Here is a 114,460-nt window from a genome sequence, read left to right as displayed (position 1 = left end):
GAGCAATCCGCCGATCGGTTTTCCCACTATCTCCCCGCAATATTGATAAAACGTTTTTTCAGGAAACTGGCGGCTTAACGCCACGATGATGATTCCCGCCGTGAGCGCAATGAGTCCCCCTAATAAAAGAGCGATCCAAACATCAGGCGTCTTCACTTCAGCCACCGATGTTCTCGGAAGCGTCAAAATTCCGGTTGCAAGCAGGAAGCTGGTGACGATAACGGCTGTTTGTGAAGTGGTTATGCGGTCTTTCGGCCTGATCATCTTAAAGATTCACTCCTTTCCAAGCTAGCTTTTGCGCGACGAATCGTTTGTTTTTATCATCTTTGGCCTGCGCCTCATCATCGAAATCGGCATTCGAATAATGAAATCCTTCCAGTCGTTTAAACGATAGGGCACAGCCGGACTGGCATAAGGAACGCCGAAGCTTTTCAGTTTCACGGCATGGCAGGAAAGCAACAGGAAAAACATGATAACCCCGTATAATCCAAACACAGCTGCGCAGAACATCGCCGCAAACCTCAGCATACGGAGTGAAATTCCGGCACCGTATTGCGGAATCGCAAATGAAGAAATTGCCGTTACCGCAACAACGATGACCATGATGGGACTGACGATCCCGGCCTGCACGGCAGCCTCGCCGATAATGAGACCGCCGACAATCCCTATCGTCTGCCCGATCGGTTTAGGCAGGCGCAGACCGGCTTCCCGCAAAATTTCAATGGCCACTTCCATAATGAGAGCTTCGATCAGGGAAGGAAACGGCACCCCTATCCTCGTCCCTGTTATGGATATCACAAGCTCGCTCGGAATCAGCCCCGGATGAAACGAAATAAAGGAAATATATAAAGCCGGCCCCAACAGTGAAATCATAGCTGCCCCAAACCTCAAGATCCGGATAAATGAACCCGGTATCCAGCGTTCATAATAATCTTCGGGTGATTGCAGCATCATGCTGAATGTAACAGGCACGATTAAAACAAAGGGCGTCCCATCCAGCAAAATCGCCACCCTTCCTTCCATCAAAGCGCTCATCACCCGGTCAGGGCGTTCAGTGCTTTGCACCTGCGGAAAAGGGCTGAGATAATTGTCTTCGATCAGCTGTTCAACATAACCTGACTCAGGGACAAGGTCGATATCAATCTTTAGGATTCTTTTTTTGACCTCTTCCACCAGATCCGGTTCAGCCACCTCTTTGATATAGGCAACAATAAGCTTTTTTGTCGCCCGTTTTCCTACCTCAAATTCAATCAACGACAGGTTTTCATTTTTCCCCTGCTGTCTTAAAAGTGCGGTGTTTGTACCTATCGTTTCGGTAAAGCCCACCCTGGCTCCCCTGACCAAGGCCTCTGATAAAGGCTCTTCAATATTCCTCGTATTTCCCTTTGTCGTACCCAAAACGAATACTCCAGCAAAACCGTCGATAAAAAGCGCGGTTGAACCCATTAAGACTTCCGGAACCGTTTTGCCGATATGATTTGCTTCTTTTACTTCGCTTATGGGCAAAATTTGAGACTTAATCAGTCCTGGCAGATTGTTTTTTAATGAAGAAAGCTCTATTTTATATTCTTCGGAAAAATCAGCCATCAGCGATTTCATGATGTGCTTATCAATCAAGTCTTTGTCTGACAGCACATCGATGAAAACAACCGCTCCTCTGACACCAGTGCGTCCGATGTCAAATTCCCGAAAATGCACATCTGTGTTATGCCCTATTTCTTCCTTGACCATTTTCAGGTCATGATCCAAATCGCCGGTGAAATATCCCGTTGCTTCCTGGGACGGTTTTTTAGGGAGTTCATGCTGAACGGGCTGCTTTCGTATCCTCCGTGTTTTTGATTTCCACCATCTCATGTAATCATTCACCCTCTATTGTTGTACGAACCCAAACAAAAAACTTTGAAATGGCGTACGGGATTAAAAAGACAAAAAATGCTTGCATGATTGTCTGCCAGTCCGGAAAAAAAGAAAAGATCGTTTCCCACATGTTGATCACCTTCATTTTTACGTTTTGCTAAGTCCATCTTTTTTATCCTATTATTGCCTTGGATGACTTCTAACAATATGGTAATTTAAACCACGATTGACACAGGCTAACGAAAAAAACAGCCATCTGCGTGAGAAAACACAGATGGCTGTTTGCCTTTTCATTGTTCACTTTTTCGACAGCGATTGTTTCTTTTTCAAAAGCTTGATAAATTCCTGATCCAACTCTTGATATCTCGGGTTCTCCTCTGTGAGCTCTGACAGCTCTCCAAGAATTGCGGTCATGCGCGTTTCGATGCGCAGCCGCTCTGCCTCGTCATGATCGATTTGGGGATCTTCCTTTTTGCTCTGATAGTCCTTCAGCCCCGTTTCGATGCGCCGGATTCGTCCCTTTTCAAATACAAGAAGCTTGTCGCACAATTTTTCCATGAAATACCGGTCGTGCGAAACGATGATAATCGTCCCCTGAAAGTCGAGCAATGTGTCCTCAAGCTGTTCTCTAGTCGGCAAATCAAGGTGATTGGTCGGTTCGTCCAACACGAGGACATCGTAATCCTTGATGATCATGCCCGCCAGCTTAATCCGTGTGCGCTCACCCAGACTGAACGTCCCGATTTTCCGGTCAAACCGGTCTTCCTTTATCCCCATATTGGCCAAAATCGTGCGCGCGTGTGCCATATCGCGCCTGTCAAACAGCTGCAGCGCTTCTGCCGCGGTTTGATTTTCGTTAACATCATTGACATCCTGGCTTAAATAAGCGGTCTTGATTGACCGGCTTTTCCAAAGGGTTCCGTTTGTCGCCGGTTCTTCTTCCAGCATCATTCTGATCAAGGTCGTTTTGCCGCAGCCGTTGCTGCCGACCAGACCGATCCGCTCTCCGTGCTTGATGAAAAAGCTGCTGTCTTCAAAAAGCTTGCGGCCGCCAAACGCCTTCGTGACATTTTTCGCTTCAATAATCCGCTTTCCCCTTTTTTCGCCTGAAGAAAATTGAAACTTGACCGTCTCTTCGCCTTTCGGTTTTTCGGCTTTATTTTTTTCCAGCTCCTGTTCGAGACGCTTCAATTTGGATTTGACCTGGTTGTCGAGCTTTTTTGCTTTTACCCGGTAATATTCCTTATAGCCTTCTTTTTTGGTTGAATCCCGGTGGGCTTTCTGAGACCAATTTTGCAGATTTGCGATTTGCGATTCGATTCTTTCTTTCTGCTTCTGCTGTACTTCATATTGGTGCAGCTGTGCTTCGTATCGCCGTTTTTTCTCGCTGCGGTAAGCGGAGTAGTTTCCTTCATATGCATGCAATAGCCCATCTTCCAGCTCGAAGATTTTTGAAACGGACTGATCCAAAAAGTAGCGGTCGTGCGAAATGATCAAGACAGCCCCCTGAAACGTTTGAAGCTCTTCAATGAGCCAGCTGATTCCGTTTGCATCCAGATGGTTTGTCGGTTCATCCAAGATGAGAACATCAGGCATCGTTTGCCAGACAAAGGCAAGCGCAAGCTTCAGTTTTTCTCCGCCGCTCATATGGTGAAGCCTTTCTGTATTCCAGCTTTGAACCTTTGTGAGCCCCAATTGGCTCGCCAGCTGATACAAACCGCCGCTCTCATCACCGCCTAACATATCGCTGAAATCATTGACCGAATACGCGACAGATTGCTGCAGGTAGCCTATTTTAAGCGCGTGTTCCGTTTGAATGGAGCCCTTGTCAGCTTCCATGCGACCGGCAAGGATGTTGGCAAGCGTCGTTTTTCCAGTTCCGTTATATCCAACCAACCCGATTCGTTCATTGCGTGTCATATCAAATTCGATGTTCTGTAAAACCGTTTGGTCTCCAAAGCTCTTTTTCAAGCCTCTCACTTTCATTAAAAACGTCATAAAAAAACCTCCCGCGGGAAACCCGGAGAGGATAGCATGCCGAATGATGCATTGCCAAAACAGCATCGTCATCAGTACGACAAATAGACATACGGATGCTGAAGGCAATGCAAAAAAGGTATAAAAGGGCAGACTCATCCTATTCTCCAAGTTTCCGTTTTTTCGTATTAAAAAAACGATGGAAAATAAGATTACTGCTTCATGTCCCCTATACCTTTTCCTTTCACTGTATTTACTCAACAGTATATAAATGAAGGGAAACATTGTCAATAGGAAACATTCTTAGATTCGCCATTGTTGAACTCGCAGCGGTTTCTCATGATGAACAACCTTTCCAAATTTTATGCAGCCGGGTTAACCCGATCCTGTCAGATCCGGCAGACCCCCAAGGTCTCCTTTTTCTTGTTTTTTTACAGCAACAATAAAAACTCAGAAAAACATCGTTAAGAGGGATTTCATTCTGAATATCGTATATGTATCATAAATTGTTTTGCCAAGTACGAGCTTTTTGTGAAAATCCAATGCAGGAAAGGTGAGATTCTTTTGAAAATAAGCACGGGTATGATAGGAAAAGTTGTGTTAAGTTTGCTGCTTGCATTATCCGTTGTGATGACATCGCTTAATTCTCAAATCATTGCTCAATCTAAAACATCATCACCAACTCAGATTACCAATCCGGAAAAGACGGTTGTATTAACAAAATTGAATAACAACGTATGGGCGCATACTTCATTCAATGATTGGAATGGAACAACCTATGACCACAATGGGTTAGTTATTTCTACTTCAAAAGGGTTAGTCCTGATTGATACAGCATGGGGGGACGACCAAAAAACTGAAGAATTATTAAGATTAAGCGAAAAGCACTTAAAGAAAAAAGTTGTTCTGGCGCTGATTACCCATGCGCATGATGATAGCATTTCAGGCATCCGTGCGCTGCTGAATCAGGGAATCGATGTTCGCAGTACCCGATTGACTGCAAAGCTTGCTAAAGAATATGGGTATCCTTCGCCCAATCCGACACTCGATGCAAGGCCCGTGATGAAAGTAGGCAACACCGTAATCGAGGCCTTTTATCCCGGGGAAGGGCATTCGAAAGACAACATTACCGTTTGGCTTCCCCAATCTCAATTATTATTCGGCGGATGCTTCATTAAGTCATTAGAGGCAAAAGATCTGGGGAATCTTTCTGATGCAAATGTAGAACAATGGGATGACTCTGTTCAACAGGTAATCGACAAATATCCGAACGTCAAAACGGTCGTACCCGGGCACGGGAACTGGGGAGATCGGAGCCTGCTCTTCCACACACTTGATCTGATCAAACATCATACTTAATAAAAGCTGAACAAAGCAGCTTGCAGATCATACATTTTCAATCCAATTGATTCTTCTTCCACTTCCTTATTTTAGTCCGGAAGCTTTTGAACGGAGCTACAGAGTTGATGTGAATAAACCTTATGGCAGGCCATTTCGGGTTAGTGCCTGTCCATTTTAATGTACCTTGAGTATATAACTCTTCATTCGTAAGCGTATCAATCCAAGACTGAAACTGCGCCTCTGCTTTTTTGAATTCTTGGCGCAGTTCAGTTAACGAAAGGTGGGAATACGTTTTGTAAAAAGATTGATAGAGCGCCCCCAGTTGGTTCCATTTATAATGAGGTGAAGGCGTTATCACCGTTTTCCCTAAGCGCTCATCCTTGTCCCAGCTCATCAGAAGGTTTAACCATCCAAGTTGGTAAGCAATGATTTCTCCCGGAGTCCGGTCTACATCGTTGTCGCGCACATCTCTATATTCATCAGGGATACCGTCGAACTCACCGTCTAATAACAAATAACGCTTATGAATTTCCTCTTTTAAATGTTTTTTGGACTCGTACATACTAACCACCCCGATTACGTGATTTAAACTCTTTTGTACCCGATTTCAACTATACAAAAAAACAGCCTTCTCATTTTTAAGGAGCAAGGATGGATAATCAGCCTCGTTATTTTTCCTGAAGCTTCAGAAGGTACTTCTTAATTCTCACCCATTCGAATACAGAAAAAATGCAAACATGAGAGGACCTGGCCCTTTTCTTTTATTGCGCACTTTTTTTATATTCAATCAACCAGCAATCTTGATATCTGCCTTCATGAAATTCGTGTTTCGGAAGCATTCTCACCTTTTTAAAGCCGCATTTTTCATAGCACCTTAAAGCCCTTTCATTGGTGGCGTGAGGGCCCATCACTACCCGGTCTGCTTGATGATGCTCAATTAAATAGTGAACCATGGAAGTCACAAGCAGTGTTCCAATTCCTTTATTCCAATAATCTGTCTCGCCTATAAACTGGTCTAATCCGTAAACGGTCTCATCACGGTATCCGTATGTTTTTTTCTCTTCCTCATCCAACTGATAAAATTGGATATATCCAATTTCTCTTCCGTTGAAATCTACAATGCATTTTGTTTCATCATCTTCATCATCATAAAACACCTGCTGGACCTTGTTTACGTCAAAGGGATTGTCTCTTCCCTCATAAAATTCAAGAACTGCCGGATCAGAAAGCCATTTGGCTAGAAGGCGCTGATCACCATTTTTTAATTGACGAACCTTTACATCACCATTTTGGAACAGCATCGTATTCTCCGCTCCATTCCCTGTAAATTATTCCATCAATTCACTATACCACAAAATGCTTGTGTTAGAATGAATGACTTCATTCAGCGAGATGCACTTTTGGCTCAAAAAATATAGAGTGTTCGGATTAATTGGTGGAAGAGGGTTAAAAAACCCCCGCTTTCATAGCCTTAATCAGTGTGGAAAAATCAGCTCCATAAATTCGTAACCATCTGGAAATTGAGCAGCATTTTCCCGAACAGCCTTGAGTGAACAAAATTTTCGTTAACATGGTTCATTGACTTAATTAATTGGTACAGTTTTGATTGCTTCAGTTTCATAGATGATTAAGAATTGCTCTTTAACCCGGATGCTTGACGAAGTAGCGGAAACTTATCGGTCCATATTTGCAACTTTATTTGGTTATCGAAGAGTTTCCCGCCAATCTAATTTTTCCAGAATTCACTCTGTAAAGGATAACATTCATATACAATTACGCTGATTTTTAAATATATAAATTTGGATCATATCCCTGTCTGCCAAATGCTGAAAAAGCTTGATGCGGGATAAAAGCAAGATGCTTGCGATAATGTAATAAAGCCCCCCTTTTCCTCTCGTCAAAAAACTCAATTTTTCGTTAATTACTTGTAATCTTTGTATAATTTTTTTATTTCGTCTAAACACTTCATAAACTTTAGAATTAACTCTTTAGGATAGATAATGCGAACTTGATTTCCAAAACTTATAATTTGTGATATAGCTTTATCAATGGTGTAATAACTTTTTTTTACAATAATTGTTCCATCAGGATTATTCGCTATTTCATCTTCCTGAAAGTTATCTAATACTTGTGCCCACATCTCTCGGTTAAATTGGAGGCAAACCTCGAATGGCTTTATGCTGCTTCCCGATTTTTCTTCTTTTATATATAGATCTTGCATCGTATATGGACGCCTGGTAAAAAAGCGATTTGTGTTACATATTTCAATGATCCTTGTTAATTTAAATACTCTGAGTTCATTTCGCAATAAACAATAAGCCCATGTATACCAGTGGTAATCTTTTAAAAAAATGCCCATCGGTTCAATGTCTCGCTCTGTTTCATTTCCTTTTTGATCTACATAGCGAATCTTATTCACACTACAATTTTGAATTGATTTGTATATTGTTTGTATATATTGAGAACTGTTATTCGAATGGTTTTTATCTTGCGTGGGCGAGTCAATTAATTGATTAATTTTCGAAATCAATTCATTGATATCTTCAAACCCGGTAGCCTTTTCAATGCTTTTCAACGCCCACTGTATAGAGAGTAATTCATCTAAAGTTAGATATTTTTTATCCAATTTGAACCCATCCATTAATTCATAACCGCCCTCTTGCCCTGGAAGCGATACGATGGGAATCCCGGCACGATTAAGAGAATCGATATCTCTATATATCGTTCTCTCCGATACTTCAAAGTACCTCGATAAGTCCACAGCTTTCATTCTTTTCCTATGAATCAATAACACAATGATTCCTAATAACCGTTCGATTTTCAAGGTTAGACCCCCTGTATATCATTTCTTAGATATTGTGCGGTTAGGGAGTTACCTCTTGTTACCAAATCACGTGGCGTACCTGCGAACATGATTTCCCCCCTCTTTTTCCGCCGCTAGGTCCAAGATCAATAATCCAGTCTGCTTGTTTCATCATATCCAGATTGTGTTCAATCACAATAACGGTACTCCCGTTATCAACTAAACGATTTAAAATCGTTACTAGGCGTCTAACATCAGACATATGCAATCCAGTCGTCGGCTCGTCCAGAACGTAAATGTTGCCAGATCTGTGCAGCTCGCCGGCTAATTTAATTCTTTGACATTCTCCACCCGATAATGTGTTCAGCGGCTGGCCCAGTGTCATATAGTCTAGTCCTACTTCTGATAATGATTTTAAAGTGGAAACCACTTCTTTCTCCTGAAAAAATTGAACTGCCTCAAGTACCGTCATGTCTAATACGTCTGAAATAGATTTCCCGTTTAACTTATATTGAAGAACTTCATCTTTGAATCGTTTCCCATTACATGCTTCACAAGTCGTTCTAATACTCTCAAGAAATGCAAGATCCGTATTAATAAATCCGTTCCCCTGGCATTCTGGGCAAGCACCTTTTGAGTTAAAACTAAAAAGTGACTTACTTACTTTGTTAGCAGATGCAAAGGAATCTCGAATTGCATCCATAATGCCCGTATATGTCGCCGGGGTTGACCGAACCGAGGTGCTCACTGGCTTTTGGTCGATAACAATGGCATCTGGATGCTGTTCTAAAAACTCATCAAAAATCAATGTGCTTTTCCCCGAACCAGCTACGCCGGTAATTACAGTGAGAACACCGCAAGGAATGTAAGCAGTAACGTTCTTTAGGTTGTGTTTTGCGGCTGCGACAGTGGAAAGATATCCGTTACATTTACGGGTTTCCTTTTTTAATGATTGTTTAGTCCTCATATATCTTCCTGTTAGTGTATCAGCGTCGTATAATCCAGGAAGATTTCCTTCATAGACAATGTCGCCACCGTTTGTACCTGCCCCCGGTCCAACATCCACAACATGATCGGCGATTTTAATAACATCCTTGTCATGTTCAACCACTATCACAGTGTTTCCTTTGTCACGGAGTTTTTGCAACATCCGATTGAGTCTTTTCACGTCATGGGGGTGCAGTCCGGTACTCGGTTCGTCAAAAATATACATCATATCCGTCAGGCTGCTATTAAGATGCCGTATCATCTTTACACGCTGCGATTCGCCTCCGGACAAAGTCGATGTTTCACGGTTCAGCGTGAGATAATTTAGCCCCATGTTCACGAGTGATTGCAATCGATTCGCAAGATTTGAAATGATCGGTTTTGCGATTGGGTCCCTAATCATTTCTATAAATTTTATCAACTCCGTTACTTCCATAGCAGCCAACTGAGCAATGTTATAACCATTGATTTTACAATTTAATACTTCTTTACATAATCGAGTTCCGTTGCATGCAGAACAATGTTTTAAGGTTATAAAGTTCTTCACGTTGCTTGGTATTTGGCTGATTTCTTTTTTTAAGTATAGACGTTTAAACCGATCGACAACACCTTCAAAATACTTGACAGGTTCATTTTTCAAGGGCAGTACGATTTTCTTGTTCTTTCCGTATAATAACGTTTGCCACTCTTCATCCGTAAAATTTTTTAAGATTTTATCCGGATCAAAAATGCCTGAAACTAAATGCTTATGCCAATACCAAGTTCCCACACCGAAAGTGGAAAACAAAACGGCTCCTTCATAAAGCGATTTCAACTTATCGAATAATTTCTCTATATTCGGCTCTATTTTTCGTCCAATTCCCTGACACTTCGGACACATTCCTTTCGGATTGTTGAAAGAAAAAACATCAGATTCGCCAATAAAGGGCTTTCCAATACGAGAAAATAGCAATCGTAATAATGAATAAATATCTGTGACCGTACCAAGCGTTGAACGTACATTTCCTCCTAAGCGTCTTTGATCAATCACCACTGCGGGGGAAAGGTTCTCGACGGATAATGCGTCTGGTTGACTGTATGTTGGCAATCGGTTTTGAATATACGCCGTAAAAGTCTGGTTCAACTGGCGTTGAGCTTCCTTACTTATTGTGTCAAATACGATTGATGATTTGCCGGATCCAGAAACACCCGTAAATACAGTGATTTTTCTTTTTGGAATATGTAAGGTTACATTTTTTAAGTTATTTTCCTTTAAGCCAACAAGTTTAATAAATTGATTTTCAATCATATTCATCACTCCTGAAACGCTGACATAATCTAAAGATCATTATACAGAAGTGTCCTGACAACATGATGTCAGGGATGCAAAAAAACATATGAACTCTTGTGTGTAAACACGGTTCAATAAATTGGGGCTTGAAGAACAGAGAATGTAAGTATATTGATATTTTCCGCACAATAATCCGAATGCCTAAACATAAAAACAAAATTTGGTTGTTTTCAGAATTGATTCAAAATTAAGAAATTTAACCGATATAAATGTCGAAACTAGAACAAAGGAGCTATGACTATGGGAAAAATATGGGGATGGATCAAGCGTCCGTCTATTTCAAAAAGGTTAATCATTTCATTTTTATGTATATTGACAATCCCTGTTTCAGCGCTCGCGTTTAGCTCATACAGCACCGCTGGACATTCGCTTGAAGGCGAAATCATGAGGAGCGCGAACAACAGCGTTGATCAATTAAATAAAATGATCAGCCAAAATGTCGAAAAAAAGGCGGATGCGATCGCTTATTTCAGTGAAACGATTCGCAAAAAAGCATATGAGGAAAAAGGCCAGACTTCCCTCAGAGAAAAATTTGAACAATACGCAAAACAAAACAAGGATGTCGAGGCTGTTTTTACCGGTTCAAAAGACAGCGTTTATGTCCAGTATCCTTATACAAAAATGCCGGATGATTATGATCCCGTTAAAAGGGGCTGGTATCAAGAAGCCTTTGAGAAAAAAGGCGAAGTGATTGTAACTGAGCCCTATCAGTCGGCCGCCACAGGCAATACCGTCATCACCATCGCCAAACAAAATGAAGATGGATCAGGAGTTGCCGCGCTCAGCTTAAATATCGACGAGCTGATTAAAGCGACGAAGGCCGTCAAAATCGGAAAAAACGGTTTTGCATTTATTTTAAGCTCGGAAAAGACATACATCGCCCATCCGAAGATCGCCGCAGGCACTGAAGGTGAAGGAGGCTGGGTGAAAGAAGCGTACGGCAAGGAAAAAGGCAAACTGCACTACGTCTCCGAAGGCAAAGACGGACAGATGGTCTTTGCAACAAACAAATTAACCGGTTGGAAAATCGCCGGTACGATCTTTGGGGATGAAATGACAGATGCTTCAAAGCCGGTCCTTCATATGGCCGTCGTCATTCTCGCCGGCGCGATGATTCTCGGAGGCATGGCCGTCTTTTTTATCATACGGGCGATCAGCAAGCCTTTGAGACAGCTTGTTTCATCTGCAAAAAGCATCAGCAGCGGCGATCTGACGCAAACCATCGACGTCCGTTCCAAAGACGAATTCGGGCAGCTCGGCACAAGCTTTAACGAGATGGCTGAATCGCTCCGCACATTGATCGGCACCATCCAAGAATCTGTGGATAATGTCGCTTCCTCCTCCGAGCAGCTGACAGCAAGCGCCGATCAGACGAGCAAGGCGACGGAACACATCACTCTGGCCATCGAGCAGTTCTCAAACGGGGCGGAAAACCAAAATGAAAAAGTGGAAACAAGCTCGAAACAGCTCGGTCAAATGAACAGCAAATTGCTTGAAATGGCGAAAGTGACGGAATCGATTACAGACTCGTCAAGCAAATCAACGAAGATTGCCGAATCTGGAGGAGAGCTCGTTCAAAAGACGGTCGGCCAGATGAATTCAATCGATCGCTCAGTCAAACAGGCTGAAGGCGTCGTCAAAGGGCTTGAAGCCAAATCAAAGGATATTACGGCAATCCTGCGCGTCATCAACGGCATCGCCGATCAGACGAATTTGCTGGCGCTGAACGCAGCGATCGAAGCCGCGCGTGCCGGGGAGTCGGGCCGCGGATTTTCCGTCGTTGCCGAGGAGGTGCGGAAGCTCGCCGCCCAATCGGCAGGCTCGGCAAAGGAGATTGAAGACTTGATTCAGGACATCGTTAAAGAAATCGACAATTCGCTGAAAATGTTTCAGTCGGTCAATGATGAGGTAATGTCAGGGCTGAAAATCACCGAAGAAACCGAGGCCAGCTTCAAACATATTTATGGCATGACAAATGAGATTGCCGGCAAGCTGCAAACGATGAATACAGCGGTCGAACAGCTGTCAAAAGGGTCGCAGGACGTCTCGGAAGCAGTCGGGGATATCGCCGAAGTCTCAAGAGAAAGCACAGCCGGCATTCAGGACATCGCCGCATCTGCGGAGGAACAGCTGGCATCGATGGAAGAAATCAGCTCGTCTGCCGCAACGCTTGAACAAATGGCTGAGGAGCTAAGGGATTTAACGAAAAAATTCAAGCTCTAATCATGCAAAGAGGCTCTCCGGGTATCCCTGAGAGCCTCTTTTTCACCCGATTCTTGTTCCGTTCGGCGCTTCTTCATCAGGCGTTAATAGGATCACATCGCCTTTTTCAGGCACGCCCCCCAGGACGAGCACCTCTGATTTAAACCCGGCAATCCGCCGCGGCGGAAAATTGACAACTGCTACGACCTGCCTCCCCTCCAGCATTTCCGGTGCGTAGCGTTTCGTAATTTGCGCGCTCGACTGCTTGATGCCGATCTCTTCTCCAAAATCGACCTCGAGCTTGATCGCCGGCACCCTCGCCTCCGGAAAATGTTCCGCTTTTACAATCGTTCCGATCCGGATATCAAGCTTTAAAAAGTCTTCGATCACTGCCATTTAGATCACCCCTTGTTTTACCAAATACAAGAACAGAATAGCATGTATTTTGTTCGAATGAAACTTGTAACCGTAGCCGGGCCGTTCCGATCCAAAGGATGCAGAAAGATCATCAATAGTGAACCGGCCCCTTTTCCCTTTCATGTGGACAGCCATCTTTACGGATTCAGCCTCTGATTCATAGATTATAAGAAAGAATAATTGATAATGAGGTGGATGTTGATGTTCGGTTCCTACATGGTTCAAATGGTTCGCAACAACGCCCACAAATTGGACCGGCCGCTGAGAGAAAAGGTGTTAAGGCTCTATAAACCTTTTAAATGGACGCCTTGTTTTTTTCACGGCCTGTTTGAAAAAATGTTGATGAAACGAAAAAAGATGTCGGTGATTATCGAATTTGAAGGAGATTGTCATCATCGTGGCTACCATTTTGTAAACGAGATGACAGGCAAGGAAAGACGAAATAAAATGAAGCATAATTTTCCGAAAATCAATTGCTGCAGCGCCGAAGTCACGCCTGCTGTCCTGAACTCCCTTCTTACAGAGTGCGGAGACATCCGCAAAATTTATTTAAACCGGAAAGTCACAGCTTTGCTTGATGTCGCCGTCGAGTCAAGCCATGCCAAGGAAGTCGTCAGAAACAACCGGACGCTGACGGGAAAAGGCGTCACAGTGGCTGTCGTGGACACAGGAATTTATCCGCATTCTGATCTTGAAGGAAGGATCAGGGCGTTTACCGACTTTGTCAACCAAAGAACAGAACCTTATGATGACAATGGACACGGGACACACTGCGCCGGCGATGTAGCAGGAAACGGACTTGCTTCTTCCGGAAAATACAGCGGCCCGGCGCCCGAGGCTGAGCTGATCGGAGTAAAAGTATTGGACAAAATGGGGGCTGGATCGCTGGAAACCGTGATTCGCGGGATCGACTGGTGCATACAATTTAATGAAGAGAATCCCGATCGCCCGATTGATATCATCTCAATGTCTCTTGGTTCAGATGCGCTTCCATACGAAAATGAACAGGAAGATCCGGTCGTCAAAGCCGTAGATGCAGCGTGGGACGCGGGGATTGTCGTCTGTGTTGCAGCCGGCAACTCCGGACCTGATGCCAAAACGATAGCAAGCCCCGGCGTCAGCGGAAAAGTCATTACCGTCGGCGCGCTCGATGACCGCGATACGGTAAGCAGAGACGATGACGATGTGGCTTCTTTTTCGAGCAGAGGACCGACGATATACGGCAAGGTAAAGCCGGATATTTTAGCGCCGGGAACCAATATCGTTTCGCTTCGTTCACCGGGTTCTTTTCTGGATAAGCTGCAAAAATCAAGCCGCGTCGGCACAGACTATATGACGATGTCCGGTACATCGATGGCCACTCCGATTTGCGCGGGAATCGCCGCACTCGTTCTCCAGCAAACACCGGGCGCCGCACCGGATGAAGTCAAAAGGCTCTTGATGGAAGGTGCCGATCTGTGGAAGGATAGAGACGCCAACATCTACGGCGCAGGCTATATCAATGCCGAAAATTCAATCCCCTCCGCCTAAAAATGAAACATTCGCCCGTTTTGAATTTTGAAAACGGGCGAACGCTACATAACACGACTATGGCGAGTCTTGCTTTTCCTTCCTTGTCAGGATGAGCGGGATCATAAGATACATTGCATAGGCACATACCATCCAAATCGCGAAGGCAATCACCTGGCCTTGTGACAGCTTTGGGAAGATCAGAGAATGGTTCCACAATGAAAACGTGTCAATGAACAATCCGGCCGCCGAACCCCAAATTCCGAGCTTGACCGCCGCATAGCGTGATCTGTCAAGCTTTTGATACAAAGACAAGACCGCGTATAGAATGACAAACGTTCCCGCTTCAAGAAGCAGAAAATTAACGAAAAAACGCTGTTCGCCGGGGTCTGCGAGAACCTGTTCCCCAAACAGTACAAAAAACATCGTCGCCCCCAGCCAGACGAGAAACGAAAAAAGAAGCGCGAGGCCTATTCTTTCCGTAAACATATGTCCCCTCCTATTCCTTTCTATCAGGTTGGCCGGCTTTTTCGGTCAAATGCTGTAAAACAAGCTCAAGTTCCCCATATATTTCTTCAGATGAAAAGCCGGGAGAAATCACTGACTGCAGCGCAAGACCGTCAATCAATGCGTTTAAAAGAATCCCCCATGTCTTGAAAGAAACCCTTTCTACCGGGGAACGCTTCCATATCTCAGAAAGCTGCTCCGTCAGAAACGTATTTTCATCGTCTGTCAGTTTGCTTATTTGGCTGTTCACCTTTTCATTGCGAAACCCGGAAACAACAAGCTCCAAAAATAGCCGATGATAATACGAATCCTCACCCGTTCTTGACTTGGCAGAAAGCAGGCCTTCCTTGACCTTTTCCTCCGCCGGCTTCCGCCCTGTCTTTAACTGTTCCCACGACGTGTAGCACACGTCCTGCACCACCTCGAATACAAGCTGCTCTTTCGTGCGGAAGTGATAATAGACGGTACCCTGCGTCACCTTCGCTTTTTCGGCGACCGCTTTGAGCGTCAAATGTTCCAGCCCTTCATCCGCAATGCACCTTTTGGCAGCATCAATCAGCATTTTTTTTGATGTGACATTAGGTCTTGCCATATCCTCACCTTCTTAGTTATTTAAATAACTAACTCTTATAAGAAAAATATAATATAGAAAGGAATATTTGTCAATTCAAATTGAAGATACTCCCTTTCAGTTTACATAATATTTTTATGGTTTCTTAACTTTATTTTGAGCGCCCGGACAGCGGTTTTATCCGAGCGCTTGAACGTCAGTTTACACCTTTTGCAGGATCCCAGCTTTTCTGCTGCTTTCTTATCGTCACGATCTGCCCCAAATGATAGGTGTTATGGAGAATGAGAAGGGATAGAATTTCCGACCAGGTGTGTTTCGGATCATGTTCTGCCGGCTTGGTCAGCTTCGTTTCGTCGCAAGAGGCAAGCGCTTCTATCCATTCGGAATAAATGCGGTCCAGATCCTTTCTGCTCTCTTCCCACCCAAGTCCGCTTTTGTTGATGAACGTATCATCGATGGTATAGTCAAACGCCGGGACGGGAATTCCTTTAAACCGCTTTAAATACCGTTCATTATAAAAAATTAAATGATTGGTGATTTCCATAATCGAATTTTCTGTGCCTTCGCCTTTTTGCTTTGCCTGACTCTCGGTCAGGCCTTCAGCGGCCGTTTGAAAACAAACAAACCAAGTCGTTTCGTTATAGCATGCTTTCAATTGATTCAGAAAAACATTTTTCAGCATAACAACCCTCCTGCCCGTTTTCAGAGCCTTTTTCGCCTTTTCCATCTGCCTGTTGCACCAAGGCTGCTCTGTTTTTTTATTTTCTCTGTCCAAGCCCCGTAATCCTTTTTTTAAAAATTGACGGTTCGGTTACGGCAAAAAAATCCTTGGCTTTCGCCAAGGCAGGAAGGTGGCTGGTTAAGCCATATAATACCTACGACTCAGAAATGCTTCTTGAGTCTTAATCCCATGATACTAAACTTTCAGGAAAAAGTAAACGATTCGGAATTTTCTAAATCCATTTTCTCAGGATGCCTTTCCCCTCATTTGATCCGGCTGGCGTCAAGACCCGCCAAAAAAGCCCGGACCGTCATCTTCAGACTGTCTTCAATATCGTACGGAAGCCCGAAAGCGCGAATTTGCATAAGTGTTGCAAATCCATGCATAATGCTCCTCAAGCCCCTCACTGCATGAATGGCTGACACGTCGTCTAATTGGTAATCCTTTAACACCGAGAGGGCCAGGTTGACGATTCTCTCGCCGGCCTCTTCGATCCGTTTGTCATCATCCGCCGGTTTCAACAGAGTCGCTTCATACAGTCCGGGGCGGTTTCTGGCGAATGCAACATAAGCTCTGGCCATATTGCAGACAGCCTCGCCTTTTTCGGCATCCTGAACCGCTGTAGCCATTTCCTCATAAAAGCTCCTCAGTCCCAACACAGCCAGCTCTTTACGGATGCCGGCAAGACCTTCAACATGATTATATAAAGACGGCGGTCGCACATTCAGTTTTTTTGAAAGTGATGCCAATGTTACCGCGTGAATCCCTTCCTGGTCTGCCAATGACGCGGCTGTTTCCAATATTGTCTGCATGTTCAGCCCTATTCTCGGAGACATCTTTTTCACCCTTTCCTTTTCAGCGAAGCTTCAGCTTCCCCGATCGCCTTTTTCATGCCTTCCATTGGATCTATTGCCATGTTGCCGTGGCCTGTGGCAAGCACTTTAGGTTTGATGTCTAATAATTTCTTCGCGCTTTTTAAAGCTTCTTCCTTACTCCAAGTGGCAAGCGCGGGAAAAGGAAAAGAAAGCTTCAAACGTCCCGATACCGTGATCCCGCTTCTTGTGTGGTAAGCATCGCCTGCGATCAGAACCCCGTTTTTTTCATCAAAAAAAGACAGGCTTCCCGGCGTATGCCCCGGTGTTGCAATCACAAGCAATGATCCGACGCGGTCGCTGTCATACAAAAACTGATCCGGCTTTGTCCGGATGTTTTTCGGGACATCTCCCTTTATCGGTGTTTGTGCTTCGCCTTCCAAGAGCGATTTGTCCCCTCTCAACAAGCGCGAATCGCGTTCAGAAATCAAGACCTTTACACCGGGGATCGCTTGTTTGAGCGTATCAAGCGATCCAACATGATCGCCGTGTGCATGAGTCAGCACAATTCTTTTGATCGGTTTGCCAAGACCTTCAGCGGCCTCCATTATTCCTTTTTTACTTACGGGAAGTCCGGCATCGATAAGCGTTAAACCGTCTTTTTCCTCGGCCAAATAGCAATTGACGGGAAATATAGACGGAAAAAATGTCAGCTGGTAAATCGAATTATAGCGGGTCAGTCTCAAAAGCTCCACCTCTTTAAATAAAATAAAAAACTAATGGCGTTAGTTTCATTATAAAACTAATACCATTAGTTTTTCAAGACATTTATTTTTTAACGGCCACATATATGGTAACCTGAGCATTTCCTATATCGGCGGCCCTTTCATCGTAAACCTCGAAATCCCCGGTATACGTACGCAATCCTTTCTCTTTCCATGACCAAATCTCTTGCCACGTTTCAAAAACGACCTCTTCAAACCTTCCCCGCCTCGAAGTGAAGACGGCGTATAAGGAAGCCGGGAGAGTGATGACGTCCTGACCGTCCCTGCATTGTTCAGCAAACGTTCCGATGGAATACGAATATGTTCCGTGCTCGTCTGTTTCATACTGTGAATAAAGCGCGATGACCTCAGACTTTGGTGGAATGGCATTTTGCTTGCTGAACAATTCCCACATTGCCGCAATTTTGCCCTTCCCTGACGCTTCCTCCGCGTTGCTCGTTACAGTCGATATCCCGGTGAACCGTTTTTTGTCCAAATATTCAAAATGCGAAAAGCTCATGACCGCCTCTCCTTCCTGTTTATCAATGTTGATTTCCAGCGCTTCAGATGCGGCAATGTGCTTTCTAAGAGCCTCCTCGCTTCCTCCTCTGTCCTGCCTCCCTCTATTAAATGCGGCACGCATATCTTAATCATATCTTCAAGGGTTGCATCAGGCTGTTTAAACTCGCCATTCTTATAGCAATACATACAATAATCGCGGCTTTTACCGCCATCCTTTTCCGTGCCGCCCAGAGCCTCCCCTGCCATCGGCATAGAGCAGCTTTGACATACCAAAGTTTCCATGTTCATTCCTCCTTTACCTAGATCATATAAAATGTAATATGACAGCATTGTGTCAAGTTTTCAGAAATTGAGGTTACATTTTGTTCGATTCAGCCGCTTAATCAATCGCGGTCTTTTCCCCCTTCGCATTCCTTCAAAATCTCAATTTTAAAAATTGTATTATTCGTAAAACAAACGATTTCATTCCAGACTTCCTGTTTTTGATAAGCTTCCAAATAGCTGATTTACATATTCAAGATACAATTTCTATTACTTGGTTATGAAAGGGCAAGACACTGCAGATGATGGCAACGTTTTTCCTCATGTAAAAATAATGCTTTTTGGAGGATGTAGAGAGATGAAGAAATTAGCAGAATTGATATTGATGGCAGGCTTTCTACCGCAAATGCTTCAGCCTCCGGAAAGAATCATACATATAACGGAAAATCTAAGCATTTCAAGGCTGGTTCGGAAATTGGAGACGGCATCAAAGAGAAGACCAAAAACTGCTGTTTAAGGAGGAAGACGGGGCCGCGTCGTACTTGACGCACCGGCTGCTGACGGTTTACACATTTACGGAAATGTGAATATTAAAAATGTCGTTTGGAAGGTGCAGGCGAAAATGGACTGACGGCGGATGTACGCATCTTAAATCAGATAAAATTTTTCAAATCCATCACCCGAGTCCATTTCGGTAAAACACTTCACCGCTGATCAGGGAGGTAAGTTCAGTCGCCCCATCATAAACATGAAAGAAGTCATTTTCAAAACGGGCAGCTTTTCAAGTTCAGTGACGATGACAGACACGAAAATGATGTCGGAAAAACAAATGGGAGTTTTGGTTGAATGCACCCCCGGCTTCTTAGCAGGGGTGCTTCACGTTTTATATACATCTACAACCTGCTTCGCCAACTCTTTTACCTTTTGGCGGATGTGAGGAGGATGCAGGACTTCGATATGGGTGCCAAAGTGAAGCAAAAATCGAAATAGCCAGTCATCCTCCGGATATGTTACAGAGACGATGCACGTCCCATTTTTATATGCAAGGGATTCAGCGCCGAACCATTCCCTTGCCAAAGGCTCTCCGGACGGGTTGACGAGAAGCGTGATCTCCGTCATGTTGTCAGGCTGATGCCACGTTCTCTCCCATGGGAGCTCAGAGAGGTTGATTTCCCTTCTTTTATATGAATCAGAAAGAACGGTCACGTCTTTCATTCGAATCAGCTTAAAGAAACGGAACGCTTGCTTTTCAAGGCAAAAAGCATACAAATACCAATGGCCTGCCTTTAACACAAGGGTGTGGGGTTCTGTGAGCCGTTTGCCCGTTTGTCCTTTCTTGTTTGCATATATAAAAGATACGATATTTGAGCTGTCGATCGCTTGATTCAACAGCTGCATCTTTTCCTTTATGATCCTCTTTTCTCCCCATGGAGAAATATCGAAAAACCATTTTTCCGTTTTTTCCCGAAACTCATGCAGTTCTTCCTCTGATACGAGCTGGCGGATCTTCTGCAGGGCCGCCCCTTGATGAAACGATTCATAGGTCGATGAGACGCTTTCGAGCGCCGTCGAGATGGCAGCAAGCTCGTCAGCCGAAAGAAGCTTGTTTTCCAGACGGAACCGCTCCATTATGCTGATCCCGCCTCCTGCTCCCTGAGACGTAACGATCGGGATGCCGGCCTGATTGATCGTTTCAATATCCCGGTAAATCGTTCTGACAGACACCTCGAACATGTCGGCAAGCTCCTTCGCCTGAACCTGCCTTTTGCCGACGAGCAGAACGACAATCGCCAGAAGGCGGTCAATTTTCATAAGTACATCCTCCCGTTAGCCTCTCTTATTCTTCTACTATAGCACAGAAGCATTTTAGCATTAAATAACAAAAACAAGAACTCATGGCCTATTTTGAACTTGAAAATCGGATTTCACGGTACGATTTTTCAAGTTTGTACATATACTCGGTTAGAAGGGAGGTTGAAAGCATCGCCGTATATTTTGCGCAGTTTTTTGCCATTTGTCTGATCGTTTATATAAAAGTAAAGCGCTCCATCGGTTTTCAGCCATTAAAAAAAGCGCGGATGATATTCAGAATCGTTCTTTTTTCGGGAGTATTCATTACACTGTTGACGATGAGCTCCCTGCATCCGCTGTCATACCTTTACGATTTGATCGGCATTCTGCTCGGGCTATTGCTTACGATCTATGCGCTCAAGCATCTATCTATCGAGAACCGCGAGGGGGTGATCTATTTCCGGACTCATTTATGGGTTGAACTGATTGTCCTTTGCTTATTTTTATACCGTTTTCTATCGCGCCTTATCGAAATCAATCGCCTGCAAACGATTCAAAGCGGAGGATCTGCGTACGGAACGTTTTTTGCGCAGGATCCGGCCACAATGATCGGCTTTTTTGTACTTGCCGTTTATTATGTCGGCTTCTCTTTTTTTATTTTGAAAAAAGGAAAAGTTGCAGAAAACCGTTCAATATAAAAGGCAAACTCTAAAAGATTAGGGTTTGCCTTTTATCCTGTCAGTCATGCTGCGTATGATCGATCATTTGCTGAAGAACATCAAGCACGTGCTGATCCTCAGGCGAATAAAAAATAGAGGTTCCCGCTCTTCTCGATTTCACGAGGCGAAGATTTTTTAAAAATCTCAGCTGATGGGATACGGTTGACTGAAGAAGGCTCAGCTTTTCTGCAATTTCATTCACCGAATGCTCCCCCTGTGACAGCAGATGGAGAATTTTAATTCTCGTAGGATCTGAGAGCGCTTTAAACGTCTGTGAGACGAGAAATAAAGTTTCTTCATCTAATGCAAACAGATCTTGTTCTTCTTGTATGTCTTGATTTTGCTCTTTCATATTTTCACCTTTTCCGCACGTCATTTTCCCTTATTTATCATATACCAAAATACAGCGGATTGAAAAGTTTTCAGAACGATTCAGGTTACAGTCTAGCGCTGTATTTAACAGTATCACTTCAGCAGACTCACCGAAAGCGGTCGATGGCACTTGCGTCCCGTCCAACATGACGCACTGCTGCAGGTATCCCTCAAGTTAGCAGCGCTCCACCCTCCGAACGGTTTTCTGCGGCAGGGTCGCCTCCGTGCCGCCTAAAAAACTCCTTTGTGAAAAGGTCAACCCTAATCCGCTGCCTCCGGTTAAACGACTTCTTGATCCTTCACCGCGATATAAAAGTTCGAAAACGCGTTGCAGTCTTCCGCGGAGAAGCCCGGCCCCGTATCGCGCACTGCCAACTTTTATTGCAGCGAACCGTAATGTTACCTTGGGAAGATGGGTGTCTGGCAGCGTTATCCAATAAATTGTCCATGGTGCGCTCCAATAAGTGCGATTCGCCATTCAGGATGCAATCGTATGGCGGGCCGGCGGGATTGATATACTGTCATTCGCGCCGGCGGCGCCATGGTTTTTATATTGAATACCGCAAGTTGTCCATATATATTTTTTCCAATGGCATAAAAAGAACATCCAGGAAGCCCCGGATGCTAGATGCTTTTCTCCTCATAGACATGTTCCAGCTGTGAAAAAGGAATGTCTCCCGCCGCATAATCAACGGCGGCGCTCACGATTCGGTCAAATGCCTCGGCTGATATGCTCTGCTCTTTCAACAGCCGTTCATACCTTTCGATTTCTTCCTGCTGTCTTCTCAAATCGTCTTCTTTCCCGTCATAATCGGCTGCATTCATCGTTTCCATATTCCTCTTTACGGCTTCTACATATCCTTTTAATTCTTCCATATGTTACATTCTCCTCGCTTTTTGAAGATCAGTCAAAAGCATTTGCCTAACCGTGAGTTTTTATACGAAAAAAAGGCGTTTTATACGGTTGCTAGCATGGCAAAAAACATTTAAAATATGTCTTAATTTACAATTAACATCATAAGGAGTTTTATAAGTCATTGAAAAACGAAACTGCGCTTAAACGAAGCCTTACCCTCCTCCCGCTTGTCGTCATTGGGCTGGCATATATGGACCCGCTCGTCGTATTTGATTCATACGGGGTAGTTGCCCAAATGACAAAGGGACATGTTCCGGCGGCGTATATTTTCACGGTTGCCGCTTTACTATTGACCGCATTAAGCTATGGCAAAATGGTCAAAGCCTATCCGAAAGCCGGATCGGCTTATACGTATGCGTTTGAAAGCATCCATCCCCGCGCGGGATTTATCGCGGGCTGGACGATTATGCTCGATTATCTGTTTTTGCCAATGGTTAACTTCGCGATCGGCAGCGCCTATTTGTCAGCAGCCTTTCCAGAGGTTCCCCACGGCTTTTGGGTGATTCTGCTCGCTTCGGCGATCACGGCCGTCAATATTTTGGGCATCAAATTGACAGCGAGCATTACAGCCTTGTTTGTCACCTTCCAAGTGATCGTCGCTTTAACATTTGCGGGTTTTATGATCACAGGGCTTTCAAGCGGCCTCGGTTCAGGCGAACTTGTATCAGCGGCCCCGTTTTATCAGCCGGATATGGAGCCTTCCCTTATCGTCTCGGGGGCGACGATTTTATGTTTTTCGTTTTTGGGATTTGACGCAATTTCGACGATGTCAGAAGAGACGATTCAGCCGAAAAAGAATATTCCTCTGGCTATCTTCTTAACGGTAGCGATCGGAGGAATGCTGTTTACCGCCATCAGTTATTTGATGCAGCAAATCTATCCGCATTATGGAAGCTTCCGCCATGCCGATTCGGCATCGCTGGAAATTGCTTATTATGCGGGAGGCGCTTTTTTGCGTTCTTTCTTTTTGGCGGGCACTATGGTAGCGGTCATTTCTTCCTCCCTTTCGTCGCATGCGAGCGCTTCAAGGCTTTTGTACGCGATGGGCCGCGACAGCTCTTTGCCGAAGCGTTTCTTCGGATATATTCATCCGACACTGAAAACCCCGGTTTTTAATATCGTCTTTATCGGGCTGATTTCGCTGACGGCCATGATAGGAGAATTGGAGGTTATTTATTCGTTCATCAGTTTTGGCGCTTTGATCGGCTTTATATTTGTTCACCTGTCTGTCATTGCCCATTACTATATCCGCCGGAGGCAAAAAGGCGTTTTAAACACGCTGCGCTATTTGATCCTCCCTTTTTTAGGCGCCGCCTTTTGCGGCTGGCTGCTTTTGAGCATCAGCAAGAACGCGTTGATCATCGGCGCTGTCTGGCTGATTGCCGGATTTTTGTATTTCTGGTTCAGGGTTCGGTCACTTCCGGACATCACGCTTGGATTTGACAGAGATTATCATCAGAAGCGCTGATAAAATCGCTTGGTCTTAAGATCAAGATGTGTCATAATAAAAAGGCTGTGTACTGATTAGGGCTTTACAGAGGTGAAACCGTTGAAAAGAAAGAAATCAGGGTGTTTTGCCGGAGCTGGCTGTTTGTGTTTTTTTGTGCTCGTTCCCTTGATCCTGTTCTTGGCCCTCAACGGTCAGGAACAGCTGAAATGGCTTCCTCTTGACACTGAGACCAATATTATGGAGAGATTAACAGATTACAAGCCTCTTGTACAAAAAGAGCTTGAGAAAGAGGGACTGGAACAATACACCTCTCTCTTGTTAGGAATAATCTATCAAGAGTCGAAAGGCAGAGGCAAAGATCCGATGCAATCGTCAGAATCTCTCGGCTTGAAAAGAAATGAAATTAACGACCCGGAGACAAGCATCAAACAAGGTGTGCACCATTTTTCCGTTATGTACAAAACGGGACAGAGAAAAGGAGTCGATCTAGCAACGATCATCCAAAGCTACAATATGGGATCCGGCTACATCGATTACGTCTCAAAGCACGGCGGAAAACACACTGAGAAACTGGCAAAGGAATTTTCCGAAAAGCAAGTAAAAAAGAACCCCGATCTGTATAACTGCGGCGGAAATAAAAACAACTTCCGCTACCCTTACTGCTACGGGGATTACTCTTATACGGAAAAAGTAATGGAACGAACGAAAAAAGTGGAAGAAAGAATCAAAGGTTTAACACTTGGACAGTAAACCATTTACGGACTGGGCGTTTTTAAATCGGCGCCCGGTTCGCCTTTATGAACCAGCGAACATAAGCATCGCCTGCAAAATGCATGCCATGCTTTTTAAAGTCCGCACATGATGAGTGACTTTACTCCCCCGTCATCATGATAAAAATCCGCCCTCTTTCAACATCTCTTTTACTTCTTCTTTTGAGATTAAAAAGTCTTTTGAGCTTAATTTTTCCGTTTGCAGAGATCTGCAGCCGGCGTAATGTGTACTTAATTCCGGAATTTGGATCGAAGGCAGCACGACCGAAAGATCATCCGTCAGCGAAACGGCATGCTGGTGTTCGTGCCCGGAAATCAGCAGTTCATGAAGCTTTTCCCCAGGTCTTGCACCGCTTTCGACGATTGACGTATTATGGTCTCCGTATGTCTCGATTAAGACTTCCGCCATATCCAAAATTCTGCATGCAGGTGAATTCATGATGAAAATCTCCCCGCCTTTTCCTTGAACAGCTGCCTGTAATAAAAGCTGGATCGTTTTTTCTTTTGTTAAGAAGAAGCGGGTCATTCTTTTATCCGTGATACTTACTTCGTTCTTTTGCTTAATTTGATCTTTAAAAAGCTGAAGGACGCTTTCGCTGCTTCCGAGCACATTCCCTCCCCTGACGCAGATAAAGGCAGTGTCTGAATGTAAATGGTTGGCATAAATGATGAGCTTTTCGCCGATCGCTTTTGTCATGCCGTAGAAATTAACGGGATCAGCCGCTTTGTCAGTTGAAACATTGATTACTTTTTTTACGCCGTTTTCAATTGCTGCTTCGATGACGTTTTCGGTTCCCGTCACATTCGTTTTCAATGCTTCAAGCGGCTGTTCCTCGCAGACGGGCACATGCTTCAGCGCCGCTAAATGAAAGACGTAATCGACTCCTTTAAGCCCGGCGACCAGCGCTTTTCGATCGCGGATGTCCCCGATGAAAAACGAAAGCCTCGGATCTTCGATCAGCCTTCTCATCTGTACTTGTCTCTCTTCATTTCTAGAAAATACAATGATTTTTTTCGGATTTAAAGATAATAATTGAAGGATAAGCTCATGGCCCCATGAGCCTGTTCCCCCGGTAATGAAAACGACTTTATTCTCAAACATCCCTTTTCCTCCTTGAGTATACTTGAATGAAATATAGCTGGTTAAACGAGTGTGATTCCTTCAAACAGCTCTGACCATAAAGCATTATTGCCCTCCCATATTTCCGTATCAGGCAATTCTACAGCGCAAATTTTCTCAAGCGGCCAATCAATTTCGACAATGCCGGTGACGTCTGTATGACGCACGAAAAGGACGCTAAAGTCATGCTGAACCAATTCCGATAAAACGAGTTCAAGCTCCCGCGCCTCTTCAAGGCTTCCTTCCGTTCTGACGAAAAGAATGCGATTGCTCTCCGACATTTGTTCCATAAAGCGGTTGATCCTTCTGTTGTATTTTTCCATCACCTCAGGGTACGTCATTAAATCATCGAGTGTATTTTGATCTGCATCAAAATCGTGAACGGATTCAACACCATAATAGTCATCTCTTACATAGATCGTAGAACCTTCTTCTTTTTCACCGGTGTTATAGCCTAGCACCCTTAGATTTACTGGTCTCATAAAATCGGAAAACCGATTTCGAAGAAGGCGGTTGACGTCTGCCAAGGAATGAGACGTCATCCAGTCAATAGGACCTGCAAACGGCCTCAAATTATTTTTTCTAAGCTGGATGGCCGACAGACAAAGGTGCCCTAAGCTAAAAACGGCATCATATTGACCCTTCATTTCTTGCAAATTCATATTTCCAACTCCCCTTTCCTCCTGTTACACGGCTGCTTGTAATAGGAAATCGCGAAGCTGTCTCGTATGGTACTTTTTAGTATTGTATGCTTCATGATAGAGAAAGGTAAAAGACAACCACCTACTTTAGGAGGGTTTGGGATAAGGAGATTGAAAGCCGGAAAAATAAAAAGCCTCCGTTTTCAGAAGGCTGATTATTTTACGATTCGCTATTCTCGCCGTTTCTCTGAGCTTCTTTAAGCACATTTACCGTTTCAGGACTTGGTAGAGTATGATCTTCCGGCAGCGATTCTTTTAGCGTTTCCGCTATGTTGCGGTCGATATTTTTCATGGCAGTTACCGTTTCAGAAACGTTTGGCTGCGATTCAATGCTCTCTTCGACATTTTCTTGATTTATATTTTGTAAAGCGTCTGCCGCTTTGGAAACATTCGGCAACGATCCAGTGTTATTTCCCAATGTGTTCCCGTTCGCTCCGTTAGGAGAGTTTGCCGGAATAGAACCTTTTGTCAATGATCCAGTGCTATTACTTAAAGTATTTCCGTTTCCCCCGATAAAAGAGTTCGACGGCTGAGAATTTATCGGCGATGATTCGGTGTTATTTCCTAAAGCGTTACTGTTCGCCCCATTAAAAGAGTTTACCGGACTAGACACCGATGCAGGGTACAAAGATCCGCGATTTATACTAAGAGTGTCTGCCATGCCAGGAACTTGCGGCAATGAGCGAATGACCTGTTCTAACGCTGCACGATCCATCCCTTGGACAGCCGCCGTTTGAATGTCTTGTAAAATCCTGTTATTATTTTCTAAAATTTGATTGTTCATATGATCAAAGATGGAATGCAAATCTTGGATCAACGGTCTAAGGTTTTCATCAACCAAATCTAATTCTGATTCTTCTGTTGAAGCCTCTTCACTTTCCTGTGCACGCTGTTCAGCTAATTGAAACAGCAGATCCAAATACGTCGCCCACCACTCACCATCCAGCTCTTTATTGATGCTGTCGAGCAAATGATTAATAATTAACGTTTTCATTCAACATCACTCCTTGTGTCTGTAATCGTTTGATAAATATTTACAATCTTGTCAACGGCTTGATCCATATCCCAATGTTCTTTTGCAAACTCCCTTACGTTTACTCCCAATGTGCGTCTGAATTCGTCATCTCCCAACAACCGATCCAGATAGCTGCACAATGTTTCCGAATCCCCTTTAGGCGCTACAAGTCCCGTCACTTCATGTTCCACCATTTCCGGCAGCCCCCCGGCATCGGTGACAATCGCAGGCACCCCGGCTATTTGAGATTCAATTAATGATAAAGGCTGATTCTCCAACAGGCTCGGTAAAACATAAATGTCGGCGAGTGAAAGCAAATAAGGAATATCTTCGCGCTTTTTCAAAAAGACTACATCATCTTCCAGACCAAGCTCCCTGCTTTGAAGTCTGAGCGGGGCAAGCTTCTCTCCTTCACCTGCGATCCAGCATACCCAGTCTTCGCGGATATTCTTTAGTTCAGCAAGTGCAGCGATTAAATGGTGAACACCTTTAATTTCGGTAAGCCTTCCGGTGAACAGGATGACTTTTTTGTCTGTCACAGGAGTTTTGCTTCCTTCTGTTTCAAGCCTGTTTAAGAAACCATTGACGTCATAACCGTACTGGTAGACTTCGATTTGCTCTGCCGGCACTTGAAATTCGTCCGTCAGAATGTTCTTCAGCCAGTTGTTGGCAACGATCGTCTTCTGGGCGGACGTTGCACCCGTTTGTTCAAGATGATCATAGTAAGGTCTCGCCAGATAAGAGGTTGAAGATCTGTGAATCGTATTGAGCTGCTGCCTGATTTCGTGTGCGACACAGCCGTGAAGGGTCGTAACAAGCGGAATATCGTTTGGAAGCACTCTTTTCAGGCTCGTGCTTGACACAATATCCTGGGCGTGAACAATATCATACTTATCGAGCCCTAAATAAGCTGCACCAAGCTCATACGCATAACGCTGCTGTTCGGTATAACCGACCAGCTGATTTGCATAGATTTCCGGAAACAGGTCTTTGTTCACGACTGTTTTAATGAAAGGAAGCAGCTTTTCTTTGTCAATGCTTCGATTTTCATTTGCAACATGAACGATTTTGCTCTCTTTCCCATACCCAAGCAAATCTACTTCATGACCTAAAGACTCAAGTTTCTCTTTCAATTGGACCATGTATGTCCATACACCACCAACATGGGGAATATCCCAATAAGTAGCCAGAAGTATTTTCATAAGCATCTCCCTTTTTCTTTTCTATCCAATGCTCTAATTATTTATATTGGTCATGTTCACTTCTTGTGTAGTACGTTTATCTAATTTGGACGGATTAATTTCGAAAAAGGAATAGTTGGGGATAAAACAAAAAAAGCCGGTTGTCCGGCTTTTTTAATAGTAAGGGGAAATCAAGATATAAACGAGAACGCCCGTCAGGCTGACATACAGCCAAAGCGGCATCGTCCATCGTGCGATTTTGCGGTGGCGTTCAACCTGCATGCTGAGCCCCCTGAACAATGTAAACAAGGCAAGAGGAACGATAACGGCTGACAACACAATGTGCGTGATCAAGATAAAAAAGTAGATGGGCCTTATGATGCCTTGTCCTCCAAAATGGGTATCAGGCATCAGCGAATGATAGGTCAGATAAGACACAAGGAAGATTGCCGTCGTTGTAAAAGCGGCAAAAACAAACCGTTTATGGGCTTTAATATTTTTCTGCTTGATCATGATAAGCGCCGCAACCAGAAAAATAAAAGTAAAACTATTACAGACGGCGTTAAGCAGCGGCAAGAACGTCAGATCCAAATGGCTGAACTTGTCGCCTTTCGGGAGGAAAAACAGCAATGCGATGACACCGTTGATGATGATCGTCAGCGCAACAACGATGCCTGTAAAATTTTTATTCTTTTCTTTATGAGTCATATGCAATAATCTCTCCTATTTGTCCAAGCTATCAAAATCGTATTCAATCTTACGGGTATTGTCAACGTTTTCGCATCGTTCGTCAGAAATTAGACATAGAAAACGCAAAAATTCCCTCCGGTCGAAACCCGGAGGGAATTTGTCGGACTTAGAAATTCAGTGCATCGTTTGCCATTAGGTTTTGCGCTTCTTCTTCTGTCACGATATCAGATTTTTTCGGTTTATGGCTGAATGTCACTTCACCGTCAATTTCTTTAAAAGAAGAATCAGTCGTAATGGCGATTGATTTAGGGAAATCCTTTATGTCAAAGTCGATGGACACATCGGCTTTTTGAGAAAGGATATTTTTCTTGTCATCAAGGGTTGTTGTCACATTGTACTTTTTGAAAGTCAAATCTTTCAAGCCGTCTTTTACATTGTTCAAATCATCTTTAGACAACGTTTTTTCTGAAGCATCGCCGATGATTTTGATGACGTTCATCACGACTTGTTTCACTTCTTCGTCTTTCAGGCTGAATGTGATTTTTTCTGATGCGCCTTTTTCTTTTTCTTTATCAGTCAAATCTTCTGTTTTAAACTGGTCTGCGGACAGGTTATCCGCGCCTTTTTGGATGGAATCCATCAGTTTCTTTTGAATGTCTTCCGCCTCTTTTGATGATGACTGATCGTCTTCAAGCGGGAATTCCAAATACTTTCCTTTCAGACTGTCAAAGTTCATTCCCGTTGTTCCAAGGAACAATCCGAAATTGTCTAAGACGCTGTCAAGCTTGATGTACCCAACTTGTTTTTTCTCATCCATAAACACCGGAACATCGAAATTCATCGTCATGTTTTGGACTTTCATTTGGCCTTTTAGCACGACTTCAGACTGTTTTGTCTTCGAATCTGTTTTTCCGCTGACCGTTAATTTTAGATTGTTCAACACTTCGGCAATCTGCTTATCTTCCGCACCCATATTGGACGCATCAACTTTCAGGCCGATATCAGCTGAAAAATCGTACTTTTCTGCTTCGGCTAACTTTTTGTAAGCGGCCGCGTACGATCCTTTTGGATCAGCTTGCTGGCATGCAGCTAATGCAAGTACAAAAGCCGAAATAATCAAAAATAAAAACCAGTTTCTCTTCTTCAAATCGAACGCTCCTTTTGTCATGGTTTTTCTGGGCTCAGACAAAATATGTACCAGATGACATAAGCATTCTATCACAAAAAAGGGAAAGGAAGTTGAAAAATTTGCTTAACATTACATTAAAACTTATTTTGGAAATAGATTCACAAATTGAATTTTTTTACAAGATTGGATTTCAGTGATGAATATTATAAAAAACATTTCAACACTGCTGATGATATGGTTAAATGGAATTAAACCAAGCAAAAGGATGTTGTATATGTTTCCTTCAAAATTAAAAGCCGGAGACCTCTTAAGAATCGTTGCTCCTTCTAGGAGTATGTCCCTTTTAGAAAAAGAGCAAGCGGAAAGGGCAACGCGCGTGTTAGAACAGATCGGGTTTCGAATTTCGGTTTCGGCCCATGCCGATGAACTCGATGCATGTTCTTCATCAAGCATTGAATCAAGAGTCAGCGACCTTCACGAAGCCTTCTTAGACCCGGACGTAAAAGGGATTCTGACAGTGCTCGGAGGCTACAACAGCAATCAGCTTCTTTCCTATTTGGACTATGAATTGATCAAGTCCCATCCAAAGATGTTCTGCGGTTTTTCGGACATTACGGCTCTCGCCTCCGCAATTTATAAAAAGACGGGCATTGTGACCTATTCCGGCCCTCATTTTTCTAGCTTTTCTATGAAACAGGGGTTAGAGTATACAAAAGATTATTTTGTGAAATGCTGTCTGTCGGAAGAACCGTACGAAATCGAACCGTCTAACTTCTGGTGCGAGGAGATTGCGGAAGAGCGTCCCTATCCAAATCGCGGTCCGGTCATCTTAAACGAAGGAACTGCGGAAGGCAGGATGCTCGGGGGAAACTTATGTACGCTGAATCTTCTTCAGGGAACGGAATATTTCCCTGACATAAAAGATGCCGTATTATTTTTGGAAGATGATTTTGAATCTTCGGCCGCTTTTTTCGACCGCGATTTGCAATCGTTGCTCCACCTTCCGGATTTCTCATTTGTCAAAGCTGTTGTTATCGGCCGCTTTCAGAAAAAATCAGGCGTACCGATCGACCTTCTCAAAACGATCATTCAAACAAAAAAAGAGCTTTCATCGATTCCGGTCATCGCCAATATGGATTTCGGCCATACGACTCCATTTTTTACGTTTCCCATAGGAGGAAGGTGCCGGATAAAAGCGCTAAACGGCAAGGTCCGTCTCACCATCACGGAGCATTAACAGGCAGAGGAACTGCGATTTCCTCTGCCTGATTACGGGTGAGCTGACTTGCAGGCCGCTGCCGCAGGAAGACATTGTGTTAAAATTCAGGAAGTTCAGCAACCCGCAGCGCCTAAAATAGAGTATACATATGTATCATGCAAAACGCCGTTTTGATACATATAATTTCTTAATACTCCTTCTTTTTGAAAACCCAATTTTGTTAATACCTGATTAGACCCTTCATTTTGAATAAAAACAACCGCACCAATACGAGTTAATCCCATATCTCCAGATCCATACTCTACAATTCTAGCAATCGCTTCTGTTGCATAGCCTTTTCTCCAATATTTAGGATTCAATTCATATCCTATTTCCGCCCGTTTATGTTTAGGCGACCAAGCATTAAATCCAATTGTGCCGATTAGTTTTTCTTCTCCTTTTATTTGAATTCCCCATCTAATTCCCCTGTTTTCAACATAATTCTGCTTAAAAAGAGCAATTAAATGTCTTGCTTGCTCTTTGGTTTCAAATGTATCTTGTCCATAATAGCGGGTAACTTTTTCATTGGAAAAACAATCGAATACGCTTTCTGTATCCAGATCAGTTATTTCTCTTAATACAAGCCTATCTGTTTCAATCTCCGGAAACATATTTGCCCTCCTTACCAGCATTCTTTCGTAAGTATTCTATAAGGCAAAACTATTTTCCTTGCCATGCTTCTTCAATATATTCCAGAAAGCTGGATGAGCGGGGATGCCGCTTTTCAAGCATTTTTATGCACGGATGAATTTCGGGCGCAGAGATCGGTTAAACTATTTCCGGATTTGGAGGTGATTCGATTGAACAGAATGTTAAAAAGCTTGCTGCCGCTTCTAGCCCTGTTCTTGCCTCATGCGGTAACAGCTAAGGCCCAGACTACGGCCCAGATATCCTATCCATGCAGCGTCGTTCTTCATCCGGTCAGGGTTATACCCAATGCTCTAGGAACCGCTTTAATTGCAAAAGTTAAAAAACCGTATACAGATATGCCGACGAGTCCTGTGAGAGAACGACAGAGCATTGGCATCTATGCTGATTGGATGCCTCCTCCTTCTTCATTCGGAGATTACGACCGATACGAAGGGTTGGCCCAAATACCCGGGGAAATCAGTTGGCGGTTTAAGATGTATTCCGTTAATGAAGATATGCCAAGCTGGGCCGGGGGAGCTCCCTGGTCAGGAAAATTTGACCAAATATCTTCAGAGCTTCCTGTGAATACACGGGTCGAGATACGCCTTTCCAACTCGAAAATGAATAGATTAGGTCCTGCTATTTTGCAAAACACCTTATCCGGATGCCGTAAATAGCAGGTTGATTCCCGCGAACGGCGAAACAACTTTGCGTTCGCCGAACCGCTGCCTCCAGATACATTGCAGCTGTCGGCCATCCGGGCGGCTCATAATTTTAAAAACAGCACAACGCCAGCTTCCGGTGTTTTTCTCCCGACGCGTTGCTAAGATGGACCGGAATGTCTGGCGTTTTCGCATGAATCAGCAGCTGAACGTTTGTCCCCCCGGGGCCTATATTGCTTTCAGGAAAAGCTTACACAATACTTTCGGCCGCTTATTCCTGGTGGATAAACAGATATTTTTCAGGGCTGGACAGAACAGAAAACATCACCGTGAAAACCTTCCATCCCCGGATCGGACTTCCGCATCTAAACTTCGACACTTCTCCTTTATGTAAAGCAAACTTCAATAATTGGCTTATGCACCAATCAGCTTTCACTTGAATAAAATGTTCGCCAGGCTGCAAATCAATTCGCGCCCTTACTCCATCTTTGATTTTTCCCATCTCAGCACCGTCAATCAACACAGAAAAATTTCTCATTTTATTGATATACTGCGATGTTCTGCTAATTTCAATGCAGGCCGCCCCACTATGCGTGCCTGCCGCGAACCTCTACGGCTCGATGGATTTGCATCACTTCTCGTTTACACATATTGACTCAGTTTGTTAAAGAGAATAGTGACAGTTCGGCTGTTGATGTATCCTTTTTCTCAAGCTTCAAGATTCAACGTATTTGTTCAATTTTCCTAATACACCTTTACTTGTTATTTCGATAAAAGCAAGTAGCGGCTACCTGCTTTTGAGGTAATACATATAGCAAGCCAATAGGGAATGACATTCCCTCCTTTAGTCCGCCGCTTAAACCCGTATCAATCGTCTGGCTAACAATTGATAGGTTGCGCACTAAACTATTCAGGGGGCTGTAATTTGTTAAATATGGTGCAATGAAATGATCGATATCACTGTTAGTGAGGATCTGTGCTGCTTGTTCATGAACATAAAAAAAGACACTGACCATCAACTATGTTCAGTGTCAAGGCGAAAATCGCTCTTTATTTTAATACTTTTACTTTAACGGTTTTGACGCCCCAATTTCTTGCGTCAGATTTGCTTGGAACAAATACGTCAATTTTGTTTCCTTTAATGGCTCCGCCGGTATCTCCCGCAGTCGCTACACCATAGCCTTCAACGTGAACTTTTGAGCCCAGAGGAATCACGTTAGGATCGACGGCGATGACTTTGGCGTTCTTGTTGGCTTTCAAATTGATTCCTGTAGCTGTGATACCGGACATTCCGCCGTCATTAGCAGTATAAGCCGTTGCAGTAACTGTCAGCTCTTTTACCGCGTTTTGAGATGTATTTGATTGAGAAACTGTTTCTTTTTTAGCGGCCGGTTTTTGAACTGGTTCAGCCGGTTTTTGAGCTGGCTCAGCCTGTTCGGTTTTCGGTTTATGTTGAACCGCAGTTTTGGTTTCCGCAGCTTTTACTTCAGTCTGAACAGTTGCCTGCCCATCGACAGCAATTGTTGTATTCGGATAAATTATATCTGATTTGATGTCGTTCCAATTTTTGAGATCATTCACTGTAACGCCGAATTTTTGGGCGATTTTCCAGAGTGTGTCTCCCGCTTTAATTGTATATTGTTTCTTTTCTGTTGTTTTTTCTGAAACGTTCAGCTTCTGGCCTGGAATAATAACATCAGAAGCAAGCTGGTTCCAATCTTTTAGATCCTTCAGGCTGACACCTTGTTTCTGCGAGATTCCCCAAAGTGTATCACCTTTTTGGACTGTTACTTCTTTTGCAGAGGCACTCGCTCCGAATGCAGTTGACGACAGCGCCGCAACCGCAACAAAGGACATAAACGTCTTCTTCATAAGTAAATCCTCCCTTGTTAGCTTTTTATTGTCCGGCTAACAGGAGCAATCGTAACATATGAAAATGTCAATTCAATAACAAAACAATTTGTTTTTGATTACAGTTCTTTTACAAGAAACATTTTCCACGCCTGTCTAAGTCGTTATAAACCCAGTCATATCAACGGTTCTCCCGATCTTTCACTTTTCTAATAAAGAGATTTACCAAATACATTTTTATCATTCATTTTCGGCTTTATAGGCTTTTAGCTCCTGTAAAAATAAAGCGCCGTATTTTTGTCTTTTCTGCTCCCCTACTCCTTTGACATCCATTAATTCATCCTCGGTCAACGGCATTTTGCCGCTCATCTCCTTCAATGTTTCATCAGAAAAAACGACGAATGGAGGCACTCCCTGCTCCTGTGCAAGCTTGCGGCGCAGCGTTCTTAAACGCTCGAACAACCGGTCATCCTGAACAATTTGGGCGGTTTTCATCTTTTCTTTTCGGGTGACCTCTTCCCTTCCAAGCAATACGTTCCGCCCCTTATTTGTCACAAAAAGAACGGGGTATGTTCCGTCAGACATCCTTATGTATTCATCGGCAATCAAAAATTCTATAAAATCGCTGATCTCAAGAATGGTCTGATGCTTTAAAATACCGTACGTCGATAAATGCTGAAAGCCGTTTTCGATGACTTTTTTATTTTTAGACCCAGAAAGAACCTGTGCGACCATAGTTTTCCCGAACCTTTCGCCCATTCTCATCATGCAGGATAATACCATCTGCGCTTCTTTTGTGACGTCTGTTGCGTTTCTCGTATCAAGGCAGCTGCCGCACCTCCCGCAGTCTTCGGTCTGTTTTTCGCCGAAGTAACCGAGAATGAACCGTTCAAGACAGCCTTCTGTATGGCAAAAATCAACCATCTGTCTCAGCTTTTTCATTTCCTGCGCCTGCATGTCTTCATCGTCTGTAGACTGCTCGATTAAAAAACGCTGCAGCCGGATATCCTGAGGTGAAAACAACAGAATGCACTCACTGTCAAGACCGTCGCGTCCGGCGCGTCCCGCTTCCTGATAATAGCTCTCCATGTTCTTTGGGATCTGATAGTGGATTACATACCTGATATTTGTTTTATTGATGCCCATTCCGAATGCGGAAGTGGCTGCCATTACGCTGATGCTGTCATTTAAAAAAAGGTCCTGCTGGCGCTCCCGCTCTTCATCATTCATTCCTCCGTGGTAGCACCCGGCGGCTATCCCTTTTTTCAAGAGATTTCCGGAAATTCTTTCAGCCTCGCGTCTAGTCGCAGTATAAATAATCCCCGCTTCAGAGCGGTTTTTTTCGATATAGCATTCGATGAACCGGTCCCTGTTTTCACCTTTTACGATTTTAAACGTCAGATTGTCTCTGGAAAATCCGGTGTAAACGGTGTTTTCTTTTTGGATGCCGAGCTGTTCGCAAATATCTTCATGAACTTCAGGCGTTGCGGTCGCCGTTAGTGCAAGCACGACGGGACGGCTTACGAGCGAGCCTAAAAAGCTTTCAATATTCCTGTAGCTCGGCCTGAAATCGTGCCCCCACTGCGAGATACAGTGGGCTTCATCTATCGCCGCAAGCGGAATATGAAGATTGGAAATCACACGGATGAATTCCGGGGAAGTTAAGCGCTCCGGTGTGACGTAAAACAGCTTGTACCCGCCCTCTCTTAAGATGGAAAGACGTTCCTCAACCTTGCGGGTATCGAGTGAGCTGTTGACGTATGAAGCTTTGATCCCAAGCTCGTTTAAGGCATCCACCTGGTCTTTCATCAGTGAAATTAAAGGGGAGATCACCAGTGTCGTACCTTCCAAAAGCAGAGCGGGAATCTGATAGCAAATCGATTTGCCTCCCCCTGTCGGCATAATGCACGCCGTATCCCGCTCTTCTAAAACGGATTGAATGGCTTCCCGCTGTCCCGGCCGCAATGACGGATAGCCAAAATAACGCTGTAATAATGATTCGGCTTTCTCTAACATTCAACTGAAAACCTCTCTTTTGCTAGTCTTCTTCATGTGCCTCCATCATATCATATTTGTGACGGCAGATAATCATCCTGGGAAAAATCGCAAAATGAAGAACGAAAAAGATATTTTAAAAGGTTGAAGCCATTTTACTCGCTGATCTGAGGGTTTCAGCTGCTTCGCTGCAAAGGCTTCTGTATTCTAAAGCACTGTCGGAACTGATCTCGCCTGTAGCCATAAATCTCAAATTCCACAGCTCTCTTAATTCCGACACCGCTTCTTTCGTGATCCCTCCTTGTTCATAAAGCGTATCGATGACATGCAGCACACCCTGACTGCCGGAATCCGATTCCAGTCTTTTGGCGGCCTCACGCAGCGCCTCCTCAACCTCGGCCCATGCGCTTTCGACCACGGCTTGCGGCGGATTATCGGCCTTTATCGACACCAGAGCACGGTTTCTTTTGCCGCGTGCCGAAGCCAGCGCCTGAACACGCATGCCGAATTCCAATTCGAAATCTTTATATTTTAATTTGATAAGTTCCTTCAGCCGTTCGGATACAGGTTCCTTTAAGAGCCATACGATCGTTGCCAATGTAACGGGCCACGCTAACGACTGGACCATCGAAGATACAAACTCAAGCCAATCCATGAATCAGCCTCCCATATCGTTTTTTTTTAAAAACAGACGAAATTTTGCGAAAGAAGAAAAAGAATACGGAGTGTTTTGCATGTGGATCTTCATTGTACTGCTCATCATGTTGACCGGATTCTCCGGAACGATGATCACGATACTGAGAACAATGGTGAAACAAAACAATAGAATCATTGAGTTGTTGGAGGAAAAAATGAAACGGCCGGATGAGAAAAGGCGCTAGACGGTACATTTGCGAGATCTGACTGCTGTTTCAGCAAGTCCGCCAGCGCTTTTCCAAATCTATACTATCATGCCGCATCAAAAAATTGAATATTCAAACGATTAAATGTGAATTAAGACCTCCCTTCATTCAACCGATATTACATGGTAAGGAGGTGGTTTTGTTGGATATCGCAGCTTTATCGGTGGCTATGAGTCAATCCTCGCTGGCCCAAAACGTGAATATTTCACTAACGAAAACAGCTATGGATACCGCCAAGCAAAATGCGGAACAATTGATCGACGCAATACAAGCGCCCCACCCTGTTTCAGGACATCATATTGATCTGAAAGGCTAAGGTGGAAAAGCATGCATTCAGTCAGGCTGGATGCACGCTTTCTTCTGAAAAACGAAAAAAATTGGATTTTCCCCCTTTATTTTTTCATTGCTTTATACTATAATATTGTTCTGTGTCCCAGTAGCTCAGGTGGATAGAGCAACAGCCTCCTAAGCTGTGTGTCGGGAGTTCGAATCTCTCCTGGGACGTATTCAAAGATGAGAGTCAAATCCTTGGTATTTAAGGGTTTGGCTTTTTTTATTTGTGATTTCGGTCGGGTTATCATGGATCTTTGATCATTTTGGCAGCGGATTTATTTCAGAAAGTAAATAAATTACTCGTTTTAAACAACATTTTTCGAGAACAATTGTTTCCATTCGATTTTTTATCCCCATAAGTTTTTTATAAGCGCTGCTTCTTTTTTTTTCATTTTTTAACGAACGCTACCCTGTCAAAGTAGTTAATGCTTCTAAACAAATATATTCGATTCCGATAACCTCCTTTACTTCATTGTTGTTTTCCTTTAAGGAGAAGTTCACACATCTTTCATTGGTTAACTTTCCGTTTCACAAACTCTCCACACGTTTCAAATATTTAACATGCTAAACTAGACTTGAAAGCAAAATGAAAACCCAGGAGGGTAAATGATGAAAAAACTTATTAAAAGTTTATTGGCATTATCATTGATTTTAGGAATCGTCATTTCTCCGGCTCTTGCTCTTAACGCCCCTGCCAAAGCAGCGTCAGTCAAATCTTACGGTGTAACCTACACTACAATGAAGGTTGGCGATTCTAACGTATTTATGGGAGGAGACCGGTATCAAGTCCTCAATGGTCAGGGCGTTCTTGAGATTAATCAATATGGTATGGTTACAGCCATAGGTCCTGGTAAAGCGACTGTTGTTGTTTATAAAAACGGTGTTATTTATTGGGTGCATTATGTAACTGTTGTCAGATGATTAAGAACGGATTATCTGCTCTTCAGGCTGTCATATTTTTTCGATGGCCTGAAGAGCGCCAGTAAATAGTGAGAATCGATTTTTTTGCTGGGCACACTTTTGCTGAAATATTCTTTTAAAAACGGTCCACACCAAAGAAGCTCCCTTTGCCACCAATCGTCTGATCCGGGATATACTCACTTAAGTGAGTATATAAAAACAGCATCTTACAGCGACAGGCTCAATGTTTCAATACACAAGTGAAAACGATTCCCCATGCAAGCGGGATCCTGCCGCTTGCGTTCCCCACGCTCAATACTGTGAAGCTGACAAACATCATCATCGATATATCTGGGTGCACACTTGATAAGGAATAAGTTCGTCTCCCATTCCGATTATTAAAAAAGCGGCCGTCAATCTGCTGCAAAAACCATATGCAAAAGATCATCGACGGCAGGCTCTCCGTCTTGGACTCAGGTATACGTTCGTTTTCTTGTATCTTTCGTATAACAAAGCGTAAAAGAAAAAGCCCCCCATTTTATCAGATTTTCCTTGGATTTGAACATAAAAAAACCCTAAAAGGCAATAGCCAATCAGGGTTAAAAATAAATATTATTTACTCAAAGTCTTCAAACTAACAATTGAAAAATTGTACTTTTTCATCGAAAAAGACTGTATCTACATCATTAACATCAGAAACGGCAGAAACATTCCCTTTATCCCAATACCATTTGTTAGATATAGATGCGAGTATTGCTTCTGCTTTTTTTATATCAAGAATACTTGGCATTTCTATAGAACATACAATCTTAAACCAACCACCGATTTTCCAATAAGGTTCGTCCTTGTCGTAACATCCGTTAATATCAATACTTTTCTTCCTAGCTTCTATCTCTAATAATCCTCTCCTCATTCAAATCTCCTCTATTCACCTTCTCTTTCAAGCATTTTAAGATTAACACTCCCTCTTTGCTGCTCAAAAAGTTAAAAAACGCCTTGTCGCTACAGTCTTTTATTTGCTTCTATCACCTCATTAAGATAACTGCATTCTTCAGTTTCAATACAATATGATAAACAAAAAGAGATGATCATTTGTGATCATCTCCGCACAATATTTTTCCATACTGAAAGTAAGTTGTTCTTCTTAGCGGCCGTATAGTCAGTATCTAATTTTAATTCAAACTTTTCATTCATGTATCTCGGTATTATATGAAAATGTAGATGTTTAATATCTTGTTGAGCAAAATGTCCGTTATCCGATAGTATAGTATAATCTTTACAAATACCTGAGTTAATTAAAATTTGAGGTACATTTATAAGAGAATTCATTAAAGCATTTGAAAGTGACGGATCGTTTATTTGATCTAATCTTTCAATATGAAGATTAGGGATAATTAGTGTATGACCACATGATATAGGATTTATATCGAGAAATGCTGTTACAAAGTCATTTTTGTATATCTCAAAACAAGAAACTTTTTGACTAACTATATCACAAAATATACATTTGTCCATCTCATACTTCATACTTTGTTAAGTGACCCTCTCTTTCTGACATTGTTTTCGCACATAACAAAAAATAAAACTCTCAACACCTTCAAATCGAATGTATGCTCCCTATGCATTATACATTTTTAACCGATTTCTAAACAAAAAACCCTCATTCAGAAAGGACTTTCATCACTGTCATTCCCTGTTTCTTTTTTAATAACATAACGACCACGGTATATCTTTTCTACTTCAGGGTAATGCTTCATTAATCCCTTCATAAAAGTCGTCATATTGTGGATCGACATTCCTGTTTCTTTTTGAATCTCATAACATCGTATTTCACCTTTATGATTCCTTAAAATCTTTAATGATGCCACACGAAGTTTTGAGTTTTCGCCCCAGGCTTAGTTTTCTTCTAGGATTTGAGGAAGACACAACTGGCGGATTTGTTTTCTCTGGTTTGTTTTTTAAAAGGACTGCCGTTTTAATTTGCTAACTCTAATAAGGATTTTTTGTGGATCATGTTTGCATCGGTTACTTCGACTGGATTGTTTTGATTATCTAATTCACGCAGCTTTGAATAAATTTCATTGCGCTCTTCCCGTTGTTGACGCAGCAAATTAATCTCAGCATCATTAAGTTACTCAAGCCTTAAACGTAATGTAAACATAACCCTATCTCCTAAAAAACATTATTTGATTATAGTTTATAGGACTTCATATGTTTAACAATTGATTTTTAATTAATTTCAAACAACAAATTCTTTTTAGAAAAACCTCCCCTATAGCATCCAAAACTCGGCTTCGATCCCATTCTTTTGGGAAAAAGGTTGATATTCCAATTTTTTTAACCCCATCAACTTCAATTTCTGCCTTATAGACACCATTTTTATCAGGCTTAGTTTCAGTGCCAGGTATAATCTTCCCTCCACCCATCATACTTTCATGATGATAGCCTACAGCTTTTCCACGCCTATTTATTTCCCCATGATAAATGTGTGTATCATGGTACCTAAATTGTATTTCCTGTTACCTTTAGTTAAATCAGAGACTTTCTTTGCAAACTGAATAAACTTTTCTTTTATCTTCTCACCATTGAGCACATTATAAGGAACTTTCCCTATTCCTGCAAACTCGACCTGCGGCTCAAAAGGATTGTGCATTTGAATCCCTTTTTTAGTTTGAATAATAAAAACCTTGAGTAGCAACTGCCTTTCAAGGTTTTTTTTGAAATGAATTAAATTTTTGGAACATCAACCACATGTCCTGGTGACTGTATTATAAAGCAACTCTTCGAGGAAATTAATATTTTTCTTATCCATTACTTTATTACCTCCTAACACACATACTACATAACTTTGTTTGACATGGTTTAGGTCTGATCAATCTCATCCACAGTCCATAAGAAAAAGCTCTCTTTCCAGAGAGCCTTTGTACCCCTTTAAAATTTCTTTCAGAATAATATGCAGTTTATGACCAACATCTTTCGGACAAACCACCAAAACACTTATCTAATTTATGGGAGGTGTATTTTAAATATCAGCAAGGAATTTTTTTCTCAAAGACTCAATCATATCAATTTCACCATTATAATCTACGTTATTAACATAAGATTCATTCATTTTTTCAAAAAAATAGTCCGCCCCTTCAATTAATGCAAGAAGGAAGTCTCTTTTAGGTACGGCAGCTTTAACTTGAGTAGGAGCATCTAATTCAAAAAGTAATAAATCATTAGATAATGATCGCATACTTAAACGTAACGGCTGATCTGGAAAGTAAGTTTCACCATATCCTGTATTCAAAACATTCTCGATTACATTTAATAAATATGCCCACAAATCATCAACTAAATCCCATGTGGTTACATCCATCAAAATTTGATCATTAAATTTTATTATTATTGCGCCTTCAAGATAGTCAAAATCCAATATATGTTCAATACTTTTTAAATCATTCATGTTATTAATATCTACAAAATAATCATTTTGCTTTGATTTCAATATCGATAAATCAGTAATTGTTTTATCTGGTCTACGAATTAATGTATTAATATAAAACAAAATTTTCACCTACTCTACTGGATAGAATTGACCTATTCGTCCTTTTTTAAAACCAACTACATATTTTACTCCGTTATACGTTCCTGTTATTTGCTGCTTACCTGTTGTTCCCCTAAAGTCTTTTTCAGTCAAAACCCCTCGGTTTTGTTTTAAAATAGATTCTATAGCGTTAGCTATCTCTTCTATAGACAAATCCTTCTTGAAAAAAGACTGTGTGGTTTTAACTGATCCGTCCCAATATTCAGGATGATGTCTTTCCAAAATATGCTTCATCCCTTTTTTATCTAGTAAGAACCGTTGATTTCCAAATGTCATTTTTCTGCTTTTGAAACTAGACAAGGCATTAACGACTTTTTCGGAAGTAGCTTTATTTATTCTGATATCGCCTTTCTCAACATCAGCAAGTTCCCTTATACGCCGAATAAGGTTGTCTCTAAAGTTTTCACCATCAATAGCATTATAAGGTACTTTCCCCCCACCAGCCAACTGAACTTGAGGTGCAAAAGGATTGTGCATTTGAATCCCTTTTACTTTGGAAGCGACCCTTTGCATCGATTTTTTAAAAGACGCTACGCTTTTTTCCACAGCCTCTTTCGAAGCTTTAATCGTTTTGTTCGCTACTTTTTTAGAAGCTTTACTCGCTTTGGCTGTGACCTGTCCAACCTTCCCCGCTTTGGCCACTTTTCCTACTTTGTCAACGCCTTTTGAACTAACAATCGATGTACCGACCATTCCAACGGCATAGCTAAACCATCTAGCTTGGGTATAAGAATCGCCATTGACTACATCTCGCTCGTAAGACTCTTCAATCCCCTGTTTCATAATATTAAATACTTTTACGGGATGATGAATCGTATAATTAATGCCCTCAATCGTTTCGTCTGGGTGAGCGATCATGTCCCATATGCCTACAGCAGTATCGACAACTGCATTTTTGATTCCTTCAGCACTTCCTTTAATGGCGTTGCCAAAATTACGAGAGCCTTCAATTCCATTGAAATACCGTTGTTGCCAAGGGGAAAGATTTTCATATCCAATTTCCTTGGCAATCTCATAAAACTCTGAAGCTGTTGAAAAGTCATAATCATCAAGCTTCTTCTTTAACTTGGAAATTTTGATATCATGTTCACTAACTTCGCTAATCTCTTTTTCAAGCTTTGATCTCTTATCAAGCTTATCCAACATGACTCCCATCGCTGTCTCTTGATTCCCGCTCAAAGCATCCAACTCATCCGGTTTTAAAATCGATCCTTTTTGATAGGCGGCAATCTCAATTTTAGGCCCCGTATACATTTTTTCAAGTCTTTTTATGTATTGTTGCATCGTCTCAAGATCGTTTTCAGCAGTTTTGAGGGCGCTTGTTTGTTCCCTGTCAAACGTATGCAGCTTTTCAATCGTCTGATTGATGTCAGTCAATGCTTTTCTATTCTGCTCATGAAATTCGTTGTCATTTAAATCTGGCAGATCGACAATAAGGCTGACTTTTGAAATCGCGGCATTGGCTTTGGACACCAAATGTTTCGTTGTTCGATCAGCCGCGTTCAAACCTTGCTCCAATTCGTGATCGAGAAAGGATTGCGAAATATATCCGTTGTGATTCGGCTCCAAGGAATTCAATGCATTTTTAATTTTTTCAATGCCGATTCGTATTCGTCAATGAAAGTTTCGTAGAACTGAAGAAACGGAGTGTGGCATTCTTCGTAGAAAGCACGAATCACGTCTCCCCCTTTTCCTTTTAAAGCATCGTCAAGGGATGTGATGGCTTCAACGCTTTTTTTGATTTTAGCCATTTCATCTGATTGCTTTTTTAACTGTTCCAGCGTATGGTCAATTGCTTTGTGCAACGCCTGAACGTCTAAAGTTTTCATGACATTCTCCTCTAATACTAAAGTTACAATCAGTATAGAGTTTACCACTTTATAGAAGGGAATTGGTGGATAAATCCTGCTTATCCATGAAAATGAATCTTAGTGATTAGGCCTTTAAACCCACAAGAAGGAAGGGAAATAGCCCGGCTTGCATAAGTAAATCCAAGAAGATTCCGCCCTTAGGCTTTAAAATATTGTATCAATTACTGTATCCCAAGCTGTTGAAGTAGGATCAATGATTTTAAAATGTTCCACATCTGGCAGCACAACTAAGCTTATATTGCTGCCCATTTCTATTGCCTTTGAATAGTAATTTTCACTTAACTCTACTGGAACATGCCGATCTAATACACCATGAATTAAAACATGATCTATTTTCATTGGTAACAACTCAATTGGAGAAGCAACTTTATATCGTTCAGCCACCTCATGCGGAGCCCCACCCATTAGTGCGGATACATGACTTTTCATCCCTTTTTCTTTGTGAAATTCCCACATTTTTTTTAAGTCAGTTACTCCAGCCAAACTTATTACTTTCTTAATGGACACAACTAATTCATTAAATGTTTGGTCTGATTTTGCTGCAGATCGAGAGGCTAACCAAAGCGCTAAATGACCTCCTGCCGAATGGCCGACAATCATTATATTTGATAGGTCTAAACGATAAGGTTCCTTTAATTGTAATAAATGATTTATAGCGTCAATTACATCATTAAATGTCCCTGTCCAACCTCCTCCTTCTTCCCCAACTCTACGATATTCAATATTCCAAGTGGCATACCCCCTGCTAGTTAAATCCTCAGCAATAGGATTGTTTTCTTCTAAATCATATCTGGATTTCCAAAACCCTCCATGAATCATAACGACTACCGGGCATCGTTCTTTCCTTTCCGGCAACCGTAATACCCCATATTGTGAGCGGTGTTGACCATAAGAAATATTAACTTTATTAGACATCGTTTTCCCCCCTTCAAATTGAAACTTGAACTTTGTTTACCTGAGCAACTTTCAATTCAATTATTGGAAACTGTAAATTTATTTCATTTTAAAGTTTTTATGCAAAAAAAGACATGTTTTTCATTTTATTAATGCTATGATTTTTCAAGCCTATTGAAAAATGGGGAAATCCAGCAAGGGAGTGGTGTTATGTTTAAGACAAAGCTCAAAAAAACAGTGGGAATGGGTATCGTTGCAGCAGCCTGTTTCATTTCTGCATTGCCGGCCAGCACTGTGTCGGCAAAAGAAAGGAACGATTATACGATAGAATCGTTTCACTATGTAACAGTGGATGGAAAAGACGTGGATTCCCAGATCAACATGAGTAATAAAGCCGACAAAGACATAAAAGTAACCATGGTTCTGCCTGAACAGAATCAAGCTGGCGATTGGCTTGCATATGGCTTTACGAGCAGGAAAAGTTTGCAGGCATTTATCGAAAAAGACAAACAGAGGCTTCAGGACAAATTCAAGATCACAGGCTCCGGTCCTTGCTGTACTGATTTCTATGAATATAAAAATAAAGGCGGACAGTATATTTATTGGAGAGACGGGTTTAAAAACCTGCCTTCCAGCTGGAACGACAGAATTTCCTCTTTGAGTACGGCGTCACCTTCTTCAAGCTATTCGACGACGCTGTGGGAGCATACTTCAACTCAAGGGTATGGAAAAGGAGTCTTGTTTAGACATTCCGATTGGTACGGGAAAACGGCTAATATGGCTTCGGATTGGGATAACAAGGCTTCGGCGATCGAAATCAAGTAACTGGAGAATCCCGGAAGTCTCAAAAATAAAGCCGGCCTCTGTCGACATGAACAAAGGCCGGTTTTTCAACTACTCTGTTATTCCGTCTACGATTTGAGTCAGCGCCTCGCTGATCGGCGTAAGTGGACGTCCGAGAAGTTTTTCAAAATCGCTGCTCTCGACATCCAAAGCCCCGCCCCGGATGCCTTTTTGAATATTCACGAGCATCGGGATGAGAAAATCCGGTACGCCGGCACTTTTCATGATATCGGCATATTGAGCGTCATCAACCTGCTGAACCGGTACGTCTTTGCCCAATACGCCGCCAAGGGCAGACGCCAGTTCCTCCTGAGTCAATAGCCTGCCTTGCCGCTTCCTGCAGATGTCACCCAGGGAGCTCCCGCCATCACACCCTGAATGCTTGACGCCTCATTTTCCAAATACCAATTGTTTCGTAAAAATGAGTAAGGAATCCCTGTTTTTAATATCGCTTCTTCCGCGGCAACGTGCGGAGGAGCAAGGAACATCGCGCTCTCGCTGGCATTGGCTATACTGGTATAGGCGATGAAGCCTACTTTTGCCCGTTCTGCTGCCTTTACCGCATTTGTATGCTGGCGAATCCTCGTTTCATTATCTCCGTCTGCAGAAATGATCAGCAAGCGGTCGACCCCTGCAAAAGCGGAATCCAATGTTTCCGGACGCTCAAAATCTCCTTGGCGGATTTCCACTCCGCGCTCCTGCAATCCTTCCGCTTTCTCCGGATTGCGGACGCTAACGGCCAACTGGCTTGCCGGCACAGTTTTTAACAGCGTCTTTACCACCTTTGACCCGAGTTTTCCTGTTGCTCCGGTAACTAACATTTTCATTGCAGATTCCTCCGTTTTCCATTGTAATTAAATGATTGAGCACATATGTATATCATCATGAGCTTTTATTGACTTGTATTAAAAATCCCTCTTCTTTAGCTGCCCGATTAACCTGTTGACCTGTTACACGCCTTTGTAACCATTATAGTTACAAAATGATTTCATATCAATAGCCAAAAGGATAAAATCGTTTTCCTCATTATGATGAAGAGTTGTGAAGCATCTGTTGTGGTCGTCATCACCCCAAACTGAAATTTTATTCACCTTTTGCCATTTAGCAGAATAAAATATCTTGAGTCTCTGGCATGGCATATTTTATAAATTGAGGTGTCTTATACAGCATCTTTTTGATGAGGATTGGTTCACAATATGAAAAAAGAATAAAAACAACATTTGTGAATATGCTAAAGTAAGAACCTCTTGGCACCCTCTAACACCGATTACAGCGATCGGTGTTTTTTTAAGCTGGAAATAAGGTTTCCCCTGTTCATTACCGCTTAACAGCATCATCAGAGGCAACCATATCGTACTCTCATATGACCCAGCTCTTGCCGCACCCTTTGCAATATCACTTTTACATTCTCTTTTCAGCTTCGTAAACTTTGAACCCGGTCCTTACTTGATGCCGGTTGCATCTCCCTTATGCCATCATTCATTTACCTTAAATGCGCTTTTTATTTTTTCGTTGTTTGAAACCTTTTTTTTAAGATAATGGGGAATCACCTGTACAATAAGGAATGAAACTTCAACATAAAAAAAGCATCCGCTTAGATGCTTTTTTGGATGAGACTTCATACAATTTCATTCCCTTTACTAGCAGCAAGGCGCTCCGCAATGTGTATGATGGTGTGTGACCGGATCAAAACTGGAGTATGTGTGCGGATAGTAATGAACATGCTCGAAATGGTGATGGTTCACATTCGTAGTGTGCTGGGGATGAATATGAGGAACCATCGTTTCAGAAAATGTATGATGCTCGCAGCAATGAGTAGGATGAATGATCGGCGGTAAGACATTGCAATGATACATGAATCACATTCTCCCTTCTTTTTTCTGTTTGTTTTCACTATTAAGCTATGTTCATATGTATGTATATGTACTATTACAAACACCTAAAATCCCAATGGTCACCGCCCATCCTGCTGCCTTTTTGCATGACGAAAACTTGTTTTATCAAGCAAAGTTATCTCATATCCATTTTCCGTGTCCGTTAGTTAGCTTCCTTCTCCCCAATCGACAATGACGTCATTCGAATGAATATGCAGCTCTGCTTTTGTATCAAAATGAACGACAAAACCTCTAATCAGCCCGAAAAACTTGTTTTTTTCGGTAATCTTCACCACGACAGCACCGTCTTTAAATCCCGGGGGATGGCATCCTTTCCCTACAACATATGTATTTGAATGAACGGTGATCGATTTTATTGACTTCATATCATTCCCTCTCAAGTCGAGAGGACAAAGCCTCTCCTTTTTCTGTAATCAAACGTTTAACAGCAAGCTGCTCCTTACATAGGTGTAATGAAAATGTAAGCTAAATCAATAGTTCCGCGCGCCAGTTTTAACGTATGATGGCTCCTGAGGTGATAAATAATGAAATTTTTTCTTGGAATGATCGCCGCAATATTAATCATTTTCGGAGGCGGGTATTTGTTTTACTCGACGTATTATTCAACGGAAGATTATTATGTGAAAATTACGGCAGATCCTGAAATCGCGAAAGAAAAAGCTGATGATGGATATACAGACATTACGTATACTTATTATACTACCGGTTATGATAAAACTGGAAAAGCAAAAAAACTGAAACTTTCTTCCGGAGATCAAATGAAGAAAGGTCAATATTATCTCATTCGTTGGGAAAACAGAAGAGAGATCGTATCAAGCAAGGAAAGAGTAAACGAAAGAGAAATCGATCAAGGCATTGTAAAGAAATTGAATCAGCAGCCGTAATCCCCCTCCAGGTTTTGCCGCCCTCCAGGAGGGCTTTTTGATGTCAGGTACAAAAAAGTGCCTATGGAACAAAAAAGTGCGTACTACCGCAGATTGCTGTTCTGTATCATAATGGTGGCAGTATGATCCGCTGAATTTTTGTTTATAAATAAGAGGAACGGAGGAATGTATGATGGAACTGAATCTGCAGGGAAAAAAGGCGTTGGTCACAGGTTCTACGTCAGGAATCGGTCAAGCGATTGCCGCTTCCTTAACGAAAGAAGGCGCGTCTGTCATCATCAACGGGCGGCGGGAAGCAACCGTCAAACAAACGATAGACGGGTTGAAACAACGCTATACAGGAGCCGTCCTTTATCCGGCCGCTTTTGACCTCGGCACGGAAAAAGGATGCAATGAACTATTTGAGGCGTATCCTGAGATCGATATTTTAGTCAATAATTTAGGGATTTTTGAACCTGCTGATTACTTTGATATTCCGGATGATGAATGGTTTCGCTTTTTCGAAGTGAATATTATGAGCGGTGTAAGGCTTTCGCGTAAGTATTTGCAGAACATGATAGAGAAAAAGGAAGGCCGGGTCATTTTTATTGCGAGTGAGGCGGCTGTGATGCCTTCGCAGGAAATGGCGCATTACAGTGCAACGAAGACAATGCAGCTTTCCATTTCCCGAAGCCTGGCAGAGCTTACAACAGGCACAAATGTAACAGTAAATACTGTGATGCCGGGGTCAACCTTAACCGAGGGAGTCGAAACGATGCTGAACTCTCTCTATCCAGGGGAACATCTTACGGTCGAAGAAGCGGAAAAGCGCTTTATGAAAGAAAATCGTCCGACTTCGATTATTCAAAGGCTGATCCGGCCGGAAGAAATTGCACACTTTGTCACGTTTTTAAGCAGCCCGCTTTCCTCCGCGATCAACGGCGCGGCGTTGCGGGCAGACGGCGGACTGGTCCGCAGCGTCTTTTAAAAACCTCTCCCTTCGCGGGAAGAGGTTTTTTTACTCAATCAGCCGCTTTCCAATGATCAGGAACCCTTAATGCCGGCGGCAATTTTGTATGCCGGTCACCCTTCGCCGCATTGACCTGAGCCTGCGTAAGAAACATGCTTTCGGATAGGTCGGCGCCGCTTAAGTCGGCATCCCGAAAGTCAGCCCCGATCAGATCAGCCATTCCCAGATCGGAATTCTGCAGATCGGCGGCTATCAGGACGGCGCCTCTCAAGTTTGCTCCCCTTAGGTCAGAACCTCTTAGTTTAGCACCTATGAGGATGCTTCCACGGCCGATTTTTTTCAGATGTTTTTTGTTCGGTGATTTGGCACGTACGATTTCACTCGTCCGCAAAAGAACGTCGTTCACCTTCGCTCTATGTGCAGACACATCGATTTGCAAAATGAATTCCTTGCTCTGTTTCGTCAAACGTTCCGTCTCATCAAGGATCGCAAGCGCATCCCGGTGAATTGATTGCGCTCTTTCTATTGAAAGGACTTCATGCAAATACCAAAGCATTTCGTGAAGCTGCTGCATAATGGGAAATACGTTAAACATTTCTTCCGCCAGCTCAGGGTTGTTTCGCCAGTCCTTACCTTCATATGTGACTTGTGACACCTTTTGGCCGGCGCCGAAACAGTCATAAGCGGTACAGCCGCGAAATCCTTTATTTCTAAGATCTTCGTGTATCGCACACCGGAAATTCGATTGTAAATGACGGCAAGGTGCACCGCCGTCTTTATCAAACGCAAAATCAGCGGATTTCGCATACGGCAGCGCTACGCAGCACAGTCCGAAACAATTCATGCAATCTGTCCTTACCTCATTCGGCATCGTGTCGATCATGATGTTATACTTCCCCCTTTCACGGGAACCTTCAATCGTTCTCTCTTATTATATATGAAGGTTTTCTATTTACCTATTATCTTTTAAAGCAGTAATGCATTCGACTGAAAATATTCGGAGGGCAGATGGTTGACACTGCACTCTCAAAACCAGTTACCAGCCTGTTTTTCCAATATATTTAAAACGCACAATCTCTTTCATATAAAGGGCATAGAATATACAGACAAATGAGAAAGGAGGGAATGGCTGATGAGCGAATACGAATACGATAAGAAGAAGCACGAGGACTATTACTGGTTCAAATGTAAGAAGGTTTATTATAAACCTGAACATGATAAGAAATACTGTGATTATGACTATGATCACAAGAAGAAGTATGACTATGATTATGACTACGATCATAAGAAGAAGTATGACTATGATTATGACTATGATCATAAGAAAAAGTATGACTATGATTATGACTATGATCATGACAAAAAGTACGATTATGATTACGGTTACGAATATGACAAAAAACACCATTATAAAAAATATTATTTTAAGTGTGAACCGTATAAGAAATATTATTACTAAAAAATTAATTACAGTTTTATTCAAGTTCGGTCTCCCCTGTTTGCATCGTAAGAGACGTAATCTTCGGCGGCTGTTCTTGAGGAGGGTGCACAAAGCACCCTCCTTTTTAAGTTTGGCCATCTTTTGCACAGCATTTCTACGAACTTGTCTAACTTTATATCCCAGTGAAAAGCACCCCGAAGGGGTGCTTTCCTCTGAAATGATATTCAGATCTGTTTAGACATTCTTTTTTAAGAAAGTCCAAAAAGTTAATACCGCTCTTCTTTGTGTTTGCGGTTGCAGGGCTTTCCGTGATGTGAATGGTAATGTGACTCAGGCTCGTATTTGGAATAAGTGGTCGGATAGTAATGAACATGCTCATATTTGTGATGCTTTACTTTGGAAATATGCTGCGGATGAATATGAGGAATAATTGTTTTGGAATACTCATGATACTCACATTTCCTTGTAGGATAGACGATAGGACGCGCTACATACGGTTTGCAGTAATCGTGATCATACATGGACATTCTCCCTTTCTTTCATTTAATGCTTTCTCACTATTAAACTATGAGAATGAGAGACAACATGTACTAATAAAAAGAACCAAAATATTGGATAAAAAGGCTGTTATCCTTATTTTTTAATAAACATTTACCTATATTTAAAAGGGATTTTAGGCGTCTGCATGAAATCTAGTAATATGCCCGCCGCAATATAAATGGAAGCCGCACCTTCCGATACGTTCTGCATGTTATAATGGCACAAAGCAACGTTGCATCGAAATGGAGTGGGACATATGGACTTTTTATCAGCAGCATCTTTTTTAGGCGCAGCCATATTGCTGACCCTCATGCCCGGACCGGACAATTTATTCGTGCTGGCACAGAGCATATCGAATGGCAAAAGCGCCGGAATATCAACGGCCTTCGGGCTTTGCACCGGACTCGTTTTTCACATTTCCGCTGCAGCGGTCGGAATTTCAGCGGTCATTTACAAATCGGCTCTTGCCTTCACCTTCGTGAAATACGCCGGAGCAGCGTATTTGTTATATTTGGCGTACCAGTCTTTCCGGGACAAAAGCTCAGGCTTTCATATATCCGATCAGCATTTGGTGAGTTTAACATCTTTGTATCGAAAAGGCATCATTATGAATCTCTTAAACCCAAAGGTTTCGTTATTCTTCCTGGCTTTTCTGCCGCAGTTTGTCAACAATGAAGCCGGCAATGTGACGATACAAATGCTCATGTACGGCATCATCTTTTTGCTTCAGGCTTTGGCCGTTTTCACCATCATCAGCATATTCGCAGGGAAAGCCGGAGAATTTTTGCTAAGGCGCCCTGCCATAGCAAAAAAAATCAACTTGATCCAAGGTTCATTGTTTGCCATCATCGGTCTAAAAATGGCGTTTACGCAAAAATAAAGGCTTTTTCGATGATTTGCGAAAGATGGAATGTTACATGATTCCCGTACTTCAGTTTACAAATCCTATTTAATTTGTTATAATTAGTTGTTTACAGAAATCATACACACTTATGTTTATATACAACCATGATCTTGAAAGGGGGAAAAATATTGGCCAAAAAATCAATGATCGTCAAACAAAAGCGCGAACAAAAATTTAAAGTCCGGGAATACACGCGCTGTGAACGCTGCGGCAGACCGCACTCTGTGATTCGCAAATTTAAGCTTTGCCGGATTTGCTTCCGCGAGCTTGCCTATAAAGGACAAATTCCGGGTATCAAAAAAGCGAGCTGGTAGGGCTCGCTTTTCGAACAGCCTTATTCGCAAGGCTGTTTTTTTATTGAAATTATGGCGGCCAGGCCCCCATCGACTACAAAAAGGAATCTTTATCAAGATAGACAATCGGCGTCGGGCCGAAAGTAAAAGTCCGGCGTCTTTTCTTGAGTGTTCTAAAAATTCACGTCCCACCTCAAAATGTAATGCCGTTTTTCATTGAATGGAATAAGTAAAATCATAATTGCTCGTTGTACTATAATCACCATCATGTGTCTTCAGTCTTAAATAAACCTTTTCCCCAGGCTGAACTGCATTGACGCGGAGCGAATCCGTTTTCCCGGAACCGTGATCCTCTGCCTGTACAACAACCGTTTTTTGCGACGTTACATGGTGCGCTTCCAAATCGAAATTCTTCCCGCTTGGAGACGTTAATGAAGCTGATAAATCATGCTTGTCTTCCGTATTATTTTGCCAAAGAAACCAATCTTCATCTGAAGCTGTCTGCAGTTTCCATTGAAAATGGTACCCCGGCAAAACTTCAAGCGCTGATTCTTTATTATCAGCCAAGCCGGTAATCGCAGATGCGGATTGTGAAGTTACTAGTAAACCCGATAAAACAGCAGCGATCGGCAAAATCTTTACGAGCCTGGTTTTCATAAGCGTCACTCCCCGTCAAATTTTGTTATGAAGCACCTAACAACCATAATACTACCTCGTTTGGATAGTGTTGTAAACAAAACAATTCCATTATTATGAAATTTAAAATGTTTTTTGAAAATTTTCAACAATAACAACCTGAAAATGAAACAATAAACTTCTATCATGATGATGAAAAGAGGATTTTACAGACTTTTGGGGAATACTGATGATGAAACTTTCTCATCGAACTTGCCGGGCCTGTTTTTCAAACGTTAAAGCGACTGCTCTTGGTTAAGGATTTTTTCTGGGAATCAACGAATAAATCATTCACCATGTTGTTTCCCAAGCTTTACTTCACCCCTGATCATATGCGAGGAGGAACTTTTTATGCCTGTAGAACATTATGGCGTTTTAAAAGGAACCGTCGTGAGAACCGAAAGAGATCCGGTCAATGACCGAACACCGCATCTTGACATTTATGTAGCCGGTGAGAATGGCAGACATTATCGATGTGTCGTCAACGTAAAATCGTCGGATCAATCAAAAGTTCTCTACTATGCCGATGACGATTTCGATGCTTCCCAAATCACGATCCTGCCATGACGCCTTTGCCGCATACCTTGCCCGGTGAAAAAAATGACTTATACGAATTTCTTGAAGAGTACGCAAATAAAGCAAAAAATGATCAACATGCAGCAATTTACGTATACGGTTCTAAATTTGACACGGGTCTGGGAATGCACAACATTCACATGAATCAAGGCAATCCCCGAGGCAGCCGCTGGGAAAACGACAATGGCACATGGAAAGACGGAGGAATATTGATTCAGTTTAAAGACTCCTGGGCTGCGGTGTTTCTCGCCTTTCAAACTCAATCGTGGTGCACGGACCGGGATGGACAGCCAATCAAGTTTTGCGATCATACAGAACCTGATAAGGAATATGAATAAAGCGTAACACTTCCTCCTTGACGGCATTGTTTCCGGTGCAGAAAAAAAACGAATAGGCCTCTCCGGTTTAGAGGAAGAGGCCTGTCATCAAGAAGCCTTTGCCCAGGCCCCTTGATCAGTTAGGACTCGACTGTTCCCAGCAGCCGGGTCTTTTTTAGTTTCTGTATTTCTAAAAGAAAAAATACATTTTTAGTTCGTTTGTATAAACTGTGCCGGCCGGTGAACATTTTGAAATCCTTTAGAAAGAGTATTGCATCGATCAGGCCAATCCTGTTTTCTATATTATTTGGCACGGCTTGACGTCCCGCAAAACCGGAAGAATGGGTCCAGGAAGGTTTTTAAAAAAATAATGAGGCTGAACGGAAAGCATGAATAAGAAATCAAAATCGATCCAAAATATAGTGAAAAAGGTGGTGAGATCATGGAGAAGAAAGGCATCAAAAACGGCAGCATCGAACAGATTAACAATGATCATGAGACAGAAAGCGCGTTTCAGCAGGAGCAAAAAAGCAATAAACAGCAAAAAAGCGGCGGCACTTTAAAATAAAAGCGGAAGGTGATGAAACTTATGAAACATGTATGGGCACTGTGTTTAAAGTTCATTGCAAGCCTGGTTCTATTATATGTGATTTTAACTCTGTTTTTCGGCGTCCCATTTGGAGACGTATTTGTCCTTACCTTGATTTTAGGGATCGTATCCTACCTGGTAGGAGATCTTTGGCTCCTTCCAAGAACGAATAATACGACGGCGACTATGGCGGATTTCGGTCTTGCCCTGATTTTGATCTGGGCCATTCTCGCGATGCAGGATAATCCTCCGTATGGGTCTCTTGCAATGGCTTCAATCATTTCAGCGATCGGCGTGACCGTATTTGAATATTTCTTTCATCGCTATATGGCGGCTAACGTTTTAGAAGAGACAGGAGGCGAAAGGCGGAAAAACACGGGTTCGTTACAGTATCAACACGAAGCGTCAGACGAGCTTTTTCCGGTGTCCCCGTCGGAAAAACGTGACAAAAAATAACTGCCAGAGCGGATGTTCAGGAGTTCTACCAAGAGGCAATGCTCCAGTCTGTTCTCGTTTCTGTTTGCCCGCCAAAACGCCGTTTTCATGGCGGAGGGTGATCCTGAATCAAGCGCCCATTCGATTTGATGCCCCTTTTCTGACAGGGCCTGTGCTATGTGCTGCGGAACAGACGTTTCCAGCAGCACTTTTTTTCCGCCCTTCCATTGCCAGCGCGGGGCATCAAGGGCCGTTTGCGGGATGGAGATTCATGACCGTTTGACCGTGTCCCTGAGGCTGCATATACCCTCCCATCACACTACCGGATTACCGTCTTTTGTGATAAATCCGGGAATGATCGTATGGAACGTCCTTTTTCCGGGTCGGGTGATTCGGGTCCAGCTTAAATTCATAGTCTCTGTTTTGGAGAGCGACTCCCGTCTTCGGGACGCCAGACCTTAACCGAATCCCGTATAGCTGCTTTGAATACCATGTTTCCTTCTTCATCGGCAGACGCCAAATATACAGTTCCCCCTTCAGGTAGCTTCCCCGGGCAGGAGTCAAGCGCCGTATCCCCTATCAGTGCCCTTTTTTTTGGCATATTCTTCTGACAATAATTCATCTGTTTGAGCAGGCATCTGATCGTTTTCGGTTATATATTCGAGACCGTCGGCAAATGCAAGCTTAACCGCTTCGGTCTGCATGTGCCGCTAGCGGCTGAGACGCCGCCATCATACCTTTTCCCTCCTGACATATCAGCTTCGGGATGGAAACAAATAAATCCTCCCTGCGGAAGGAAACAGAAGCCGTTTTGTCGAATTCTATTCCTTTAAAAGCGAGGAGGACATAATATGAAGCATGACACAGCAAAACGTTTTGACTACCACGTTTGGGCAAACCAAAAGGTGTTTGAGCACCTGCAAAGCCTTCCTGAAGAGCTTTTCACGAAAGAAATCAAGAGCGTGTTCCCTTCTGTTTCGGCAGTTGTTGTCCATATGTGCGTCTCAGACGCGCTCTGGCTGAACATCATATCGGGGGGCGGATATGATGAAGCAAAAGCTCTGGCGATGAGGCTTAATGAAGAATTAAAGGAAGCAGACATCAAAAAGCTGAGCGCTTTTTTTGATGAAACCGCACATCAATACCAAGCATTTTTTGAAGATGCTGAGAATCTCGATGCGCCTCTTACAGTAAGGCACCCGGTGCTGGGTGAGAGGGAAACGAACGCTGCCGAGATGACGAATCACGTCATCAACCACGGCACATATCACTGAGGCAACATCTCGGCGATGCTGAGGCAAATGGGACACGCGAGCGTCCCGACGGATTATGCTTATTTTCTGTGGATGTAGCTTTTACTAAAAATGCACAATATAGAGGGGGATTTTTTCTAAGCCCCCCTTTGACTTTAAAACTTATTTTTGTCAAACAGCATTCTGAGAATTCCTGATCGTCATCCTGTTAAAAGCGGACTGATGGATATCTGCACGAGATGGATATTCCCCTTCATTTCTTCGCGGTTTTGCCACTGTTTGCACTTTATTTGGACGCAATTTCGCATTGCTCTGCCGCTCCCGTAAACACCCGGTAAATAAATGCCATGGTGATCGTTGGCGTCTATTACCGATTCGTCATTTTTTATATCATTTGAATATTTTTGTACGGAATAGGGTCTTTATAACCAGCCTCTTTAAAACCTTTTAGCCTTAATGTGCAACTGTCGCATTCACCGCAGGCATACTCTTCCCCATTGTAGCAGGAGGTAGTAAGTTCGTAAGGCACATTCAACTTAAGTCCCAGAGTTATCGTATCTGCTTTGCTTAAATTGATAAGAGGAGTAAAAATGTTTGTTTTTTCCCCTTCGATATTTCTTTTGGTCGCAAGGCGGACCGTATTGTTTAAGCTTTCAATAAACTCTGGACGGCAATCTGGATACCCGCTGTAGTCGACTCCACTTACTCCAGTGTAAATCGCTTCTGCTTTAATCACTTCCGCATAAGCTGATGCACAGGAGAGAAAAATTAAATTCCTAGCCGGTACATATGTCACCGGGATGTTATCTTGATTCATTTTTTTCGGCACATCTATATTTTCATCAGTTAAGGCGCTGCCTCCTAATTCTTTTAAAAAATCGATATTCACAATTTTATGCTCTTGTACTTGATAATGCTCTGCTATTTTTTTTGCTTGTTCCACTTCTCTGGAATGTCTCTGCCCATAGTAAAACGTGAGGGCATGCAGCTTGTAGCCTTCATTCTCAGCAATCCCCATGCAGGTGGCACTGTCTAATCCCCCGCTTAAAACAACGACGGCTTTCTTATTATTCTTTTTAATATTAAACACCCCTTTTTTCCGGATCCCAAATGATTTTGTGAATCTGAAGATTAACTTGAATATCTTTACGCCGGCTGTTTAAAACTTTTTTGACTAGATTCGCCGGCTTCATCGTCTCCCATACCGGACTCATTAATAGACGGCCTTTTTTATGATGCTTGTCAATAATCTCCATAGCGATTTGAAAATCGTTTTCAGATCCTATAACAAATTTGATTTCATCATTTTCGTCTAATAAATCGAAATTTTCATAGATCATTTTTTTCATTTCTCCACTGTCTGGAAGTTTAAAATCCATGATAAAGCGAACTTTATTGGCCATTTTAGCGGATAGACGCCTCATGTTTATAAAAGGCTTTAAATGAATAGCACCATTTGTTTCAATATGAATATCTTTAATTACATCCATTTTAGCCAACCGCTCAATTAAAGCTAAAGATTTTTCTCCATGGATTAATGGCTCTCCCCCGGTCAAACAAACATAATGGTTTGCTAAACGGGAAACCTTATGTGCGATTTCTTCTATTGTAGCTTCAAACTCGGGTTTGCTGGGGGCATAGCTGTACTTTGTATCACACCACACACAACGCAGATTACAATGAAACAGCCTTATAAAAGTCGTCTGTTTTCCCGCAGCAGATCCTTCGCCCTCTATTGTTTCGAAAATTTCGACCATTGGTAAAACAGTTGTGTCAGCATTCATCTTACACTCATCACCCTCCCGCGCTCTGATAATGTTTCAGAGAGAATTTCCAAAACATCGCGCTGCATACTAGAAAACCAACAACATATAAGAAATACTGATAAACGTTTGTTCCATTAGACACATCCAGAAGGCGTTCCACCGGTACATTTGCGACGATCACTATAGGAAAAATAAAAACAAAAATAATCCTGCCGATCCCTTTAAAAAAAGACGTCGGATATCTAAATAGCGTCATTGCGCCTAAAAACAATTCGTGCAGACCGTCAACTTTCGTGATCCAAATCGATAATGTCATAGTGATAAACCAGAGCGCGTAAGCCAGCACCACTCCGGTTACAATAAAACACAAGTATTCCAATATTTGAGAAATTTGCAAAGTGGCGTTTAGATTGATCAATGCATATATAACAAGCACAATGGCCGGAAATAAATTCCCGAAATTCCCCATGTCTAATTTCCGCAAAGATACAATGAACTGGCTGTTTACGGGCTTTAATAAAAGAAGATCCAAGGTTCCTTTATTAACCAATGATGGGATATACGGAAGGTTATTGATAAATAATACAAAAATTAAGGATTTTAATATCTCGCTCGTTCCGAGCAGTAAATAAATGTCATATATACTCCATCCATTGACGTTTTCCACATAACCAAAGAGTGTATTGAAAAAAATCAGTGTAATGACAAACCATATGAGACTGTCAATAATATTCATAAAGAAGTTGGTTCTGTACATCATCAAATTAATGCTATTGATTTTAACAATGTGGAAAAAAAGAGTGATGTATCTCATATCATGCACCAACCGATTCATATTTTGACATCGCGCGTTTCCACGCATACTTCGAAAAAGCGGAAAGTATGCCGATCCATATAAGTTGAATAAATAAACCGTACAAGATTTCGCCCACTCCCAAACGGCCAAGATATATGTTTGCAGGAAAATCAATCAAATAGGCAAATGGGAGGTTTTTAACGATATGAAAAAATGGTTCCGGCAAAAGCTTTAATGGAAACAGCGTGCCTGAAAGCAGTTCAAGCAAAATATCAACTGTAAAAAAGAAAGAAGCTATCTCAACAAAATAAAAAGAAAACAGAGAAACAAGAAAATACAAACTATAATACAGAATCATCGCCAATATGACAGCTGCAATCAGACCGGCTATATCATGAAAATCAGGGAATAAAAAATATTCTCTATTGCACAAAGCAACAATTCCCATCGGAATACTGACGAGCATCAATTGGACCAGCTTGTTTCCGGTATTTTTTGAAAACCAGAATCCCCAGTATGAAATAGGTTTTGTTAAATATTTTGAAAGTTCGCCGCTGCTCACCTCATCTTGAATCGACCAGTGAAAAGCAGGAAGCAATAAGATCTCGAGAATCTTTGCAATAATTAAATATGTAATCATTGAGTCAATTGTATACCCCTCAATGATTTGTTTTTGATCATAGACATTTTGCCATAAATAAATGACGGCAATAAGTGGAAGCAGGCTAAATGCCATATACAGCAGGGTGTTGAAACGGTACTGAAAAGCCGTCTGTATGGCCATGAGCCCCGGCTTAATATATTTTCTCAATTTTTTCAACTCCGACATGCTCTGATAGTTTATAAATTTCCTCTAATAAAGATTGGATTTCTGTATGCTTCTCCTCAAAATGAATAATATCGTAATGATTGATAATATCCCTCAAAGCCTGGCTGAATGTATTTCTGCTAATTTTCAAAAGAACAGTATGATCCTGTTCTTCGATGATTTCACCGTATTGCTTCAAAAGCGAAAGGTTGTCCATTTCTGAAAGGGTGATTGACAACAACTTGTATTCATCATCGTTTAAACCGGGCAAACCTTTAAAGCTCCCATTATAATAAAGCTCTCCATCCCGCAAAATCATAATATGCTCACAAAGCTCCTCAATATCCTGTAAATAATGGCTCGTTAAGATAACTGTCACTTCCTGTTCCCGGCAGTATGACTTCAAGAATCGTCTAATATTTTTTTGAGCAATAAAATCCAAGCCGATTGTTGGCTCATCTAAAAATAAAATCTCAGGAGAGTGAAGCAGCGCGGCTACCAATTCGCATTTCATTCTTTCGCCAAGAGAAAGATTTCGAACGGGAGATTTCACGACATGCTTCACATGCAAAGCGGTTGTCAGCCGCTCTATATTACGCTCAAACTCAGCTTGGGCAATCTGATATATTTCTTTATGGAGCAAAAATGTTTCGTACGGGGTAAGATCCCACCACAATTGATTTTTTTGTCCTAATACAACCCCTATTTTCCTTAAAAACGCCGGTTCTTTTTTATGCGGTGTAAATGAATCGACCGTTATCCTGCCTGAAGTCGGTGTAATCAAACCCGTCATCAGCTTTATTAAAGTCGACTTGCCTGCTCCATTTGCACCGATAAGACCAATGATTTTTCCTTTTGGAATTGAAAACGAAACATTGTTTACAGCATGAATGACTTCTTTTTTTCGATGAAATAGACTCTTAACTGAATTCCAAAATCCTTCATCCATTGAAGCTCTGCTGAATGAACGTGATACATTTTCAACCTGTATGAACATAACCGAATCCTTCCGTTGTTAGATTTTAAAATTTGAAAATTTCTGCGAAATCAGTGCCGACCTGCATACCCCTATATGCATTTAACCCTTTTACCCCATTTTCCAATTGAAGAATAGCTCCTTGAGATTTATATGCGTTTAAGGCTTCCATTTTTTGATCGATCACACTGCTGATATCACTGACTAATTGATAAGCGGTTAACGGAGTCCAAATTTCGTACTGCAAGCACCTTTTGATCCTGTTTTTGTTTCGCAGAAAATTAGAGCGGCTTAAAAATAATGCCTCACTGGTAATTTCATGAACAATTCGATGGTCACGGTCTGCTTCTTCCGAGTGGGGGTAATATACATAATCAGGCCGATAATCATCTATATGCATCAGCACTTTTTCAACAAGATCTCTTCTATAGGTGAGCGCCCGGTCTTTTTCTTTTAAAAAGTGAATATCTTGTGTGCCGATGATTTCGCAAGCCCTTTTGCATTCGTTTTCGCGTATTTGAACATTTTGTTCAATGCTGCCATCGATTCCGGAAAGTTCACCCCTTGTGACGATAATGATTCTTGCTTGATCCCCGCTTTTAATCGCTTTGGCAATTGTTCCCCCGCATCCGATGATTTCATCGTCATGATGCGGCGCGATTACTAAATGTTTTCTGTTATTTGCGTGCATTCACATTCTCCTTGCTTTAAGAAAGCTTTGTGATGTAAATCATAAACTCGCTGCCTCGCTTAAAAGGTTCTCTATTGTAATCTCCATAAAAACCTAAAACAGTAAAACCCCTGGACTTCAGAAGATAAAACAGTTCTGTCGGCAGTGAATATCTAGTTAAAAATTTGAATTCGTATTTCTCCGTTACTTTATCATCTTGATGTATTTCAAATAAACAACGGGTTGATACAATTTGTTTGTAATGATCTATGCGAAATATATTTTGGGATTTAATATACTGATGATCTTTGGAGGGATTAGCTGTGTTTCCAAAATCCTTTTGCCTTTTGTCATAAGCACAAACTTGCGGCGGCGATATGATGTCAAAAATAAATTTGCCTTCCGGTTTTAGCAGCTGCTTAATTTTTTGAAGCGCTTCAACCTGGTCTTTTGGGGTTAACAGATACTCAAAGACGCCACCGCTCATAAAAATATAATCAAATCGGCTTTCACAATGGAAATTTTTTATATCGGCCTTCTCAAAATGTATACGTTCTAATGTTTTCCGGTCAAATTGAGCAAGCTTCCTTTTAGCATTTTCAACCATCCCTGCCGAAATATCGATAGCATGAACGGTTGCACCGTTTTGGGCTAATTGAAAGGCCAGACGGCCAGATCCGCATCCGATGTCAAGAATTGTGACGCCTTCCTTTACAAAGCCGTTGTAGAAATCAAATAGTCCGTCCGGTTCAGGAATTAATTTATCATAAACGCTTGAGATATTGTCATACTGTTGTATTTGCCGAACCACTCTTTTTTACACCCCTTTCGGTTGCTTTGCTTTCCTTTTTAAATCCCATGAAAAATGCAATCTGCCATAAAGAAAGATACACAGCCACACCCGTTCCAAACCTATTTTTCAAAGGAGTCCAACTTTTTATCATGCTTTTCAACAGCCTGCTAGGAGGCGAATACCATTCTTTGTTCGATTGAACCCCTCTTGCTTGTCCTCTCCCATAGTTGTAAGAGCTTTTCAAATCGCCTAACAGCGTCAGGGCGGGATGTATGACTTGTGCGCTATCATCGTATCCGATACTGAGATCAGCCCTCCTCACTCTTGCATCAAAATCATAATCTTCCGTCCAGTTTATTTGTTCGTCAAAATAATAGCCGTCTATTTGATCTACAATATTCTTTCTAAATGCTAAAGGCGGGGAATACGCATTTTTTTTAGCGGTATGAATATGTCTTGAAGTTGCAATTATTTTTTCTGTTTTTGACCGGTAGGCAAAAAGCACCCTTCCTTTAGCTAACGGATGTTCATACAACATGTTGTATAACTTATCTATACAGCCTTTTCTAAAAATACAATCTGAATCCATCAGCAGCACATTGTTCTTGCTTGAAGATTTGATTCCTTCGTTATAAGCCTTTGCAAGATTGGGAGCCGGCAGATGGACCATTGTCGTATTGTGCTTTTTGGCTATGTCTTCAACCTGTTTGGTTGCGCCGTTGAGTACGACTATAATTTCCGCCTCTATATCTATGCTTTTTAAACACTCGTCAAGTCTGGGATCATTATAAGCCGGTATTACGATTGACAGATCTATCAATGCTGCTCACCTTTTTTAAAGTATTTTCCAAATCATTCAAAACAGGATCTAAAATATAAAATTCTCCCAAATCCTTCAAGTTAGTCAAGACGCCTTTTGAATTTCTGAATGTCTCCAAACCAGGTGTATGAAAATATGGGAGGTCTATTGTTTTGCAAAAATCATGAATGTCCGTCACAATTGAATCCTTTATCGGCATGCAATAGTGAACAACCGCTTTATAATGCTGCTGCTTAGAGGTTAAATAATTCTTTATTCGATTTAAAAGCGAATCTTGATATAATTTTTTCAATCTTAAAGCTTCTTCTCCGGATATATCCTCCGTCTGTATCCAATCGTATGCGCAAAATGCCGGATTCATTTGATATTCATAAGGGATAACGCCTGCATTAGACAATATGATGGGGTGTATCCTTTCAAATTTATTTGTAACCTCCCTTATTTTTTTTCCAATATAGGAAAAGTCATATGGTTTTGCCCATGTGCAGACATGGAATAAAGCGATGTCTTTTCCGGCTGGCGGAAGGTACTCGCCACTACAAAAGAATTTTTGCCATTCTTCAAATTCTTCGTGAAAGATATGGTCGCGGGTCGCCCCTCTTTTAAAGAAGGTTTCCCCCTTATAGACGCTCTTCAGTTTGTATTCCGGAAAGTTTGGATAGGTAGCACTCATGATCATTCACCTCATCCTATTTTTTGATTAAAAAATGATTTAAGAATAGAAAATCTAGCTCAGAACAAAAAAATGAACGAATTGCATCCTTCGGTGAACAAACGATCGGCTCATTTCCAATATTAAAAGACGTATTCAAAACAGCTGGTATTCCGGTTTCTTCATAAAAACATTGAATAAGCTCCCAATAAGATGAATTTACCTCTTTATCTACGATTTGCGGCCTTGTGGAACCATCGATATGAGTTACTGCCTGAAGCAACTCAAGCGAGGATTCATGTATTGTTGCGTTTAACAGCATATAAGGAGATGCCGTTTCCTCGTTTATCGCCATCGTCTGATTCTCTGCATTAATGCTAGGTGCAAGGGGGCGCCATTGTTCCCTTTCTTTTATATAATTTACCCTTTGAAGCATTGTTTTGCTTTGCGGATTGGCCAGAATGCTTCGGTTTCCTAAAGCTCTCGGTCCAAATTCCATTCTTCCGGCAAATCTGGCTCCGACACTTCCTTTTTTTAAAAGCTGGACTGCAGCTTCGTTTATGCCATTCTCAAAAAACTCATATTTAATTTTGTATCGTTCCAGCAAATCTTTAATTTCTCCATCACTAAAGGCCGGCCCTGAGTAGACATGGTCTTTCGAAAGCTTTACATCAAAACCCAATTCTTTAGACAGCAATGCTCCTGCCCCTAATGATACTCCTGCATCAGATGCAGCGGGCTGTATAAAAATATCTTTGACTTCTTCTAAGTCAAGCAGTTTCCTATTGCCTACACAGTTAAGCCCGACGCCGCCGGAAATGCATAATCGAGAGCAGCCGGTAAGCTCTATCGCCCTCTTGGCCAGGTAAATCAGATTCTCTTCCAATGCTTTTTGCCCAAAAGCTGCCACATGTTTATAAGATAATGCATCAAGTTGATCGTATAGTTTAGCCTCTTTGTGGTCGTAGACATAATGTGCTGAATTTACCTTTTCGCCGAACTTTTTATAAAAGTAAAGTACCCAATCTTTTAAAATTTGATTATAAGTTCTTCTATATCCATCATGTTTGTTGACAATTAACGGGACGTCCCCTTCCCATACCCCATAAGAAGACAAGCCCATTGTTTTTCCTTCTCTAAATCTGCCCAGACCAATATATTTTGACAACCCCTCATAAAAGATTCCCAAGGAACATTCCAAAGGGTACACTTCAAGATAATCGATTTTCCCTTTTTCACCTTTTGCGATTGTGACGGACTCTTCCTCGCCCGAACCGTCTACTACAAGTATTCCTGCATCATCAAATCCGGAACTATAGTATGCTCCAGCCGCGTGGGCTTGATGATGGGGATACATTTGTAGTGCGGGGTCTTTTTTCCGCGGAAACATATTTTTAGGAAAAACACAATGCATGATATCTTTAGATGTCAGCCCTTGTTTGCCGCCATACTCCATTTCAAGTTTTTCCACATCCCAGCCTAATGCTATGTAGTCGACTTCATCTGCTGTAATACCTGCTTCGTGCAAGCAATAAGAAATAGAATGAACGGGTACTGTGTCAAAAGCTTTTTTTCTTCTTACAAATCGCTCTTCTTCAGCGGCAGCGAGCAATTTTCCTTGATAAAATAAACTTGCACTCGTATCATGCACACCTTTATCCCAGCCGTTTATACCTAGCACGTACATTAAAACACCTCATTATATTTTCCTTCTAATCTCCATAAATTCCTGCGGAAGAAAAATTGGTCTAACCGCTTTTCTGATGAAAACATATAGATCTGTATGGATATATAAATCTTTTATTGCGCTGTACTCAATGTTTATTTTTTCTATTTCCTCATTTAATTTTTCCGTATTTAAAAAAGGTTCTTCTTCCACTTGATAGCTGCTAAAATTTTTATGTTTTTCCTCCAAGTAAAAACCCATCTCGTGCAGATGCTTGAATAAAAGATACTCTCTTTGTCCGAGACGGTCCGCACTAATATTCAGATAAATCAAATCCCCCGGTTTGCCTTTCAATACTTCTTGCGCCCTCTGCAGCCATAAATCTATGCCTTGCCCATGATCGAGGGGATCGCAATGGAAAACGTCATATTTCTTTTTAAGCCTGTCAGGGGCTTCATATGTGACATCAAATTCGAATGTTTCAATTTGCAGCCCCTCCCGCCTGCTGCTGGATTCGATAAAGGACACGAGATCGCTGTCTATATCACCTACAGATATGTTAAATGCGTTGCCGCTGATTTGAGCAAGAGCAAGGCTTGTTAAATCATCATCGCCGCAAAAAAATACATCTTTCCACGGAGGCACCTGCTCAAAAATTATATTTGCACGCTTAACCGAAGTGGTCCATGTTGCTTGAAACTGTCCATGTTCTTTTTTGTTTCTTATCCGTTCCGGAAAAACCGCATTTGCCAGATCAGCAGCAACCTCAAAGTTCATCAGTTTATTTGAAAATTCGATTTCGCCATTTTTGCTCACTTTACATAGTTGGTGATTCCTTAAAACGTAGAGGAGATTTATGGCGATGTGCACCGTTCCGGTTATATTGATGACGTCTTGAACTTTTTTTGCTTTATTTATGCAACGCCACACATACTTTTCAAACTGTGAGAAGCTGATGCTGCTCCATAAGTTCCATATGCCAACTATTTTTTCAGCCTGCTTATGTTTAAGAAGATGTCCGATTTCCGTTTCCATATCTATCTTTAAAAAATCTTCATAGCATTTTTTTAAAATGTCTATAAGATCACACCCTATCATTATCAGGATCTACAAAACGATTTGTTTTGCAGATCCCATTTTTTGTTACATCGTCTTAGCGTTGGTTAAAAAAAGTTCTTTTTCTTCAAGTTCCAATTCGTCAGTCAAGAGCAAATCTTCAGAAATTTGATCTTCTTCTTTTTTCACGATTTCTTTTTCCACATGATCACCTCCTTTCAAGTTTTTCGTATCTCGCACTGGCTTCATTGGTTTCTTGAACTTCAACCCATTTAACATGCGGCTGATTCCTCTTTGCGTTGCATAATGACTCTATTATCTCAAAAAAAACTTGAGCGACCCTTTCGGTGCTCGGTTCATATCCTCCTTTTGCTTTGTTAAATTCGTCAAAATCATTTAGCACATAATGGTCATACTTTTTCTCTAAATGGTGCTTCACTTCACGGAAATCTATTAACATATCTTTTTCGTCTAATGCTGAACCGGTAATGCAAAAGATCACCTTGTAGTTATGGCCGTGAAGCCTTTCACATTTTCCTGCACCGGCGACTTTATGGGCGCAAGAAATCCAGAAATGTTTAGTTAACGTATAGATATATTGATTACTCATAGATTTATCCCCTTCTTTATACTATGTTTATACATTTTGATTTTCGGAATTAAAAAGCAATGAATAGGTGCATTTTTCATTTCTACAAATTATTATTGGAAAATTCCGATATTTAATTGTGGTTTTTACGTAAAATGGTTGTTAAGGAAACAATAAAGTGTTTATCGTGATGAAAAATAACTGTGCATTTCAAAGAGGATAGAATTTATTGATTTTAGTTTAAATTCTAGGCTTGAAGGATGTAAGCGTCGTTCGAAGACAAATACATTTTTTGAAGAATGTTGTTTTAAAAACTGGTTTTGCTGCATGGATGGCAAATAAAGATACATCTGTTTGCTGACGTTTCATTTGTTTTGAAACGAATTGACACTTGTACAAAGCGAGGCGTATCAAAAGTGTCTTTTCACTTTGCAATTCAAAGAATTTTCCATTGTTATCATAAAATGTATCTAATTGCAATATAACACCGTCGTTTTGTCGAAGTAAGGTAAAAATTGTCGTTTTTCCTTAAAAATCAAAGCATTTGAAATCCTGCTGCTTTTGAGAGCAATTCTGCTCATAAAAAATACATCCCTTAGAAAATCATTGGATCCTGTAAAGAGATATCCAATATCTAAGGGATGTACTAGATTAAAAGATTTCCGGATTAAAACGCAGCCGCAACTTTTTTAGCTTCAGCGAGGCCGTCTTCGATGATTTTTTGCGCTTGGTCAGGAACAGCGTTGTGTCCTTCGATGACAACTGTATGAAGGTCTTCTACACCGAAGAATCCCATAACGGTTTTCATGTAGTTCAATGACATTTCCATTGCTGCCATCGGGCCTTCAGAATAGAATCCGCCTCTTGCATTTAAAAGGGCAACCTTCTTGTCTCCCATTAATCCTTTAGGTCCTTCAGGAGTGTATGTAAACGTAACTCCTGCGCGGGACAGATAGTCGATGTAAGTGTGAAGCACTGCTGGAACCGCAAAGTTCCACAGCGGGAAGGCAAATACGACTTTATCGGCTTTAACGAACTGATCAAGATAACGGTCCGCAACAGCCGCAGCCGCTTTTTCTTCCTCAGTCAATTCCATGCCTTTTCCTGCCTTGAACGTTCCGTTGATCGCGTTTCGGCCAAGGTACGGAGGGTTTTCCTTATAAAGGTCGAGCTCAGTGACCTCATCGTTTGGATGAGCTTCTTTATAGCTGTTAAGGAATGCTTCGTAAAGTTTTACAGATACCGCTTCATCAACTGTGCGGTCGTTTGCTTTGACAAATAATACTTTAGACATATTGTTAACCTCCTGTGCTAACGTTTCATTATTTACTTACAAATAGTATGTTACTTTCTTTTAAACAGAAAGTCAACTGATTTATTTTTATTTCAAAATATGTTTCTATCAAAAAAATACACCCGCCTTCTGCGGGTGCGCTATTTTGAATCCTGCTCTTGATCAAGCCGTTCATAGGTGTAGGAATGTTTTTGATCCATCGTTTCTTTGTTGGTCAGGTCTCTCATTTGCCGGCTGAACTCCCTGTCATCCGCTGCCCCTGATTCGTTTATTTTTTCTGCTTCTCTCTGGGCTTCAATCACATATCTTGCATATGGAACGGCTTTAAGGCGTTCGTAAGGTATTTCCCTGCCTGTTTTTTCGCATATTCCGTATGTTCCGTCTTCCATCCGCTCTAAAGCGTCTTCTACTTCCTGCAATACGTTTCTGTCCGTTTGCTCGAAGGTTTGCTCCCTCATTCGTTCGAAATAGACTCCGGCGTGGTCGGCAAGATGATTATCCACTCCGTTTGATAATTCACCCGTTTCTTCTGTCATCGACTGATCAGGAGCCTCTCTGTCTGAAAGACTTTTTTTCAAATCCATTAATCTATGGTAGAGCTGTTCCTTTTGCTCATTTGTCAGCGGCATCCTTCATCCCCTCCTTTGTTTTTTTATTTCCCGGTATGTGAGACTTGAAACACCGCTGTGTGTTAAGGATTTGATATATTTTCGACAGCCGCATCATAAACTTCTGTTATGATATAAGACCAGCGAAGGGAGCATTTTCTATGAAAAAAACACCCGGAACTCAGGTGCCCCATCCGATCAGGGAAGACGGCGCCGGGGCGACCGATTTTGGCCCCCGTGACGTCATGCGGGATCTTGAGAATCCCGACATGTTCGTTCCTCCGGCTACAGATGCCGGGTCGATCCCCAATTTAAAATTTTCTTTTTCGGACACCCACATGCAGTTAAAACACGGCGGCTGGTCGCGCGAAATAACGGTTAAAGAGCTGCCGGTCTCAACGACGATCGCCGGGGTTAATATGAGGCTGACTCCAGGCGGTGTACGCGAGCTGCATTGGCATAAGCAATCGGAATGGGCTTACATGATTTTGGGTCATGCACGCATTACCGCTGTCGACCAGAATGGCCGGAACTTTATCGCAGATGTCGGCCCTGGAGATTTATGGTTCTTCCCCGCCGGAATCCCGCACTCGATTCAAGGACTTGAAGATGGCTGCGAATTCCTCCTCGTCTTTGACGACGGGACATTCTCCGAATTCGACACATTCACGATTACCGATTGGTTCGCACACACACCAAAGGATGTCTTAGCCGCGAATTTCGGTGTAAGCGAAAGCGCCTTTGCCCGCTTCCCTGACAAACAGCGCTACATTTTTCAAACAAAGGTGCCGGGTCCGCTTGAAAGCCAAAAGGTGCCGGATCCCTATGGAACTGTGCCGAAAAGCTTTGCATACCGGCTTCTGAAACAGAAGCCGATCGTCACGCCGGGCGGGACGGTAAGAATCGTTGATTCCTCCAACTTTCCGATTTCGAAAACAATCGCTGCCGCGCTCGTCGAAATCAAGCCTGGCGGAATGAGAGAAATGCATTGGCATCCGAATAATGATGAATGGCAGTATTATCTCACAGGTACCGGGCGGATGACCGTATTCGCGGCGAACGGCACAGCACGGACGTTTAATTATCGGGCTGGTGATGTGGGGTATGTACCTTTTGCCATGGGCCATTATATTCAAAACACGGGCACAGACAGCCTGTGGTTTTTAGAAATATTCAAGAGCAGCCGCTTTGCAGATATCTCATTGAACCAATGGATGGCGCTGACGCCAAAAGAACTTGTGGAGGAACACCTGCACGTTGGACCTGAGCTGATGAACGCATTGCGGAAAGAGAAATGGCCTGTCGTTAAATATGGAACAGACGGACAGGCGTGAAGCCGTCAAACACGCAGGTGCAAGAGAACGGCGGCTTATCGAATGAGAGCCCCGTTTTTTATGGATCGAACACATTTTGCAGGAAAAAATAAAACGAACCGGGAGGATGTCCTTCTCCCGTCTTTATCAATGCTTGTCTCCTTTGAAAGTCCGCGGACGGAGCGAGATCTCGGGCTGGGGGCGTTCGTTTTTTGCGTCGCGTTTTTTTGCCGGCTCTTTTTGAATCCGCGCATCTTCCAGCCATTTTGCTGACAGCGGATAGTTGGCGCCGATATTCAGTTTTCCGCTGAGACTTTCGATTTCAAGCTCTCCGAATTCGATATTGTATTCAATCTTATCGACACGCATGTTTTCTATCCGAATATCCCTTGTGCAGCAGTGTTCATCTTGTTTGTTATGGTGTACCTTTTCCAAGGCCAGCACTTTCTCTTTCAATTCCTTCATTTCTTCCTGGCAGATTTTTTTGATCAGCGGTTTGAATAATGTTTTTAGCATTGTGAACTGGCTCCTTTTCATTGTTCTATCGCTAAAGAGATATTGATATACATTACCTAACAATATAGAAAGAGGTGATCCGACTGTTTCTGCCTACTCAAATTCATCTGCATGCCGTCAAAATAAACAGCTTGAACGCGAGCTCGTTTCATACAGGCTCGGCCGAAATCATAAGAAGGGCTGTTGTTGTCAACAAGAATCAAGGGTTGGACAAAACAATTCCTGCGGCTCGGTTTTTGCCGTCCCGGTCAGTTCAGTCAATGACTGTGATGTCTCTGATGCGAACTCGATAAAGATTAATCCCGGATCGTAATCGAGCGTGCTTCTGTTTGATCTTTAGGAATGGTGACATATAAAATTCCGTCTTTAAAAACGGCATGTATGCGGCCATTTCCGTCTATCGGTATATCGAGATCGATTTTCCTTTCGAACTCGCCATACTTTCCTTCCCTTTGTTTAAATTTGTCTTCGGGAAAATAAGACTTTCTGCTCCCTCTGACAATAAAGTAAGTTTCATATGACAGGAGTTCGACATCCTGCTTTCGAAAACCGGGAAGATATATTAAAAAGCGTATTTCATCAAACGTATCAACTATATCAATGAGTGTAAAATCAGATTTGCGCTCTTTTTCCTGCTGAACGCCCGTCTGAAAAGGAAAATTGGGATGACCGTTTGTAAAGCCCTTTCCCTGTTCATCATCGAAAACCGTTTTCCAAAATTCTCCTCCGTATAATGTCTGTGCAAGATCAAGCCACTGCTTCATTTTATCTGCATCCAATAGATGGCCCCCCTTTCCTCGAATACTGTGAACAGGTTCGGCATAAAACTGTAAAAAGGAGGTTTGCTTGTGTTGCAACCAGCTCCATATATCAATATTAATATTTTCATGTTGAAAATTAATTCCTTTGAAAATGCTTCAGCAGTGAATGTCGGACAAAATTTATTGGCGGAGTGGCAAAACTCGGATAAGAAAAACCAAGGCTACGGACAAAATTTCGGGGATGAAAGCGGGTTCTTGGGAACGAAAAGCCATGTGGATGACAGAGATCAGCTCGATTCACCGGCCCTTTTTGAGTCCCGTTCCAATCTGCCTTCGGGAAAGGGATGATGGTTTGATGTTTTCACCGGCAATGATTAATTTGGGAGCTTTTAAAATCAATTCAGTCGACAGAGGCGCTTCTGTCACGGTAGGCCCTTATCAGCAGATCGATTACTTTTTGTCAGCCAAATTAAACTACGGTTTTGGAGAAGAAAACGGAGATCTTACTCAGCTTATCGTCCCTGTCGGTTCTGTGCTGGATTCCGATCTCATCGATTCCAATGCCGGCAAATCGAGCGTCGTATAAAGGGCGATTAATAACTACCCGTAATAACGGGTGGCCAGCTTGTATAGAAAAATGGAGCCGAAGGTGGACCCGGCTCCATTTTTCCATTAAGCGTTAATTTCTGTTAATTCCTCATGTTCCGTATCTATTAAAAAACCGCGGACTTTGACATGCGAAGGGATAAAAGGGTGCCGCCGAATCAGGTCGACGCTTTGTTGTATTCCTTGAGCAACGTTTTTTTCCCCATTCAGCCATTCATCCAGGCTGCTGAATGGAAATTCCGGGGTGTTGAAAAAGGTAATCGATGGTCTGTAATTTATCCTTTAATTGCGGATTTTTAAACAAGAAATTCTCAAGGTCGATATCAGCCGCCTGTTCATTTTTGGATCGAACAATTAAGATTTCCCCGATTTTTTTTTGGAAGACAAGAGTGATAATATCTCTCATGAAATCGCTGTATGGCTGGGAAATGTGAGGGAATACGCTTTTTAAAACGAGCACTTTCTCCGGCTGAATCGCTGCCGCACGGCAGATTGATTGTTCAAGCGTATCCTCCATTCCGGTAATTAACAACACATTTTCATTTCCTGTTATCCCCATTATATTCACCTCATTCATCATTTTGTTTTTGTCCAGTTCACCCAGTTCCCGTGCGAATCGATCGAAGCAAGGATAATCCAGCCGTTTTCCACTTTTCGACGGAAGCTGTGATCCTCTTCAAGAAGCCGCTCGATATGTTCACGTGGCGCTTCAATGACAACAAGCAGCCGGAGAGGCGCATGATAAATCTCTTGATCTGACAGCATGACAGACTGCCAAGGGAGGCCTGCCAGCAAATCGCTTGCATTTCCCTGCATAACGCCAAGGCCGGAAGTGACGGTTTGGGTCGCTTTATTTCCGCTTCCATAATAATGCGGTGCAACGGTTGACGCGTAATATTGCAGATTGATCCACTGGGCCACCGTCCCCGGACCTGAAATGATATTGCCGAGGATGGAACCGTCCCGGTCATTCCGCCAGTCATAGCTGTGCAGAAAAGCCCTTCCCTCAAGGTTGGCTTCTCGCGTAAGCCGGCGTGTGCCGATGATGAATGAAGCGTTTCGGGCCAGTCCCCATTCTGGGCGGACTTCGCTCCAATCCTCAGCAAATCGTTCAACTTCATTCCGGGGATTTTTATATCCGAATTGAGGCAAATCGGCTAAGCGTTCCGCTCCGACTGTGCGGCTCACATCGGGAAGTGCCGAGTCGATGAGGTCGAACGCTTGTTTGGCTTTAGGCGGAAGCTCAGGTACATAAAGCCAATGCAATTCATCCAATGTTGTAATATGCTCTGCGGCAGCAAATACTGTATCATCCGGAATCAATATGCCGTCGGAACGGAGCCTTTGTCTGACGCTTGGAAGATTGCATAAAGCGGCAAGGACTCGTGCGTTGAAAGCGCCTGATGCCCCCCCGCAGGCACCGCAGTCCAATGACGAGGCATAAGGGTTATTTGTGCTTCTGCTCCCGTGTCCGCAAATGACAACCAGCGGAGCGAACCGGTCTGTGATCCCCATCATTTGCAATGCCTGTCTTGCATACGAGTGTTTTTCATCTTCCGTAAAACCGAGCGGAATGCCGGCTTCAGGCGTTTCTATACGATCAAGCGAGAGCTTTGACTGAGGCTTCTTCAGCCATGACTTCCGCGCTTTTCGGAAAGCTTTTCCCGCTTTGCGGGGAGCCAGGCTGCGCGCTGCCATTTGCAGGCTCAGCCAGGGGCCGCTCACTTCGGGAAGCAGCATACCCGCCAATAGATTCTGTTTCATTGTTTTAAAGGCAGAGCTTAGCGAAGCTGCGGCTTTTCTATGCTCTTGATACGATTTGAAACTGGATTCTTCCGCTGTTTCTTTTACTCGATGCTGCGGTTTGAGAATGACCGGCAAGGAGCTGTGGCAGTGTTTGCTGCCAAGTTCGCACGTTTCGATTGTCAGACCGAAAAAGCCGGCCGTTCCATACGTTTCAAAAGGCCCCGACTTTTCCAATGCCCGGCGAAACGGCTCTGAACGGACATCAATACAAAATGCCAGCTGGGCCATCACCGGTTCACTTTTCTCGGCGGCTGCAGGTTTGTTAGCCGTGAGCTTCCTTATCTCATCGGCGTATGTTTGCTCCCACGCTTCCAGCCAAAGGCGACGGCGCGTGATGTCATCAAAACGGCGGGCGAGTGTGAAACGGGCTTGCTGCTCTGCTGCGGAAAGATTGAGCCATTCTTCAGAAGTGAGACCGCCCCAATGCAGCCATGCCGCAATCAGAGGAACCAACTGCATCTCCTTGTCAGGCTTTGGCACAGAGAATGGCAAATAAGGCTCAACAAGCATCCATTCCATTGAAAGCCGGACAGCCAGATACTCGAGCAACAGCCCTTCTTCGTCCCGCGATTGCCGGGAACGCCAGAGCATCATCCCGCCCCAGCCCGGCAGAGAAAGCAAATGGGCTTCAAAGTAGTCCTGGACGTCTCCATTAGAAATATCAAGCGCCCGGAGTGCTCTTTTCAAAGCTTCCCGCGGCTCTTCCGGCCACCCGTTCAGCCGCAGGCGTTCAGCACGCGACAGGGCGGGATCATGTTCAATAAGCCGCCTCCATGCGCTGTAAAACCCTTTCTCACGATTAGGAAGCCGCCATGCCGATTGTGACTCATCAAGGTACAGTTTTGACCATTTAATCATATGACGGTCGAGGGGGTGAGCTGTTTTTTGCCCGGCTAAAACGCTTAGCGGTTTGACGAATCGTGTTTCCTGTTCTTCGATCATCCAGCCTGCCGCTTGTTTGGCGAGCTTTTTGACTTGACTGGATGACAATAGCTGTTCGGGTATTTCATCGAGCTTGAGCGCGGCTTTGCAAAACGCTGCCGCTGTTTCCCTCGTCATGCCGGACTGGTGTGAATCGAGCCAATCCATCAGCTTTTCTTTAAGAATCGCCTTATCTATTTCTCCACGCTGTTTTGCGGAATGGAACATGGAGGGCTTTGGGTAGATATCGACAAGAAGCTGTTGTTTAAGCCGCCGCGCCGTCTGTTCGAATGTTTGTTGTTCCAGCCCCATCCATGGATGGCGCGCAGCAAAGGTTTCAATAGGCCACAGCGGCGCAATAACCCGTGCAGCTGATTGAACCAATTCATCAATATTAATGTCAGCGGTCTGATGTTCATATTTGAAGATCGATTGTTTAGACAATGTAGATGCGGCTGTTTTCATGATTGACGACCTCCTTGAGTAAGATATTGGTCAAGATAATTCGGCCGTTCTTCGACCGAATCGAAATGAGGCTCACTCATTTTCACGAGACGCAGATAAAGTGCGCCGGACCATGCAGAGCGCTGCCGAACGATCAAGGCACCGGCTGCACTGCCTGATAACAAAACGACCGACGTGAAAACGGCCGCGATTGCGGACGGATGCGCCCCCTGTACAACAGCATCCTTCAGGAGCCCGTGCAAAACGAAATGAATGATGGCAAACGCGAAAGAGGCTCCCGTTAAAATGAACAGTCCGGCAATTCGTGCGACTCGTCCGCAACTGGCTGTGACAAGCTGTCTCCAAGCAACAAACAGTGACCAGCCTAAAACAAGGGCGCTGATCAATTGATAGCCATCGTCCGCATCTGTGACCCAGATTCCAATTCCGAGTGTAAGAGCCAAGACGCCGCCTATTATGCTCCAAGGAAGAGCCAGCCTTCCCGGTTTAGATGCGAACGATTCATAACGGCGCACCGCTGATCCGGCTTGCAGGAAAAGGGCGGCTTTGAACAGGCCGTGCAAGATGAGGTGAATAACAGCTGCGATATAGGCGCCTAATGCGCATTGGATAAGCATAAAACCCATCTGCGCGACCGTTGAAGATGCGAGCTGCCGCTTGTAGTCCGCTTGGACGATCATCATGCCCGTTCCGAGTAAGACTGACAGAACGGCAGGAACGAGCAAAATAAGCTGCAATCCATCACCGCTGAACATTGGTGCAAAACGGGTCAGCATGACGCCCCCGACATTTACGAGTCCAGCGTGCATGACCGCGGAAACCGGAGTCGGTGCAATCGCCGAATCGAGCAGCCAGCGATGAAACGGCCACTGCGCTGCAGGAATCATCACCGTTAAGATGACGAGAAGGCCGATCCCGATTTTCTCCCATGAGCTGATCTGCGCAAGGCTTTTTTCCGCTATGGCGGATGATAACTGCCAATGCCCCGTAGAGAAGGACAGCCAAAGAGCCGCTGCCGCTAGAGCCAGCCAGCTGAGCGCAAAGATCCGGCCCGCATACATAGCGGCATTTTTCGCCGCCTGCCATGCGCTGTTTAAACCGATTAGCGCAGTCAAGCCGAGCAGAGTGATTCCCCAGCACAAGAGGAGCCAGCGAAGATCATCGTTAAGCCAAGCGGATGAAGCCCCGCCTGTCGTCAGCGTCAGCAGCAAAAAGAATTTACGGTAGGAGCGGTCCCCGAACAGATACCGGACTGAGAAGCGCTGGACGATGAAGCCGATCGTTAGGACAAACAAGGCGATCAGCCAGGCCAGCGAATCCATTCGCCAAGGAGCTGCAGCGTGACCGGAATTTGCCGTCAATAATGCCGCCAGCGCGGCGAGCGGAGGCAGAGCGATGACATTGGCGTGAATCCGTACAAATGGCAATGGTACCTTAGGATTCAGCACGAGCAGTGCGCTGATAAAACAAAGCGCATGCAAGGCGAAAAATATTTTCAGCCAAATTAAAGAATCTAGCACATCAAACACCCTGTATCCCTCCGTCGGCATGATGTAAAAGAGCATACTGTTTCATGTCTTGCCTTCCTTTCTACAAACGTAAAAAAGCCGGTATATTCAGGATTCGGCCCATTTCGGCCATCTTTCTGAATAATACCGGCTTATCTTTAACTCATATTCATGTTTTAAAGATCTTCCGTTTTTTATGAGAATTTTTTTTGCAGGTCGTTTGCCAATTTAAACACCATGATCCGCTCACCTGTCCGCGTGCTGATATCCGTATGAAAGCTGATCGTATCTTCACCGGTCAGCTCTTTCATAATGCGGCTCAAGTGTTCCCGGCCCGATTCCACCAAGCCGGAGCGGGTTCTTTTGATCGATAACAGCCCTTCTTTTGTACTGCAAAGTTCGTACTCGGCAGGCGTTAAAATGCCGTTCAATGAAACGATGACCATATTTCTGAGAATATCTGTTTTGACAGACACGGACCCCCGTCCCAAATAGTCTTTTTCCCATTGGGTTAAGGCTTTGCTGATCTCAGCTTCCAAAGACCCCTTCGTCAATTTCTGTTTTTCCAATGTTATATCCTCCTAAAAAAACGGTATATTTCTTTTCCTCATACATAAATATAGGGAAAATGAAATATACCGTCCTATCAAAATCTTAATGTCATGCATGGAAAGATTACTTTTTCACGCGGCCATAATGGCATTATAACCGAATGCTAAAGCTCTTTTTGCATGAGATTGCGATTATTGATTTTACGGATTACTTTTTTTAATATCATAGCTTTTAAGATTTGTAATGTCAATACCATATTGTTTTTGGATGGAAAAGGCATATTTTAGGTCAAGGGAAAGAGACAATATCCTCGGCCGTTATGAAGCTGATACGAAAGCAATAAATTTTACAACGCAAAAAGTGTGTCCTGGAATCCTGGCACAGGAATTTTTTCATGCCATTGACAGCGACCTCTTTTGATAGCATCAACACGATTTCGGAAATCGGTATGAATAGAGCTATATAAAGTGAACAATCCTGTTAAAGAAATCGTTTCATGTTATCAATGCTGCAATTCATCAGCCTCTGAAACAGAAAAAAGAAAAGCAAAACATCAAAATACTGCACTTGCTGTGGATCAGTCGGCTAAATTAAACTGCGGTGTCGGAGAAGCTTATCAGCTCATCGTCCCTGTCGGTTCTCGGCTTGATTCCGATTTATTGATTCCACGCCGGCATTGTAAAAGGCAAATCAAAAAGGCCGTTCTTTTGAACAGGCCTTTCATCGCTTTATGCGCATAAGTATTTTGACAAAAGCGCTTGAATTTCAAGCATGTCGGTATCCTTTGTAAACTCCAGGTCAAAGACTTTGCTGCTTGTCATGAGCGAAAGAGAGGAATCAGGATTGAACATGCTGACTTCCCTGATTGCAAAGCCTTCAATTGACTTGTAAGGAAGAAAAACACGGACTTTCTTTTTGGAAAATAATTTGTTGTCAAAAAAAATAATCCGCTTGTTGGTAAAACAAATTTGATCAATTCTTAGTCTGCAGACAGATTCAATCTTTTCTCCTTCAATAAGCAGCGGTTCAAATTTTTTGCCGTCTGCTGTTTTGCTAGCTGAAAAAACGCCCAATCAAAACCCCTCTTTCTGTATATCTAATTTATGTTAATGCACAAGGCAAAAGGATCTCTTCGTTACTATTTAGAATACGATAACACCGTTTTATAAACAATTACGAGCAGATTACATTTCTTTAACTCTCTATGTATGTTTTTTATCTACCAGTTAATACGCGTAACAAGAACTAAAGGTTTCAACTTTTTTCAGATTTTTTAGTTCGCCATCCCGTGCCTGACAAAAGACGCACAAAACCGCAGGAAATGATTATCCTGCGGTTTTGTTCAGCGATCTTCGCCTTCTATCGTGCTTTCCATATGCGTATCGGACACTTGCTCTTCTGTTACAGCCATGCCTTCCGCCCCTGCTTTATCGCTGCGGCCGGCTTCTTTCTGAAGGAGCTCCCGAATTTCCTGGTCGCGGTTTTGTTTCACCAGATTCACCCTTTCAATCGTGATCATCTTTTAGTATTGATGATCGTTGGGAGAATCATTCAGCCCTCAGACCTCTTTAAAGTATTCTTTGTAATAGCCGCCCACTTTGCCGGTGTTGTCGATAATAAATAAAAATTCTTCCGTTTCATTTTTGACTTCATACGTTTTCCCTACGGTCAAAGCTCTGTCGACAATGTATTTTTTTGCGTCGGTGTGAATGCATGTTACTTTTTTCAACGTTTTGTTGTTGTGCCATTTTTCGTGGATCATACTGATGTCTCCTTTTAAAAAACGATGTATAAATTCCATTGTAGCGTTTTTTTGCCGAATTGCAACGATGCACCGTCCAGGGCGGCTCCTTCTCTAAACCGCAAATGAATATTGATTTCAATTCATTTTCTGTTATAGAATAGTGGTGTGCGATTCCAAAATCAGCAATATATCCCACCTTCGGCATCTCATTGATCCAACCACCAATCACACCAGCACCAGGAATAACTCACAAGAAGACAGACCAAAATTTTAAGGGAGGTTTGTTTCACAAACATGAGTTCTTTAACGATGCAGGTCAGTAAAAGGCTGGAGTCATTTTTGCAGGGAACGAAAAAGCTTTACATTAACGGAGAATTTGTAGCGAGCGCTTCAAACAAAACGTTTGAAACCCCAAACCCGGCCACGGGAGAAACACTCGCTACATTGTATGAAGCGGGCCCTGAAGATGTCGACAAAGCGGTAAAAGCCGCCAGGGAGGCTTTTGATCACGGGGAATGGCGGACAATGCTCCCGGCCGAGAGAAGCCGGCTCATGTACAGACTCGCCGATCTGATGGAGGAACACAAGAACGAATTGGCCCAGCTTGAAACGCTTGACAACGGAAAGCCGATCAGCGAAACATCCGCAGGGGATATTCCGATGTCAATTGAACACATGCGCTATTACGCCGGCTGGGCGACGAAAATAACCGGACAAACGATTCCTGTAAACGGACCTTATTTTAACTATACACGCCATGAGCCTGTCGGTGTGGTCGGGCAGATCATCCCTTGGAACTTCCCGCTCCTGATGGCGATGTGGAAAATGGGTGCAGCTCTGGCAGCCGGCTGTACAATCGTCTTAAAGCCTGCTGAGCAGACTCCCCTTTCCGCCCTGTATCTGGCCGAGCTCGTCGATCAGGCCGGATTTCCAAAGGGCGTGATCAACATCATCCCGGGCTTCGGAGAAACAGCCGGGGAAGCGCTTACAGACCACAAGCTGGTCGACAAGCTGGCATTCACGGGCTCGACCGAAATCGGCAAAAAAATCATGGAAAAAGCGGCAAAAACCGTCAAGCGCGTCACCCTCGAGCTCGGCGGAAAATCGCCGAACATCATCCTGCCTGATGCAGACTTGAAAAAAGCGATTCCGGGAGCGCTGACCGGCGTCATGTTCAACCAGGGCCAGGTGTGCTGTGCAGGTTCGCGCGTATTCATCCATAAAGACCAATACGATAAAGTCATCGATGAAATGGCCGCATATGCAAAATCCATTCGTCAGGGTGCTGGGCTTCACGAAGATACGCAAATGGGACCGCTTGTCAGCAAAGAACAGCATGAACGGGTTCTTTCATATATTGAAAAAGGCCGCCAGGAAGGCGCGAAAATTGCTGCCGGCGGAACATGCCCTTATGAGGAAGGATATTTCGTCTCTCCGACCGTGTTTACGAATGTTGAGGATGACATGACGATCGCAAAAGAGGAAATATTCGGCCCTGTCCTGGCCGCGATCCCTTATGAAACGGTCGACGAAGTCATCGAACGCGCCAACCGGACGGAATACGGGCTTGCCGCCGGTGTTTGGACGGAAAACGTGAAAAACGCCCATTATATAGCAGACCGCCTGCAAGCAGGCACCGTTTGGGTCAACTGCTACAATGCGTTTGACGCGGCATCGCCGTTCGGCGGCTATAAACAGTCCGGCCTCGGCCGGGAAATGGGATCATACGCTTTGGATAATTATACTGAAGTGAAAAGCGTATGGATCAGTATGGAGTAGCATCTTTTTTCCACCAAGGCAAAACACCGTCCACATTGTGGACGGTGTTTCAGCTTGTCGACAAAGTCACAAAAAAAGTGGCTTGATCGACAAGCTTTTTTTGTTAAAATGTGTGTGGAATCTAATTTTTGGAGGTTTTACCATGTTGACCAAACACTCTAAAGATCAGCGTGAACAGCTTGAAGTCTTTGCCTTAAGTGAGCTTGTACCTGAAGACCATTTGGTCAGGAAGATGGAAGAAGCCATTGATTTTTCATTTATTTATGAAAAAGTTGCCCCTCTTTATTCTTCAAAAGGGCGTCCAAGTATTGATCCTGTTGTACTGATTAAAATGGTGCTCATTCAATACGTGTTTGGTCATCGCTCCATGCGCGAAACCATTAAGCGAATCGAAACTGATGTAGCCTATCGCTGGTTTATTGGATATGGATTCTCTGAAAAAATCCCTCATTTTTCAACCTTCAGTAAAAACTATGAACGTCGCTTTCATGACACAGACCTATTTGAAACAATCTTCTATAAGATTTTACGTCAAGCCATGGATCTCGGCCTCGTCGATCCTTCGGTCGCCTTCATCGACAGCACACATGTCAAAGCGAATGCCAATAAGAAAAAGTTTGTGAAAAAGATCGTAAGAAAAGAAACAAGAGCTTATCAGGAGCAGCTAGATCAAGAAATTAATGCCGATCGCGAAGCGAACGGAAAAAAGCCCTTAAAGCCCAGGCGATGCTTAGAGGAACGAGAAGTAAAGGAAAGTACAACTGATCCTGAGAGCGGATATTTTGTCAAAGGCGAACGAGAACGTCTTTTTGCCTATGGATTTCATACAGCTTGTGATCGGAACGGATTTGTGCTGGGAACGGTTGTTGAGCCTGCCAATATCCATGACAGCCAAGTGTTCGCGTCGCTGTTTCAACAAGTAAAAGAGCGCGTTGCCAAGCCTCATACGGTCGCAGTTGATGCCGGATACAAAACACCGGTTATCGCAAAATTTCTTCATGAAGAAAACGTTCGCCCTGTTATGCCTTACACGCGTCCGCAAACCAAAAAAGGATTCATGAGAAAACACGAGTATGTTTACGATGAATTTTATGATGTCTATATCTGCCCGCAAGACCATATTCTCTCCTATCGCACAACCAATCGGCAAGGTTATCGAGAGTATGCTTCAGATCCAAAACGATGTAAACCATGTCCATTACTACATACATGTACAGAAAGTAGAGATCATCGAAAGATGATTCACAGACATATCTGGCAGGATCATTTAGACGAAGCTGATCATCTTCGGCATACGGAAGAGAATAAACAAATCTATGCCAAACGTAAAGAGACGATCGAACGAGTTTTTGCCGATTTAAAACATAAGCATGGCCTGCGCTGGACAACCCTACGGGGAAAGAAAAAATTGTCCATGCAGGCGATGCTTGTTTTCGCTGCCATGAATCTGAAAAAGCTGGCGAATTGGACCTGGAAAGGTCCTAACCGCCAGCCTTCTGATCGAAATAATAGAATAAAATGGACAAAAACAGGTCGGATTTTAAAAATCCGACCTGTTTTGTCAACGGTCTGAAACACCGTCCACATTGTGGACGGTGTTTTTTGTTCGGAATTATCCTTTGTTTCGGCTCATTTCAAGCTGTTGCTGCCGCGCCCCAGCCTCTGCTGTTTAAAAACAGGGAGAAGTCAATCGCTTTTTCGCCTGTCATATTCTTTTTTCAGGATCCCCATGATGATTTCGTCTGAATATCGACCGTTCATATAAAGGGCCTCCCTCAACGTTCCTTCCTTTTTGAACCCGGCTTTTTCGTATGCTTTCACACCCCGGATATTATGAGAAAACACCTCGAGCTGAAGCCGGTTTAATTGAAGCTTCTCAAAAGCAAACTGCTGCGCCAGTTTAACGGCTTCAGTGCCGTACCCTTTGTTGAAATGGTCCCGGCCGTGGAGCGCAATTCTGAATCCGGCTTTCCGGTTGACCCGGTCGATGTCCAAAATCGACAAATCGCCGATCGTCTCATCGCCGTCCTGTAAACAAATCGCAAAATCATAACGTGTACCATCATTTGTGATCCGTTCGTAATGATCATATAATTCGTCCATTGTAAAGACGCGTCTTGTTCCGGTCATATACCTGATGTCATCATCCTGGACGGCTCTGTAGAAGCTCTCCATATCTTCTTTCCTGACGGGTCTTAAGTAAACGGTTCGGCCTCTTTCCATTTAGACTCTCCTCCCCTTGATTACGCATCAGTTTCTTGATATGCAGCAGACCAGTGAAACGGCTGAATCTCCTTTAATGCTTTAAAGACAAGGCCGCCGTCAGGGACGGTAACAGCCGCTTTCACCTCAGACCCCCAATAAAAGAGCCTTTCCTGGCATACCCCGCAAGGCGTGAGCACTTTATATCCGGAATGTTCATCATCTCTGACGACGCAAATGGAATGCGTGATCTTCGCGCCCAGCTTGTGCGCTTCTAAAATGGCGCCTGTTTCAATGCATAATTCTGTAGAAGCGTTGATGACCTCCGGTGCAACGCTCGTGAGGATTTTACCTTCTTCCGTATACATCGCGGCCGCTCCGCCCCATCCGGAAGGGTACCTTGCGTTAATGAGCTCAACAGCGGCTTCATACAGCGTTTGTTCTACCTTCATTTTTTTGACCTCCATTATTTGTGTGTCCGGTGCAGCTTGTATATGTATCCCTTTAAACGATACCTGATTTTTCCCACGGGGTAAACAAGTTTTACAGGCTTCGTTTAATGGCGATGGCCGCCCCCTTCCTCTTTTGGATCCGATCCGAACGATTTCAGGTTCCTGAGCAGAAACACCGCCGACAATCGCCTGTTTAATCGGTCCTCCGCTTTCCGCGTATGAAAGACAAAACGGCGGCTTGAAACTCCAGTGTTCAAAGCCGCCGTTTCTGTTTTTTATGAAACTTTTAACCTGACAAATTTTCGTTTTCCGACTTGTACGATTAAATCGTCTTTAACGATAACCGTTTGCTGCAGATCATCGACCCTTTCTCCGGCAATTTTCACCCCGCCGTTTTGGATCATCTTCCGGGCTTCGCTTTTAGAAGGCTGCAGCTTTAATTCAACGAGCAAATCGATGACCGGGATGTGTTTTACGCCTTGCCAGCGAACTTCAGGCATTTCATCAGGGAGGCTTCCTTTTTGAAAAACTGCGGTAAAGTGCTGTTCGGCTCGTTTTGCTGCTTCAGCGCCATGGTACATTCTGACAAGCGTTCCCGCCAAAAACATTTTGGCGTCTTTCGGATGGTCTGCCTGAAGTTGTTTGATTTGTTCAGCCGAAAGGTCTGTTGCAAGTTCAGCATACTTTGTGATCAATTGATCAGGGATGGACATCGTCTTTCCGTACATGTCATTCGGGCTTTCATCAATGCCGATGTAATTGTTCTTCGATTTAGACATCTTTTCGATCCCGTCAAGCCCCTCCAATAAAGGCATCAGTATGGCAGTCTGTTTCACTTTTCCGAATTTTTCTTGAAAATGCCGGCCCATTAAGACGTTGAAATGCTGATCCGTTCCGCCAAGTTCAACATCCGACTCCAGTACAACAGAATCGTATCCCTGCATGAGCGGATAAAAAAATTCGTGCAGCGAAATCGGTTTTCCAAGCGCCAGCCGCTCTTCAAAATCGTCTCTTTCCAAAAGCCGTGCCACCGTTATTTTTCCGGCGAGCTTTATAACGTCTTCAAAATGTAACCTGGACAGCCATTTTGAGTTGTAGTGGAGTTCTGCTTTTTCCATATCGATGATTTTCCCAAATTGCTCAAAATACGTTCGGGCATTATGCTTTACTTCTTCATCTGTCAGCTGCTTTCTGGCGGCCGATTTGCCTGTAGGGTCGCCGATTTTCCCTGTGAAGTCACCGATAATCAACTGGATGTTATGACCGTTTTCCTGAAATTGCCTGATCTTATTTAAAACGACGGTATGGCCGAGGTGTACGTCCGGAGCTGAGGGATCAAGACCAAGCTTAATGTTCAACGGCCTGCCGGAAACGACCGATTTGGCAACCTTAAGCTCAAGATCTTCGGCCGGTATGATGTCCTCTGCTCCTTGCGTGTAGATCTCCATTTGCCTCCTTACTTCTTTGATTTGGCTTTCTGAAAGCTGTTCCAAAACATGACTCACGTTAATTTCCTCCTTTTTAAAAATAAAAAAAACACATCCCTTCTGTGAAAAGGGACGTGATTTTTGCCGATTGCACGCGGTACCACCCTAATTGAAGAACATGATCGTTCTTCCGCTCATTCGGTATAACGGTCCGCCCGTTCTTTGTTCACAAAGAAAGCTCAAAGGGCGGTAATTCATGATGATCTTTGTGCCGGTTCACACCGTCCACCGGCTCTCTTGATACAGGGAAACCATCACTACTAAGACCCCATCATCGCTATTCATTATTTCTGATGATTTTTCGGAGCAGGCCGACCATAACCTTTTGCTCTTCTTTTTCAAGACTTCCGGCGAGTTCGGTTTCGCCTTGATGAAAGCGGGGATACAGATTTTCCATTACCTCTCTCCCCTTTTCGGTAATGGCGACGTAAACGATTCTCCTGTCCCTTGGATCGGTTTTCCGAGAACAGAGCTCTTTCCGCTCCAAGGTTTTCGTGATATTTGAGACTGTCGCTTTGCTGACCCCCGATGTTTCCGCCAGCCTTTTCGTCTCCATTGACCGCCATACCCATAAATCATAAAGGATCGAAAACGCCGTCCATGACAATCGATGCTCTGAGAGAACCTCCTGCTCCATTTTATTCTTCAGGAGCTGTGCTGTGCGGTATAAATTGGCACAAACGGCAACCGCCTCTAAATTGAGCTCCTTTAATGGCAATTTGGTTAATGCATTGGTGGCATCCTTTTCTTCCGGAAGCAATGTTCCGTCTTCATCAAATACGTGGATCACACATCCCTCCTTTAATTTTCAAAATCGTTAGCTATGAAACGATGTTAACAGAAATGCCTCTGACATGCAACAGCTTCTTTATCATGATGCATGACGAATCATGCAGGCGAATAGATTAATATGAAGGGGATGAGAAGAATGCATTCTTTACTGGAAGAGGTAAAAGCGTTCAGGCAAAAGACTCTTGAACAACTTTTAAACAAACAGAAGCCGGACGGATCGTGGAGGTTTTGTTTTGAAGGGTCTGTCATGACGAACAGTTTTTTGATTCTTCTGCTGACTTCTCTCGGGGATCATGACCCTTCTCTAACCTCCGCTCTTGCCAGACGAATCAGGTCGAAGCAAGATGGTGACGGGACGTTCCGAAATTATCCGGATGAGACAGCCGGAAATTTGACGGCGACTGTGCAGGGATATACCGGCATGCTGGCTTCAGGATTGTACAACCGCTATGAACCGCATATGCAGAAAGCGGAGGCGTTTATTAAATCCAAAGGCGGATTAAAACGCGTCCACTTCATGACGAAATGGATGCTTGCAGCAAACGGATTGTATCCGTGGCCGAGACTGTATTTGCCGCTGTCTTTTTTGCTGATCCCTCCGGTTTTCCCGCTGCATTTCTATCATTTGAGCACATATGCGAGAATTCATTTCGTTCCGATGGCCATCACGCTAAATAAAAAATACTCGCTGAAGAACGAGCAGATCGGCTCGCTGCGCCACCTAGATGAAAACATGTCAAAAAATCCGCTGGAGTGGCTCAGCATCCGCTCTTTTCATGAACGGCGCTATTACCCCTTCAACCTGCAATGGAAAGAACTTTTAAAAGGGCCGGTTTACGTTCACAACCTTGGGTATGAAGCAGGAAAAAAATACATGCTGGACAGAATCGAACAAGATGGTACGCTGTACAGCTATGCGAGCGCGACGATATTTATGATTTACAGTCTGCTTTCACTCGGGATCTCAAAACACGCACCCGTAATCAAAAGAGCGATCAGCGGGGTGAAGGGGCTGATTTCTCCGTGCGGAGGAGGCGATGGCCTTTATTTGGAAAATTCCACATCAACCGTCTGGGATACAGCATTATTAAGCTTTGCGATGCAGGAAGCCGGAATGCCCGGAAAAAGCTCTGCCGTCTCCTCTGCGGCGGACTATCTGGAAAAAAGGCAGCATGCCAAAAAAGCGGATTGGGCCGTTTTCAATCCGCATGCAACGCCGGGCGGCTGGGGATTTTCGAATATCAACACGAACAATCCGGATTTGGACGATACAGCAGCGGCGTTAAAAGCGATACCTTTTAACAGACGAACGGCCGACTGGAACCGGGGACTCGCCTGGCTCTTGTCGATGCAAAACAGGGACGGCGGTTTTGCGGCCTTTGAAAAAAACGTCAACCATCCTTTGATCGGAAGTCTGCCGATCGAGTCGGCGAATGAGGCTGCAGTCGATCCGTCAACCGCCGATCTGACGGGCCGCGTTCTGCATTTGCTCGGCCTTAAGGCGGGTTACAGGGAGGACCATCCCGTCATCAGGCGGGCGCTCCATTGGCTTTACCACAATCAGGAGGAAAACGGTTCATGGTACGGCCGCTGGGGCGTCTGCTATATTTACGGAACATGGGCGGCAGTGACCGGGATGAAAGCAGTCGGCGTCCGGGCGGACGATCCGGCTGTCCAAAAAGCTTTGCGCTGGCTTGCGTCTATTCAGCTTCGTGACGGAGGCTGGGGCGAATCGTGCAAAAGCTGTGAAATCAAAACGTTTGCACCCCTTCCCCACAGCACGATCGTTCAAAGTGCATGGGCGCTCGACGCGTTGCTGCAATATACGGACCCGCTCGAACCGCATATTCAAAAAGGAATCCGTTTTCTCATCGATCAAAGCCGGCATCAGCCTAAGCACATCGTTTATCCGACGGGCATCGGGCTTCCGAAGCAATTTTACATTCGCTATCACAGCTATCCCTTCGTGTTTTCTCTGCTGGCTGTAAGCGCGTTTATTAAACAAATGGAAATGGGGGAGAAACATTGAACAGAGACGTATACAAAGAGGAGCTGGCGTCTTGGGCCAACCGTCTGAAGGAACAGGTGAAGCATGATCCTTCTTTGGAAAGCCGGTTAGATGGGTTGTTTCGATCGCTGGATGATGCCGATGCGACTGAGCAGGAATGGTATGAACAGGCTGAAGCCGTTTATGAGACAATCAGCCGCAGCAGCGCTCAAGAGAACCGCCAGCCGTACAGGATGGTTCCGATCGGCGGCCATCGTCTGCCAAGGCTTCCTTATTCGTATTCGGCACTTGAGCCTTATATTTCGAGAGAGATCATGTTTCTTCATCATACAAAGCATCACCAAAGTTATGTCGACGGTCTCAACAAAGCGGAACGGGAACTGCAAAAGGCGCGGCAGACGAAACAGTACCAGCTTGTAAACCATTGGGAAAGAGAGCTCGCATTTCACGGAGCCGGACACTATTTGCATACGATTTTCTGGTATGCGATGAATCCGAAAGGCAAAAGAAGGCCGTCCGGCGAACTGCTGGAGATGATCAACAGATCGTTCGGCGGTTATTCTGCCTTTAAGGAGCATTTTACAGAAGCCGCCAAACATGTCGAAGGAGTCGGCTGGGCAATACTCGTATGGGCGCCGCGCTCGCATCGCCTCGAGATTCTGATTGCAGAAAAACATCAGATGATGAGCCAATGGGACGTCATCCCGCTCCTTCCGCTTGATGTATGGGAACACGCATACTATCTCCAGTATCAAAATGAAAAAGCGAAATATGTGGACAATTGGTGGAACGTCGTAGACTGGCGGGAGCCGGAAAGGCGCTTTGTGCAGGCGAAACGCGTCCTGTGGGAACCTTACTGACCGGAACAAAAAAATCCCTAAACTCAAAAGTTTAGGGATTTGAAGACTCCGATTACATCTAAAAAGACAATAATGATGACGACTGGCGCCACGTAGCGGATTAATAGAAGCCAGACGGCGAACCATTTTCGCTTGAGATTAGAGCCTTCTTTTAATTCGGCAAACAGCTCGTCTTTCGGTATTTTCAGCGGAACGAAAACGGCGATTAAAAAGGCGCCGATCGGCATTAATATGTTGCTGACGAGATAATCTGACGCATCAAAGATTGACAGGTTGAAAATCGTGACATGCTGAAGCACTCCGTACGATAATGCTGCAGGAATTCCGAACAGAAATATCGCGATGCCGCCAGCCCAGGCAAAGATCCGCCTTTTTCTCGCATCCCCTTTTGACAAAACGGAGACCAAAATTTCAAGCATCGAAAAGGCTGAAGTGAGCGTCGCAAATAAAAACAGGATAAGAAACGCCAATAAAAAGACAATTCCAAACGGCATCTGATGGAATACGGACGGAAGCACGTTGAATAAAAGCATCGGCCCCGCATCAGGAGATAAACCGAATGAAAACACTGCAGGGAAAATCGCAAATCCCGCAAGAATCGCCACTGACACGTTTAACAATGTGACCGAAACGGCCGACTGCACCATATTTTCTTTTTTGGACAAATAAGCGCTGTATGTCACCATGACAGACACCCCGACGCTCAAAGAGAAGAAGGATTGCCCCATGGCAAACAGCACCGTCTCGGCTTTTATGCGGGAAAGGTCAGGCTTTAAGAAAAACTCGATTCCTTCCATTGCCCCCGGCAGCGTGACCGAGCGGACAATCAAGATCAGAAAAATGATAAAAAGGGCCGGCATCATAAACCTGCTCGCTTTTTCAATTCCGCTGCTGACTCCTTTTGCCACAACAATGATTGTAATGATGATAAAGATAAGCTGGCTGACAAGGACGAGAAACGGATCTGCAATCGTTTGTCCAAAAAGGTTCGCATAATCCGTATTTTTTGAAAGTTCTCCCGTCAGTCCTTTAAAGATATAAATGATAATCCAGCCGCCGACGACGCTGTAAAAAGACAGCAGAATAAAGCACGTGACGATGCCGAGCCGCCCGATCAAATGCCACAGCGAGCCAGGCGCAAGCTCCTTGTATGATTCAACGGCGTCTTTTTGCGTCTTTCTGCCGATGATAAATTCAGCCAATAATAACGGAAGCCCGACCAATAAGGTAAAAAGGATAAAAATAAGTAAAAACGCCCCGCCGCCGCTTGTTCCGGCAACGTAAGGAAACTTCCATATCGCGCCGAGCCCGATTGCCGAGCCGGCTGAAGCTAAAATAAAGCCAAGCTTTGATGACCATGAATTTTGATTATTTTCCACTAAAGCACCTCTTCTTCTCAGGACAACCCTGCAAATCATGCTACAAAGTATCATTTTAAAAACGATTTCTGAATCCGTCAAGTTTTCGAATAATTCTTTTAGTTTACATAATAAAATTATTGGCCGTGTATTTTTTCGGTGTTGAATTATTCAGAATATTAATTATAATAATAGGACACGAATTTTGTTAGATTTTCTGCACAGTAAGGAGCTGGACAAATGAATTATTTAGTCAAAATCAGTCAATTTACAGGAAAGACCTTTGCCATATGGGTGATCCTCTTTGCGGTGCTCGGGTTTGCATTTCCTTCGCAGTTTACATGGATCAGCCCTTATATTACGATTCTGCTCGGCGTCATCATGTTTGGGATGGGGCTGACCCTGTCAGCGGACGATTTTAAAGAACTGCTGCGAAAACCCCTTCACGTGGTAATCGGCGTGATCGTCCAATTTACTGTCATGCCCCTCACTGCTGTTGCGCTGGCTTACGGACTCAACCTTCCGCCTGACATTGCCGTCGGCGTCATTTTAGTCGGCTGCTGCCCCGGCGGGACCGCCTCAAATGTCATGACCTATTTGGCAAAGGGAAATACGGCGCTGTCTGTCGCGATCACGACGATTTCAACATTGCTGGCGCCTGTTTTGACACCGTTTCTCATTATGCTCTTCGCAAAAGAATGGCTGCCGGTATCCTTCGCATCGTTATTTGTCTCGATTTTACAGGCTGTACTGCTCCCGATCATTCTCGGACTGATCGTCCAGTTTATCTTTAAAAAACAAGTGGAACAAGCGGTGCAGGTGCTTCCGCTCGTGTCGGTCATCGGGATTGTCGCGATCGTTGCGGCCGTCGTCGGCGGCAATCGGGACAATATCATTCAATCCGGGCTGCTGATTTTTGCGGTTGTCGTCCTTCACAATGGACTCGGACTGTTGCTCGGCTTTTTGCTGGCAAAATGCTTCAGGATGGATTATGCTTCGCAAAAAGCCGTCTCGATTGAAGTCGGCATGCAAAATTCGGGTCTTGGAGCAGCGCTGGCAACCGCTCACTTTTCACCGCTGACCGCCGTGCCGAGCGCGGTTTTCAGCGTCTGGCACAACCTTTCAGGTTCATGGCTTGCGACTTACTGGGCCACAAAAGCAAAGAAGCAGAAGAATGCGTCCGAAACCTCGCAATCTTCCGCCGTTTCATAAACAAAAAAGCTTTGGCCGCTCATGCGGCCAAAGCTTTTTTTTGATTTTATCCCTCTAACAGAAGCTGCTCAGGATCTTCGAGCAGGTTTTTCACGGTGACTAAAAAGCCGACCGCTTCTTTTCCATCGACGATCCGATGGTCATAAGATAAAGCGATGTACATCATCGGGCGGTTTTCAAAGCGCTCCTCATCGATGGCGACAGGGCGAAGCTGAATTTTATGCATGCCCAAAATTCCGACCTGCGGGCTGTTTAAAATCGGAGTCGACAGCAGCGATCCGAACGTTCCCCCATTTGTAATCGTGAAGGATCCGCCTTGAAGTTCGCCGAGCGACAGCTTGTTGCTTCTCGCTTTTTTCGCCAGCTCAGCGATGTCTCTTTCGATATCTGCAAAGGTTTTGCGATCCGCATCGCGAACGACAGGGACGACAAGACCTTCAGGAGCGGCGACCGCGATCCCGATATCGTAAAACTTTTTGATGACAAGCTCGTCGCCTTGAATTTCCGCGTTGAGAAGCGGGTATTTTTTCAGGGCAGCCACGACGGCTTTTGTAAAGAAGGACATGAATCCGAGCTTAACATCGTGCTGCTCAAGGAATTGGTCTTTGCGGCGTTTTCTGAGATCCATGACCGCCGTCAAGTCTACTTCGTTAAAAGTCGTCAGCATAGCGGCGGTGTGCTGAACTTCAACGAGGCGTTTGGCAATCGTTTGTCTCCGGCGGGACATTTTCTGCCGTTCAACCGGTTTTGCCGAATCCTCTGCACTTGCGGCCTTTCCTTGAGGTTTCGGCGCGGCCGGAGCTTTTGGCGGCTGCTCGTTCTTTTGATAGGATTCAACATCTTGTTTTCTGACCCTTCCGAGCGGATCGCCAGTCGGAATTTCCGATAAATCAATGCCTTTTTCCCGGGCCAGTTTTCTGGCAGCAGGAGAAGCGACCGTTCTTGTTTTCGCCGCCTCTTCCCGGCTTTTCGCTTGATCTGGCGTTTCGGCTTTCTCTTGCGGCGCCGCAGGCTTTTCTTCCGAAGCCTCTGCGCTCTTCTTGGCATCAGCCTGTTGAGCGGAGTCCCCGCCTCCTTTTGCCTCGCCTTCTGCTATCGTTCCGATCACTTCACCGACCTGAACCGTGTCGCCGGAGTCTTTCAGCACTTCCTGAAGCACTCCGGACTGTTCTGCCGTCAATTCGACGTTGACTTTGTCGGTTTCCAGCTCAAGCAGGAATTCCCCTTGTTCCACATAATCTCCCGGTTGTTTCAGCCATTGGGCTATCGTTCCTTCTGAAATTGATTCCGCTAATTCAGGTACTTTAATTTCCGCCATTTTTTCAGTTCCCCCTTAGTTTTTGCGAGTCAAGCTCTCAGATACAATGCGTTCCTGTTCCTTCTTATGAACCGTCGGATCCCCTTCTGCCGGACTTGAACGTCTTCTTCTTCCAATATAGCGCACTTTAACGTCTTTAGGGGCGATTTCCCTTAAATAAGGCTCAATGTAATTCCAAGCCCCCATATTTTGCGGTTCTTCCTGAACCCAAACGATTTCTTCCAAATTCGGCAGTTTGCTAAAGACCTCCTTGATATGCTTTGCAGGGAAGGGATAAAGTTCTTCGACCCTGGCAATGTGGACCCAGTCTTTGTCAGTTTCCATCTTGTTAAAGTAATCGCTGATGTCGATCGAGACTTTGCCGCTTGAAAGGATGAGACGCGTCACTTTTTCATACTGATGAGAAAGACCGGACATTTCGTAAACAGGCTTAAAGCTGCTGTTTGTCAGCTCTTGTACTTCTGAAACGGTGTTCGGATTTCTCAGCAGGCTTTTCGGCGTCATGATAATGAGCGGGCGGATCTCCTCACGCAGCAGCATTTTCGCCTGCCTTCTTAAAATATGGAAGTATTGCGCCGCACTGGTCAGATTGGCGACGGTCCAGTTATTTTCCGCTGCAAGCTGGAGGAATCGCTCCGTTCTGCCGCTCGAATGCTCAGGTCCCTGCCCTTCATATCCGTGAGGGAGCAGCACGACAAGCCCGGATTTTTGCCCCCATTTGGCCCGGCCTGCTGAAATAAACTGATCAAAATATACTTGGGCTGCGTTCGCGAAATCTCCGAACTGTGCTTCCCAGATCACCATCGTTTCCGGTGAAGACACGTTATAGCCGTATTCAAAGCCAAGGACAGACCCTTCAGAAAGCGGGCTGTTGTGAACCGCAAATGCCGCTTTTGTATCAGCAAGGTGATGCAGGGCGATGAATTCGTCCCCTGTCTTGCTGTCATGAAGGACAAGGTTGCGATGTGCAAATGTGCCGCGTTCTGAATCCTGGCCGGTCAGCCTTACAGGCGTGCCGTCTTTCAAAATGGACGCAAACGCCATCGCCTCGGCCAAAGACCAATCGACTTTCCGGTCATTTTCAAACGCTTTGGCGCGCCTTTCGAGGATTCGTTTTAACTTATCGAACACGTTGAAGTTTTCCGGCCATGCGATCAGCTCTTCATTTATTTTGCGCAGGACGTCAAATTCAACCGATGTGTCGACGTTCGGGAACCCGTTGGACACCGGCTCCGGCAGAACGATTTCATGCGTCATGTCTTCCTTTTTCGCCGGCACTTTTCGGTACGCATCTTCCAAACGCTTCATGACCGAGTCTTGAATTTTTTGAACGGCCTCTTTTTCAATGATCCCTTTATCGATCAGCTTTTCTGCAAAAATGTTTTTGACCGTCGGATGCTTTCTGACCGCATCGTACAGCATCGGCTGCGTCGCCGACGGTTCATCCATTTCGTTGTGTCCGAAGCGGCGGTAGCCGATCAGATCGATCAAAAAGTCCTTGTTGAACGCCGCTCGATACTCGACGGCAAGCTGAACCGCTGAAAGACAGGCTTCAGGATCGTCGGCGTTGACGTGGACAATCGGAATTTCAAAGCCTTTGGCAAGGTCGCTCGCGTATTTCGTCGATCTCGATTCATTGCTTTCGGTTGTAAATCCGATCATATTGTTGGCGATGATGTGGATCGCTCCGCCTACCTGATAGCCCTTCAGCTGACTGAGGTTCAAGGTTTCAGCGACGATTCCTTCTCCCGGGAATGCAGCATCGCCGTGGATCAGAATCGCCAGCGATTTTTTGACGTCTTGAACCGGATAGCCGCTCTCCGTTCTCGTTTCCTGGGCCGCTCTGGTAGAGCCCTCTACAATCGGATCGATGAATTCAAGGTGGCTCGGATTGTTCGCCAAGGCGATCCGCGCCGTCCGTGTCTCTTCATCCTGAATCTGGCGGTTTGCGCCGAGGTGGTATTTTACATCCCCCGTCCAGCCGTAGCTGATTCCGATCGATCCCTCTGAAGGGACGAGATCTTTATTCGGAGCATGCTGAAATTCGGAAAAAATGATTTCGTAAGGTTTTCCGAGCACGTGGGCCAATACGTTCAGGCGTCCCCTGTGCGCCATTCCGATATTGATGTTCGTCGTACCAAGGGAAACCGACTGGGCGATCATATCGTCCAGCATAGGCACGAGCGCATCAAGCCCTTCGATCGAGAAGCGCTTTTGCCCGACAAATGTTTTGTGCAAAAACTGTTCAAGCCCCTCAACCTCTGTCAGCCTTCTTAAGACGTCTATTAATTTCTCTTTCGCTTTCGGTGCGAATAATTCCCCCGACTCGATCTTCTTCATCAGCCAATTGCGCTCTTCAAAAATATGCACATGGTCGAATTCAAAAGAGATCGATTTTTTGTATGTGTTCCTTAAGTACTGGATGGCTTCTAAACCGTTCGATACATCTTTTGGGGCATCTTTGCAAATTACCGACGCCGGGATTTTTTCCACATCCTGCTCGGTCAGACCGTATTCAGCAAGCGGGAAAAGCTCTTGTTTTTCTTGCGTTTTTCTCAAAGGATTGACGGAAGCGTTTAAATGGCCATAGGTTCGAATATCTTCTGCGAGTTTTACCGCGGATGCGATTTTTTCGATAGATTCTGCCGTGAAATGTGCCCCTTCATTGCTTTCAGAGGCGGCCCTTATGTCACCCGGGGGAGCTCCGAGATCGTCAAACATCTCTTTCACGTCAGGATCGACGCTCTCCGGATCCTTGACATACTGATCATAGAGCTCCAGCACATAGCCGAGGTTCGGACCGTGAAATTCTTCCCAAGTCATTCTTTGTTTCATACTATTTTGAAACATTTGAACATTACCCCCAACCTAATAATCAAGTGAATGATTCACTATCTTAATATATCTTCTGAACCCTTTGCCCAGAATTATGTAATAAAAACGCTTCCACGTTCATTTTACCACTGTTTCTCCTTCGTTTCTACACAGATTGTTCAAATAAAATTAAAAAATCGTCTTGAAAAATAAAGAATTTTATAATTTAGAACATTCAGACCGCGTCTGTTTTGCACTTTATCCATATTTCACCTTTCCGTCTGTATGTGATGACGTTTGTTCCAGGAAAATAAATTTCAAAAATTATAGTTGATGAAGATAATAAAAATTGGATGATTTATCGATCATGCCGGCAATAAAAACAGATGGCCGCGAACAATGCAGCCATCTGTCATGCCTATCTTATACTTTTGTTCAACAGCTTTTTTAAGAGCGGATACAGCACGTCAGGAAGCTGATCGACATCAGGGACGAACAGGCTGTACTTTCCGTACATATCCTGAATCGTTTTGATTTGCGATTCTTCGATTTCGCTGTTCGATAAAAATACGTTGATCACTTCGATCTTTCTTTTTCTCGCTTCCATTACCGCTTCGTGCGTATCGACAATGCCGTTCTGTTCGTAATTGAAGGCTGCCGGCTCCCCGTCTGAAAAGACGATCAGGAATTTTTGCCCTTCGCTTCTTTGGACGAGCATTTTCGTCATTTGCCTGATCGCATAGCCGTCCCTGTTGTCTTCTTCGGGTTCGAGCTGCATGATGCGGGGCCCTGCGCTTTCTTTTAACGAATCCCTGAAAGGAATAACCGTGTGAAAGTAGTTGGGCTGGCTTGTTTCTGTCGCATCATTCGTATCCTCCCAAAACCCGACGATCTGATGGGGGACGGATACGGATTTAAGCGCTTCGTGAAACAGCACGATGCCCCGTTTTGTCTCGGCCATTTTGTCATGCATGCTGGCGGAGCAATCGACCAGCAATGTAAAGACGGCATCGATTTCTGTTGAGTTTTCTTGTTTTTTGTAAAAAAGACGCGGATTTCGTTCCGTAAAGTAGCGAAGCAGCTTGTTGTTCAGGCGGCCGGCGTGCAAATCGGTTCTCGGCAGCGTTTTTTTGTGCTCAAGCGTTTTTTGAATCATTTGCTTCAGCCGCTTTTGGTACGATTCGACCGTCTTTGCCTGCTCCTGATAGTCCAATGCTTCTTCATTTGTCGGTTTTTCGGGCGTTTTAAAAATCGGGAAGGCGTAGCGGTTTTCCTTTCCTTCCGGTGTTCCGCCCGCATTCGGTTCGTCCTGGACAGATTCAAGGGATTCGAGCTTTGAGTAATCTTTCCTTTTCGTCTGTTTCGCCGTTCCCTGGACTGCGCCGAGCGCTTGATCGCCGTCTTCGCCTTCCCTCAAAGCGCCTCCCGTAATATCGGTCTTCGCGCCGTGTTCCAAGTCGAATTGAAGGAAGCTTTTGGCCGGCGCTTCCGTTTCTCTGTGCCATGTCGGCATTTCCTCATCAAGGACTTCCTCGTCCCCTTCGCTTTTCTCATCCAGCACCAAATCTTCGCTTAGCTTCGGCTTCGCTTTCAAATCGTTAAACAGGGACTCTTCATCAACCTGTTCGTACTCGAGCTCCGGGAAAAAGAAGTAGGTGTTCAGCATATCCTTTTCAAGGACCTCTTCAAAGGCTTCCATCAACATGCTGACGATTGACACGATATCCCCCGTTGACCGCGCTTCATATACGCGGCTCAGCTGCTGTTCGATAAATCCTTTCAGCGGATCGATCGATTCATGGATATGCGGGATGCCCTCAAGCGGCGATTCCGCCGTAAGCTTCACATAAATCGCGCAAAACAAGGCATCGGTAAAAATGCTCCGTTCCAGATTCAGCGTCAGCTGTGTCGTAAAATGCTTCCGGTACATCTTTCTCCGGTTGAAAAACACGTTTTTTGTTCCTGGACGTTCTTTTTTGATGCATTCTTCAATTCTGACATCCTCAAAAAGCATAAACAACTGTTTTGCGAAACTCTTAAACTGATAATGACGGATGTCATCGAGCATCTTTGCAAAGTCCTTCATCGAGCTGTAGCGGGTACCGACGGAGCGCAGGTACACATCGCTCTTCAGCCCGGCGACCATGTCCGAATGAGCGCGGTCCTTCCAGAAATGACTCATGTAGATTTTTTTCTCAAACGGGTTGTAATAGGACTGAACGCCGTATTCCACTTCAACCTGATCGCTTTTAGCGAGCGTCTTAGCCAGATCCGTCAGCTCCATAAACAAGAGAGAGTCGATCTTGCTGTCGTTAAATTTAATAAACTTCATGAAAGAACCCTCATTCAAATAAAGTTTGGGCAATATTGCGGACAGCCGCTTTTTCGCGTTCATCGTCGAGCTTTTCCACGATGCCCCGTTCGATCGCGCGCAGCGGCGGAATGTAAGTTGAGAGATCACAAGTATCTAAAAGGGCCCTGATCGATGCAGCTTCTTCGGACACCTGACCGTTGTGCGCCTGTGTCATTAAGTCCGAAGACAACGTGACAAACCGGCTGAGCAGCTTCTCATCCTTTAATTCAGACTGTGTTTCAAGCACGTGCTTTAGCAGGTCGCCTTTAATGTAAGGAACGTCAATAATGACAAACCTGTTTTTTAATGCCTCGTTTAAAGGTACGGTTCCGACATAGCCTTCATTAATTGCCGCGATGACGCCGAAACCGTCTTTTGCTTTGACGACCTCGCCGGTAAACGGGTTTGTCATCGTCTTCCGGTAATCGAGCACACCGTTTAAGATCGGCAGGGTCTCCGGCTTTGCCATGTTGATTTCGTCAATATATAAAAGGTGCCCGTGTTTCATCGCCTTTGTCACAGGCCCCTCGATAAATTCGATGGAAGCGCGCCCCTCCGTGTTTTCAATCGTTTTGTAACCGACAAGCGCCTCGGCATCAAGGTCAACGGAACAGTTGACGCTGTGCATCGGCTTCTGGAAATAGGCGGACAACGTTTCTGCGAGCTTTGTTTTACCAGAGCCTGTAGGCCCTTTCAGCAGCACATTTTTTCCGAGAGACAGCGCGATCAGCGCATCATTTAGGACGGCATTGTCCTCAGCTTCATAGCCGGGCTTTCCGATCAATGACTGAAATTCCTGTCCGGCAGGCCGGCTGGCGGACTCTATCAGCCGCTCCTTTATTTTTTCAGGCAGCTCTAGTTCGTGTAGGTCATATTTCATTCGTTGTATGTTCCTTTCTCAAAAGCGTCTTCTATATCAAGTATACTAAACACTCTTCTGTTTCCTCAATAGATATACTTTCTGCCTGAGGAACGGAACATTATGATTTGCCGTCATTTGATAGGGCGCCGCAAACCATTCGGTCGCCTGAGTTTCCGGACGGGTTCGTTAAATCATCGTCCTGTTTCTCATGGATGATAAATGCGCTTCCGTCCTGATCAAGCAGACTGAACTTGCTATTTTTGTGCAACGTGACGTCAGGTGCATTAACGACGACATCGACTTTGCCGTCAGCTCCAACTTCAATATTCGGCAAGTCCCCGGCATGGTGCCCTTTCGGATTGTTAAAGCCGTGTTCCTTTTGCGCAGGATTGAAGTGGGCGCCGGCGCTTTCAAAATCAGGCCTTTTGCACTGGCCTGTTTCATGAATATGAAAAGCGAGCAGCCCCGGCGGCAGATCGTGGGCGGCAACCCTTATATCAACGCCCTCTGATGCAGATTCAGATACTTCTATAAAACCGGTCTCTTTTCCGTCCCGTTTCATCAGCGTCGCCCTAATCGGCTGTGTGAGCGGTTCAAACGTTTCTGCATGCTCGTGTTCGCCTTTCTCCTGAGCAGGCTCTTTTTGCTGTGCGCATGCCGATGTCATGCATACAAAAGCGCATACGAGCAGCACTTTGGACAATCGATGCATCGCATGATCCCCCTTTGTCTTTTTTCATCTAGTGTAGACAACGGCAGGATCTGATAAACCTTCCACTCTGAAGGGATCGATGCACAAAAAAAAGCCATAAAAATGGCTTTTTTAGAAAGGATAGCGTTTGGCTCCGAGATAGCGCTGCTTCCAATAGGAATTGTTCATATCGCTGATCGTGACTCCCGAATCGTTGGCGTTGATGAATTTATTGTTTCCTAAATAAATTCCGACATGGGAAGGGCCTGCTTTATACGTCGTGAAGAAAACGAAATCCCCTCTTGAAGGCGTGCTGACAGGCGTCATAATATTCCAATATCCGGCCGCGCTTAATCTGGAAACGGATGTGACTTTGTTGAGCACATAATAGATGAAGCCGCTGCAGTCAAAACCGGAAGGATTGTTTCCGCCCCATCTGTAAGGAACGCCCAGCTGTTTTTCAGCCTCGTCAATCATCCGTTCTACCTTCGCGCTTGACGAGGTGCCCGTTTTTGAAGAGCTTGAAGAATTAGATGAAGAGCTTGACGACGTTGATTTCGATGCGCCTGAGATTTTCAGCTTCTGGCCGATTTGTAAAACGTCGGTCTTTAAATTGTTGGCTTCCCTGATGCTTTGCACCGTCACACCCATCGAGTTGGCAATCTTCCATAAAGAGTCGCCGGCCTTAACGGTATAAGTTGTCGTTTTTGAGCTGCTGTTTGAGCTCTTTTTGCCCGATGAAGAACTTGAAGACGACGTTTTGGTTCCGCTTGTAGAAGTCCCTTTTACTTTGAGGACTTGATTTGGGTAAATCGTATCCGACTTCAAGTTGTTCAGCGTTTTAATCTCGGCAACCGTCATGTTCAAGTTATTGGCAATTTTCCATAAAGAATCGCCCAGCTTGACTGTGTACGTGCTGCTTGATTTACTTGAACTGCTTGAGCTTGATGATGAGCCCGAGCTTGACGATGAAGACTTTTTGTTCGTGCTGGAACTTGTGTTTTTGGCTGCTCCTTTAATCACAAGCTTCTGGCCCGGATAAATCATGTCATTGCTCAAACCGTTTAACGTTTTAATCTCCTGAACGGTCGTTTTGTAGTCTTTGGCGATCAGCCAGAGAGAGTCTCCTGATTTAACCGTGTAAGTGGTCTTTGCAGAATTTTTGCTTGAGCTCGTAGAACCCGATTTTTTGCTGCTGCTTTCCGACTTTCCATTTGGAATCTCCAAGGTTTGTCCAACATAGATCACCGTTGATGACAGATTGTTGGCTGATTTCAGTGCGGAAACGCTCGTGTTGTATTGAGCTGAAAGCTTCCACAGCGAGTCCCCGCTCTTCACCTTGATCGTCTGGGCCTCCGCCGGTGACGCAGCAAGCGAAGTTCCAACGACTGCAGAGGCCGCCAAACCTACTGCTATCTTCTTCTTCATACCTTTTAACCTCCCGCCTCATTTTTCGCTTTTCTCTCTATGTATCCATTACATTTTGTCATTGCTTAAAACGCCGTCCGGTAAAGACAAGTGGTTCGATCACTTAAGTCTGCTTAGCGGACGAGACCCCCGTTTTCGCTCTTAAGCAAAAATGCAATTCACGATTTGTATCGGCTGATTCTGATATTTTTTAATAGTTTTTCAATGCAAAAGCAAAGAATCATTGACAAAAATCAATGTTCTTCTTTTTTGAATTCAATTCAGTGCCGAAAATCGGTGTTCGTGCTGAAAACATGTTCAAAGAAGGAAGTGCCGCCTGTGAAACACAGTTTGCAAGGGTTGACAGAAACACGTATGGGACAGACAGGCTGAATAAGCGCCTATGCTATTCGGGTTGCTGTGCAGATGTTTTTAGGGCGATGATTTTTTGACTTTGGCAAAAGATTCGTGGATCGTCACATGAGGGCGATGATTTTCATGTCGTATGCATTCATCGGAACATCAACCGGTCATTGGGATCTATGATCCGGCAGAAAGGCTCCGGATGATGTTGTTCCTCCATACATTTCTATTTTTCCTCATAAAATTCCTTCTTGAAACTATAAATTGACTTTATCATACAAATTTTTTGCCTTCATCCGGAATTCGGCGTATCTTTTTTTAGACCATCCGGCTTTTTACAATCTTCGATTCCAGTCCCTTGTATCCAGCAAGAGCGAATAAAAAATGGGTTTGCACAACTAAAAACCTTACATATTCCCTTTTAAAATAGATAAAAAGATCTACATATCTTATTTTTTCCATTTTATATGTATTTTTCCGGTCTTCTTTCACATCCTAATAAAGAGGAGGTAATGATATGGCAATCCAAAAAATTTTCCAATATTTATGTTCTTTTCTCGGAGTGATTTCCCTTTCCTTTATTTATGTGCAAATGTTTAAAAAAACAAAGAAGACGAAGGATTGAATAGGCATTTGTTGCATTATCTACATAACGTGTTATAATTTCTCTCGTTATCCAAAAGAAACGGGGAGCAAATATGAGGGAAACAAAGGATTTAAGGGAAAAAGCAAAGCAGTTTATTACGATTTTAATTCCGATTTTGATCACACAGGCCGGACTTTCTTTGATCACGTTTCTCGATACGGTGATGTCCGGCAAGGTCAGCGCTGCGGATCTTGCCGGCGTTGCGATCGGGTCGAGCTTGTGGACGCCTGTGTATACGGGACTGGCCGGCATTTTGACGGCGGTGACTCCAACCGTCGCTCAGTTGATGGGGGCCAAACAGCAAAAGAAAGTCCCCTACACTGTGATTCAAGCGATTTACGTGGCAATTATCATCAGTCTCATAGTTATGATTTCAGGTTTTTTCCTGATTGATCCGATCCTGGAACGGCTTCAGCTCGATGAGAAGGTATCGCTCATCGCGAAACACTTCTTGTCATATCTTGGACTCGGCATTTTGCCGCTGTTTGTGTATAACGTGATGCGTTCGTTCATTGATTCGCTCGGCAAAACGAGGGTGACGATGCTGATCACCTTGTGCGCTCTTCCGATTAATTTTGTATTAAATGCTCTATTTATCTTCGGAAAGCTCGGATTCCCAAAAATGGGGGGAGCCGGCGCCGGTTTGGCATCCGCATTGACGTATTGGTGCATCTGTCTCATATCTTTATTGATCGTTCATAAAAAAACGCCTTTTTACCAGTTTAAGATTTTCGGGACGTTCTATTCATTTTCCCTTTCAGAATGTTTGAACCTCTTGAAGATCGGGCTTCCGATCGGATTTGCCATCTTCTTTGAAACGAGTATTTTTGCGGCAGTTACGTTGCTGATGAGCCACTTTGATACCGTGACGATCGCCTCCCACCAGGCGGCGATGAATTTCGCTTCGCTTCTTTATATGCTGCCGCTGAGCGTGTCGATGGCATTGACGATCGTCGTCGGCTTTGAAGCCGGGGCAAAGCGCTTTCAGGATTCAAAAGCCTACAGCTACCTGGGCATCTCGATGGCAGTCGGATTTTCGCTGTTCACCGCTCTTGTGATTTTGTTGTTCAGACAGCAAATCGCCGGTATGTATACTGGAGATCCCGCGGTCTTGTCCCTAACGAAGCACTTTTTGTTGTACGCCCTGTTTTTTCAGCTTTCAGACGCAATCGCAGCACCCATTCAAGGAGCGCTCAGAGGATACAAAGACGTCAACTACACGCTTGTCACAGCCCTGGTTTCCTATTGGATCATAGGGCTTCCCGTCGGCTTTGTCATCGGCACCTATACTTCCTTCGGAGCATACGGATATTGGATCGGCTTGATCACAGGCCTTGCCGCTGGAGCCGTCGGACTTTTCCTCAGACTCAGGATCATTCAAAACCGTTTGATCATGAAGCTCAGTGCATAAAGCCAAAAAAGGTATAGAGCATGTTTAAGCTCTATACCTTTTTCTCATTAATCGTCCCATTGATATGTCCAGAACGATTCTTTTTCAAACCATGTTTCAACGACAGGCTCACCGTTTGCTATTTTTTTCTCAATCTCTTTCAGCATGCCGCCAGTTTGTGACTTGTGCGCTTTTAGCGCATTCATTTTAATATCAGCCACTTCTTTGATATCGAGAACGACATCAGGCTTGCCAAGTGCTTCTTCTCTGTGGTGTGTGATCGCCATGCATAACACCCGCGGCCTGTCTTCTTTCTTTTTCCTGGACAGCGCGCGGATGACCGCCGCTCCGCAGGCGTCATGATCCGGATGGACGCCGTGGCCGGGATAGAACGTCACGATCAGGCTCGGTTTTACATCATCGATTACGGCCTCCACTTTGTCCGCCAGCTGGTCTTCATCTTCAAATTCGAGCGTTTTGTCGCGGAGCCCGAGCATCCGCAAATCTTGGATGTCCATTTCCTTGCAGGCATCCATCAATTCCTGCTTTCTGAGCAGAGGAAGCGTTTCGCGATTGGCAAACAGCGGATCTCCCATATTTCTGCCCATTTCTCCAAGCGTCAGGCAAGCGTAAGTCACGGGGATCCCTTCTTTTCGGTTTAAAGCGATTAGACCCGCCACTCCGAACGATTCATCATCAGGGTGCGGCAGGATGACAAGTAAATGTTTTTTCATTTATAACACCTTCTTTTTAGACTGCAAATGGCTTTTTGCTGATTTGAAGTGAAATGGCAAGCTTGCCTCCTGGTAAATGGCCGGCGAGGAGCAGCCTTCCTTCGTCATCAATCGTATAATCTGTAAGGCCCTCTGCGTAAATCCAGCCTTCTTCTGTTTTCAAGCCCGCCCGGTAAGGCCCGCTTCCCGTGATTTTCGCCCGGGAGCAGACGACTTTTGCATTCCGGATAAATGCAACGACCGTCATGTTCTGTTCATTTTTATGAGCCGAATATGATCCGGTGGTTGTTTCCAAATGAATATAGACCGGCTCATCTAAAAATGTCTGTAAAGAAGCTTGGACATCTTCTTTATTGATTGCTTTCATGTTACTCCCTGCTTTCTTTATTTGTTAATAATTGCAAACGTTCTGTATGGCGTGCAATCAGCTCAAGCTTTATATCCGCTTCCAAGGGGGATGAGATAATCCGCTGAACGGCCTGAGCATATTTTTCAAATCTCGTTTTTCTGAGCCTTGGATGGGTTCTGAGGTCATTCAGTTCATCATCGATGGCCTGATCGAGCGCTCTCTTCCGGTCTCCATGCACCGTCCGGTTTTTCCAGAGGGTCAGATATGAGTGAAACAGTTCGGTTTCGTTTTCCATGACGGACCGCCTCCGAATCCATTCAATAATGTTTTATTATACATGATCAGCGGTTATTGAAAAGAAAAAGGGCTTATGAATGATACGATTTTTTTCTTTTGAGAAATACCTTTGATTGCTTTTTCCATTTGAACTGGGACATGGTAAACAAAACAAGCGCCGCCCATATGCATGAAAACGTAAACGCTTTTTCGCTGCTGAACGGTTCATGGTAAACAAAAATGCCTAAGAATAGCGTAATCGTCGGCGCAATATACTGCAAAATTCCGACCTGGTACAGCGGGAGCTTTTTCGCTCCTTCTGCAAATAAAAGAAGCGGTATGGCAGTCAGCACGCCGGCCAAAAACAGCAAAATCACCGTTCCGATATCCGCTGATGCTGCATGTGTTTGACCCGAAGCGCTAAAGAACAACAAATAGACAAGTGCTGCGGGTGCGATAACCATCGTTTCCAGTGTCAGCCCGACGGCGCTCGAAAGCTGCGTTCTTTTCTTGGCCAGACCGTAAAGGCCGAAACTGAAAGCCAGTGCAAGCGCGATGTACGGCACAGAACCGTATTGAAAAGCAGAAATCAATACGCCGCCAGCCGCAATGAGAACTGCTACAGTCTGCATTCGCGACAGTTTTTCCTTCAAAAAGACGATCCCGAGCAAAATGGAAACGAGCGGATTGATATAATAGCCGAGACTCGCTTCAAGAATATAGCCGTGATTTACCGCCCATATGTAGACATACCAATTGGCTGTGATCAACACGGCAGAAAATATTAGCGTCACAAGGGCTTTTCTGTTTCCGAGAAGCGCCCGGAAAGCGGTGATGCCGTCTTTCCACTGCCGCAAAAACAGCAGAACGCCGCACATAAAGACGAACGACCAGATGATGCGGTGAGCCAGTATGTCAAGGGCTGCTGTCTGTTCGAGAACTTTCCAGTACAAAGGGAGCAGCCCCCATAGCAAATAAGAACATGCCGTATACATAATCCCTTTCGTTTGAGTTGAATGATTCATAATACATCCTCTTCCTTTCTTCCTTCATCACGTCGCACGCTTTTTATCTCAGAGGCATATACTGTACCGTCTATGAGAAAGGAAGTGTGACCTGTGTTTGATTGGCAACGCTTTTTTCCTTTTCAGCAGCCATTTTCCAAAGACGGCTTAAAAAACGCCGACCCGAAAGATGTTGAACACTATATTAACCAAGTAATGAAAAGCGTTTTTGGACCGGGGTACTCGGCTCAGTTTCCTTTTCGTGACCCTCTTGCAAAAGAAACGCCGGCAGCAGACGAAACCGAACAGATTGACGTCTTTGAAACGACCAGCCACGTATTCGTTAAAATTCCGCTTACAAGAGAACAGCTTAACCCCCTGAAAATTAAACATACTTCACAAACCCTGATCATAGAAAACTACCCTGAAACAGGACAGCACAAAAAAGTCATTCTCCCCTCTCTTGTACGCAGAAAAGGTACAAAAGCCGTATTTAAGGACGGCATTTTAGAGGTGATGTTTTTGAAAAATGAAGACTTCAACCTGTCTGAAGTCGAGATTACGTATTGAAAACGGCCGGTTTGGAAAAAGCGGGCCGTTTTTCTTTGCCGTCATCCTTTACCGCTGTCCACTAAATCATATTAACACTAGCGCTTCCAGTCTATCATCTCTTTTGCCTGGCCATTTCAAACCATGCCCTTTGATTTGTATATTGTAGTCTATCCGTCTTAAAAAATCTATGTATCTATTTCCTCTTTCGATCCGTACCGGCCGGCCGTTATAATGATAAAGATTCTCAATTAAAGGAGGATGTATATGAAGAAAAAGATCATCACTTTTATCAGCACTATCGTTTTGACAATCCTTTGTTTTTCACCGCAGGCTTCGGCTGCATACAACGACCTTCACAAAGGCTATGCAACCTATACGGGATCAGGCTATTCGGGAGGAGCTTTGCTTCTTGACCCCATCCCTTCCAATATGAAGATCACTGCGTTAAACCCGACCGATCTTAACTATAAGGGCGTAAAAGCCGCTCTGGCCGGCGCCTACCTGCAAGTGGAAGGGCCGAAAGGAAAAACGACCGTCTACGTCACCGACCTGTACCCTGAAGGAGCACCCGGCGCCCTCGACCTGTCGCCTAACGCCTTCCGGGAAATCGGCGATATGAAAGACGGAAAAATCAACATTAAATGGCGTGTCGTCAAAGCGCCAATCAAAGGCAACTTCACATATCGGATCAAAGAAGGCAGCAGCCGGTGGTGGGCGGCGATCCAAGTGAGAAACCACAAGTATCCTGTCATGAAAATGGAATACTACAAAGGCGGAAAGTGGATCAACATGGAGAAGACGGACTACAACCATTTCGTCAGCACCAATTTAGGGACAGGCTCTCTGAAAGTGAGAATCACCGATATCCGCGGAAAAGTCGTGAAAGACACGATACCAAAGCTTCCCGAAAACGGTACATCAGAAGCATACATGGTTTCCGGCAAGGTCCAGTTTCCCGACTAAATAGACAGCAAGACGGCGGCCTGAGGGCGGAACATCCCGCGCTTAGGCCGCCGTTTGGCTTTAACAACTTGGGAACATTCATTTTTTATCGATAATATGGAACAACTCCGCCTGGAACGCCTTGGTAAGGCTGCGCTGCGTATGGTGCGGCGCCGTAGGAAGACGCGGGTGCAATGGCACCTCCGTAGGGCTGTGCTCCTCCATAGCCCGCGTACGGCACTGGCCCTCCATAGCCTGCATAAGGCGGATATGCGTACGGCCTTGGAAAGTTAAAAAGCGCGCTTCCGAGAAATCCGCCGATTAATCCGCCGATCAGCGGCGCTCCGATCCAGAAAAACGGAGACCGCGCCGGATATGCGGCAGGGTAAGATCTCGAATATCCATAAAGCATATGAGGGTACATCGGCATTTATCCTCCTTTATGTCTGCCTATAGCCAAGGTATTCATAAAGCTGGGAAACGCTTGGGCGCCGGCTATTCTTCATAGATCATTTTTTTGGTCATTCCGCCGTCAACCGTTACGTTCGTACCGGTGACAAACCGGTTGTCCGGATCGGTTAAATAAAAGCATGCTTTGACGATATCAAGCGGATGGCCGACCCGGTTGGAAAAATGCTGCTCGTGATCAATGTCTCGCAGCCCGCCATAATGCTCTGTTTCGATCCATCCCGGGGAAATGCTGTTGACCACGATCGAATCCTTGCTTAACGACGCAGCGAGAGCATGGGTTAAAGCAATGATCCCGCCTTTTGACGCAGCATAGGCTTCGCTGTCCGGTTCAGACATAAAAGCTCTCGTCGAAGACATGTTGACAATGGCGCCCCCGTTTTCGTTCTCCCTCATTTTTTTTGCCGCTTCCCTAGAGCAGAGAAACACGCTTTTCAAGTTGGCGTTCAAGACATCGTCCCATTCTTCAGATGTCAGATGATACGGTGATTTCCAGACCGATTTTCCGGCGTTATTAATCAGAACGGAAAGCGTGCGGCCGTTTTTGACAGCCTCATCCATCAGGTGTCTGACGTCCTCTTCTTCCGCTGCATCTGCTGGTACAAACTGAACCTGCAATCCGGATGCAGACAGCTCGTGTTCCAATTGCCTGCCCTGTTCTTCCAGAACATCGGCAAACAGCACGTCATAGCCTTTTTTTGCGTATGCTGCAACAAGCTCTTTTCCGATTCCTCCTGCGCCTCCGGTGATAACCGCAGCTTGTTTTCCGGTCACTTCTCGCGTCCCCCTTCTGCATCACAATGATGTTCAGCCCAATTTTGTATCTCTTTTAAAACAGGTTCGAGCGCATTGCCTTTTTCCGTCAATTGATAAATCACTTTAACAGGCGTTTCAGGCAGAACCTGTCTTTCGACAATTTCGCCATGCTCCAGTTCTTTCAAACGTTCAGCCAGCATTTTTTGGCTGATCATCGGTATCATCTCGGTTAAATCCTTAAACCGTTTCGGTCCATCCAGCAACACATGAATGATCAGTCCATTCCATCTTTTGCCGAGCAAAGAAAAGGCGGCTTCCATTTTAGGACACATTGTAAACCCCAATTCTCTCACCCCTCCATATCCTGTTGACAAATATAAGTTGAAACATTAGAATACTCTTTGAAGTTACAAAAAGTAAGTTTCTAACTTTTTATCTGATTCTATCATAACACGTTTATCCCAAAGGAGGAAGTCACATGTCTGCATCAGAAAACAGCACGATTAAAGTATTGACAGAACGTACTTCGATTAAAGAATATGACACAAATGTCTCCATTTCAAAAGAGGAACTGACAGATCTGCTTTCCGTCACGACGAAAGCTCCGTCAGCCTGGAACCTTCAGCATTGGCATTTTACCGTATTCCACAGCCAGGAAGCAAAAGACAGACTGCTTCCGATCGCCTACAATCAAAAGCAAGTCTCCCAGGCATCCGCAGTCGTCGCCGTATTGGGAGACCTAAAGGCAAATTTGAACGGTGAAGCCGTTTACGGTCCTTTAACAGAAGCTGGATTTATGACAGAGGACATTAAAAACACATTGCTTTCCCAAATTAACGGGGCCTACCAAAGCAGCGCTTTTGCCAGAGACGCCGCCTTTACAAACGCATCGCTCGCAGCTATGCAGCTGATGATCGCCGCGAAAGCAAAAGGCTATGACACATGCGCAATGGGAGGCTTTGACAAAGAGGCATTTGTTAAAGAATTTCAAATTGATGATCGCTATGTACCGGTCATGCTGATTTCGATCGGAAAACCGGTCAAGCCGGCTCACAAGAGCACCCGCTTCGAAGTTTCAGAAGTTTCAACATGGCTGTAACATAGAGAAAACCTTAGTCCTTGAAGGACTAAGGTTTATTTTTTTGCTTTTATATGTGTTTCATACCAGCTTTTTGCCTGTTCGATTTCCCGATGTGTAAGCTGATGTCCGCCGTCTTCCCAATAAAGCGAAACATCCGCCCCGGCCTTTTTGAATAAGCTCTCAAGCTCTTTTGTTTCATCCGGCGGGCAGAGGGTGTCCATCTTTCCTGCGCCGATGTATATCGGCACCCCCGTCATATCGGGGAGCGCGGTGTTTCTGAACGGAACCATCGGATGATGCAAGATGGCACCTTTTAGCGCCTGCCCGTGGCGGAACAGCAGACTTCCGGCGATATTGGCGCCGTTTGAATATCCGATCGCCACCACTTTATCCCTGGCAAATTCAAGCTCTTTGGCAGCCTGATCAAGAAAGGCTTTCAGCTCCTCCGTCCTTTCGAACAAGTCCTCCAGATCAAAAACGCCTTCTCTCAGACGCTTAAAAAAGCGCGGCATGCCGTTTTCCAGGACATTTCCTCTGACGCCGAGCAAATTGGCATCAGGATCGACCATGCGGCCGATCGGCAAAAGGTCGTGTTCGTTCCCTCCTGTTCCGTGCAAAAGCAGCAGTGTAACATCTGATTGCCCTCTTTCAAATATGTGGTTCATTCGTACTCCCCCCTATTCCCATTTTGGAAGAACGCCTTCGATTTGGCGGCGGTGCTGTTCAAGCCAGTCCGGCAGCTTTAACGATGTCCCGAGATCCGCGAGGCCTTCGTCAACGAGAAAGCCCGGCTCATCTGTCGCCATTTCAAATAATATGCCGCCTTGTTCCCTGAAGTATATCGACGTGAAGTATTGGCGGTCGAGAATCTCCGAGGCAGAAAATCCGCTTTCTTGAAGCAGCTTTTTCCATTCTTGTTGTTCTTCTCGGGTCGTTCTGAAAGCAACGTGGTGAATCGTGCCGTAACCGCCGATGCCCCTCGTTTGCCCATTGACTTTGACATCCAGGCGGTTTCCGATCGTTCCGCCGATCTCCAGCCGGACGTAATCCCCGTCTTCGCCTGCTTTCCGATAGCCGAATTGCTCCTCCAAAAAACGGATCGTCGCCTCCGGCCGGTAGCTGTTCAATGTCACACCTTTTGTGCCGGTGATCGCATAATGCGTCGGGATGCCTGCCGCTTCCCGCGTGTTTTGCCCGCTTTCGCCGTCTTCTGTGATGGAAAGCTGAAGATCTTCAGCATCTTGAAAAAGAAGCACATTCTCCTTAAAAAGCACGGTTTCCCGAACATCTATGCCGAGATCTGCGAGCCGCTTCTTCCAGAAGGGAAGAGCGCCCTTCGGAACCGCTAAATCAATCCTTCCCGCCTGTCCGTTTCCAACCGTACCCTTCATGCTTCCCTGGAACGGAAAGAACGTTAAAATCGTGCCTGGATCTCCGGTCTCATTTCCGAAGTAAAAATGGTAGGTGCCGGGATCATCAAAATTAACCGTTTTTTTGACGAGGCGCAGACCCAATACCTCCGTATAAAATGACAGGTTCACTTTAGGGTCTCTCGCAAATGCCGTGACATGGTGCAGTCCTTTTGTTTTCATCGTGATTCTCCTTTTATCTCGAATTCAAGATATTAATTATTGTAATGTTATTTTTCCGCTTCTGCAAGGCAGATGCATTGTTTTAATAATTTAAAAAATCACTTTTTTCTAATAATTATCTTGTGATTGAATCTGACAACTGCTATGATAATGAACATTAAAATCGTTCAAGGAGGAAAAAAGGTGAATAAACGGTTTTTCATTTTCATTCTATTCATCATCCCTTTTATCGGCCAGCTTGCTTTGCTTCCCTTCGTAAACAGGATCCAGCCGATATTGTTCGGGCTTCCGTTTTTCCATTTTTGGCTCGCATTATGGATCGTTGTGACGCCAGTGATTACGGTTACCGTTTATAAATTGGAAAAGAAAAACGGAGGTTATGAATAATGCAAGGAAATGTAACAGCGCTTTTGATAACGGCCGGCATTATCCTGACCGTTGTCTGTATCGGATTTCTTGCCGGCAGCAACAAGCAGTCGCGCAAATCGGTTGAAGAATGGTCTGTCGGAGGCAGGCGTTTCGGAGGGCTTCTCGTTTGGTTCCTCGTCGGTGCCGACTTATACACGGCCTACACATTTTTAGGATTGACAAGCACCGCTTTTACGGGCGGAAGCGTAGCTTTCTTTGCGATCCCTTATTCGGTTTTGGCGTATTTTATCGCATACTTCTTTCTGCCGAAACTGTGGCATGTCGCAAAGGAGCATAAATTAACGACGCTCGCCGATTACGCGAGAGAACGCTTCAGCAGCAAATTGCTGTCATCGCTTGTCGCGATTGTCGGCGTCCTGATGCTGATTCCGTACATTTGCCTGCAGCTCAGCGGAATTCAGGATACGCTTCAGGTCGCGGGAACAGGTTATATCAACGTCAAAGCCGTCGTTATCATTTCTTTTATTCTTGTCGCGCTTTATACGTTTTTCAGCGGCATCAAAGGGCCTACATATACCGCTATTATAAAAGATATTTTAGTTTGGGTGATGATGCTGTTTATGGTCGTCTCATTGCCGCTCATCCATTTCAACGGCTGGACGCCTATGATTGAAAAGCTCGCAAGTGAAGCGCCGCACATGCTGACGATTCCTGCAGACGGTCCGAAAGGGATTTCCTGGTTCATCACCGCTTCCATCGTGTCCGCCCTCGCTTTATTTATGTGGGCGCATGCGGCAACAGGGGTATTCACGGCGAACAGCGCCGATGCCCTCAGGAAAAACAGCATGTTTCTGCCGCTTTACAACATCGTGCTGATTTTGGTGATCTTTCTCGGCTTCATCGCGTTTCTCGTACTTCCGGACAGCATCAATCCGAGACTTGCGCTGCTTTATTTGATTCAAAGCTCTTACGGAGGTGTCACCCAAGGCCTTGCTTATTCAACCATCGCCCTGGCGAGTCTCATTCCGTGTTCGATTATGGCGATCGGCGCTTCCAATTTGTTTGCCAACAATTTATACCGTGATTTGATCAATCCCGGTGTGTCAGGGAGCAAATTGACATTGGTCACCCGCTCCATGGTATTCGTCGTCATCGGCCTTGCGCTTATATTCGGCATGCTGTTCCCGGCGGCGCTTGTGACGCTTCAGCTCCTCGGCGTATCCGGCATGGTGCAGATTTTCCCGGCGATCGTCATCAGCTTATTCTGGAGAAATCAGACAAAAGAAGCGACCATCATCGGACTTTTGATCGGCCTTGCCGTTACATTTACGGTGTATTCGACCAAGGCATCCTTCGGGATTTACGAAGGCTTCTGGGGACTTGCGGCCAACCTCCTGTCCGTCGTGATCCTTAATCCGCTGTTCGTAAAACGCGTAAAATCGAATTCCGTCATCAGCTATCTGTTTGACAAGAAGAACAATGTACAAAAAAGCGCCTAATGAAAAAACCCTTACGCCTTTAAAAGCGTAAGGGTTTTGTTTATTTTTCCTTTTTGACGATCTCGATCGCTTTTTCGAGCTGTGTATCGTGTTTTGAAAGCTTATCCTGAAGCTTTACCGTCATTCCGCTCGTCGTTTCTCCGGTTATGATTCCTGTCGTTTTGAGCTTTTGATCGCTCTGGAACGCTTTAACGGCTTGAACCGTCTGATCGTCGAACGAGCCCGTTGGTTTTACATTATATCCGAGAGCCTTCAGCATTTTTTGGGCAACTTTTACTTCGTCACCCGTGCTGCCTGACTGATACTTTTTCTTTGGATCGAGATACGGCAGTTTGGCATAGCTAGGAAGCTCGGCTTTGTATTGCGGTTCGATCCCTTTCTCATGAATCCAGTTTCCGTTCGGCGTCAGCCATTTGGCGATCGTCAGCTTCACGGTAGATCCGTCAGAGAAGTTTTCCGCATTTTGGACGGTTCCTTTTCCGAACGTTTTTTCGCCGACAATCGGGATGCCTGAAGCCTGGTGAAGTGCTGCCGCCATAATTTCCGCCGCGCTCGCCGTTCCGCCGTTTACAAGGACAACGGTCGGCTTGGTCACTTTGCGTTCATTTTCGGCTTTGTATACTTCTTTCGTTCCGTTTTTCGGTTCCACCTGCATAATCGTCTTGCCTTTGTCGACAAACAGATTGCTCATCGTAATCGCCTGATCCATTAAACCGCCAGGGTTTCCTCTAAGATCTAAAACGAACCTTTTCGCTCCTTTTTCGGTCAAATCGTCAATCGCTTTTGTCAGTTCTTTTGCCGTATTTTCAGAGAATGACGTGATTTGGATTTCACCGATATTGCCGTCGATCATTTTTGAATAAACCGTTTCGACCGGTATCGTATCCCGCTTAATGGTGACATCGATTTCACCGACGCCTTCCCTTTTCAGCACAAGCTTGACATCCGTGCCTTTTTTGCCGCGAATCATCGCAACTGCTTCATTGACGGTCTTTCCTTTGACGCTTTTGCCGTCGACTTTCTGAATTTCGTCATGCGGCTTTAAGCCCGCTTTTTCTGCGGGGGAGCCTTTTATCGGCGCGACGATTAAGATTTGTCCATTTTTTTCTTCCACTTGGGCGCCGATTCCTTCAAAAGAAGAAGTAATGCTTTCCTCGAAAGACTGCGCTTCTTTTTTATCCATGTATGTAGAATATGGATCACCCAAAGCCTCAAGCATTCCTTTTATCGCCCCGTCTGTGAGC

At 44.1% G+C, this 114,460-nt stretch carries 116 protein-coding genes, 1 tRNA gene, 6 pseudogenes and 1 other annotated feature (2 of these 124 cut by a window edge); of the genes and pseudogenes, 36 read left to right on the top strand and 87 right to left on the bottom strand.

Annotated features, from left to right (window positions below):
* The 3 genes from NSQ39_RS09035 to abc-f form a co-directional block, all read right to left on the bottom strand.
* Positions 1–264, bottom strand: the 5' end (the start) of a protein-coding gene (locus NSQ39_RS09035) for a spore germination protein (RefSeq protein WP_175075101.1). Its footprint begins 837 nt before the window's first position; 264 of the gene's 1,101 nt are visible here — the first part of the coding sequence; its start codon is at positions 262–264; its stop codon lies beyond the left edge, outside the window.
* A 24-nt stretch (positions 265–288) separates the two neighbouring features.
* Positions 289–1,854, bottom strand: coding sequence for a spore germination protein (locus NSQ39_RS09030; RefSeq protein ID WP_175075100.1), 1,566 nt, complete (start codon positions 1,852–1,854; stop codon positions 289–291).
* Between the two features lie 300 nt (positions 1,855–2,154).
* Positions 2,155–3,855: a ribosomal protection-like ABC-F family protein gene (gene abc-f / locus NSQ39_RS09025; RefSeq protein ID WP_216898601.1), complete on the bottom strand. Its 1,701-nt coding sequence runs from the start codon at positions 3,853–3,855 to the stop codon at positions 2,155–2,157.
* 543 nt (positions 3,856–4,398) lie between these two features.
* Between abc-f and bla the strand changes: the two genes are divergently transcribed.
* Positions 4,399–5,193 (top strand): subclass B1 metallo-beta-lactamase, encoded by a 795-nt coding sequence (gene bla, locus NSQ39_RS09020; protein WP_175075098.1) that lies wholly within the window; start codon positions 4,399–4,401, stop codon positions 5,191–5,193.
* Between the two features lie 37 nt (positions 5,194–5,230).
* On the opposite strand, the gene NSQ39_RS09015 is transcribed toward bla, so the two are convergent.
* The 4 genes and pseudogenes from NSQ39_RS09015 to NSQ39_RS09000 all read right to left on the bottom strand — a co-directional run bounded on the left by NSQ39_RS09015 (position 5,231) and on the right by NSQ39_RS09000 (position 10,253).
* The gene (locus tag NSQ39_RS09015) at positions 5,231–5,737 is read right to left on the bottom strand and encodes a ClbS/DfsB family four-helix bundle protein (protein ID WP_175075097.1); all 507 of its coding nucleotides are present in this window, start codon (positions 5,735–5,737) and stop codon (positions 5,231–5,233) included.
* A gap of 199 nt (positions 5,738–5,936) precedes the next feature.
* Positions 5,937–6,476, bottom strand: coding sequence for a GNAT family N-acetyltransferase (locus NSQ39_RS09010; RefSeq protein WP_175075096.1), 540 nt, complete (start codon positions 6,474–6,476; stop codon positions 5,937–5,939).
* 620 nt (positions 6,477–7,096) lie between these two features.
* Positions 7,097–7,999, bottom strand: a complete 903-nt coding sequence (locus NSQ39_RS09005) for a helix-turn-helix transcriptional regulator (RefSeq protein ID WP_216898599.1) — start codon at positions 7,997–7,999, stop codon at positions 7,097–7,099.
* A gap of 2 nt (positions 8,000–8,001) precedes the next feature.
* Positions 8,002–10,253, bottom strand: a pseudogene (locus tag NSQ39_RS09000) (ATP-binding cassette domain-containing protein).
* Positions 10,254–10,529: 276 nt separating this feature from the next.
* Here NSQ39_RS09000 and tlpB point away from each other — a divergent pair.
* The gene (gene tlpB / locus NSQ39_RS08995) at positions 10,530–12,518 is read left to right on the top strand and encodes a methyl-accepting chemotaxis protein TlpB (protein ID WP_438823799.1); all 1,989 of its coding nucleotides are present in this window, start codon (positions 10,530–10,532) and stop codon (positions 12,516–12,518) included.
* Between the two features lie 42 nt (positions 12,519–12,560).
* Here tlpB and csaA read toward each other — a convergent pair whose 3' ends face one another.
* Entirely contained in the window at positions 12,561–12,893 is a 333-nt protein-coding gene (csaA, locus tag NSQ39_RS08990) for a chaperone CsaA (protein WP_175075093.1), read from the bottom strand.
* A 222-nt stretch (positions 12,894–13,115) separates the two neighbouring features.
* Here csaA and NSQ39_RS08985 point away from each other — a divergent pair, with 222 nt between their 5' ends.
* Positions 13,116–14,444, top strand: coding sequence for a S8 family peptidase (locus NSQ39_RS08985; protein ID WP_175075092.1), 1,329 nt, complete (start codon positions 13,116–13,118; stop codon positions 14,442–14,444).
* Between the two features lie 57 nt (positions 14,445–14,501).
* Here the strand turns inward: NSQ39_RS08985 and NSQ39_RS08980 are convergent, their stop codons facing one another.
* The 8 genes from NSQ39_RS08980 to NSQ39_RS08940 form a co-directional block, all read right to left on the bottom strand.
* Positions 14,502–14,912: a DUF5367 family protein gene (locus NSQ39_RS08980; RefSeq protein ID WP_046132893.1), complete on the bottom strand. Its 411-nt coding sequence runs from the start codon at positions 14,910–14,912 to the stop codon at positions 14,502–14,504.
* 10 nt (positions 14,913–14,922) lie between these two features.
* The gene (locus tag NSQ39_RS08975; RefSeq protein ID WP_216898597.1) at positions 14,923–15,522 is read right to left on the bottom strand and encodes a TetR/AcrR family transcriptional regulator; all 600 of its coding nucleotides are present in this window, start codon (positions 15,520–15,522) and stop codon (positions 14,923–14,925) included.
* A gap of 175 nt (positions 15,523–15,697) precedes the next feature.
* A complete protein-coding gene (locus NSQ39_RS08970) occupies positions 15,698–16,183 on the bottom strand; it encodes a DinB family protein (RefSeq protein ID WP_046132920.1) in 486 nt (161 codons plus the stop codon).
* A 302-nt stretch (positions 16,184–16,485) separates the two neighbouring features.
* Complete coding sequence (locus NSQ39_RS08965; protein WP_175075089.1) at positions 16,486–17,058, bottom strand: TetR/AcrR family transcriptional regulator; 573 nt, start codon at positions 17,056–17,058, stop codon at positions 16,486–16,488.
* Positions 17,059–17,063: 5 nt separating this feature from the next.
* Positions 17,064–17,780 carry an MBL fold metallo-hydrolase gene (locus NSQ39_RS08960; RefSeq protein WP_175075088.1) on the bottom strand — a complete coding sequence of 239 codons (717 nt, stop codon included), beginning with the start codon at positions 17,778–17,780 and terminating at the stop codon, positions 17,064–17,066.
* A gap of 82 nt (positions 17,781–17,862) precedes the next feature.
* On the bottom strand, positions 17,863–18,318 hold the full coding sequence (locus NSQ39_RS08955; protein ID WP_175075087.1) for a GyrI-like domain-containing protein: 456 nt from the start codon (positions 18,316–18,318) through the stop codon (positions 17,863–17,865).
* Positions 18,315–18,602, bottom strand: coding sequence for a zinc ribbon domain-containing protein (locus NSQ39_RS08950; protein ID WP_046132888.1), 288 nt, complete (start codon positions 18,600–18,602; stop codon positions 18,315–18,317). The genes NSQ39_RS08955 and NSQ39_RS08950 overlap by 4 nt, the downstream gene beginning before the upstream one ends.
* A gap of 855 nt (positions 18,603–19,457) precedes the next feature.
* A complete protein-coding gene (locus NSQ39_RS08940) occupies positions 19,458–20,393 on the bottom strand; it encodes a helix-turn-helix transcriptional regulator (RefSeq protein ID WP_175075086.1) in 936 nt (311 codons plus the stop codon).
* An 83-nt stretch (positions 20,394–20,476) separates the two neighbouring features.
* Here NSQ39_RS08940 and NSQ39_RS08935 point away from each other — a divergent pair, with 83 nt between their 5' ends.
* Positions 20,477–21,070, top strand: coding sequence for a sporulation protein (locus NSQ39_RS08935; protein ID WP_231947350.1), 594 nt, complete (start codon positions 20,477–20,479; stop codon positions 21,068–21,070).
* Positions 21,071–21,110: 40 nt separating this feature from the next.
* Here NSQ39_RS08935 and czrA read toward each other — a convergent pair whose 3' ends face one another.
* Together czrA and NSQ39_RS08925 are read right to left on the bottom strand one after the other, a co-directional pair.
* The gene (gene czrA, locus NSQ39_RS08930) at positions 21,111–21,443 is read right to left on the bottom strand and encodes a Zn(II)-responsive metalloregulatory transcriptional repressor CzrA (protein ID WP_046132918.1); all 333 of its coding nucleotides are present in this window, start codon (positions 21,441–21,443) and stop codon (positions 21,111–21,113) included.
* Positions 21,444–22,087: 644 nt separating this feature from the next.
* Positions 22,088–22,339: a YnfE family protein gene (locus NSQ39_RS08925; protein ID WP_046132887.1), complete on the bottom strand. Its 252-nt coding sequence runs from the start codon at positions 22,337–22,339 to the stop codon at positions 22,088–22,090.
* Between the two features lie 161 nt (positions 22,340–22,500).
* On the opposite strand from NSQ39_RS08925, the gene NSQ39_RS08920 reads away from it, so the two are divergent.
* Positions 22,501–23,847 carry an APC family permease gene (locus NSQ39_RS08920; RefSeq protein ID WP_175075085.1) on the top strand — a complete coding sequence of 449 codons (1,347 nt, stop codon included), beginning with the start codon at positions 22,501–22,503 and terminating at the stop codon, positions 23,845–23,847.
* Positions 23,848–23,928: 81 nt separating this feature from the next.
* Positions 23,929–24,579, top strand: a complete 651-nt coding sequence (locus NSQ39_RS08915) for a lysozyme family protein (RefSeq protein WP_216898595.1) — start codon at positions 23,929–23,931, stop codon at positions 24,577–24,579.
* Between the two features lie 135 nt (positions 24,580–24,714).
* Here NSQ39_RS08915 and NSQ39_RS08910 read toward each other — a convergent pair whose 3' ends face one another.
* The 6 genes from NSQ39_RS08910 to NSQ39_RS08885 all read right to left on the bottom strand — a co-directional run bounded on the left by NSQ39_RS08910 (position 24,715) and on the right by NSQ39_RS08885 (position 30,453).
* Entirely contained in the window at positions 24,715–25,701 is a 987-nt protein-coding gene (locus NSQ39_RS08910) for a polysaccharide biosynthesis protein (protein ID WP_175075083.1), read from the bottom strand.
* 41 nt (positions 25,702–25,742) lie between these two features.
* A complete protein-coding gene (locus tag NSQ39_RS08905) occupies positions 25,743–26,381 on the bottom strand; it encodes a DUF1796 family putative cysteine peptidase (protein ID WP_175075082.1) in 639 nt (212 codons plus the stop codon).
* A 199-nt stretch (positions 26,382–26,580) separates the two neighbouring features.
* Positions 26,581–27,414, bottom strand: coding sequence for a hypothetical protein (locus tag NSQ39_RS08900; protein WP_216898593.1), 834 nt, complete (start codon positions 27,412–27,414; stop codon positions 26,581–26,583).
* Complete coding sequence (locus tag NSQ39_RS08895) at positions 27,411–28,637, bottom strand: glycosyltransferase family 4 protein (RefSeq protein WP_216898591.1); 1,227 nt, start codon at positions 28,635–28,637, stop codon at positions 27,411–27,413. Before NSQ39_RS08895 ends, NSQ39_RS08900 begins: the two co-directional genes overlap by 4 nt.
* A gap of 153 nt (positions 28,638–28,790) precedes the next feature.
* Entirely contained in the window at positions 28,791–29,324 is a 534-nt protein-coding gene (locus NSQ39_RS08890) for a DUF420 domain-containing protein (protein ID WP_175075079.1), read from the bottom strand.
* 148 nt (positions 29,325–29,472) lie between these two features.
* On the bottom strand, positions 29,473–30,453 hold the full coding sequence (locus NSQ39_RS08885) for a hypothetical protein (protein ID WP_175075078.1): 981 nt from the start codon (positions 30,451–30,453) through the stop codon (positions 29,473–29,475).
* Positions 30,454–30,709: 256 nt separating this feature from the next.
* On the opposite strand from NSQ39_RS08885, the gene NSQ39_RS08880 reads away from it, so the two are divergent.
* Entirely contained in the window at positions 30,710–31,672 is a 963-nt protein-coding gene (locus NSQ39_RS08880) for a S66 family peptidase (protein WP_175075077.1), read from the top strand.
* A 95-nt stretch (positions 31,673–31,767) separates the two neighbouring features.
* Here NSQ39_RS08880 and NSQ39_RS08875 read toward each other — a convergent pair whose 3' ends face one another.
* Positions 31,768–32,304: a GNAT family N-acetyltransferase gene (locus tag NSQ39_RS08875; RefSeq protein WP_175075076.1), complete on the bottom strand. Its 537-nt coding sequence runs from the start codon at positions 32,302–32,304 to the stop codon at positions 31,768–31,770.
* A gap of 198 nt (positions 32,305–32,502) precedes the next feature.
* Between NSQ39_RS08875 and NSQ39_RS08870 the strand changes: the two genes are divergently transcribed.
* On the top strand, positions 32,503–33,000 hold the full coding sequence (locus tag NSQ39_RS08870; protein ID WP_175075194.1) for a hypothetical protein: 498 nt from the start codon (positions 32,503–32,505) through the stop codon (positions 32,998–33,000).
* A gap of 256 nt (positions 33,001–33,256) precedes the next feature.
* Here the strand turns inward: NSQ39_RS08870 and NSQ39_RS08865 are convergent, their stop codons facing one another.
* From NSQ39_RS08865 to NSQ39_RS08850, 4 genes are all read right to left on the bottom strand, one after another.
* Positions 33,257–33,508 carry a hypothetical protein gene (locus tag NSQ39_RS08865; RefSeq protein ID WP_236809483.1) on the bottom strand — a complete coding sequence of 84 codons (252 nt, stop codon included), beginning with the start codon at positions 33,506–33,508 and terminating at the stop codon, positions 33,257–33,259.
* A 527-nt stretch (positions 33,509–34,035) separates the two neighbouring features.
* Entirely contained in the window at positions 34,036–34,857 is an 822-nt protein-coding gene (locus NSQ39_RS08860) for a LysM peptidoglycan-binding and 3D domain-containing protein (RefSeq protein WP_046132877.1), read from the bottom strand.
* 219 nt (positions 34,858–35,076) lie between these two features.
* Positions 35,077–36,852, bottom strand: coding sequence for a DNA helicase RecQ (gene recQ / locus NSQ39_RS08855; protein ID WP_175075074.1), 1,776 nt, complete (start codon positions 36,850–36,852; stop codon positions 35,077–35,079).
* A 115-nt stretch (positions 36,853–36,967) separates the two neighbouring features.
* Positions 36,968–37,486 (bottom strand): hypothetical protein, encoded by a 519-nt coding sequence (locus NSQ39_RS08850; RefSeq protein WP_046132875.1) that lies wholly within the window; start codon positions 37,484–37,486, stop codon positions 36,968–36,970.
* Positions 37,487–37,565: 79 nt separating this feature from the next.
* Here NSQ39_RS08850 and NSQ39_RS08845 point away from each other — a divergent pair, with 79 nt between their 5' ends.
* The 4 genes from NSQ39_RS08845 (at position 37,566) to NSQ39_RS08830 (ending at position 38,987) form a co-directional block, all read left to right on the top strand.
* Entirely contained in the window at positions 37,566–37,712 is a 147-nt protein-coding gene (locus NSQ39_RS08845) for a hypothetical protein (RefSeq protein ID WP_164918161.1), read from the top strand.
* Positions 37,713–37,866: 154 nt separating this feature from the next.
* Positions 37,867–38,049 carry a YjfB family protein gene (locus NSQ39_RS08840; RefSeq protein WP_373687983.1) on the top strand — a complete coding sequence of 61 codons (183 nt, stop codon included), beginning with the start codon at positions 37,867–37,869 and terminating at the stop codon, positions 38,047–38,049.
* Between the two features lie 114 nt (positions 38,050–38,163).
* Positions 38,164–38,237: transfer RNA gene (locus tag NSQ39_RS08835), tRNA-Arg, on the top strand.
* Between the two features lie 438 nt (positions 38,238–38,675).
* On the top strand, positions 38,676–38,987 hold the full coding sequence (locus tag NSQ39_RS08830; RefSeq protein WP_175075073.1) for a hypothetical protein: 312 nt from the start codon (positions 38,676–38,678) through the stop codon (positions 38,985–38,987).
* Positions 38,988–39,600: 613 nt separating this feature from the next.
* Here NSQ39_RS08830 and NSQ39_RS08825 read toward each other — a convergent pair.
* The 7 genes and pseudogenes from NSQ39_RS08825 to NSQ39_RS08795 all read right to left on the bottom strand — a co-directional run bounded on the left by NSQ39_RS08825 (position 39,601) and on the right by NSQ39_RS08795 (position 45,341).
* The gene (locus NSQ39_RS08825; protein WP_175075029.1) at positions 39,601–39,879 is read right to left on the bottom strand and encodes a hypothetical protein; all 279 of its coding nucleotides are present in this window, start codon (positions 39,877–39,879) and stop codon (positions 39,601–39,603) included.
* A gap of 185 nt (positions 39,880–40,064) precedes the next feature.
* The gene (locus tag NSQ39_RS08820; RefSeq protein ID WP_236809500.1) at positions 40,065–40,481 is read right to left on the bottom strand and encodes an HIT domain-containing protein; all 417 of its coding nucleotides are present in this window, start codon (positions 40,479–40,481) and stop codon (positions 40,065–40,067) included.
* 149 nt (positions 40,482–40,630) lie between these two features.
* A complete protein-coding gene (locus NSQ39_RS23070) occupies positions 40,631–40,834 on the bottom strand; it encodes a Rok-like winged helix domain-containing protein (protein WP_419761770.1) in 204 nt (67 codons plus the stop codon).
* 339 nt (positions 40,835–41,173) lie between these two features.
* A complete protein-coding gene (locus NSQ39_RS08810) occupies positions 41,174–41,437 on the bottom strand; it encodes an EndoU domain-containing protein (protein WP_309245899.1) in 264 nt (87 codons plus the stop codon).
* Between the two features lie 551 nt (positions 41,438–41,988).
* On the bottom strand, positions 41,989–42,516 hold the full coding sequence (locus NSQ39_RS08805; RefSeq protein ID WP_175075071.1) for a hypothetical protein: 528 nt from the start codon (positions 42,514–42,516) through the stop codon (positions 41,989–41,991).
* A 9-nt stretch (positions 42,517–42,525) separates the two neighbouring features.
* Positions 42,526–44,384 (bottom strand): annotated as a pseudogene (locus NSQ39_RS08800) (T7SS effector LXG polymorphic toxin).
* A 186-nt stretch (positions 44,385–44,570) separates the two neighbouring features.
* Positions 44,571–45,341, bottom strand: a complete 771-nt coding sequence (locus NSQ39_RS08795; protein ID WP_046132872.1) for an alpha/beta hydrolase family protein — start codon at positions 45,339–45,341, stop codon at positions 44,571–44,573.
* A gap of 189 nt (positions 45,342–45,530) precedes the next feature.
* Here NSQ39_RS08795 and NSQ39_RS08790 point away from each other — a divergent pair, with 189 nt between their 5' ends.
* A complete protein-coding gene (locus NSQ39_RS08790) occupies positions 45,531–46,145 on the top strand; it encodes a hypothetical protein (RefSeq protein WP_082094180.1) in 615 nt (204 codons plus the stop codon).
* Between the two features lie 69 nt (positions 46,146–46,214).
* On the opposite strand, the pseudogene NSQ39_RS08785 reads toward NSQ39_RS08790, so the two are convergent.
* The 3 genes and pseudogenes from NSQ39_RS08785 to NSQ39_RS08775 form a co-directional block, all read right to left on the bottom strand.
* Positions 46,215–46,990 (bottom strand): annotated as a pseudogene (locus tag NSQ39_RS08785) (NAD(P)H-binding protein).
* Between the two features lie 813 nt (positions 46,991–47,803).
* Positions 47,804–48,019: a CotD family spore coat protein gene (locus NSQ39_RS08780; protein WP_082094036.1), complete on the bottom strand. Its 216-nt coding sequence runs from the start codon at positions 48,017–48,019 to the stop codon at positions 47,804–47,806.
* Positions 48,020–48,204: 185 nt separating this feature from the next.
* The gene (locus NSQ39_RS08775; RefSeq protein ID WP_046129513.1) at positions 48,205–48,423 is read right to left on the bottom strand and encodes a hypothetical protein; all 219 of its coding nucleotides are present in this window, start codon (positions 48,421–48,423) and stop codon (positions 48,205–48,207) included.
* A gap of 159 nt (positions 48,424–48,582) precedes the next feature.
* On the opposite strand from NSQ39_RS08775, the gene NSQ39_RS08770 reads away from it, so the two are divergent.
* Both NSQ39_RS08770 and NSQ39_RS08765 read left to right on the top strand, forming a co-directional pair.
* On the top strand, positions 48,583–48,942 hold the full coding sequence (locus tag NSQ39_RS08770; protein ID WP_046129514.1) for a YxeA family protein: 360 nt from the start codon (positions 48,583–48,585) through the stop codon (positions 48,940–48,942).
* Positions 48,943–49,114: 172 nt separating this feature from the next.
* On the top strand, positions 49,115–49,909 hold the full coding sequence (locus tag NSQ39_RS08765; RefSeq protein ID WP_046129515.1) for an SDR family NAD(P)-dependent oxidoreductase: 795 nt from the start codon (positions 49,115–49,117) through the stop codon (positions 49,907–49,909).
* 34 nt (positions 49,910–49,943) lie between these two features.
* Here NSQ39_RS08765 and NSQ39_RS08760 read toward each other — a convergent pair whose 3' ends face one another.
* Complete coding sequence (locus NSQ39_RS08760; RefSeq protein ID WP_046129516.1) at positions 49,944–50,774, bottom strand: pentapeptide repeat-containing protein; 831 nt, start codon at positions 50,772–50,774, stop codon at positions 49,944–49,946.
* Between the two features lie 249 nt (positions 50,775–51,023).
* On the opposite strand from NSQ39_RS08760, the gene NSQ39_RS08755 reads away from it, so the two are divergent.
* Positions 51,024–51,350 (top strand): hypothetical protein, encoded by a 327-nt coding sequence (locus tag NSQ39_RS08755; protein WP_175075069.1) that lies wholly within the window; start codon positions 51,024–51,026, stop codon positions 51,348–51,350.
* 248 nt (positions 51,351–51,598) lie between these two features.
* Here NSQ39_RS08755 and NSQ39_RS08750 read toward each other — a convergent pair whose 3' ends face one another.
* The gene (locus NSQ39_RS08750) at positions 51,599–51,853 is read right to left on the bottom strand and encodes a CotD family spore coat protein (RefSeq protein WP_231947352.1); all 255 of its coding nucleotides are present in this window, start codon (positions 51,851–51,853) and stop codon (positions 51,599–51,601) included.
* Between the two features lie 275 nt (positions 51,854–52,128).
* Between NSQ39_RS08750 and NSQ39_RS08745 the strand changes: the two genes are divergently transcribed.
* Positions 52,129–52,752, top strand: coding sequence for a LysE family translocator (locus tag NSQ39_RS08745; protein WP_175075068.1), 624 nt, complete (start codon positions 52,129–52,131; stop codon positions 52,750–52,752).
* A 152-nt stretch (positions 52,753–52,904) separates the two neighbouring features.
* Positions 52,905–53,090: a type Z 30S ribosomal protein S14 gene (locus NSQ39_RS08740; RefSeq protein ID WP_046129520.1), complete on the top strand. Its 186-nt coding sequence runs from the start codon at positions 52,905–52,907 to the stop codon at positions 53,088–53,090.
* A gap of 192 nt (positions 53,091–53,282) precedes the next feature.
* Here the strand turns inward: NSQ39_RS08740 and NSQ39_RS08735 are convergent, their stop codons facing one another.
* The gene (locus NSQ39_RS08735; protein ID WP_046129521.1) at positions 53,283–53,726 is read right to left on the bottom strand and encodes a hypothetical protein; all 444 of its coding nucleotides are present in this window, start codon (positions 53,724–53,726) and stop codon (positions 53,283–53,285) included.
* Between the two features lie 369 nt (positions 53,727–54,095).
* Here NSQ39_RS08735 and NSQ39_RS08730 point away from each other — a divergent pair.
* The 3 genes and pseudogenes from NSQ39_RS08730 to NSQ39_RS08720 all read left to right on the top strand — a co-directional run bounded on the left by NSQ39_RS08730 (position 54,096) and on the right by NSQ39_RS08720 (position 55,682).
* Positions 54,096–54,658: pseudogene (locus NSQ39_RS08730) on the top strand (YukJ family protein).
* A 421-nt stretch (positions 54,659–55,079) separates the two neighbouring features.
* Positions 55,080–55,205, top strand: coding sequence for a hypothetical protein (locus NSQ39_RS08725; RefSeq protein ID WP_046129522.1), 126 nt, complete (start codon positions 55,080–55,082; stop codon positions 55,203–55,205).
* A gap of 21 nt (positions 55,206–55,226) precedes the next feature.
* Positions 55,227–55,682 carry a YndM family protein gene (locus NSQ39_RS08720; RefSeq protein WP_046129523.1) on the top strand — a complete coding sequence of 152 codons (456 nt, stop codon included), beginning with the start codon at positions 55,227–55,229 and terminating at the stop codon, positions 55,680–55,682.
* A gap of 25 nt (positions 55,683–55,707) precedes the next feature.
* On the opposite strand, the pseudogene NSQ39_RS23065 reads toward NSQ39_RS08720, so the two are convergent.
* Positions 55,708–56,368: pseudogene (locus tag NSQ39_RS23065) on the bottom strand (gamma-glutamyltransferase); the annotation flags it as partial.
* Between the two features lie 144 nt (positions 56,369–56,512).
* Between NSQ39_RS23065 and NSQ39_RS08710 the strand changes: the two are divergent.
* Positions 56,513–57,013, top strand: a pseudogene (locus tag NSQ39_RS08710) (DinB family protein).
* Positions 57,014–57,299: 286 nt separating this feature from the next.
* Here NSQ39_RS08710 and queC read toward each other — a convergent pair.
* The 14 genes from queC to NSQ39_RS08640 all read right to left on the bottom strand — a co-directional run bounded on the left by queC (position 57,300) and on the right by NSQ39_RS08640 (position 69,429).
* On the bottom strand, positions 57,300–57,995 hold the full coding sequence (gene queC, locus NSQ39_RS08705) for a 7-cyano-7-deazaguanine synthase QueC (protein ID WP_175075192.1): 696 nt from the start codon (positions 57,993–57,995) through the stop codon (positions 57,300–57,302).
* A 1-nt stretch (position 57,996) separates the two neighbouring features.
* The gene (locus tag NSQ39_RS08700) at positions 57,997–58,698 is read right to left on the bottom strand and encodes a 7-carboxy-7-deazaguanine synthase QueE (protein ID WP_175075067.1); all 702 of its coding nucleotides are present in this window, start codon (positions 58,696–58,698) and stop codon (positions 57,997–57,999) included.
* A gap of 10 nt (positions 58,699–58,708) precedes the next feature.
* The gene (locus NSQ39_RS08695; protein ID WP_046129526.1) at positions 58,709–59,494 is read right to left on the bottom strand and encodes an ABC transporter permease; all 786 of its coding nucleotides are present in this window, start codon (positions 59,492–59,494) and stop codon (positions 58,709–58,711) included.
* Position 59,495: 1 nt separating this feature from the next.
* On the bottom strand, positions 59,496–60,287 hold the full coding sequence (locus NSQ39_RS08690; RefSeq protein ID WP_175075066.1) for an ABC transporter permease: 792 nt from the start codon (positions 60,285–60,287) through the stop codon (positions 59,496–59,498).
* Complete coding sequence (locus NSQ39_RS08685; protein ID WP_046129528.1) at positions 60,271–61,281, bottom strand: ABC transporter ATP-binding protein; 1,011 nt, start codon at positions 61,279–61,281, stop codon at positions 60,271–60,273. Before NSQ39_RS08685 ends, NSQ39_RS08690 begins: the two co-directional genes overlap by 17 nt.
* Positions 61,282–61,306: 25 nt before the next feature.
* Positions 61,307–61,951 carry a PIG-L deacetylase family protein gene (locus NSQ39_RS08680; protein ID WP_046129529.1) on the bottom strand — a complete coding sequence of 215 codons (645 nt, stop codon included), beginning with the start codon at positions 61,949–61,951 and terminating at the stop codon, positions 61,307–61,309.
* A 16-nt stretch (positions 61,952–61,967) separates the two neighbouring features.
* Entirely contained in the window at positions 61,968–62,741 is a 774-nt protein-coding gene (locus NSQ39_RS08675; RefSeq protein ID WP_046129530.1) for a class I SAM-dependent methyltransferase, read from the bottom strand.
* Positions 62,716–63,543 carry a glycosyltransferase family 2 protein gene (locus NSQ39_RS08670; RefSeq protein WP_046129531.1) on the bottom strand — a complete coding sequence of 276 codons (828 nt, stop codon included), beginning with the start codon at positions 63,541–63,543 and terminating at the stop codon, positions 62,716–62,718. Before NSQ39_RS08670 ends, NSQ39_RS08675 begins: the two co-directional genes overlap by 26 nt.
* Positions 63,509–64,216, bottom strand: coding sequence for a DUF5591 domain-containing protein (locus NSQ39_RS08665; RefSeq protein ID WP_082094042.1), 708 nt, complete (start codon positions 64,214–64,216; stop codon positions 63,509–63,511). The genes NSQ39_RS08670 and NSQ39_RS08665 overlap by 35 nt, the downstream gene beginning before the upstream one ends.
* 16 nt (positions 64,217–64,232) lie before the next feature.
* A complete protein-coding gene (locus NSQ39_RS08660; protein WP_216898585.1) occupies positions 64,233–65,882 on the bottom strand; it encodes a carbamoyltransferase family protein in 1,650 nt (549 codons plus the stop codon).
* Positions 65,883–65,894: 12 nt separating this feature from the next.
* Positions 65,895–66,896 carry a bis-aminopropyl spermidine synthase family protein gene (locus tag NSQ39_RS08655; RefSeq protein WP_157759340.1) on the bottom strand — a complete coding sequence of 334 codons (1,002 nt, stop codon included), beginning with the start codon at positions 66,894–66,896 and terminating at the stop codon, positions 65,895–65,897.
* A 229-nt stretch (positions 66,897–67,125) separates the two neighbouring features.
* Positions 67,126–67,527, bottom strand: coding sequence for a 6-pyruvoyl trahydropterin synthase family protein (locus NSQ39_RS08650; RefSeq protein ID WP_216898583.1), 402 nt, complete (start codon positions 67,525–67,527; stop codon positions 67,126–67,128).
* Between the two features lie 646 nt (positions 67,528–68,173).
* On the bottom strand, positions 68,174–68,800 hold the full coding sequence (locus NSQ39_RS08645) for an FMN-dependent NADH-azoreductase (RefSeq protein WP_046129536.1): 627 nt from the start codon (positions 68,798–68,800) through the stop codon (positions 68,174–68,176).
* Positions 68,801–68,940: 140 nt separating this feature from the next.
* Complete coding sequence (locus NSQ39_RS08640; RefSeq protein WP_046129537.1) at positions 68,941–69,429, bottom strand: TraR/DksA C4-type zinc finger protein; 489 nt, start codon at positions 69,427–69,429, stop codon at positions 68,941–68,943.
* 140 nt (positions 69,430–69,569) lie between these two features.
* Here NSQ39_RS08640 and NSQ39_RS08635 point away from each other — a divergent pair, with 140 nt between their 5' ends.
* Positions 69,570–70,742, top strand: a complete 1,173-nt coding sequence (locus NSQ39_RS08635) for an oxalate decarboxylase family bicupin (RefSeq protein WP_216898581.1) — start codon at positions 69,570–69,572, stop codon at positions 70,740–70,742.
* A 126-nt stretch (positions 70,743–70,868) separates the two neighbouring features.
* Here the strand turns inward: NSQ39_RS08635 and gerPC are convergent, their stop codons facing one another.
* Positions 70,869–71,237, bottom strand: coding sequence for a spore germination protein GerPC (gene gerPC / locus NSQ39_RS08630; RefSeq protein WP_175075064.1), 369 nt, complete (start codon positions 71,235–71,237; stop codon positions 70,869–70,871).
* Between the two features lie 296 nt (positions 71,238–71,533).
* On the bottom strand, positions 71,534–72,016 hold the full coding sequence (locus tag NSQ39_RS08625) for an Hsp20/alpha crystallin family protein (protein ID WP_341014565.1): 483 nt from the start codon (positions 72,014–72,016) through the stop codon (positions 71,534–71,536).
* Positions 72,017–72,085: 69 nt separating this feature from the next.
* On the opposite strand from NSQ39_RS08625, the gene NSQ39_RS08620 reads away from it, so the two are divergent.
* Positions 72,086–72,346, top strand: coding sequence for a hypothetical protein (locus tag NSQ39_RS08620; RefSeq protein WP_046129540.1), 261 nt, complete (start codon positions 72,086–72,088; stop codon positions 72,344–72,346).
* A gap of 4 nt (positions 72,347–72,350) precedes the next feature.
* Positions 72,351–72,584 carry a hypothetical protein gene (locus tag NSQ39_RS08615; protein ID WP_216898579.1) on the top strand — a complete coding sequence of 78 codons (234 nt, stop codon included), beginning with the start codon at positions 72,351–72,353 and terminating at the stop codon, positions 72,582–72,584.
* Between the two features lie 234 nt (positions 72,585–72,818).
* Here the strand turns inward: NSQ39_RS08615 and NSQ39_RS08610 are convergent, their stop codons facing one another.
* The 7 genes from NSQ39_RS08610 to NSQ39_RS08580 all read right to left on the bottom strand — a co-directional run bounded on the left by NSQ39_RS08610 (position 72,819) and on the right by NSQ39_RS08580 (position 79,618).
* Positions 72,819–73,163 (bottom strand): hypothetical protein, encoded by a 345-nt coding sequence (locus NSQ39_RS08610; RefSeq protein ID WP_231947356.1) that lies wholly within the window; start codon positions 73,161–73,163, stop codon positions 72,819–72,821.
* A gap of 17 nt (positions 73,164–73,180) precedes the next feature.
* A complete protein-coding gene (locus tag NSQ39_RS08605) occupies positions 73,181–75,796 on the bottom strand; it encodes a DUF2309 domain-containing protein (RefSeq protein ID WP_341014562.1) in 2,616 nt (871 codons plus the stop codon).
* Positions 75,793–77,325: an NADH dehydrogenase subunit 5 gene (locus NSQ39_RS08600; protein ID WP_341014559.1), complete on the bottom strand. Its 1,533-nt coding sequence runs from the start codon at positions 77,323–77,325 to the stop codon at positions 75,793–75,795. Before NSQ39_RS08600 ends, NSQ39_RS08605 begins: the two co-directional genes overlap by 4 nt.
* A gap of 173 nt (positions 77,326–77,498) precedes the next feature.
* Entirely contained in the window at positions 77,499–77,873 is a 375-nt protein-coding gene (locus tag NSQ39_RS08595) for a DUF2294 domain-containing protein (protein ID WP_341014557.1), read from the bottom strand.
* A gap of 711 nt (positions 77,874–78,584) precedes the next feature.
* A complete protein-coding gene (locus tag NSQ39_RS08590) occupies positions 78,585–78,929 on the bottom strand; it encodes a PH domain-containing protein (protein WP_046129545.1) in 345 nt (114 codons plus the stop codon).
* 269 nt (positions 78,930–79,198) lie between these two features.
* A complete protein-coding gene (locus NSQ39_RS08585; RefSeq protein ID WP_216898573.1) occupies positions 79,199–79,348 on the bottom strand; it encodes a YozQ family protein in 150 nt (49 codons plus the stop codon).
* Positions 79,349–79,414: 66 nt separating this feature from the next.
* The gene (locus NSQ39_RS08580; protein ID WP_046129546.1) at positions 79,415–79,618 is read right to left on the bottom strand and encodes a DUF6501 family protein; all 204 of its coding nucleotides are present in this window, start codon (positions 79,616–79,618) and stop codon (positions 79,415–79,417) included.
* 276 nt (positions 79,619–79,894) lie between these two features.
* On the opposite strand from NSQ39_RS08580, the gene NSQ39_RS08575 reads away from it, so the two are divergent.
* Together NSQ39_RS08575 and NSQ39_RS08570 are read left to right on the top strand one after the other, a co-directional pair.
* Positions 79,895–81,379, top strand: coding sequence for an aldehyde dehydrogenase family protein (locus NSQ39_RS08575; RefSeq protein WP_046129547.1), 1,485 nt, complete (start codon positions 79,895–79,897; stop codon positions 81,377–81,379).
* A 142-nt stretch (positions 81,380–81,521) separates the two neighbouring features.
* Entirely contained in the window at positions 81,522–82,952 is a 1,431-nt protein-coding gene (locus NSQ39_RS08570; protein WP_065894240.1) for an IS1182 family transposase, read from the top strand.
* 113 nt (positions 82,953–83,065) lie between these two features.
* Here the strand turns inward: NSQ39_RS08570 and NSQ39_RS08565 are convergent, their stop codons facing one another.
* The 4 genes from NSQ39_RS08565 to NSQ39_RS08550 form a co-directional block, all read right to left on the bottom strand.
* On the bottom strand, positions 83,066–83,602 hold the full coding sequence (locus NSQ39_RS08565) for a GNAT family N-acetyltransferase (RefSeq protein ID WP_216898571.1): 537 nt from the start codon (positions 83,600–83,602) through the stop codon (positions 83,066–83,068).
* 20 nt (positions 83,603–83,622) lie between these two features.
* Entirely contained in the window at positions 83,623–84,033 is a 411-nt protein-coding gene (locus NSQ39_RS08560; RefSeq protein WP_046129549.1) for a cytidine deaminase, read from the bottom strand.
* Positions 84,034–84,308: 275 nt separating this feature from the next.
* Positions 84,309–85,481 carry a tyrosine--tRNA ligase gene (tyrS, locus tag NSQ39_RS08555; RefSeq protein WP_216898660.1) on the bottom strand — a complete coding sequence of 391 codons (1,173 nt, stop codon included), beginning with the start codon at positions 85,479–85,481 and terminating at the stop codon, positions 84,309–84,311.
* 104 nt (positions 85,482–85,585) lie between these two features.
* Positions 85,586–85,804, bottom strand: a binding site (T-box leader).
* Complete coding sequence (locus NSQ39_RS08550; RefSeq protein ID WP_216898658.1) at positions 85,798–86,307, bottom strand: MarR family winged helix-turn-helix transcriptional regulator; 510 nt, start codon at positions 86,305–86,307, stop codon at positions 85,798–85,800. Its footprint overlaps the feature before it by 7 nt.
* Before the next feature lie 141 nt (positions 86,308–86,448).
* Here NSQ39_RS08550 and NSQ39_RS08545 point away from each other — a divergent pair, with 141 nt between their 5' ends.
* Both NSQ39_RS08545 and NSQ39_RS08540 read left to right on the top strand, forming a co-directional pair.
* Complete coding sequence (locus NSQ39_RS08545) at positions 86,449–88,341, top strand: terpene cyclase/mutase family protein (protein ID WP_175075060.1); 1,893 nt, start codon at positions 86,449–86,451, stop codon at positions 88,339–88,341.
* Positions 88,338–89,180 (top strand): superoxide dismutase, encoded by an 843-nt coding sequence (locus tag NSQ39_RS08540; protein WP_046129552.1) that lies wholly within the window; start codon positions 88,338–88,340, stop codon positions 89,178–89,180. Before NSQ39_RS08545 ends, NSQ39_RS08540 begins: the two co-directional genes overlap by 4 nt.
* Positions 89,181–89,203: 23 nt before the next feature.
* On the opposite strand, the gene NSQ39_RS08535 is transcribed toward NSQ39_RS08540, so the two are convergent.
* Entirely contained in the window at positions 89,204–90,559 is a 1,356-nt protein-coding gene (locus NSQ39_RS08535; RefSeq protein WP_082094039.1) for a sodium-dependent transporter, read from the bottom strand.
* Between the two features lie 219 nt (positions 90,560–90,778).
* Between NSQ39_RS08535 and NSQ39_RS08530 the strand changes: the two genes are divergently transcribed.
* A complete protein-coding gene (locus NSQ39_RS08530) occupies positions 90,779–91,750 on the top strand; it encodes a bile acid:sodium symporter family protein (protein ID WP_341014546.1) in 972 nt (323 codons plus the stop codon).
* A gap of 46 nt (positions 91,751–91,796) precedes the next feature.
* On the opposite strand, the gene odhB is transcribed toward NSQ39_RS08530, so the two are convergent.
* From odhB to NSQ39_RS08500, 6 genes are all read right to left on the bottom strand, one after another.
* Positions 91,797–93,068 carry a 2-oxoglutarate dehydrogenase complex dihydrolipoyllysine-residue succinyltransferase gene (gene odhB, locus NSQ39_RS08525; protein WP_341014544.1) on the bottom strand — a complete coding sequence of 424 codons (1,272 nt, stop codon included), beginning with the start codon at positions 93,066–93,068 and terminating at the stop codon, positions 91,797–91,799.
* A gap of 15 nt (positions 93,069–93,083) precedes the next feature.
* Positions 93,084–95,918 carry a 2-oxoglutarate dehydrogenase E1 component gene (gene sucA / locus NSQ39_RS08520; protein WP_341014542.1) on the bottom strand — a complete coding sequence of 945 codons (2,835 nt, stop codon included), beginning with the start codon at positions 95,916–95,918 and terminating at the stop codon, positions 93,084–93,086.
* Between the two features lie 382 nt (positions 95,919–96,300).
* The gene (locus NSQ39_RS08515) at positions 96,301–98,214 is read right to left on the bottom strand and encodes a nitric oxide reductase activation protein NorD (RefSeq protein WP_341014539.1); all 1,914 of its coding nucleotides are present in this window, start codon (positions 98,212–98,214) and stop codon (positions 96,301–96,303) included.
* Between the two features lie 10 nt (positions 98,215–98,224).
* Positions 98,225–99,115 (bottom strand): ATP-binding protein, encoded by an 891-nt coding sequence (locus NSQ39_RS08510; RefSeq protein WP_341014537.1) that lies wholly within the window; start codon positions 99,113–99,115, stop codon positions 98,225–98,227.
* A 100-nt stretch (positions 99,116–99,215) separates the two neighbouring features.
* Positions 99,216–99,809: a superoxide dismutase family protein gene (locus tag NSQ39_RS08505; protein ID WP_341014534.1), complete on the bottom strand. Its 594-nt coding sequence runs from the start codon at positions 99,807–99,809 to the stop codon at positions 99,216–99,218.
* A 111-nt stretch (positions 99,810–99,920) separates the two neighbouring features.
* Entirely contained in the window at positions 99,921–101,216 is a 1,296-nt protein-coding gene (locus tag NSQ39_RS08500; protein ID WP_341014532.1) for a C40 family peptidase, read from the bottom strand.
* 1,040 nt (positions 101,217–102,256) lie between these two features.
* On the opposite strand from NSQ39_RS08500, the gene NSQ39_RS08495 reads away from it, so the two are divergent.
* A complete protein-coding gene (locus NSQ39_RS08495; protein ID WP_046129561.1) occupies positions 102,257–103,615 on the top strand; it encodes an MATE family efflux transporter in 1,359 nt (452 codons plus the stop codon).
* 47 nt (positions 103,616–103,662) lie between these two features.
* Here the strand turns inward: NSQ39_RS08495 and bshB2 are convergent, their stop codons facing one another.
* The 4 genes from bshB2 to rarD all read right to left on the bottom strand — a co-directional run bounded on the left by bshB2 (position 103,663) and on the right by rarD (position 105,978).
* Positions 103,663–104,328, bottom strand: a complete 666-nt coding sequence (gene bshB2 / locus NSQ39_RS08490) for a bacillithiol biosynthesis deacetylase BshB2 (RefSeq protein ID WP_175075058.1) — start codon at positions 104,326–104,328, stop codon at positions 103,663–103,665.
* A gap of 16 nt (positions 104,329–104,344) precedes the next feature.
* Positions 104,345–104,695 carry a YojF family protein gene (locus NSQ39_RS08485; RefSeq protein ID WP_046129563.1) on the bottom strand — a complete coding sequence of 117 codons (351 nt, stop codon included), beginning with the start codon at positions 104,693–104,695 and terminating at the stop codon, positions 104,345–104,347.
* Position 104,696: 1 nt separating this feature from the next.
* Positions 104,697–104,972 (bottom strand): hypothetical protein, encoded by a 276-nt coding sequence (locus NSQ39_RS08480; RefSeq protein WP_046129564.1) that lies wholly within the window; start codon positions 104,970–104,972, stop codon positions 104,697–104,699.
* 73 nt (positions 104,973–105,045) lie between these two features.
* On the bottom strand, positions 105,046–105,978 hold the full coding sequence (gene rarD / locus NSQ39_RS08475; protein ID WP_046129565.1) for an EamA family transporter RarD: 933 nt from the start codon (positions 105,976–105,978) through the stop codon (positions 105,046–105,048).
* A gap of 93 nt (positions 105,979–106,071) precedes the next feature.
* Between rarD and NSQ39_RS08470 the strand changes: the two genes are divergently transcribed.
* Both NSQ39_RS08470 and NSQ39_RS08465 read left to right on the top strand, forming a co-directional pair.
* Complete coding sequence (locus NSQ39_RS08470; protein ID WP_046129566.1) at positions 106,072–106,527, top strand: hypothetical protein; 456 nt, start codon at positions 106,072–106,074, stop codon at positions 106,525–106,527.
* A gap of 246 nt (positions 106,528–106,773) precedes the next feature.
* Positions 106,774–107,472, top strand: a complete 699-nt coding sequence (locus NSQ39_RS08465; RefSeq protein ID WP_046129567.1) for an expansin EXLX1 family cellulose-binding protein — start codon at positions 106,774–106,776, stop codon at positions 107,470–107,472.
* A gap of 85 nt (positions 107,473–107,557) precedes the next feature.
* Here the strand turns inward: NSQ39_RS08465 and NSQ39_RS08460 are convergent, their stop codons facing one another.
* The 3 genes from NSQ39_RS08460 to NSQ39_RS08450 all read right to left on the bottom strand — a co-directional run bounded on the left by NSQ39_RS08460 (position 107,558) and on the right by NSQ39_RS08450 (position 109,019).
* The gene (locus tag NSQ39_RS08460) at positions 107,558–107,875 is read right to left on the bottom strand and encodes a hypothetical protein (RefSeq protein WP_046129568.1); all 318 of its coding nucleotides are present in this window, start codon (positions 107,873–107,875) and stop codon (positions 107,558–107,560) included.
* 71 nt (positions 107,876–107,946) lie between these two features.
* Complete coding sequence (locus tag NSQ39_RS08455) at positions 107,947–108,693, bottom strand: SDR family oxidoreductase (RefSeq protein WP_175075057.1); 747 nt, start codon at positions 108,691–108,693, stop codon at positions 107,947–107,949.
* A complete protein-coding gene (locus NSQ39_RS08450; RefSeq protein WP_046129570.1) occupies positions 108,690–109,019 on the bottom strand; it encodes a winged helix-turn-helix transcriptional regulator in 330 nt (109 codons plus the stop codon). The genes NSQ39_RS08455 and NSQ39_RS08450 overlap by 4 nt, the downstream gene beginning before the upstream one ends.
* Positions 109,020–109,153: 134 nt before the next feature.
* Here NSQ39_RS08450 and NSQ39_RS08445 point away from each other — a divergent pair, with 134 nt between their 5' ends.
* A complete protein-coding gene (locus NSQ39_RS08445; protein ID WP_046129571.1) occupies positions 109,154–109,774 on the top strand; it encodes a nitroreductase family protein in 621 nt (206 codons plus the stop codon).
* A 35-nt stretch (positions 109,775–109,809) separates the two neighbouring features.
* Here NSQ39_RS08445 and NSQ39_RS08440 read toward each other — a convergent pair whose 3' ends face one another.
* Together NSQ39_RS08440 and NSQ39_RS08435 are read right to left on the bottom strand one after the other, a co-directional pair.
* Positions 109,810–110,421, bottom strand: a complete 612-nt coding sequence (locus NSQ39_RS08440) for an alpha/beta hydrolase (protein WP_175075056.1) — start codon at positions 110,419–110,421, stop codon at positions 109,810–109,812.
* A gap of 12 nt (positions 110,422–110,433) precedes the next feature.
* Positions 110,434–111,348, bottom strand: a complete 915-nt coding sequence (locus tag NSQ39_RS08435) for a ring-cleaving dioxygenase (RefSeq protein WP_046129573.1) — start codon at positions 111,346–111,348, stop codon at positions 110,434–110,436.
* A gap of 183 nt (positions 111,349–111,531) precedes the next feature.
* On the opposite strand from NSQ39_RS08435, the gene NSQ39_RS08430 reads away from it, so the two are divergent.
* Complete coding sequence (locus NSQ39_RS08430; RefSeq protein WP_046129574.1) at positions 111,532–111,735, top strand: DUF3311 domain-containing protein; 204 nt, start codon at positions 111,532–111,534, stop codon at positions 111,733–111,735.
* Positions 111,735–113,216: a sodium:solute symporter family protein gene (locus tag NSQ39_RS08425; protein WP_175075055.1), complete on the top strand. Its 1,482-nt coding sequence runs from the start codon at positions 111,735–111,737 to the stop codon at positions 113,214–113,216. The genes NSQ39_RS08430 and NSQ39_RS08425 overlap by 1 nt, the downstream gene beginning before the upstream one ends.
* Before the next feature lie 40 nt (positions 113,217–113,256).
* Here NSQ39_RS08425 and NSQ39_RS08420 read toward each other — a convergent pair whose 3' ends face one another.
* On the bottom strand, positions 113,257–114,460 hold the 3' portion of the coding sequence (locus NSQ39_RS08420; protein WP_046129575.1) for a S41 family peptidase. The gene runs 194 nt beyond the window's last position; only the last 1,204 of its 1,398 coding nucleotides appear in the window; its start codon lies beyond the right edge, outside the window; its stop codon occupies positions 113,257–113,259.

Source organism: Bacillus sp. FSL W8-0848, from assembly GCF_038007805.1.
GTDB lineage: Bacteria > Bacillota > Bacilli > Bacillales > Bacillaceae > Bacillus > Bacillus glycinifermentans.
The sequence above is the reverse complement of the archived record's forward strand: the minus strand, read 5'-3'. Positions and strand labels throughout refer to the sequence as shown.

Bases quoted from the DNA above. Each gene is read 5' to 3' on its own strand.
- NSQ39_RS09030 (WP_175075100.1), bottom strand. From the start codon at position 1,854: ATGAGATGGTGGAAATCAAAAACACGGAGGATACGAAAGCAGCCCGTT.
- abc-f (WP_216898601.1), bottom strand. From the start codon at position 3,855: ATGACGTTTTTAATGAAAGTGAGAGGCTTGAAAAAGAGCTTTGGAGAC.
- NSQ39_RS09015 (WP_175075097.1), bottom strand. From the start codon at position 5,737: ATGTACGAGTCCAAAAAACATTTAAAAGAGGAAATTCATAAGCGTTAT.
- NSQ39_RS09010 (WP_175075096.1), bottom strand. From the start codon at position 6,476: ATGCTGTTCCAAAATGGTGATGTAAAGGTTCGTCAATTAAAAAATGGT.
- tlpB (WP_438823799.1), top strand. From the start codon at position 10,530: ATGACTATGGGAAAAATATGGGGATGGATCAAGCGTCCGTCTATTTCA.
- csaA (WP_175075093.1), bottom strand. From the start codon at position 12,893: ATGGCAGTGATCGAAGACTTTTTAAAGCTTGATATCCGGATCGGAACG.
- NSQ39_RS08985 (WP_175075092.1), top strand. From the start codon at position 13,116: ATGTTCGGTTCCTACATGGTTCAAATGGTTCGCAACAACGCCCACAAA.
- NSQ39_RS08980 (WP_046132893.1), bottom strand. From the start codon at position 14,912: ATGTTTACGGAAAGAATAGGCCTCGCGCTTCTTTTTTCGTTTCTCGTC.
- NSQ39_RS08975 (WP_216898597.1), bottom strand. From the start codon at position 15,522: ATGGCAAGACCTAATGTCACATCAAAAAAAATGCTGATTGATGCTGCC.
- NSQ39_RS08970 (WP_046132920.1), bottom strand. From the start codon at position 16,183: ATGCTGAAAAATGTTTTTCTGAATCAATTGAAAGCATGCTATAACGAA.
- NSQ39_RS08965 (WP_175075089.1), bottom strand. From the start codon at position 17,058: ATGTCTCCGAGAATAGGGCTGAACATGCAGACAATATTGGAAACAGCC.
- NSQ39_RS08955 (WP_175075087.1), bottom strand. From the start codon at position 18,318: ATGAGCTTTTCGCATTTTGAATATTTGGACAAAAAACGGTTCACCGGG.
- NSQ39_RS08950 (WP_046132888.1), bottom strand. From the start codon at position 18,602: ATGGAAACTTTGGTATGTCAAAGCTGCTCTATGCCGATGGCAGGGGAG.
- NSQ39_RS08940 (WP_175075086.1), bottom strand. From the start codon at position 20,393: ATGAAAATTGACCGCCTTCTGGCGATTGTCGTTCTGCTCGTCGGCAAA.
- NSQ39_RS08935 (WP_231947350.1), top strand. From the start codon at position 20,477: ATGGCCTATTTTGAACTTGAAAATCGGATTTCACGGTACGATTTTTCA.
- czrA (WP_046132918.1), bottom strand. From the start codon at position 21,443: ATGAAAGAGCAAAATCAAGACATACAAGAAGAACAAGATCTGTTTGCA.
- NSQ39_RS08925 (WP_046132887.1), bottom strand. From the start codon at position 22,339: ATGGAAGAATTAAAAGGATATGTAGAAGCCGTAAAGAGGAATATGGAA.
- NSQ39_RS08910 (WP_175075083.1), bottom strand. From the start codon at position 25,701: ATGTTTGAGAATAAAGTCGTTTTCATTACCGGGGGAACAGGCTCATGG.
- NSQ39_RS08905 (WP_175075082.1), bottom strand. From the start codon at position 26,381: ATGAATTTGCAAGAAATGAAGGGTCAATATGATGCCGTTTTTAGCTTA.
- NSQ39_RS08900 (WP_216898593.1), bottom strand. From the start codon at position 27,414: ATGAAAACGTTAATTATTAATCATTTGCTCGACAGCATCAATAAAGAG.
- NSQ39_RS08895 (WP_216898591.1), bottom strand. From the start codon at position 28,637: ATGAAAATACTTCTGGCTACTTATTGGGATATTCCCCATGTTGGTGGT.
- NSQ39_RS08890 (WP_175075079.1), bottom strand. From the start codon at position 29,324: ATGACTCATAAAGAAAAGAATAAAAATTTTACAGGCATCGTTGTTGCG.
- NSQ39_RS08880 (WP_175075077.1), top strand. From the start codon at position 30,710: ATGTTTCCTTCAAAATTAAAAGCCGGAGACCTCTTAAGAATCGTTGCT.
- NSQ39_RS08875 (WP_175075076.1), bottom strand. From the start codon at position 32,304: ATGTTTCCGGAGATTGAAACAGATAGGCTTGTATTAAGAGAAATAACT.
- NSQ39_RS08870 (WP_175075194.1), top strand. From the start codon at position 32,503: ATGTTAAAAAGCTTGCTGCCGCTTCTAGCCCTGTTCTTGCCTCATGCG.
- NSQ39_RS08860 (WP_046132877.1), bottom strand. From the start codon at position 34,857: ATGAAGAAGACGTTTATGTCCTTTGTTGCGGTTGCGGCGCTGTCGTCA.
- recQ (WP_175075074.1), bottom strand. From the start codon at position 36,852: ATGTTAGAGAAAGCCGAATCATTATTACAGCGTTATTTTGGCTATCCG.
- NSQ39_RS08850 (WP_046132875.1), bottom strand. From the start codon at position 37,486: ATGGATTGGCTTGAGTTTGTATCTTCGATGGTCCAGTCGTTAGCGTGG.
- NSQ39_RS08845 (WP_164918161.1), top strand. From the start codon at position 37,566: ATGTGGATCTTCATTGTACTGCTCATCATGTTGACCGGATTCTCCGGA.
- NSQ39_RS08830 (WP_175075073.1), top strand. From the start codon at position 38,676: ATGAAAAAACTTATTAAAAGTTTATTGGCATTATCATTGATTTTAGGA.
- NSQ39_RS08825 (WP_175075029.1), bottom strand. From the start codon at position 39,879: ATGAGGAGAGGATTATTAGAGATAGAAGCTAGGAAGAAAAGTATTGAT.
- NSQ39_RS08820 (WP_236809500.1), bottom strand. From the start codon at position 40,481: ATGGACAAATGTATATTTTGTGATATAGTTAGTCAAAAAGTTTCTTGT.
- NSQ39_RS08795 (WP_046132872.1), bottom strand. From the start codon at position 45,341: ATGTCTAATAAAGTTAATATTTCTTATGGTCAACACCGCTCACAATAT.
- NSQ39_RS08790 (WP_082094180.1), top strand. From the start codon at position 45,531: ATGTTTAAGACAAAGCTCAAAAAAACAGTGGGAATGGGTATCGTTGCA.
- NSQ39_RS08780 (WP_082094036.1), bottom strand. From the start codon at position 48,019: ATGTATCATTGCAATGTCTTACCGCCGATCATTCATCCTACTCATTGC.
- NSQ39_RS08775 (WP_046129513.1), bottom strand. From the start codon at position 48,423: ATGAAGTCAATAAAATCGATCACCGTTCATTCAAATACATATGTTGTA.
- NSQ39_RS08770 (WP_046129514.1), top strand. From the start codon at position 48,583: ATGAAATTTTTTCTTGGAATGATCGCCGCAATATTAATCATTTTCGGA.
- NSQ39_RS08765 (WP_046129515.1), top strand. From the start codon at position 49,115: ATGGAACTGAATCTGCAGGGAAAAAAGGCGTTGGTCACAGGTTCTACG.
- NSQ39_RS08760 (WP_046129516.1), bottom strand. From the start codon at position 50,774: ATGATCGACACGATGCCGAATGAGGTAAGGACAGATTGCATGAATTGT.
- NSQ39_RS08755 (WP_175075069.1), top strand. From the start codon at position 51,024: ATGAGCGAATACGAATACGATAAGAAGAAGCACGAGGACTATTACTGG.
- NSQ39_RS08750 (WP_231947352.1), bottom strand. From the start codon at position 51,853: ATGTATGATCACGATTACTGCAAACCGTATGTAGCGCGTCCTATCGTC.
- NSQ39_RS08745 (WP_175075068.1), top strand. From the start codon at position 52,129: ATGGACTTTTTATCAGCAGCATCTTTTTTAGGCGCAGCCATATTGCTG.
- NSQ39_RS08735 (WP_046129521.1), bottom strand. From the start codon at position 53,726: ATGAAAACCAGGCTCGTAAAGATTTTGCCGATCGCTGCTGTTTTATCG.
- NSQ39_RS08725 (WP_046129522.1), top strand. From the start codon at position 55,080: ATGGAGAAGAAAGGCATCAAAAACGGCAGCATCGAACAGATTAACAAT.
- NSQ39_RS08720 (WP_046129523.1), top strand. From the start codon at position 55,227: ATGAAACATGTATGGGCACTGTGTTTAAAGTTCATTGCAAGCCTGGTT.
- NSQ39_RS08700 (WP_175075067.1), bottom strand. From the start codon at position 58,698: ATGAATGCTGACACAACTGTTTTACCAATGGTCGAAATTTTCGAAACA.
- NSQ39_RS08695 (WP_046129526.1), bottom strand. From the start codon at position 59,494: ATGAGATACATCACTCTTTTTTTCCACATTGTTAAAATCAATAGCATT.
- NSQ39_RS08685 (WP_046129528.1), bottom strand. From the start codon at position 61,281: ATGTTCATACAGGTTGAAAATGTATCACGTTCATTCAGCAGAGCTTCA.
- NSQ39_RS08680 (WP_046129529.1), bottom strand. From the start codon at position 61,951: ATGCACGCAAATAACAGAAAACATTTAGTAATCGCGCCGCATCATGAC.
- NSQ39_RS08665 (WP_082094042.1), bottom strand. From the start codon at position 64,216: ATGAGTGCTACCTATCCAAACTTTCCGGAATACAAACTGAAGAGCGTC.
- NSQ39_RS08660 (WP_216898585.1), bottom strand. From the start codon at position 65,882: ATGTACGTGCTAGGTATAAACGGCTGGGATAAAGGTGTGCATGATACG.
- NSQ39_RS08655 (WP_157759340.1), bottom strand. From the start codon at position 66,896: ATGGAAACGGAAATCGGACATCTTCTTAAACATAAGCAGGCTGAAAAA.
- NSQ39_RS08650 (WP_216898583.1), bottom strand. From the start codon at position 67,527: ATGAGTAATCAATATATCTATACGTTAACTAAACATTTCTGGATTTCT.
- NSQ39_RS08645 (WP_046129536.1), bottom strand. From the start codon at position 68,800: ATGTCTAAAGTATTATTTGTCAAAGCAAACGACCGCACAGTTGATGAA.
- NSQ39_RS08640 (WP_046129537.1), bottom strand. From the start codon at position 69,429: ATGCCGCTGACAAATGAGCAAAAGGAACAGCTCTACCATAGATTAATG.
- NSQ39_RS08635 (WP_216898581.1), top strand. From the start codon at position 69,570: ATGAAAAAAACACCCGGAACTCAGGTGCCCCATCCGATCAGGGAAGAC.
- gerPC (WP_175075064.1), bottom strand. From the start codon at position 71,237: ATGCTAAAAACATTATTCAAACCGCTGATCAAAAAAATCTGCCAGGAA.
- NSQ39_RS08610 (WP_231947356.1), bottom strand. From the start codon at position 73,163: ATGGGGATAACAGGAAATGAAAATGTGTTGTTAATTACCGGAATGGAG.
- NSQ39_RS08605 (WP_341014562.1), bottom strand. From the start codon at position 75,796: ATGAAAACAGCCGCATCTACATTGTCTAAACAATCGATCTTCAAATAT.
- NSQ39_RS08580 (WP_046129546.1), bottom strand. From the start codon at position 79,618: ATGATCCACGAAAAATGGCACAACAACAAAACGTTGAAAAAAGTAACA.
- NSQ39_RS08575 (WP_046129547.1), top strand. From the start codon at position 79,895: ATGAGTTCTTTAACGATGCAGGTCAGTAAAAGGCTGGAGTCATTTTTG.
- NSQ39_RS08570 (WP_065894240.1), top strand. From the start codon at position 81,522: ATGTTGACCAAACACTCTAAAGATCAGCGTGAACAGCTTGAAGTCTTT.
- NSQ39_RS08565 (WP_216898571.1), bottom strand. From the start codon at position 83,602: ATGGAAAGAGGCCGAACCGTTTACTTAAGACCCGTCAGGAAAGAAGAT.
- NSQ39_RS08560 (WP_046129549.1), bottom strand. From the start codon at position 84,033: ATGAAGGTAGAACAAACGCTGTATGAAGCCGCTGTTGAGCTCATTAAC.
- tyrS (WP_216898660.1), bottom strand. From the start codon at position 85,481: ATGGAGATCTACACGCAAGGAGCAGAGGACATCATACCGGCCGAAGAT.
- NSQ39_RS08545 (WP_175075060.1), top strand. From the start codon at position 86,449: ATGCATTCTTTACTGGAAGAGGTAAAAGCGTTCAGGCAAAAGACTCTT.
- NSQ39_RS08530 (WP_341014546.1), top strand. From the start codon at position 90,779: ATGAATTATTTAGTCAAAATCAGTCAATTTACAGGAAAGACCTTTGCC.
- odhB (WP_341014544.1), bottom strand. From the start codon at position 93,068: ATGGCGGAAATTAAAGTACCTGAATTAGCGGAATCAATTTCAGAAGGA.
- sucA (WP_341014542.1), bottom strand. From the start codon at position 95,918: ATGTTTCAAAATAGTATGAAACAAAGAATGACTTGGGAAGAATTTCAC.
- NSQ39_RS08515 (WP_341014539.1), bottom strand. From the start codon at position 98,214: ATGAAGTTTATTAAATTTAACGACAGCAAGATCGACTCTCTCTTGTTT.
- NSQ39_RS08510 (WP_341014537.1), bottom strand. From the start codon at position 99,115: ATGAAATATGACCTACACGAACTAGAGCTGCCTGAAAAAATAAAGGAG.
- NSQ39_RS08505 (WP_341014534.1), bottom strand. From the start codon at position 99,809: ATGCATCGATTGTCCAAAGTGCTGCTCGTATGCGCTTTTGTATGCATG.
- NSQ39_RS08500 (WP_341014532.1), bottom strand. From the start codon at position 101,216: ATGAAGAAGAAGATAGCAGTAGGTTTGGCGGCCTCTGCAGTCGTTGGA.
- NSQ39_RS08495 (WP_046129561.1), top strand. From the start codon at position 102,257: ATGAGGGAAACAAAGGATTTAAGGGAAAAAGCAAAGCAGTTTATTACG.
- bshB2 (WP_175075058.1), bottom strand. From the start codon at position 104,328: ATGAAAAAACATTTACTTGTCATCCTGCCGCACCCTGATGATGAATCG.
- NSQ39_RS08485 (WP_046129563.1), bottom strand. From the start codon at position 104,695: ATGAAAGCAATCAATAAAGAAGATGTCCAAGCTTCTTTACAGACATTT.
- NSQ39_RS08480 (WP_046129564.1), bottom strand. From the start codon at position 104,972: ATGGAAAACGAAACCGAACTGTTTCACTCATATCTGACCCTCTGGAAA.
- rarD (WP_046129565.1), bottom strand. From the start codon at position 105,978: ATGAATCATTCAACTCAAACGAAAGGGATTATGTATACGGCATGTTCT.
- NSQ39_RS08465 (WP_046129567.1), top strand. From the start codon at position 106,774: ATGAAGAAAAAGATCATCACTTTTATCAGCACTATCGTTTTGACAATC.
- NSQ39_RS08460 (WP_046129568.1), bottom strand. From the start codon at position 107,875: ATGTACCCTCATATGCTTTATGGATATTCGAGATCTTACCCTGCCGCA.
- NSQ39_RS08445 (WP_046129571.1), top strand. From the start codon at position 109,154: ATGTCTGCATCAGAAAACAGCACGATTAAAGTATTGACAGAACGTACT.
- NSQ39_RS08440 (WP_175075056.1), bottom strand. From the start codon at position 110,421: ATGAACCACATATTTGAAAGAGGGCAATCAGATGTTACACTGCTGCTT.
- NSQ39_RS08435 (WP_046129573.1), bottom strand. From the start codon at position 111,348: ATGAAAACAAAAGGACTGCACCATGTCACGGCATTTGCGAGAGACCCT.
- NSQ39_RS08425 (WP_175075055.1), top strand. From the start codon at position 111,735: ATGCAAGGAAATGTAACAGCGCTTTTGATAACGGCCGGCATTATCCTG.